We start from the raw sequence: 115,343 nt of genomic DNA on the forward strand, positions 1-115,343 counted from the left end.
CCCCGCCTGCAGCAGAGGAAGAAGACGCCGCTCTACTTCTTCCGGCTCCAGCCGGTGAATCTGCCCCCGGCTCACGGAATCACCCGGTATTTCCGCAGCAAGGCCACCCGCCGCTCACCGATGGATACGCTCTCCCGGGCCGCTGCTGACAAATCCTGGTTTCCGGCTGCATAGCGAGCCATGCGCTGTACCCATGCACCAGGTACCAGCCAATGGTGTCCCTTTAGATAAGGATACTCCCCCTCCAGCTCTGCCGCCGCTGGAAAGAGCGTCCGCAGCAGTGGTCCGCCCAGTCCATGGCCCGGTCGGGCCGCGGCATTAAGCGTAATGCGGCTGCTGTGCAGACGCGCCGTGCTGTTGCTCCCATACACGCCTCCGGCCAGCAGATCTTCCAGCAGCGCGTCACAGTCGGGTGTTTCCCGCGTTGCCAACGCTGCCTCCATAGCAGGATTCCAGCGGCCGGCAAAGCCCAGATACCGGCTGCCGATGGCAAACAGGTTGACCGCAAAGCAGTCGGCGTGCAGTTCCTCCAGTGTGCAAAACAGGGCGGGCCAGTCTATATCCGCACCGTAAGCGGCGGCGCTCAGGCACAGATCACACACCTGACGCACCCCAAATCCGGAATGCACAAAATGTTTGAAGCTATGGCAAATCAAATAGAGCAAATGCTCCCCCGGCCCCATGCTCCATACAGGAGCGTCAGGCCAGGGGAGTCGCTCCGCCTTTTGAAACGCGTGAGCAAAGCAGGCGTTCATTCCGCCATACAGCATATCCCCTTCTGGAAAAAGCCGGCGATGGAGTTCTACCCGCAGCCCGCTGATCCGGTCCAGATAGGTCACCACCTGGGCCTGTCCCAACATCTCGCCTGCCACAACTTCCATTCCAGCCCGCCGCAGCTGCTCGTCCACCGCTGCAAAGTCCGCATCCCGTGCCAGCAGATCTTCATCCGAAGAAGGGCGCAGGTCCGGCTTGGGATAAAGCCGCCGGCAGGCCAGTCCTTTGAGCACCAGCACCCGCAGACCCGCCTGATCCAGCGCCCGGCAGAGCTCTTCCAGTTTTTGCGTGCGCCGGGCCTGACCGGCAACTCCCTGCAGCAACGTCTGCCGCAGAGGACCCAGCATCTCCGCCGCCCAGTCAACCGTCCGCAGAATAGGCAGGAGCTGGTCCAGTACCAGTAGAAGTGCCTGCTGCTCTCCGGCCAGTTCCAGCAGAGCAGACAGTTCCTCCTTTCCAGGCAGGGCAGGAGCAGCAGCTTCCGGGTCCAGGGCCGCTCGCAGATATTCCAGTAAACTGCGCTGTGCTTGCTCCACCAGCGTAACTCCTCTCATGCCGTCAGGTTCAGAATCATGACCTCCGGCGGATTATTGAACCGGGGCAGCCGTTCCGGTTGACTGCCCAGCCCGCTGGTGACCGCCAGCAGGATCTGATCTTTCGTATAGACGCCGTGCACATAGTCCGGAAACAGTCCCTGATCTCCGCCAAACACGCCGCCCAGCAGGGGCAGCACGACCTGCCCGCCGTGGTCGTGGCCGCTGATGACCAAATCCACGTCCCAGGTAACCGAAGCCGCCCCCAGGGCAAAGCTGTCCGGCCGGTGGCAGAGCAGGATCTTATACCGCTGTGTGTCCTGGAATTCCGTTAAAAACGCATATACCTCCGGGTCCATCCGCGCTGGGTCGCAGCTGTTCTCTGCATCCAGGGCAAAGGCGTAATCGTACATCCCGCCCAGGCGTATGGAGGCTCCCCGGATCTCCAGGTCCACATAGTTCCGCTCCAGTACCGTGACGCCCAGCGCCTCCAACTCCTCTTGCAGCGAGGAGGTGCCCCGGTCCAGATACTCCAGCTCATGATTGCCCCAGGCATAATAGACCGGTGCGATCTCCGTCAGGGCATCCACCAGAGTAAGCACGGTATCCGGTCCGGCAGAGGTGCCGTTAAGCATGTCCCCATCCAACAGGATCAGGTCCGGCTTCTGCCCGGCCACCAAGGCGATCAGTTCGGCATGGTCCGTTCCAAACGATACGTCGTGCAGATCAGAGAGCACCGCCAGGCGCAGCTCCACCCCCGCCGCTATCTCCCAAGTGCGCACAACCGGCTTATGGCAGGAGCGCCAAATGGCCCAGCCACACCAGATTGCCAGCAGCAGTACCGCCAGCAAACTCAGCGTCAGTACCCGTCGGCGCATATCAGAGGATTCCCAGTTCCCCCAGCTGCGCCAGGAAAGCCGTCACATCGGCCTCCAGAGTGGGGCGATCCACTTCATACTCCTCCAGGAGGGTATCCACCAGCTCCTCCGGCCCTGCAGCCTGGGGCAGCAGCTCCCAAATGCGGGCAGCTGTCTCCGTCAGTGAAAACAAACCGTTATTTTCAATAATAGTATCACCAATTGGAATCAGCGCATAGTCCCCGGCGATCTCCCGCAGGACCAACTGCTTTTTGATCTGCATGTCTTATTCCCTCTTTCCGTACTTCTCCCGGGTGAGGTGGATCAGTTCCCGGGTCATGGCGCAGAGATAGTCCGGCCGCTGGTCGCTCCGCCCGGTCTCTGCCGCGCAAGAAGCCGCGCAGCTGGCACACTGGACGCGCATGGGGCAGCCGGTACACGCACCAGGCAGACGGATCGCCGCGGTATCGGCCCGGACGGCCTCCCAGGCCCGCCGGAAGCCCAATTCTGTTACAGAGTGCCCCGGGCAGTTCATCATACCGCAGGGGATCATCCGTCCATCCCAGGTCAGCCAGAAGGAGCTGCGTCCCGCCCGGCAGAGCAGCGGTTCTCCCTCTCCCCCGCCGGTGCAGTCCGCTCCGTCGGGCGGCAGTCCGCCGGCCTCTACTGCGGCACGCAATTGTTCCTGCGTCATGGTCTGTTCCCGGCACAGCAGCTCATATCGGGCCGCATCGGCGGCAGTGAACCGGTGTGCCGCTTCACCTGCCGCGCCGCCGTTGACCCGCACCGGTGGAAACATATAGGTGCTGGATTTGACATATAACCCCAGCTCCCGGCCCACACGGAAAATATCTTCCACATCCTCCCGGTTGTCCGGGGTGATGGAGGCGTTGAGGCGAATCGGAATGCCCGCCTCTCGCAGGGCCCGGATGTTGTCCACCACCTGGTGGAAAACCGGCCGGCCGCACAGGCGCTCATAGGTGGCGTCACTGCCGCCGTACAAGGTGATATTGAACCGCATGGGCGGATCCCGGTGCAGCTGCTCCAGCAGCTCACCCTGGGCCAGCAGTCCGTTGGAATTGACGGATACCAGCAGTCCCATCCCTTTGAGCGCGTGGAGCAGTTCCATAAACCCGGGATAGAGCAGCGGTTCCCCGCCGGTAAGCAGCAGCAATACCATTCCTGCCTGTCGGGCCTGTTCTCCAATCTCCAGCCACTCCCCGGCGGTAAGCTCCCGTCGGCCGGAGGCGGTAATCTGCTCCGGCGTCTGGTGGACATAGCACATTTTGCAGCCGAAGTTGCAGCGGGGCGTCAGCTCGAAGGTGCCGCTCACCGGCAGCCCTAGATGATTTCCTTTTTCATGCATATAGGCCGACCAGCGTGGCTCGATCTCCTGGCCAGGCTGCGGCTTGGTTTCACTCATAATACACGCTCCAAACACTCCACCGCTCCCGCATCCACCCGGCATTCCAGGCGGAAGGTAGGGGTCCGCGTCAGCAGACGGGAGAGGATATCCGTGGCATTGGCCACATCTACAGCGTCCCAGGTGCGGTAGGCACACTGGGGCAGCAGGGCTTTAAATGCCGCCAATCCGCCCAGCGGCGCCACCCGGTTCTCCGCCCCTTGGGTCACCAGGACCAGGGCGGCTACTGGCGCGCTGCGATTCTGGCAAATCCCGGAGGTTCCGCTGTAACAGATCCCGTGGGCCCAGGCTCTGCCGTCCTCCCCCAGCCGGAGCAGGCAGCGGTCACCGTTGATCACTTCCGCCCCCCGGTATTTCGCCCACAGGGCGGCCTGGGTGGATTTTCCCACACCGCTTGGCCCGGAAAAGAGGATACCTGTTCCGTTATGGAGCACCCATGCGGCATGGAGCACCACACCCCCCCGCTCCAGCAGCAGGTGGAGCAGATCCAGCGCATCCAGGGTCTGCCAGACGGACAACTTCCCCTGCAGTTCTTCTACCCAGTACATCCGGACCTGGTCGTTGCGCCGCACCCAAGCACAGTAGGGCCGGGGCATCCCCTCCGTCTGACCGGAGCGAATGCACCACTCTTCCCCCGGCTGCTTCCAGTGGGCCTCCCATTGGTCGGCCCAACAGGGCGCTCCCGCCGGGTGTGGAAGCTCCGAAACAAAGGTAACCTCCACCGTCCATCCCGGGACTGGCTCCGGAGCGGCAAAGGGCACCAACACCGGGCTCTCAAGCAGCGTATCAGGTGCGCGAAGGTTGATCCCCACACCACCAAAGTTGTAATTTTGCTCCATGACGCCCCCCTTCCGCATGGAAGAGGCCCTGCCCCGCATGGGGGCAGGGCCTCTGTCAATCACCGATCAGGACGCGTAAACGCTGTTACTCTCCATGGGTACATGATAGCACAGACCATACGTGCCATCCGTATACACCTTAAATCCGCACGCACTGTTGCCGTCAACAAAAAGTTTACCAATTCCCGGAATGTTATAACCGCACATATTACGATTATGACCGGCCGAGTGTCCGCAACCATTGGCAATGTTGGCCGTCAATTCAAAGTCCTCAAAGATGATTTGGGGCTTGCAATATGTTTTTTTCATGGTGCAGTCCCCCTTTCTCACTTAGAAGTCAGTTTCAGCGTGGTCAGCGCGATGCGGGTGTCGCCGGTGTTGGTAATGGTCACCGTATTGCCCACGCCGTTGGTAATCTCATAGTACTGGTCGGTACCGCCCTTGACCTGGATCGGCTTACCGTCCACTGCGATCGTACCTTCGCTGCCCTCCATCACCCGGGCGCCGATCTGGGCGTTCTTTCCGGCAGCGTCACTCAGGGTAAGCGTGACGCTCTGACCCTTGGAGAGGTAGATCTCGTGGTTGGGGCCGTAGTTCTGATAGGTATCCTTGTCCGCAGCGGGGTTGCCATCAATAAAGGTGCCGCTGGCAAAACTCTCAACCTGCTTGCTCAGATCCACAAAGGTGGGGCTGGCCTCGCCGTCGCCGGCATACACACTACCAATGTTCAGCGGGTTGTAGACCCGGATGGCATCCAGGGAGAAGGTGAAGGAAGTCTTGCCCGCCACATCAAAGAGATTGCTGTAGAAGGGCTTGACCGTCACCTCATAGGTGCCATAGGCCAGGCCGTCTACCTTGATCACAGGCACCTGATAGATCGCATCCGTGCTGGACAGATTGACTTTCCACTGCCCATTGGCATAGGTGTAGCCGTAATAACCGTTGACCAGATAAGCCTTTACCTCCTGGGCGTTGCTGATATCCTTTACCTCCACCAGGACGGTGCCGGAGGCGCTGTCGGTGTGGCTGATGATATCCACTCCGGTGCCGGTGAATGTGAACGTCGCGGTGGGCCAATTGGCACCGTTGCTATCGCTTACCACCACCTGCTTGGCCGCGCCATTGCTCCACGTCACCTGGTTGGTATTGTAGTGCTGGTCGCTGCCGTAGGCGGAGGAGCTGCCCAGCCGCTCGGTCTGCTGGCTGCCGCCCAAAGACGAGCCCGCATCCTTCCAGTCGCCGTTGTAGTTCACAAAGTTCTGATCCTCAGCCTCGTAGTACACTGTGCTGGCGGGATAGACATCGAACGTACTCTGAATGGTGTTTTCACCCTGCTCCGCATTTGTCGTCACCAAGACCGAGCAGCTAACTGCCGCGCCCTGCTGCATGCTGGGGAACTGGAACTTCAGAGTGCCGCTGGTGGAATCCCAAGACAGTCCACGGCCAGTGGGCGTAACGCGTATGATATCACTGGCCGGAACATTGATACCGATATCCGACAGCTTGATTTGCATGGGCAGGCCGTAGTCCGCCACAAACGTATACTCGCTGGCAGCAAAGGTATAGTAGAGATTCAGGACCGTGCCATTCTCACCGCTGACCTCTGCCCGCACCAAGGTATAGTCTCTGTACCGGTACGCCGCAGGCATACCAGGGATTGTCTCCAACAGAGGATTGATACGCAGTTCATTGTTGTAGTCATTGAGGACCGTAGCCTGAGACTGGCCAGCAAACTCGCCGCTTGTCTCCGTCACCAGCTGGTTTCCGCTCAGGAACGGTTTGCCATTGTAGCCATTGCCCGCAAAGGACTGGGGATTCACTGCATTGATACCCATGGAGTAGAACGGAGTGCCGCTTCCCTCCGTCAGGTAGTTGATGGTCAGGTTGGCATTTACCGGGCGGATGTAATACCGCACCAGCATACCGTGCTGGTTATAGATCTCCAGACCGGGGACGATCGCATCCCCGCCTACCTTAAAGTCCTCATGCTGCTTACTGGGATCGCTGAACTCACCCAGGTCCGCCTCATTGTCCACCCAGATAACCTTTTCCGTACCATTGTAGCTGTAGCTCCGCACAGTGTTAGCCTTGCTGCCAATGGTCTCACTGGCTCTGTCACTGCTGGGGGTCAGGGTGATCATGTATACCTCATAATCATCCGTTTCCACCGCACGGATCATGCCAATATCACGGTAATAACTGCGCGCACTGTAATCGTAATGCACGGTATTCGTATCTTTGGGGTCGCAGTGGAAGGCGATGGTCTTATCCATCGGGAAAGCATCCGGGATCTGCTCGCCATTTTCGTAGACGACCGCATAATCCACAAAAACGAAATTACTCTGATCATAGCTGGTGGCCGGAACAACGCCCCAGTCCACCACCTGCGTGGTGACTTCCTTGGTCACATCGGTCACCTGCAGATAGTAGGCCACAACCTGATCTGTGGAAGCAATCGTCGTCCAATAGGTACGATCGGAAGAATACTGCCATGCACCGTCCCAATAGCGCAGATAGGTAAAATCACTGCCCTGCTGGGTCTTATCTCCGCTATTCTCCGTCTGATGATTGTTGCGGTCCAGTACGGTACCCTTCCAGAAGGCCATCGGGTTAGAATTGTAGGAACCAGTCGCGGGGACCAACTCACTGAACAGCACGCCCTCTTCCGTGTGGACGTCGTCAGCAGGAATCTCCATACTAATCGATCCGTTTGCAGTCACCGACCGGTTGGTGATCCAGAACTCCACCTTCTTAGGCTCAGCATTGATGGACTCCCGATACCGGAACGTTACCGTTGCTGCATTATCGGTCGTCACCATTACCGTGGCCGGATTGGGATACTCCGGATCATTGCGGACCACTGCATAATCCGGGAACTCAGGCGCGGAAACCGACTGCGCACCCGCAGGCAGCTGGACCATCGTGGTCCCGATGGGCTTACCCTCCTGGTCGATCCCATGGATGGTCACCGTGTAGGTGGGCTCTGCCGATTCATAGAGGTAGAGGGTGCTTCTATCCTCACTGCCAGAAAAGCTCTTTCCATCACTGGTCAGATATGCGGTCGTACTACGATTTCCATCCCACACAGTCGTGTAGATATTACCGCTGCCATTGGTCGGCACCGTAAAATTCGCGGCATTGCTTCCGTCAAAATGGGCCGTTATCTCCCACCATGATACAATAAAACTCTGACGATCACCGCTCATACCAAGCTTCTGGCCATCGCCGTCGGTGATAGTCCAGCCGCTGCCGCTCTTATTAAAGGTCCACAGCAAATCGTCAGCGCTGTAGTCCCCGATGTTCAGCTTGCCGCTGCTCATGGTGAGCTGCTTGGCATTGCCGTCCTTGTCCATAGCATAGTAGCGGCTCCCGCTCTGATAGACCACCAGGTACTGCCCGCCATCCTTCACAGAGGTAGCCTGCTCATACTCGGTAGCAGCAGCGGCAGCGATGGCCATAACGCCGCCCACGGAGAAGTGAGGCATTTCAAAGGTATAGGTATCGCCGCTGCGGGTGCCCTTCACCGGAGTGGGGGTGCCATTCTCCATGACAAAACCGGTCAGCTGCTCGTCGGAATAGCCCTGCATATTCTCCGGCAGGGGGATGCTCACCTGGGCGGAACCGGTATAGGCCTCGCCGTTGGCCCGGGTAGGCTGCATCTCATAGGCCACATAATCCTGGCCGCTCAGCGCCTCAACCGTGGTATTTTCCACCGTCATGCCGGTCACACCGGAAGCGGTAACGCTCACACCAGTCTGGCCATCCCGCACGGGAACGGTCAGCGCGGAGGCAAAGCCCTCCAGATAGGGCTGTACACCGCTGAGTACCTCTTCCTCAGTCTGGGCATTCGGGTAATCACTCCAGATGCAGAACATGGCGCCGGCAGGGCCATAGACCGTGCTGCCGCCGGAGAAGGACTCCGGATCAAAGTCAGAGGCCTGGATGGTACCGTCGGTCATGCTGCTGCGCCCGCCCAGGATGTAATAGTAGTCGCCGTGGGTATTGATAAGGGTAAAGCCGGCATCTGCCAACTCCTCCGCGGAGGCCACATCATAGCTGCCCCAGCCACCGGTCCAGTAGCAGACCTGGATACTGGAATCCACACCGCTCTGACCGCCATAATTGATGCCATCGTTGAAGGCACGGACAGTGTAACCCATGTCCTGGAGCTTTGCGGTCAGTTCATTGATATAGCTAACAAAGAAAGAATACTTACCCTCGCGTACCAGATGACCGAAGCCCATGCCAGGCTCATACCGATAAATATCGTTGGCAAACTCATCCGCGCCGATGTTGATGGTGTCGCAGCCCTGATCCATAAACCACTGGGCATACTTCTCCACCACAGCCATACCGAAGGCACGGGCATCGTCGTCGGTGATGTCCAGAGAGTTGCTGCCGTTATAGCTGTACTCCGGGAACGCATCCAGAATGGCGCCCATGTGACCCGGGGTGTTGAGCAGGGGGACGATCTCGATGCCGTTCTCTCCCGCATAGGCGATGATATCCAGCATCTCATCCTCGGTGATGTACTGTCCCTGGCTGGGCAAAGCCGCGCTCAGGTCTTTCGTCACGTCGGTGGACACATTGATATATTCAAACTCCAGCTCGTTGGTGCTGCCCACCGGCTGGTCCAGCTGCTCCACTTCCTCAACCACAGCCTGAAGCGTCTGGTCCGCGTCAGTGGCAGGGGTCGCTTCAGCTTTCGGAGTAGTGTTGGAGTCGGCAGGGACCGTACTGGGCTCTGCAGAAGGTTCCTCCGTCGCCGCAGGTGTAGAAACGGCGCCAGACTCGACCGCCGCGGGAGTTTCCTCCTCGGGCTGGTTGTCCTCCACCAGCACCTGCGTCTGCTCTGTCACCGTATAAGTAACGTCCATATCATCCAGGGCAAAGCGGAACTGGCCCTTCTCATTATTGGAAATATCCAGCTCCAACTGGTTATATCCCAGCTCTGCCATTTCATCGATCAGTGCCTTGATGGCCGTGGGGCTATAATACTTCCGCCCCATATCCAGATGCACGATCCGGTCAAACTCTGTCGTCGATTCGGACGACTGCGACACGGCGCCCACAGGCGCCAGCCCCAGCAGCATAACTACGCACAGCAACGCAGCCAGCAGCCGACTGGAACCTTTCCGTACTGCAGTCCTCATGTTGTTTCCTCCCTTGTCTCATATTGCGTAGGATTACCGGGCCCCCCGGCAGGATTTACTTCGGCTCTCTGGGTCTTTGATGCTATTGATGCTATAGTTCATCCATTTTTGTCAAGTATAGCATAGAGGGCTGGTAAATTCAAGAAGCCTCTCCGACTATTTTTGCATATTTTTCTTTCTTCCTTCCCTTTTTGGGAAAAAGCTTCCGCATTTTTCGTACTTTTTATCATATGTTAATATTAGGCCCTTACTCGGCCACTTTTGGAAAATTTCCGCAGTTATTCCGGATTTTTTGTTGCTGTTTTTTGCGGCCTATGCTATAATTTCACATATGTTAGCAGGCGGCGCGACGGCTACTTCTTTTTGTAGCTGAGCGCCATTTTATGCAAACTGCAAACGGAGGTATGATCCATGCGTATGCGCAAACTTTTGGCCGCCGGTCTGGCCGTGGTTATGACGGCCGGTCTGCTCCCGGCCGCACTGGCCGCGCCGGCCACCGTCCACAACGAGGACGCCAAGGTCTATAGCGGCGGTATCCGCCTCAACAAGACCGCTGGAGATCTTAACAGCAGCAACGAGACTGTGATCAGCCTATCGGTGGAAGCTCCTGTCCGCTCCACCCCCGTGGCTGTGGAGTTTGTACTCGACGCTACCAGCAGTCTGTTTTCCTCCGGTGACACCACTCTGATCCAGCAGTGGGCACAGGAGATCCAGGATACCATGGCCGACAAGAATGTCTCTGTGGGCGTCACTGTCTTCGGCAATACCGCTGAGACCCTTTATCCCATGTCCCCTCTGACGTCCGACTCCAGCTTTGATCTGGATCCGGTGGACGTATTGCTGTGGAGCACCACGCAAAGCGGCACCAACGTCCAGGCTGGTATCCGCACCGGTCTGGCGGACCTCAATACCGCTACTGCCGACCCGTCCAACCGTGTTCTCGTCCTGATCACCGACGGCGGCAGCTTCTGGCGTCTGGACAACAGCGGCAGCGCTGTGAACGACACCTACAACGGAACGGCTCTTGGCAATGCGGATGCCGCTGAGCTGGCCATCCGGGGGCAGGGAAGCGAGCTGGCTTCCTCCTTCGACGCGCTGATGCAGGCTGACAATATGCAGTCCGGCGCGGTGGCCTATACCTCCACCGCGGTGGAACCGCTGAGCGATGTGCTGGACCAGATCGTGGCCGCCGGCGCCTATACCAACTTTGAAAAGGGCATTTACTATGCCGCTCAGGAGCTGGATCGTGCCGCCGACAGCGTCAAAGTGGTCACTGTGGGCTATCCATATTATGCCGACGATGCGGACATGGCTTCCCTGACCACGCTGGCCCGCGGTTTCTATGACTACGCCGCCGGTCTGGGCACGGGCTTCTGGTGTGATTCGCTGGAGGAGACCTCCTCTCGCCTGGGCGAGATCATGGACACCATTTATGGTGAAGCCGTTGATGTGGTCATTCCCAAAGGCAGCGTCATCACCGACCAGATCGGTGAAGGCACTTCCCCCTTCGCCTATGACTTCGATGTGGTCACCGATCAGCAGTTTACCCTCTATGTGGAAGGTTACGGCGCTATGAGTGCCACTCTGGACGCCAATAACCAGATCACCTTCCAGGACGGCTCTACGCTGGTATACACCCCCGGCGACAATGGCCAGCAGGAACAGTTTACTCTTACCCTGGGTCAGGATATCACCCGCAGCCAGCACGTGGAACTTACTTATACCGCCAAATTGGCCTCCCGTGAGGCTTCCGAGGGCGACTTTGTCCTCTACCCCAACGTCTCCGCCTGGCTTACCCGTGCCAATCAGCCGGACGAGCAGTTGCTCTTCCCTGCCCCGTACTTTAACCTTTCCCTCACCGATGGCGGTGACGGAGGCAACAGCGGTGGCGGTGGCGGCGACATCGACATCACCGATCCCGACGTCCCCCTGGGCCCCCTGCCGGATCTGAATACGGACGATCACTTTGCCTACATCATCGGCCGTGACGACGGTCTGGTCCATCCTCTGGCAGAAATCAACCGCGCCGAGGTGGCCACCATCTTCTTCCGTATGCTCACCGATGACTCCCGCTCCTCCCTGTGGAGCAGTGAGAACCCCTATCAGGATGTGGACGCCAGCGCTTGGTACAACAACGCTGTTTCCACCCTCACCAACGGCAGCATCATTACCGGTAAGCCTGGCAATGTATTTGATCCCAACGCCTCTATCACCCGTGCTGAGTTTGCCACCATCGCAGTGCGTTTCTTCGGCGGCAGCTATGACGGTGAGGATCAGTTCAGCGACATTGCCGGCCACTGGGCCAATCAGTACATCAACCGTGCGGCGGTACTGGGTCTCATCAACGGCCGCGGCGACGGTACCTTTGATCCCGACGCCCCCATCACCCGTGCCGAGGCTATGGCCATTGTCAACCGTACGCTGGGCCGCAAGCCGGTTGCCGATCATCTGCTCAGCGATATGATCACCTGGCCGGACAACCAGGATACTTCCACCTGGTACTATGCCGACGTGCAGGAGGCCACCAACTCCCACGACTTTGAGGTCATCGAGGTCAACGGCGAGCAGGTGGAATCCTGGACCGAACTGCTTCCGGTGCGCGACTGGGCTGCCCTGGAGCATGAGTGGTCCAGCGCCAACTCCTCCACGAACCCCGGCGACGTGATGCCCGAGGTCACTCCGGACACCGCAGCCTGATTTCCAACTGCATTTAAAAGCGGGCGGCGCCACTAGGCGCCGCCCGCTTTTCTTGTCTCCACTGTTTTCACCGGTTCAGCAAAGCGGAAATACAGTTTTACACGTTTGTCCGCATGAACCTCCACCCGCTCGACCAACGCCAACAGCACCGGCCGTGTCAACTCCTCAAAACGCAGCAAATGCTCTACCCGCTTCTCCCAGTCTGCCTCATCTGCCTTCTGCTGTTCCAAGGCCGCCAGGCGAGCCTGTGCCGCCCGGCGTTTGTCCCGGTTGGCCTGAAACAATTCCGCAAACTCCTCTTCCTCCAGCACTCCGGAGAGCCTATCCTGGTACAGGCTGTCCGCTGCCCGGCGGCATCGCTCCACTTCCCGTTCCAGTGCCCGGCGCTGCTGGCCCCCTCCACTGTGTTTTGCGGCGGCTGTAGCCGCCGCCAGCTCTGTCCCGTTCAACCCTGCTCCCAGTTCGGCCAACCGGACACGGATGCCCTCCAGTACCGCGTCCTCTCGCACCCGGTGAGCGGTACACAGTCCCAGCCGCCCGGAACGGCGGTATCCCTGGCAGACCATATATGTACGTGTCGGGCTTTCCCTCACGTAGGTCATGGGGGAACCGCAGTCGGCACAGAAGGCCAGCCCCGTCAGCAGGTGTCCCGTTCCTTCCCCCGCCCGGTACCCCCGCACTGCCAGCAGCTGCTGCACCTGCCGGAACTGGGTGGGAGGAATCAGCGGTTCATGGGTCTGGCAGACAGTGACCCATTGCTCCCGGGGACGCGCCCGCCGCTGGCGAAGCTTGTAGCTGATCTTCTCGCTCCATCCCTGCGTGAGATCCCCGGCATAGGTGGGATTGGTGAGAATACGCCGGACGGTGGTATCGCTCCACACGCCCGGAAAGCGGCCCTCACCGCTTCCGCGGCACTGCGCCGGGGTAGGTACCCCGCGCTCCGTCAGGCGCTTCGCCGTACCCAGCACCGACTGGCAGCCTAAATAAGTCTCAAATACCGCCCGAGCGATCCAGGCTGTCCCTGGATCCGGACACAGGCGTCCCTTTTCCTTTGGATCCTTAGCATAGCCCAGCGGCGGCGACGCGCCAATGAACCAGCCGCCCCGCCGCCGCACATCCAGCGCCGCGCGTACTTTTCGGGAGATATCCGCTGTATAGAAATCGTTGGCCGCCGCCAGAAAAGGTAAGGCAATGCCCGAGGTGTTGGCAGCAGTATCAAATCCTTCTGCCACGGCAATATAGCGCACCCCATGGAGCGGGAAATAGCATTGGTAATAATAGATGGTCCCGCTCTGGTCCCTCCCCAGCCGGGACAGATCCTTGGTCATGACCAGATTGATATAGCCGGCTTCAATATCCTCCAGCATCTGCCGGAAGGCCGGGCGCTCAAAATGCGTACCGCTGTAACCGTCGTCAGCATACACCCGGGCCACCGGCCAATCCCGCTCCTCAGCGTAACGCCGGAGGAACGCCTCCTGATTGGCAATACTCATGGACAGCTCCCCCTCCCCCTCATCCTCACGGGACAGGCGGAGGTAGAGGCCTACCCGCGGCGCCACGGATGGCTGTCTCCCTGGGCCAGTTGCTCCAGCAACGTTTTTATCTGTTCGTACAGACTGGGCCCTTCCTCCTGAAAACAGACACTTATGCTGCATTCCCGTGCCATACGATCCCCTCCTTTGGTGTGTTCCTCCCCATCTTATCCGCTGTGGAGGATCAATATGACACTCTTTTCCCGTCCCTTTCCTCCATCCGCCCCGCCTGGCTTTGAGGCCAGATCGATCACCAGGCATCCTTCCTTCAGATCCCGCAGCTCCTCCTGTCCCAGTACCTGGGCCGGGACGGTGTTGATCACCAGGTCGTAGCTGCACAGCCACCCCTGCAGCTGACCGGTATGCTCCACTCCGTAGCCGCAGCTCTCGATCCAGGCCAGGTCGGCATAGCTGCGGGCCGCCAGGCTTAACTTCGCCCCCAGACCAGCCAGACGCCAGGCCAGCGCCCGCCCCAGCCGTCCGCAGCCGATAACCAGCACACGGGCCCCGTGGATGGTGATGGGCAGCTCCTCCATGGCAATCTGGATGGCCCCTTCCGCCGTAGGCACCGCATTTGCCACCGCCAGTTCCTCCCGGGCAAAGTAGTCATACAGCTGCAGTCCCCTGCTTTTGGCCAGCTCCTCTACCTCGGGCGTCACCCGCCCGGCACAGACCACCTGGCCGGGGCGCAGGGCATCCAGCACCTGCGTCAGGGGATGCTCCTCCTCTGCCAAAGGCGCGTGGAGCGCGGCGCCATCGGCCACCGGCAGAGGCAGGATTACACAGTCCGCCAGAGCAGCCTGGGACAGCGTGCGCTCTGCCATTACCCCATCCAGGGGTCCCATGCGCTCCAGGGCATAGCTATGTACGGTGTGACCGTCCGCAGCCAGCAGTTCGGCCAGCTTTGCCTGGCGCATATCGCCTCCGGCCACCCACAGATTCAGTTCATGCCGCACGGCATGCGCCTCCCTTCATGTGACTAATCCATGCTATTCCGCAGACATTGGAGAGGTGCAAAAACGGCGGGCGGCCCAGGGCCGTCCGCCGTTTATCCATCTTTTTATAGGGTCTCCACCCAGTAGCGCATGGTGCGCTCCTCGCCGGGCTCCAGGAGAATACAGTAGGCCTTATCCCGAAATTGCGGTCCTTCTCCCGCTACCGGCGGCAAACCGTGCCAGGGCTCGATGCACAGATACGGAGCCCGCTTGCCCGGCACCGACCACAGCGCCAGCACTGGAAAATCATCAAAGTGCATCCGTACTCCCCGTCCGCTCGTTCCGCTATGCAGGCACACCCATTTGGAGCGCAGACCGGTAAAAATCAGCGTGTCCATCTCATCAAAATAGTGATAGCTCAGTTCCAGCCGGTTTGTACCCTCCAGACAGGGACGGATACGCGTCCGGTCCAGAAGCCCCTCCACCGGCACCAGGGTGGGACAATCCTCACGCTGCTCAAATTCGATGGCGTAATCCTCAAACCGTTCCCCTGCCGCCAGCGGGCAGCGGAATGCGGTATGGCCCCCCAGACAGAAGGGCATGGTCCGCGGGCCGGTGTTGCACACTGTGATGGCGGTGGAAAATCCTTTTTCCTCCAGCTTTTGCAGCACCTGCAGCCGGAAAGGGAAAGGATACTGCTCCAGTGTCCGGGCATTCTCCCGCAGCTCCAACCGGGCCCAATCAGGTCCGGTTTCGGTTACGGTAAATTCCTGCCGGCGGGCAAAGCCGTGGCGGGCCATGGTACAAATCTGCCCATCCGCCAGCACATTTCCGTCCCGCAGCCCTCCCACAATGGGGAACAGCAGCGGATTGCGTCCAGACCAGTAGGCCGGGTCCCCTCCCCAAATATACTCCATCCCCTCTGCGTCCCGGTAAGACACCAGCTCTCCACCCAGGGTAGCGATTCGGGCACTGCAGCCGCCTCGCTTCAACTCCAGTTCCATCCACATCCCCTCCAATCAGATTTTTTTCTTTATTATACGGCTTCATTTTATTGCTTACAAGGGCGAAGTATTTGACATATGCGCCGTTCCGGGATACAATAATAACATTCACACAAAGGAAGGAGCAGCCGATCATGCTGTTTGGCCCATACGATCGTTATCAATACGCCCATCCCCCGCTGATGGAAGTCATCTGTCAGCTCCGCTTCCCCTCCATCCTCTCCATTGACGCCAATGAGCCCGCCGCGTTTCAGGAGGCCATCCGTCAGGAGTTCCCCCGCTACAGCGTCCACCGGGAGCAGCTGCCTCCCAAGGTGGTAAAAAAAGAAAACGGCACCGTGCTGGAGCCTCAGAAGCCCATCAACAACTATAGCTTTATCTCTGAAGACGGGCGCTGGAAGATTAACCTGACTCAGAACTTTATCGCCCTGTCCACCGTGGGGTACCAGCGCTGGGAGGACTTTGCCGCCCGGCTGGACCGTCCCCTGGCCCAGTTTATCCAGATCTATCAGCCCGCTTTTTTTGAGCGGCTGGGCCTGCGCTATCTCAACGCCATTTCCCGCCGCACACTGGGCCTGACCGATGCGCTGTGGGATGATCTGATCCAGACCAAGTACCTTGGCGTTCTGGGTGAGCCCGACGTGGAGGAGAGCGAGATTGCCAAATGCTCTGTGGATGTGGAAACTCCTCTGGTAGGCGGCTACCGGATGAAGATCCACGCCGGCCCCGGTGTGCTGGGCGGCGGACGCGTAAAAGACAACGAGGTCCGTTTCATCCTGGACAGCGATTTCTCCGCTACAGACAAGATCTCCGCCGAACAGGTGCCCGAGAAATTGGAGCGGATGCATCAGTACGCCGTTTGCCTGTTCCAGGGCGCCATTACCAAAGAACTGCACGAGGCCATGGGCCCCACTCCCATGGCGGAATAATCATACGACATTCTGTTCCGCCCGCTGGTCCTTCCGGCGGGCGGACTGTCATACCAGGAGGATATGAACCGCCATGTCAACCATCACCATTCGCCCTGCCCGCCACGATGAGCTGGACTCCATCTGGGCTCTGGTCCAGCGTGCCGTAGACGGCATGCACCGGCAGGGCAATCCCCAATGGGGAGAGGATTACCCCACCCGTTCCTTTTACGCCGGGGATCTGGAGCGCGGGGAACTTTTCGCCGCAGAGGCAGGCGGCATACTGGCCGGGGTAGCTTGCATCAACACCGCTCAAGCCCCTGAGTACGCTCCTATGCCCTGGACGACCGAGGACCATGCGGTGGTGATCCACCGCATGGCTGTTGACCCTGTTTTTCAGGGCCAGGGCGTAGGCCAGGCTCTCTTCGCCTTTGCCGAGGCACAGGCCCGCAGCCAGGGGGTGCGCGCCATGCGCATTGATACCTATTCTCTTAACCATCCCATGCAGGCTCTCATCCGAAAGATGGGCTTTACCCCGGTGGGACACATCCACCTCCACGGCCGTCCACTCGTTTATCCCTGTTTTGAAAAGGCCCTGCTGTAGGTGTTTGATTTTCTTGCTTTTTGGAAAAAATCAGCTTATAATAACCCGTAAATCACGGTTTAATACCGTTAAAGGTTGTGAGGCACCATGAAAGAACACATGAACTACACGCTGCTGTGCGATTTTTACGAATTGACCATGGGCAACGGCTATTTTCAGACTGAGGGATACGCCGACCAGATCTGCTATTTCGACGTCTTTTTCCGCAATGTACCTGACGGCGGCGGTTTTGCCATTGCCGCCGGACTGGAACAGGTCATCGACTACATCGAGCGGCTGCACTTTGATGAGGAGGACCTCGCCTACCTGCGGGGAAAGGGCTGCTTCTGCGAGGGATTTCTGGAGTATCTAAAGAACTTCCGGTTTACCGGAGACATGTGGGCCGTGCCCGAAGGCACTCCTATTTTCCCCGGTGAACCCATTCTCACCGTCCGGGCCCCCGCCATCCAGGCCCAGTTTATCGAAACCTTCCTGCTGCTCACCCTGAACCATCAATCCCTCATTGCCACCAAGACCAACCGCATTGTCCGGGCCGCCGACGGCCGTCCTGTGAGCGAATTCGGCTCCCGCCGAGCTCAGGGCCCCGACGCGGCCATTCTGGGCGCTCGCGCCTCCTACATCGCCGGGTGTGCCGGTACCGCCTGCACATTGGCCGATGAGGTCTATGGCTCCCCCGCCGGCGGCACCATGGCCCATTCCTGGGTGCAGATGTTCCCCGACGAATATACCGCCTTTAAGACCTATTGCCAGCTCTATCCCCACTCGGCTACCCTGCTGGTAGACACCTACAATGTGCTTAAATCTGGCGTGCCCAATGCCATCCGGGCTTTTCAGGAAGTTCTGCTGCCCCAGGGCATCACTACATGCGCCATCCGGCTGGATTCGGGCGACCTCACCTACCTGTCCCGGAAGGCCCGTCAGATGCTGGACGCCGCAGGACTCACCGAGTGTAAGATCGTGGCCTCCAATTCTCTGGACGAGTATATCATTCGGGATCTGATCCTTCAGGGCGCCAAAATCGATTCCTTTGGTGTGGGCGAACGGCTTATCACCTCCAAGAGTGAGCCTGTGTTTGGCGGCGTGTACAAACTGGCCGCCGTGGAGGACAAAGAGGGTCATATCATCCCCAAGATCAAAATCAGCGCCAATCCGGCCAAGATCACCAATCCTCACTTCAAGAAGGTCTATCGTCTGTTTGACAATGCTACCGGAAAGGCCTTTGCCGACTATATCACCCTCTACGATGAGGTGGTAGACGAGAGCCGCCCCCTGGAGCTCTTCGATCCGGCCGCCACCTGGAAGCGCAGTACCGTCACCAATTTTACCGCCAAGGAACTGCTCCGGCCCATCTTTTTGTCTGGTAAACGGGTCTATGATTCCCCGCCCATTGCTGAGATGCGTGCCTGGTGCGCAGGTCAGATCGATCTTCTTTGGGATGAGGTCAAGCGCTTTGAAAATCCGCACAACTACTATGTGGATCTGTCCCAGAAGCTCTGGGATATCAAGCAGGAACTTCTGCGCCGGGAAGGACGCTGACCTTCCAAACAACAAAAAGCGGACCGCGTCAATGACGCGGTCCGCTTTTTGTCTCTCTTCACATTTCACACAGCAGCCGGGCGATTTCCAACAGCAGACGGCGTCTGCGGCCGTCCAGGCGGTTTGATAGTTCCGACAGTTCCCGGTCCAAATAGTGCCTCTGTGCCACAGAGACCCCGCTTACCAGTTCGGACAGTTCGCACTCCAGACAGGTGGCCACCGCTGCCAGTGTATCCAAGCTGATTTTTGTTACGCCTCGCTCAATCTGACTGATATAGCCAACAGAAACGGAGAGCGCCTCCGCCAACCGCTCCTGTGTCAAGCCCCGGCTGCGTCGGATCTGCTTGATCCGCTGCCCAATGGCTGTATAATCCACATTCATCTGATCACCCGTTCCTAGTGTATCGGGAAACGGCGCCGGTATACAGATATAAAATGCTAAAGTTTGAGGTATTCCTTGCATTTTGTCCCAATTTGCCCAGCACAAATTTTACCGCTGGGCCGTCCATGGATTGGCAGCGGAATTGCCGCATAGAAAACGCCGCCGGGGCAAAGCTATGTTCGGATTCCCCAATCCAAACAAAACAACCAGTTAAGGAGATGCAAACACTATGACCAGTTCTAATAACCCTGTTGTCCCCAACGCTCGCGAGGCCCTGAACAAGTTTAAGATGGAAGCCGCTCAGCAGGTGGGCGTCAACCTGAAGCAGGGCTACAACGGTGATCTGACCAGCCGAGAGGCCGGCTCTGTGGGCGGCCAGATGGTCAAGAAGATGATTGAGGCCTACGAGAACGGTATGGGCGGCAAGTAACTCTTCTCCTTTCCCGGCGGGCGGACGGCTTTTGTCGTCCGCCCGCCTTTTTCCGTCTTCAGTTTACGTTCCGGACTTGCGGCTTTGTTTGCTAACGACTATAATAGGGGCAGAGCCGATCATCCTGAGACAAAGGAGTCGAACATATGGAGAGCGGACACCCGAATGCCATTGAAAAAGCCATACTGATCCTCAATCAGTTTGCCTCCGGTCCCAACACATATACCGCCAAGGAGTTGGCTGAGCAGCTGGATCTGAGTAAACCCACCGTGCACCGCATTCTGAACACGCTGGAGCAGGCCGATTACATTCAGCGTATGCCAGACGGCACCTACGGGGTAGGCTATAAGGCCTATCATCTGGGAATGAATTATGCCAACAGTACCGACCTTTTCCTGGAGATCCGGCGGGAGATTGATCACCTGGCCCGTTTGACCGGCGAGCAGGTTGGCTACGCGGTACGTAAGGGAAAGGATGTCGTCAGTCTATATGAGTCCCAGCTGCAGGATTCCCGCATCCGCTATCTCACCGGTGCCATTTACCCGGTCAACAGCGGTTGCTACGGCAAAACACTTATGGCGTATGCCGCCCCTCCCGAAGAGCTGCCCGCACTGGTCCGGTCTTTAAAGCTGGAGCCGGTCTCGCCCGGCGCGATTCTGGATCCCGAGCAGCTGCTGGCGGAATACCAGTCCATCCGCGCTCACGGGTATGCAGAAAGTGAAAATGAATTTCTGGATGGCACCTTGGGGCTGGGCGTGCCGGTGTTCAATCCCGACCGCACCATCCACGGCTGCATTGCCCTTGGTGCATTAAAAAGCCAATCATTTCTGGCAAAAAAAGATGCCTGTCTGCAGGAGTTGAAGCGGGGTGCCTGGAGACTGGAACAGGTGTTGGTCTGTTTTTCAAATTAACTGTTATTTTAGCCGGAGCGCGGGAGCGCTCCGGCTTTTTTGGTTATTTTGCCAGATAAAATGAATGAAAAATCGTTGACGGATGCCGTTGGCAGTGGTATACTTCCAACATCTATCAGTCCACGATATAAAATACGGTCCATATTGTGGACAAAGGAGGGATCCACGTTTATGTATGACCTGATCATCCAAGGCGGCAGCTATCCCGATTTCCGACGAAAACAGATGCTCCAGGGGGATATTGCTGTTAAGAACGGCCGTATTGCCGCTATCGGAGCCATTCGTGAGCCGGCAAAACAGGTCATTCAGGCCCAGGGCAGAGTGGTCTCTCCCGGTTTTCTGGACATTCACATGCACGAGGAGGACTTTAGCAAAGAAGGTGAGTGTTTTCAGATCGCAGAGCGCATGCTCAAAATGGGCGTGACCACCTGCGTGGGCGGAAACTGCGGGACCCAGCACCAGAGTGTAGCGCAGTTCCGGACCGTACTGGACCGTTTGGGTGGGGCACCCGTCAACTACCTGCTGCAGGCCGGGTACAACACCGCACGGCAGGCTCTGGGTCTGACCCACTATGAAACCGCTTCCCCCGAGCAAATCAAAACCCTCATTGCTCAGATGCAGCAGGAACTGGATTCCGGTGCCATTGGCATTTCCTTTGGACTGGAGTACGATCCGGGCATCTCTACGGAGGAGGTACTGCAGGTCGTGCAGGCCCTGCACCATCCGGATCTGTTTGTCTCTATGCACTACCGGGAGGACTCGGTGGGTGCGGAGGCGTCCATCCGGGAGATGATTGCCATCGCAGAAGCCATTGCCCCCAATCGCTTTCAGATTTCCCATCTGAGCAGCTGCTCAGCCATGGGGCAGATGGCACCGTCCCTGGCCCTCATCAACGAAGCCATGGCCCGCCTGCCTGGATTGGATTACGATACCTATCCCTACAGCGCCTTCTCCACCGGTATCGGGACTGCCGTATTTGACGATGGCTGCTTTGAGCACTGGGGAAAGGATTACAGCTCCATTCTCCTCACGGACGGCCCTCACAAAGGAGAATTCTGTACCAAGGAACTTTTTGAGCAGGTGCGGCGAGAAGATCCGGAACAGTACGTAGTAGCCATGGTGATGAATGAGGATGAGATCGCCGCCGCTCTCACCAATCCTACCGGCATGGTGGCCAGCGACGGAATCATCAGCAATGGCCATGGCCACCCCCGGGCAGCAGGCACCTTCCCCCGGGTGCTGGGCAAATACGTCCGGGAAGAGGGGAAGCTCTCTCTGCTGGAGGCTCTGCGCAAGATGACCCTGGCTCCTGCCGACCGGCTGCGGCTGTTCCACAAAGGCCGCATCGAGGTGGGCTGTGACGCGGATCTGACCGTGTTTGACCCCACTACGATCCAGGATGGGGCCACTTTTACCGACCTGGATGTGCCGGTAACCGGTATCGATCTGGTGGTAGTCAACGGGCACATCGCTCTGGAACGTGGCAGCATGATCTGCGGCCGGGCCGGGCGATTCCTGACCCTTCCTGAGCGCACCTAAACATTTTGTGTGTTGTGTACATTGTAAATTGTTGGGAGGTTATGATAGTATGGAACAGAAGAAGAGAAGATTGCAAGTTCCCCACGTTTATGTTCTATTGCTGGGCATCGTGCTGGTGTTCTGCATCCTCAGCTATATTATCCCCGCTGGTCAGTACGATCGTGTCGAAGTAGACGGCCGGGAGGTCGTGGATGCGGCGTCCTTTACCTTTGTGGATCAGACGCCCGTTGATCTGATGGGTTTTCTGACCTCAGTTCCCCGGGGCCTCGTTGAAAGCGCCCAGATCATCTTCTTTATCTTTATTGTGGGCGGCAGCATTTACGTGCTGCAGGAGACCGGCGCCATTGACGCCGCTCTCGGACGGCTCGCCAAGCGTTTTTCCGGTACCGAATTGCTCCTGATCCCCGTTATCATGTTTGTCTTTTCTCTGGGCGGATCGGTCATTGGTCTGGCAGAGGAAACCCTTCCCTTTATTCCCATCATGGTAAGCCTGGCCATCGCCATGGGGTTTGACTCCATGACAGGCACCGCCATTGTTTTGTGCGGCGCGGGAGCCGGCTTTGCCGGAGCCTTTATGAATCCCTTTACCGTCGGCGTGGCACAGGGGATCGCCGGACTGCCGATCTATTCCGGTCTGGGACTGCGCGTAGCTCTGTACATCGTGATGGTGACCGTGACGATCCTCTGGATCATGCGCTACGCCCGGAAGGTCAAGAAATCCCCCCAGCTTTCCTCCATGTACGCTGTGGACCAACAGCGGGAAGAAAAGCTGGAACTGGAGAATCTGCGCCCCTTCGGCAAGCGGGAAGTGTTTATCCTGCTGGTCTTTGCCGCTACAATTGTCCTGCTGGTCTGGGGCGTTCTGGCCCAGGGCTGGTACATGAATGAGATCGCCGCCCTCTTCCTGGCCATGGGTATCATTGTGGCACTTATTGGCGGCATGGGCTTCAATGGCTACGCCAATGCCCTTGGTGTTGGCATGGCCAACGTGGCCTCCGGCGCATTGGTCGTGGGCTTTGCCCGGGCTATCCTGGTGGTCATGACCGACAGCAACACGCTGGACACCATCCTCTATTGGGCCGCCAACCTGCTCAGCGCCCTGCCCGGTGCGATTACCGCTTTGGGTATGTACGTCTTCCAGTGCCTGCTCAACTTCCTGGTCCCCTCCGGCAGCGGGCAGGCCGCCGTCTCCATCCCCATTATGGCTCCTCTGGCTGATCTGGTAGGCGTCACCCGCCAAACCGCCTGCCTGGCTTTCCAGCTGGGTGACGGCATCTCCAATATTTTTACCCCCACTTCCGGCTACTTTATGGCCGGCCTGGCTCTGGCCCGGATCCCCTGGGCCAAGTGGGCCAAGTGGTTCCTCCCCCTGTTGTTTATCCAGTATGCGGTGGGCGCAGTGTTCGTCATCTTCGCCCAGCTGACCAATTACGGACCGTTCTGATCCAAGGAGGCACATCATGCAAGCACAGATCCAACAGACCGTAGCACAATACTTAGATGAGGCATTCGCTCTGGCCAAAGACCTCTACGAACACCCGGAACTGGGCGGGCAGGAGGTCCGCTCCTCCGCCGTACTGTGCGACGCGTTTGAGCGGCATGGTTTTGCTGTGGAGCGCTCATTTTCCGGTATTCCCACCGCCTTCCGGGCGGTGCGGGACAGCGGCGTTCCCGGCCCGGTCATCGGACTGTGCGCGGAGTATGACGCGCTGCCTGACGTAGGCCACGGCTGCGGTCACAACCTGATTTGTACCTCCGCGTTTCTGGCCGCGCTGGCCTTGGCCCCCGTCCTGGAAAAGACCGGCGGCCGGGTGGAGGTTTACGGCACCCCTGCCGAGGAGACCTCCGGCGCCAAGGTTCCGCTCACCGAAGCCGGCGCGTTTGACCATCTGTCTGTGGTCATGATGGCCCACCCTGCTCCTTTGGCAGAAAAAAGCGGTACTTCCGCCTGCTTGCTTCCCCGCCAGTATACGTTTCACGGCAAGGCCGCCCATGCCGCTGCCTGTCCGCAGGAGGGTGTCAATGCCCTCAATGCCGTCATCGAGCTGTTTAACGGCATCAACGCTATGCGCCAGCATGTGCCCCGCGACGTTCAGTTTCATGGCATCGTCAGCAACGGCGGTTCCGCCCCCAATGTGGTACCTGACCTGGCGCAGGCCCGCTTTTATATCCGCGCGGCTAAATTGAATACCGCCCGGATGGCAGTGGAACGGGTGGATCACATCGCTCAGGGTGCGGCCCTCATGACTGGGACCACCGTGGATATGGAGTCCTATGAGGTGGACTATTACGATCTTCAGACCAATGAGGCACTGTGCCGGGCCTTTATTGCCCACCAGCAGGCTATGGGCGACATTCTCTCTCCTCAAATCCACGACCATGGTTCCCTGGATCTGGGCAATGTGAGTCACGCCGCTCCCTGCGTCCATGGCTGGTTTGGCTTTGGAGATCCCACTTTGGTCCCGCATACGCTGGCTTTTGCTCAGCGTACCGTCACCGAGGACGGACGCCAGCTGCTCCGCAGGGCAGCCTGTACCATGGCGCTGACAGGCTATGATGTATTGACCCAACCCCAACTTCTGGCCGAGATCCGCAGGGAATTTGAAGCACAGAGCTGAGTCTTTTGCCGCCGCAGGCCTTCCTGCGGCGGCATTTTTTATCCAACAGGTCGTTTTGACCGGGTATCTGTTGTTTTTTTCCCAAAAGGCGGCTATAATGTGTGATACGAAACTGTTAGAAGGAGAATCCGATATGTCGAATATCTGGCACGATATTAATCCCAGTCGTATTCAGCCCGAGGATTTCATCGCCGTCATCGAGATTCCAAAGGGCAGCAAGAAGAAGTATGAGCTGGATAAAGAGACCGGCCTGATTATTCTGGACCGGGTGCTGCATACCTCCACTCACTATCCCGCCAACTACGGCTTTATCCCCCGCACCTACGGCGATGACGGAGACCCGCTGGATGTACTGGTCCTGTGCTCTGAGGAGATGGATCCGCTGACGCTGGTGCGCTGCTATCCCATTGGGTATATCTCCATGCTGGACGGCGGGAAGAACGATGAAAAGATCATCGCCATTCCTTTCTCCGACCCCACCTATAACAGCTTCCACGACCTGATGGATCTGCCTGCCCATATTTTCAATGAGATGTCCCACTTCTTCAGCGTATACAAATTCCTGGAGGGAAAGGAAACGGTATCTGGCGACGTAAACGGCCGGGCTGCGGCAGTAGAAGTCATCCAAAAGGCCATGGACCACTATGCTGAATGTTTCCTGGGCGGAGCAGTCCCACAGAGCGAGCCGCCCCGTACCTCCGACCGCTGAGACCGTTAATTTTAAAGAATTTTTAAGCCTTTTTTCGCCCTTTTTTACCTGCCCCTGTGGTAAGATAGGGCTTGCATTTTGAAAGAGAGGAACGATGATTCATGGACCATTCCTGTGACTGCCTGGTCATCGGCGCAGGTCTGGCCGGCTCCGTGGCAGCCCGCGAGCTGGCCGAGCGGGGCGGCCGGCGGGTTTTGGTGCTGGAGCGGAGGGAACACGTAGGTGGAAACGCCTACGATTGCTTCGATCCGGCCGGCGTGCTCATCCACCGATACGGCCCTCATATTTTCCACACCAACCACAAGCGGGTACACGACTATCTCTCCCGCTTTACCGCCTGGCGCAATTACCAGCATACCGTAGTAGCCAGTCTCCCGGCCGATAAGGGGCGCATGGAGATCCCGGTACCCTTCAACCTTATCTCCCTGCGCACGGCCTTTGGAGCCGAGTCTGCCCGGGAACTGACTAGCAAGCTGATCGCCGCCTATGGTGCAGAGAAAAAGGTCACCATTCTGGAGCTGCGTCAGAACTCCGATCCGGAGATCTCCGCTCTGGCCGACTATGTCTATCAGCATGTATTCCTGCGCTATACCATGAAACAGTGGGGCCAAACTCCGGAGGAAATCGACCCCAACACCACCGCCCGGGTACCGGTGTTCCTGTCAGAGGACTGCCGCTACTTCCAGGACGAGTACCAGGGTATGCCCCTGCAGGGCTATACCCCTTTGTTTGAGCGGATGCTGGACCATCCCAATATTACCGTGGAGCTGAATACCGACGCCTCCGCCCGGCTGCGCCTGGAGGACGGACAACTTCTGCTGGACGGCGCTCCCTTCTCCGGTACGGTGATCTACACCGGCGCGGCCGACGAGCTGTTCGGCTGCCGGTATGGCCGTCTGCCCTACCGTACGCTGGACTTTCGCTTTGAGACCCATCCTGTGGATTTCTGGCAGAGCCACGGGACGGTGAACTATACCATGGACCAGGACTATACCCGCATCACCGAGTTCAAGCACCTCACCGGGCAGGAGCTACCCGGCGTCACCACTATTATGAAGGAGTATTCCCGTGCCTACACCGGTGCCGACGGTGAAGTCCCCTATTATGCCATCATCAATGACGCCAACAACGCCCTCTATGCTCAGTATCGCGCCGAGGCAGACCGGTATCCCAACCTCCGTTTGCTGGGACGTTTGGCTGAGTACAAATACTACAACATGGATGCCATCGCCCTGCGGGCGCTGGAGCTGTGTGACGATCTGTTGAAATGAGGAATTTGCCCATGTCAAAGCTCATTACGTTCGCAGTACCTTGCTACAACTCCGCTGCCTATATGGACCACTGCATCCAGACCCTGCTTACCGGTGGAGAGGACATTGAGATCATTCTGGTGGATGACGGCTCTACTAAGGACGACACCCCTGCCATCTGTGACCGCTACGCCGCAGAATATCCTGACATCGTTCGTGCCATCCATCAGGAAAACGGCGGCCACGGCGAGGGGGTCAACCAGGGCCTGCGCAACGCCAGGGGACTGTACTACAAGGTGGTAGATTCAGACGACTGGCTGGATGAGGACGCCTTGGGAAAAGCCCTGGATAAGCTTCGGGAGTTTGCCGCCATGGAACAGCCGGTGGATCTGTTTATCGCCAACTACGTCTACGAGCACGTGGAAGACAACACCCAGAAGGTCATGCGCTACACCAACGTCTTCCCCCAGAACCGCATCTTTACCTGGAACGAGATCGGCCGCTTCCGTCCCTCCCAGTACCTGTTGATGCACAGCGTCATCTACCGCACTCAGATGCTGCGGGACTGCCATCTGGAACTGCCCAAGCACACCTTCTATGTAGACAATATTTTTGTCTATCAACCTCTGCCCTCCGTTAAGAGTATCTACTACATGGACATCGACCTGTATCGCTACTTCATCGGCCGGGCCGACCAGAGCGTCAACGAGAAGGTGATGGTCACCCGGGTAGACCAACAGGTGCGGGTTACCAAGCTGATGATCGAAAGCCACGCTATTACTGGTCTGTATTATACCCAGCGCAAGCTGGCCCAGTACATGGTCAACTACTTATCCATGATGATGACCATTTCCTCCATTTTTCTCATCATCGACGGTTCTCCGGAAGCTCTGGGCAAAAAGACCGAACTGTGGGAATTCCTTCGGGCCAACAACCCCAAGCTGTACCACAAGCTGAAATACCGCTCTTTGTCCATGGTCAGCAATATCCCCGGCTATCAGGGGCGCAAACTTTCGGTGCGGCTGTATCGACTGGCCCGCAAGATCTATAAATTCAATTAAAAAAACGAGGCTGCCCAGGCAGCCTCGTTTTTTTATTTCTCCATGGGAGCAATACTCCCTAACTCCAGCACTGGGGTATCTCCCAGGAACCCCTCCCGTCCCCTGGCCTCCTCCACGCTCCGGCAGAAGTAGGCGTATACCTGAGAGCTGTGATACTCCTCATAGGGATAACCATCCAGCGGATAGCCGTAGTCCAGACTCAGATACCCCTTTTCCTCCAAACCCAGCAGCAGTGCACCGGTGCGGCGCACCTGCTCCAGGCTTTCCTCCGGGTGACGCAGGTATACCGGAGCCAGCGCAACACTGGAAAAATCGTCCTGTTTGGTGCTCTCCAACAGAAAACGTGCCACCGGCAGATAGTGGTGATGATCCAGTTCATGGAGTAGCGCCCGTTCTTCCCCGCTCAGCTCTCCTTCCGATACCGGACAGCTTTGGCGCTGGTCCTGCATATGGTCGTGGTCATGGCCGCAGCAACAACCGTGATGATCATGATGGTGCATATCAGCACTCCTTTGTACCGTTTGCTCCATCATACCCGACCTATCCCGCCCTGTCAACTCATTCCGCGGCACAGCCGCTCTGGGTCTCCACCGCCTCCAGGTGCATGATTGATACTTCATAGGCCGTCCGTTCCTGACTGATCCCATCCTGCACCTTGGTGTAACTTCGGCTCTGCAGCCGTCCCTCCAGGCGTACCCCGTCTCCCACCTCCAGCGCGCCGCAGTACCGGGCCAGTCCACCCCAGGCAATGCACGGCAGATAGTCCGCTCGTCCATAACGGCGGTTGACTGCCAGCATGAGATCACAAATTTCCCGTCCCAGAGGGGTACGGCGCAGCACCGGCGGCTTGCACAGCACACCCGCCAGGGCCAGGCGGTTGTCATGCTCCCCGCCGCCGGACCGGAGATCCTTGGCATACAGGGTAATGACCAGACGGCTGCCCTGTCCGCTCTTGTTGTTGAAGGAGCGCACCTCCCCCTCTACCTCCACCTCCATCCCCGCCCGGACCGGGTACTGCTCCAGCAGAGGCCGGGGAACAATGACGTTCAGCCGGTCCTGCAGCCCGGACAGCCGGAGCACCGTAAGAGGAAAGGTATCGTATTCCACACCATGGCTCTCATGGGACCACACGGGCGCGGCCTCCGCCGTCCCCCGCAGCAGGGCCCGGTTCTCGTTCCAGCCTGTTTGCATATCCATCCACTCTCCTACCTTTTTTCGGTAACTGTGGCATGTATATGCAGGCCCGTCCCCCCTTATGCCGCCCGCTCAGGTCAGGAAATACCGGATGAGTATGCCGCCCAGCAGGGCGATAAGGGCCATGAGCCAGTAGAGCAGAAACCGCTCGGCCGCACTTACGCCGCTCACCCAGTTCTGCTCCACGCTGTCGTCCCAGTACTGTTGAGTAACGTCCTGCCCCTCTCTGTCCAGCAGGGTGATATTGCTCCCGGTCAGCGTCACATGCTCCTGCTGACGGTCGTACTCCAGTTCTTCCGACGACCAGGCAAAGAGGAAGGTCCCCTCCTCCACCGGGAAGGTTACCGGAATGGTCCGGTCCAGCCCCTGTGTGTCATACACTTCAAACCGGGCCGTAAAATCGTAGATCTCCCGGCAGCCGTCTCCGGCAAAGAGGTAGTAATGCGCTCCATCCGCTCCCTCCACACCGTCAAACCACACCCCGGCGGTGTAGGGGAAGGGGGCGCAGCTGGCCCCTACAAACTGGTAGCGTCCGTTGAGACCACGCTCCAGCCGTGCGATACCGTGGACATTGTCCTCACTTCCCTCTGCCCGGAAGGAGACGTAGAGCATATCGTCCAGCTCCAAGGTATCCAGGGCCTGGAGCTGGGTCTCCTCCAGCTCATCTATCCAGCCCACATGTTCCTGCAGCCCCTCGCTCAGGGAGCTGAGTTCTTCCGTCCAGCGGTATTCGCTGCCATACAGAGCCAGCATGGCCCACAGCGTCAGCACCAGAGTGAGCAGGGCGGCCAGCAGCCGGGTGCGCTTTACCTTGCGCAGGAACTTCAGCGCCCGCTTGGGCGCCGGCTCCACCGGTATCGCCGTCCGCAGGTCGGCCTCCAATCCGCGGCACGCTTCGCACTGCTCCAGGTGGGCCGTCACCTGGACAGCCGTCTCCGGCTCGGTCAGCCCCTCGATATAGCTGGGCAGCAGGTCCCGCACTACACAGCAGTCCAGTCGTTCACTCATCTTTTTTCCCTCCCAACAGCTGCATCAGTTTTCCCTTCCCACGGTAAAACCGGACCCGGGCCCAAGCCTCCGATTGCCCCAGGATCTCTCCAATATCCCGGAAGGAGAACTCTCCGGCCAAACGCAGGTGGATGACTTCCCTGGTCTCGGCATCCAGGTGCTGCATAGCCCGGTAGAGCGCCAGGCGCTCCTCCCTTCTCTGCAGGTCGTCCTCCGGCCTTTCTTCCCCCGGGAGTTCCTCCCATGTCTGCCGGTCCAGCGTCACCGTCTTTCGGCGGCGCTCCAGTTCTTTGTACCACAGGCGCTTGGCAATGGCACACAGCCACACCTGGGGAGAACACTCCCCGCGAAACCGGTCCAGCTGCCGCAGGGCCTGACAGAAGGTCTCCTGGGTCAGCTCCTCGGCCAGGTCCGCCTGGGTACACAGGCTGAACAGGTAGCGGTATACCGCCTGAGCATGCTGTTCATATAGTTCTCGCTCCCGCTCTCCCACGGCTCTCCCTCCCCTCTGACCATTGGTTCCGCTAAAATCCTTTTTGTTACATTGTCTTTTTATTTTATCATATTTTTTTGACTTTTTGTTTCTATTAACTAACTAGAATATTGTATTTTGTCCTATAATTTACCAAATATCTTTTGTTTTTGGAAGTTTCCAACAACGAATATTTGGATTTTAACACAATAATTTATTGTATTTTCCAATTCGATATGCTAGAATGGTAACATCTTGGTATACCAAGAAACTGCGAAAAGGAAAGGTGAACGTGTAATGAACTGGAGAAAACCCCTGACTCTGGCCCTGGCTGCCGCCATGACGGCGTCTCTGACGCTGCCTGCTCTGGCCGCCGACACTCCCTGGTATGCGGATGCCCAAGCATACGTGACCGAAAATGGTCTGATGACCAGCACCGGCAACGGATTCGATCCCGATGCCACCGTTACCCGCGCCACCGTATTCCAGACCCTCTACAACGCCGAGGGCAAGCCCGCTGTGGAGACTCCCTCCACCTTTACCGATGTGAGCGGCAAATGGTACGCCGATGCCGCCGCCTGGGCTCAGGCCAATGGCATCGCCTCCGGTACCGGCACCAATACCTTTAACGGCGATCAGGTCGTGACCCGCGGCGAGATTGCCACCATTCTGGCCCGCTACGCCGAGTACAAGAATCTGGACACCTCCGGCAACGGCACTTCCATCACCGGAATGGCCGACTACAGCTCCGTGCCCTCCTGGGCGGTGGACGGTATGTCCCTGTGCTTCAGCAACGGCGTTCTCTCCGGTAAGCCCGGCAACCTGCTGGCCGCCAGTGACACCGCGACCCGCGCCGAGCTGGCCACCATGCTGATGAATTTCTCTCAGCTCAAGGAGGCCAAGAAATACAACTTCGATCCCGAGCATCCCTATGACGGCGTGATGACCGGCCTGTTCAACAACATCACCATCACCGCCGGCGACGAGACCGGCACCGCCACCTATTACCTGCCCGAGGGCATGCAGCCCTGGACTCCGGCGGTGATCATCCTTACTCCCAACAACACTACCGCTGCTGAGTTTGCGGAAAGCGAGACCGGCCTGGCCTGGCGCGCTGTGGCTGACGCCAACAAGATCGGCCTGGCTTTCCTGGAGCCCGCTGACGGCAAGACCTGGAACCTGACCCTCAGCGAGGACGGCCGGAATGACGCCGACATCCTCAACCAGCTCTACACCACCATGCGTTCCAAGGCCCTGACCAACGTGGCCCCCTTCTCCATGGACAAGTCCCACACCACTCTGGTGGGCTACGGCGAGGGCGGCGCCGCCGCGCTGCTCTTTGGCGGCCGTTATGCCACCGACTTCAGCGGCATCTGCGCTGTCGACGCCACCGAGGTGTCCGCCGAGGCTCTGGAGACCGTGGGTGATCAGCTGGTCTACCCCTTCCCCGGCGACAGCACCATGGGTGTGGAGGAGATGCACATCCAGGCCAAGACCGTGGATACCCCCGTGTGGTTCGTCAACTCCGCGGATAACAACCAGGCTGCTCTGGACTACTACATCACCGCCAACGACGCCACCAAGGGCGCTGCTAACGACTACGCCGAGACCACCTATCAGGCGGCCGACTCCGACGCCCGCATCTGGGTGAGCGCCAAGGAGCAGACCCCCGAGACCATCTACAATGCCTTCCTGGGCACCACCAAGCGCTTCATGGCCATGCAGGAGGGCGGCCGCGTCTCCTTCGCCAACGACTTCACCACCTCCCAGTGGACCATCCACGAGGAGGAGGTCAACGGCGAGCTCCGCCGCTGGATGACCTATGTTCCCTCCTCCTATACCGGCGATGAAGACGTGCCTCTGGTCCTGGTCATGCACGGCTACACTGCCTCTATGTACGCCATCGCCGAGGAGTCCCGCTGGTATGATGTGGCCGAGGAGAACGGCTTCATCGTGGTCTTCGCCCAGGCTCTGGTGCGTGAGAATGAGGTGAACGGCAACATCCCCGCTACCACCTGGGTGGCTGGTTCCTTCGGCCAAATGTTCCCCGACCTGGATCAGGATGTAGACGTGAACTTCATCAACACCGTGCTGGACAAGACCGAGGCTGAGTACAAGATCGACACCAGCCGCGTCTACGCCACCGGCCACTCCAACGGCAGCATGATGACCTGGACCATGGGCGTCAACAGCACCGACCGCTTTGCCGCCATCGCCCCCGTCGGCTACATGACGGCTCCCAGTGAGGAGTTCTCCTCCGACTCCCTGCTGCCCACCTGGGCCATCGTGGGTGAGTTTGACTCCGCCGCCAACTCCGAGATGGTGGACGGCAACACCAATGTCACCACTCTGGAAGCCTGGAACGAGCACAACGGCGTGGATGAGAACACCCTGACCGAGTCCACCCAGTACGACGGCAAGTGGGAGACCATGACCTTCACCAACGATGAGGATGTGCCTCTGGTGCGCTTCACTACGGTTCTGGGCACTCCCCATGTCTACCTGCAGGAGGAGAGCCAGACCATCTGGGACGAGTTCTTCTCCAAGTACAGCCGTGGTGAGGACGGCACCCTCTACTATGAGGGCAAGGCCGTTACCGCCGACACCTATGTTTCTTCCGACGACTGGTATACCGCTGCCACCGCCGAATAAGTTTAAACCCAAAAGATCCCCGGGCCGCGTCTGCGGCCCGGGGATCTTTTATGCCTCACCGGTCTGATTCTGCCAATCTGCCGGGTAAACAAAGTAGAGAAACCGGGCGTGCCCTGTAACCGAGAACTGAATGGCACTGCCCTTTGGGATATAGAGGATCTCCCCCGGTCCGGCGGAAATCTTCTCTCCGCCCACCAGGATCTCCAGACGTCCGCTGAGCACATAGTCCATCTCGTCGTAGTGCAGCGTCCAAGGGAACGTGGTGTCCGTCATCTCCATCAGACCCACCCCCAGCCGCGGCGACTGCTCCAGCGTAAAGAGGTCCCGGGTGTAAACCTGATCCCCCGGCCGGCCGGTGTCCATCCGGTCGGCCGGCGTCAGGCTTTCCCGGGACACCTGGACGGCCCGCACTCCATGGGCCTTGCCCCCCAGCTGCTCCTGCAGAACCTGACGAATAAGCGCCTCCAGCGCCGCTTTATCCATATGCCTGCTCCTTTCCTTTCCGGGCGATCCAGAGAGCTACCGCCACCGCCGTCACTCCTCCCACCAGCTTTCCGATAATCATGGGAAAGATCATGGAAGCGTCAAATCCAGCGGTAAAGCCCAGATGGTCACCGAATACAAAGGCTGCCGACACGGCAAAGGCCACGTTGACGATCTTGCCGCGCTGGTCCATGTCATGGAGCATTTGAAACATAGGGATATTGTTGGCCAGGGTGGCCACCAGCCCGGCGGCAGCAATGTCGTTCACACCCAACAGATGTCCCAGCTTCATCAGAGGCTTGCGGAACACCTTGGTAATGACAAAAACCAGCGGGAACGCTCCTGCCAGGACGATAGCGATGTCTCCCACGATGGCAATCCCCTCAGAGATGGGGTTCATACCGGGAATCAGCGTAAGTGGGGTAAGCTGCTGCAAAATAGCGACGGCCAGACCAATGGTGATGATGATGACAATGATCCGTCCAAAGACCTGAAATCCCTTTACCATTCCCTCCGGGAAGAAGATCAGTCCCAGAGCGATGAGTACGGCAAAGAGCACAATCGGGATCAAATTGCGCAGCACCATTCCCACCGGAAATCCTGCAACCAGCCCTCCTGCCAGACTGCCGATGGGAATGGTGATGATCCCCGCCAGTACGCCGGTGGCCAGACTGGGCCGATCCTCGGCCTGAATGATGCCCAGGCCCACCGGAATGGTAAAGACAATGGTGGGCCCCAGCATAGATCCTACGATCAGCCCGCCGAACTGCCCGGCCTCCTTGCTCAGGGCCAGTTCCTGGGCCAGGGGCGCGCCCCCCATATCGTTGGCCAGGATGGTACCGGCAAACATGGCTGGGTCGGCGCCCAGCAGCTGATAGAGGGGCACCACCACCGGCCGCAGCAGATTGGCCAGTACGGGCGCCAGGCAAATGATGCCCACCATGGCCAGCGCCAGGCTGCCCATGGCCAGGATACCCTCCTCGAATTTCTCCCCCAGGCCCAGTTTGTTGCCCAGGATGCGGTCAGCCGCGCCCAGGATCATAAACAGGACCATCAGGTAGACGATGATCTCATTGATGGACATTCTCATGTCCCCTTTCGTTCATTGGTTGTCCAGAATGCCCACGATGGCCGCGTCGATGGGCAGCTCCCGCCCCGCCGCCGCCCGGGCCGCACCCCCGGTGGCCACAAGGACAGTCTCGCCCTCTCCGGCTCCCACGCAGTCGGCGCACACCAGGGTCTGTTCCCCCACCCGGACGGTCAGAAACGCCTGTCCCGTCAGGGCGGGGGATTTTTTGGTGGCCCAGACCTTACCGGCCACTTGTCCCAGTAACACAGATACCCATCTCCCGCAAGCGCCGCTCCAGGCCGACGCAGTTTCGATAAATCCCCAGCGGTGCACTGTACCGGTAGCGCCGGTACTCCAGCGCGCTCCGGCTCAGGCAGACCCGCGCCCCGGCCAACAGGGCGGCCAGCACCTCGGCCTCTGCCGGGGTCTGGGGGGCGCAGGCGGCCAGCCGTCCCATGGAGGCCACCGGCAGCCAGGTGATCACCAGGGTGTGCCCCCTCCACTCTGCCTTCACGGCAAAAGGAAGCCCCGGTCGCCCTTTTGGAAGCCGCAGGCATTGGCCTCGTCGTAGTCGATATGCACCGCGGTGGAAAACTTTGTGGAAACACGTACCTCCACATCCTCAAATACCAGCGGCCGGTCGGTAAGACAGCGCAGGCGCACGCTCTGTTTATCCACCACGCCGAAGCGCCCGGCATCCTCCGGGGTCATGTGAATGTGCCGCTTGGCCACGATCAGCCCCCGGGGCAGCTGCACCGTCCGGTCCCCGTGGCGGAGGGTGATGCCCGGGGTATCCGTGATATCTCCCGACAGGCGCACCGGCGGACGCACCCCAAGGGCCACCGCGTCGGTGAGGGATATCTCCACCTGGCTCTCCGGCCGTTCCGGCCCCAGGACCACCACGTTGGCAAGCGCCCCCTTGGGTCCCTCCACCGTCACCCGCTCGGCACAGACGAACTGGCCCGGCTGAGACAGCTCCCGCACCTGATTGAGCCGATAGCCCGGCCCAAACAGCGCCTCCACGTCCCCCCGGGACAGGTGGACATGCCGTCCGCTGGCCTCCATCTCCACCGTCAGCAGCCTGACGATCTGTTCGGCCAGCAGGGCGGCCGGCTCCCTATTGCGTGTGTTCATACGCTCCCGCCTTTAACTTGATCATGAAAATCCACATCAGGGAGGACAACCGGTTGAGTCCCAGGATCATGTCCCCCCGCGTCACGTTCCCGTCCCCGTCCCGAAAGGCGGCGTAGGCCGCCAGTTCGGCCTGCCGCACCAGGGTACGCAGCCGGTTGACCGCCAGCAATGCCGGTGAATCGGTATGGCTGGGTAAAAAGTGGGGCTGCCCCAGATGCTTTTCCGGGTAGTGGGAGTATTCCCGCAGCTGCTCGGGGGTGTATCCGCACAGCCGGATGGGGCCCACCGGCTCATCCAATACGTCGAAGCGGATGTACCGGCGCACAAAGGCCAGCACCTCTTCCAGCTCCGCCGTCAGCTTTTTCAGCCCCGCCCGGTACGTCGTCTGCTGGGTCAGCAGGATCTCGGCCTCCAGCCGGTCGATCCAGCCCCGGAAGGCGATGCGGGGATGGTCCTTGCACACCAGCACATTGCCCTTCAGATGGGTCATGTGCTCAGGCTTTTCATTCAGGGTGGCGCCGAACAGGGTCTGGTAGCGGGCGGGGGCGGACGAGCCGTCCTCCCCGCCGCTCTCTCCCTGGGGGTAGACTACCTCCACCCGGTGTTCCCGCAGCCAGTCCCTGGCCCCGGGGGTGAGTACCTCCCCCCGGGCCACCACCACCGGCCCCCGCGTACCGTTGTCGGACATGCGCTGCACATCCGCCTGCGTCAGCAGTGCCATGGCTTATCCCTCGTCCAGCTCGCCCCGGACGTGGGGCAGGATGTGGTCTACCTCCGCATGGGGGCGGGGAATGACGTGCACGGAGATAAGCTCCCCCACCTTTTCCGCTGCCGCAGCGCCCGCGTCGGTGGCCGCCTTGACCGCCCCCACGTCGCCCCGGACCATGACGGTCACCAGACCGCCGCCCACCTGTTCCTTGCCCACCAGCTGTACATTGGCTGCCTTTACCATGGCGTCGGCGGCCTCGATGGCCCCCACCAGTCCACGAGTCTCCACCATTCCCAGCGCGTTCGTATTGGCCATTGTATGCGTCCTCCTGTCAGTCGTTTGTTTGGTTGGTTCCGGCCGCCCCCCAGTCTGGGGCGTATGCCTTGCATCTTTGCTTTTCCCTGTCCGGGCCTGCTTTCGGGGCGGCTGAGCCCCGGCCAGCGGCATATGGGGCGCGCCTCCTGCCGTACCGGCGGGGGCGCCGTTGGCGGCACGGACCGTGCTCTCCTGCTCTTCCTCCATCCCCTCGGGCCGCTCGGCCATGAGGGAATTGGTCAGGCTCTGCACCTGCTGCAGGATGGCCTCCTGGGGATTGAGCAGCACCCCGTCGGCGTTGACTTCGCTCATACCTTCAGCCTCCTAAGGATCTGCTGCACCAGCTCTTCCAGATCGGGCACGGCCGCGGTGGTATAAGAGCCGCCGCCGCGCAGCTGCTCCAGCTCCCGGACGCCCCAGGCCACCCGCTTGATGTTGATCAAATCCAGCGGCCCGATGTTGTTGGAGCTGGAGGAGCCGCCCACCGCTCCGCAGCCCAGGGTAAGAGCGGGGAACAGGCAGGTGGTGGCCCCGATGCCGCCCAGAGCGGATGGGGTATTTACCAGCACACGGCTGGCGGGAACAGCGGCGGCAAAGCGCCGGGCCACTGCCTCCTCCTCGGTGTGGATGGAGAAGGTGTGTCCCGCTCCCTCCCACTCCAGGATCTCCACACACCGGCGGAGCACCGCCTCCTCGTCTGGCTCCACATAGTAGGCCAGGATAAGCCCCAGCTTTTCATTGGAATAGGGGTAGCCCGGCCCCACACCGGTCTCCCGGGCCACCAGTACCCGGGCCCCGGCCGGCACCCGGTCAAGCCCCGCCAGTTTGGCCACGGTATCCACGCTCTTGCCCACGATGGCGGGATTCATAGTGCCGTTGGGCCGGAGGATGAAGCGGGAGAGCTTGCGGTGCTCCTCCTCGTCCAGCAGGTAGGCCCCCTGGGCCCGCAGTTCAGCCGAAACGGCACTCTCCATCCGCTGTTCCACCACGATGGACTGCTCGCTGGCGCAGATGGTGCCGTTGTCAAAGGTCTTGGAATCCAGGATGCGCTTGACTGCCATGCGTACGTCGGCGCTGTGGTGGATATAGGCCGGGCCGTTGCCCGCCCCCACGCCGATGGCGGGGGTGCCGGAGGAGTAGGCCGCCTTCACCATGGCTCCGCCGCCGGTGGCCAGGATGAGCCGGGTGTCCTCGTGGCGCATGAGGGCGTTGGTGGCCTCCAGGGTGGGTGTGGTGATGCAGGAGATGCTCCCCGCCGGAGCGCCCGCGCTCTCTGCCGCCCGACGCACCACGTTCACCGTCTCCAGAATGCAGTTCACCGCGCTGGGATGGGGGGAGAAAATGATGGGGTTGCCCGCCTTCATACAGATCATAGCCTTGTAGATGACGGTGGAGGTGGGGTTGGTGGAGGGCACCAGCCCCGCCACGATGCCTACCGGCACGCCGATGTCGATGGTGCGCTTCTCCCGGTCCTCCGCCAGCACACCGTGGGTCTTTTCCTCCCGAATGGCCTCATACAGGGTGACAGCGGCAAACCGGTTTTTGATCTGCTTGTCCTCCTGCTTTCCAAACCCGGTCTCCTCCACCGCCATGGCCGCCAGCCGCCCGGCGTGCTCGGCGGCGGCGGAAGAGATGGCGGCGGTGATCTGGTCCAGCTGCTGCTGGCTCATTCCGGCCAGAACGCTCTGGGCCCGTTTGGCCTGCCGGATGAGCGCCCGTGTCTCCTGGATCGAGCGCAGGTCTTTGTCCAGTTCCATGCCTTAAACCTCCTTTGGGTGGGCGGCCACCGCTTTCACCGCCTCGGCAAAGGCGGCACAGGCGGCGTTGCAGGCGCTCTGGGTACCGGTGAGCAGCCCGCCGCCGAAGTTGGTCTCGCTGGGCGGCTCAAACAGGGCCACCAGCTCCACGTCCGAGGCCTTCATGGCCTCGTCAAGCCCCACCACCGCCTCCAGCGGCGGAGCGATGAGGTAGGCCAGGGCCTCCCCCTCCTTCACCCCCGCTGTCTTGGACAGATACGTGCCCGTGCGGGAGACGGTGTGGGCAAAATAGACGATGGAATCGTCCTCATTGGCGGAGCGGAACCCCACCCCGCTGTTCATAAACTCCACGCAGGCCCGCAGGCCGGACTGGACTTCCGCCGGATTGGGTCCGGCCAGAATGCCGATGACCTCTCCGGCCAGCGCGGTGGAGGCATTGCCCGCCCCGGCGTAGAGGGAGCGGCCGTACACCACCTCCACGGCGGCGGCCTTGGTGGCCTCGTCCAGGGCGCAGTAGGTCACATCGTCGCTGTCGGCAGTGATGATGCCGATGGAGCGGTACTGCTTGGGCAGTCCCAGCTTCTCCGCCAGAGTCTCGCTGACGTTGGCAATGGTATGGGTAGCCAGCACCTTGGCGGGAATCAGATCGTCTTTCATGCCATCCTCCCCTTTAGATCAATGCCGCTGGCCTTTTTGTCCAGCATGGTCTTGATGAGCTCGGCGATGTGGGCCCCGGCCTCCACGGCGGTGGTGCCCCCTTTGTGGATGTTGGAGACCACGGTGCGCTTGGACTCGGGGATGCCGATGTGGGGCTTGTAGGTCAGGTAGGCCGACATGGATTCGGCCGTCACCAGACCGGGCCGCTCCCCCACCAGCATGCACACCACCTCCGCCCCGGTGAGCTCACCGATGTGGTCGGACGCGCCCACCCGGCAGTACTGGACAAAGAGCACCTTGCCTCCCTCCAGCCCGTAGGTCTTGAGCCCCGCCTGGATGGCCTGCAGGCAGTCCACGGCGTTGGCCTCGATGGCGGCCGAGCTGAGGCCGTCTCCCACCACCAGGGCCACCTTTGGGCTGCGGCCCAGGGTCTGCTGGATGATGGCCTGATTGGCCTCGTCAAACCGGCGGCCCTTGTCGGGCCGGGTCAGATACTCGTCCTTGTTCTGGCACAGGGTCTGGACCCGGACAAAGCCGTTTTCCGCCGCGAACGAGTCGGGCACGTGGGAGAAAACCGAGTCCTGGGCCGCCGCGTGGTCGGCCCGCATGCGGAGCATGGAGAGGGTCCTGTACCGGGCGCCAGCCCGGCCCAGCCCCAGCCGGGCGGGGGTCTTGGCCTTCAGGTCCAGAAAGGCAGGGCCGTTCTTGGGGTGCTCCACCAGATACTGCCGGCGCAGATCGGTCTGGGTAATGTCCTCCAGGCAGCCGGCGGAGGGCTCCGCCGCCGGAGCGGACACGGCGGCCGTCCTGACCGGCTCCCGTCCCGCCAGCTCCAGCACCATCCGCTCCACCATGGAGCGCAGTTCTTGCTCGTTCAAACGTAAAACCTCCTTATGCCAGCAGCACCGACGCGTCTCCCGCCAGGGCGGTCAGCTTTCCGTTCTCCACAAAGCCCATGTCCTCCAGCCACCGCTGGAAGGGCGGAATGGCCGTGAGGCCAAAGAGCTCCCGCAGGGCGGCGGTCTCGTGGAAACCGGTGGTCTGGTAATTGAGCATCACATCGTCCCCGTGGGGAATGCCCATAAAGTAGTTGCACCCGGCGGCAGTGAGCAGCACCGCCAGATCCTCGATGTCGTTCTGGTCGGCCTTCATGTGGTTGGTGTAGCAGGCGTCGCACCCCATGGGCACGCCGGTGAGCTTGCCCATGAAGTGGTCCTCCAGTCCGGCCCGGATCACCTGCTTGGAGTTGTACAGATATTCCGGTCCAATAAAGCCCACCACCGTGTTCACCAGGTAGGGCTGGAACCGTTTGGCAAAGCCGTAGCACCGGGCCTCCATGACCACCTGGTCGGTGCCATGGTGGGCCTCGGAGGAGAGCTCGGAGCCCTGGCCGGTCTCAAAGTACATGACGTTGGGCCCCACGGCGGTACCCTCACGGAGGGCCAGCTGCCGGGCCTCCTCAATGAGCTTGCCGTCCAGGCCGAAGGCCTCGTTGCCCTTCTGGGAGCCGGCAATGGACTGGAAGATCAGATCGCAGGGCGCCCCCTTGCGCACCGCCTCCATCTGGGTGGTGACGTGGGCCAGCACACAAATCTGGGTGGGGATATTCCAGCGGTTGCGCACCTCATGGAACCGGTCCAGCACCCGGCGTACGCTCTCCACACTGTCGTCCACCGGGTTCAGGCCCAGCACCGCGTCCCCCGCCCCATAGGTGAGCCCCTCCAGCAGGGAGGCCAGGATGCCGTCCGGGTCGTCGGTGGGGTGGTTGGGCTGAAGCCGACAGGACAGGGTGCCCGGCAGACCGATGGTGGTGTTGCAGTGGGCGGTGACCTTGATCTTCTTGGCGGCGTAGATCAGGTCCATGTTGCTCATCAGCTTGGCCACGGCGGCGATCATCTCCGCCGTCAGGCCACGGCTCACCCACCGGATGGCGTCCCCGTCGTGGCGCTCATCCAGCAGCCACTCCCGCAGCTCGGACACCGTCCAGTTCTTGATTTGGTCGTAGATCTTCTCGTTCACATCGTCCTGGATGATGCGGGTGACCTCATCCTCTTCATAGGGAACGGCGGGGTGGTTGCGCAGGTCGGCCAGAGTCAGGTTGGCCACCACCACCTTGGCCGCCACCCGCTCCTCGGCGTTCTCCGCCGCGATCCCCGCCAGCCGGTCCCCCGACTTCTCCTCGTTGGCCTTGGCCAGGGCGTCCTTGACCGACTTGAATTCGTACACGTGCCCCAGCAGCTTGGTTTTGAGTATCATGTCATCGCTCCTTCGCGGTTACGATTTGTTGAATACCAGTGTCTTTATTACAACAGGTAATACGGCGCCGTCGGCTACCGGCGCGCCGATGTCCAGATAGTCGCCGTTGTCCACCCCCACGCCGTCCAGACAGAGCAGCGGGCCGCTCATTCGGGCGGCCATGGCCTGCCCCAGCACCTTGGCCTGGTCGGCCTCCACCAGCACCACGGGGATAAATCCGGCCTGCCGCAGGGGCTCCAGCCCTTCGGCAATGCCCCGGGCCAGTTCCTGCACCCGGCCATACCCCGGGTTCGGCTCCCCCCGCAGGGCCAGCACCAGCTGGGTCAGCCCGCCCTCGTCCCGGTACCAGGCCAGCTTCTCCCGGATGCACCGGGCCAGCTCCGCCGCCCCTGCCCCCTCCTCACTCCGGGTGAGCTTGAGAATGGGCAGATTTTTCATTGGGAAGGAGACCTCGCGGTAGAAGATGGTGGAGCCGGACAGGTCGGTGGCGTGACTTCCCGCCCCCACCACCGTGGCCCGGATGGTCTCGCTCCCCCGCAGGCGGCGTTCCTCCGAAAAGGCGGGGGAGCTGCGGATAGCCCGGCCCAGCAGCACCCCGATGTCCCCGAAGGCCAGCCAGTCCTCCGGCTGGTCATAGATGCAGTCGGCCACGCCCCCGGAGAAACACACCCAGGGCACCGGCCTGGGCTCCCAGCGGGTATCACTGGTGAGAAAAGCGTCCAGCCGGTCCCGCCCGGGGCGCAGGCCCGCAGCCTGCTCCAGAGCCTCCACCATGGCGCGGAGGACCGGTTCCAGCCCCTCCGGCGTGGCGGTCTGCCCCACCGCCGGGACACCGTCCACCCCCGCCCGGGTCAGCGCCGGTGAGACATAGGTGACCGTCCGGCTGGCCCGGTCGATCTTGATGAGCCGCCCCCCTACGTCCAGGCAACCGGTGGCAGCCAGCTCCCCGTGGGTGTAGAGCGCCAGGTTGGAGGTGCCGCCTCCAATATCAAAGTGTAATATATCCGTGTGATGTTCCTTTGAGTATTTATCCACACCCGCTCCACGGGCGGCCAGGATGGATTCCAGGTCAGGCCCGGCGGTGGCCACCACGAAATCCCCGGCAAAGCTGGACAGGGCGGAGAGCACTTCCCGGGCGTTTTCCTTGCGGGCGGTCTCTCCGGTGATGATGACCGCGCCGGTATCGACCTGAGAGCGGTCAAAGCCCGACTTGTCGTATTCTTCCGCCACGATGGCCCCCACCCCGGCGGCGTCGATGACCGTATCGGACAGCAGGGGTGTAAAGTGGATGGCGCTGCGGTAAAGCACCTCCCGCCCGGCAATGGATACCCGGGGGACGGTAAAGGGGTTGGCCCGGTTCTCCAGCGTCAGTCGGGAGAGGACCAGCTGGGTGGTGGAGGTGCCGATGTCGATGCCCACGGACAGCAGCTGCTCCCCCATTATCCCAGCTCCTTCAGCAGATGTTTTACGTCCTGTACGGAGACCGTGCGGGGGTTGGAGGAAATGCACCCATCCGCCAGCGCCGCCTCCGCCAGCCCATCCAGGTCAGCGCGGAGGGTGCGCCCCTCCACCCCGCAGGCGGTAAGCCGCTCGGGCAGCCCCAGCTGGCTCCGCAGCCGGTTCAGCCCCGCAGCGAGGGCCCTGGGATTGCCCGCCAGGCCGCACAGCCGGGCCAGCCGGGCATAGCGCTCCGCCGCGGCGCTCTCTGCTGCGTTGAAGGCGATCACATGGGGCAGCAGCATGGCATTGAGCCGCCCATGGGGCACATGGTAGCGCCCTCCCAGGGCGTGGGCCATGCTGTGGCACACCCCCAGTCCGGCGGCATTGAATGCGATGCCCGCCAGATTGGAGGCCAAGAGCATCTGCTCCTTGGCCGTGCTCTCCCCGGCGCTCTCATAGGCCGGGCGCAGGTTGTGCCAGGCCATAACGAACGCCTTCTCTGCCAGGGCATCGGAATAGGGGCTGTGCCCCCGGGCCACACATGCCTCGGCCGCGTGAGTGAGCACATCCATGCCCGTGTCCGCCGTCACTGCAGCCGGCACCCCTGCCAGCAGCACCGGGTCCAGGATGGCCTCGTCAGGCAGAAAGTCATCGTCCACCAGGGGATACTTCACCCCCCGCTCTCCGTCGGTGAGCACAGCAAAGGAGGTGACCTCCGAGCCGGTGCCTGCCGTGGTGGGCACCGCGTAAAAGCGGACATCCTCCGGCGCGCCCAGCTTCTTGCCGAAGGTCAGCATGGCCTTGGCGCAGTCCATGGGAGAACCGCCCCCGAAGGCCACCACCGCCTGGGGCCGGAAGTCCGCCAGGACCCGGGCTCCCCGGGCCACCAGCGTCAGCGGCGGGTCGGGCACCACGTCGGTAAAGCGCTCCACGGTACAGCCCTTGAGGTGGACCAGTACCCGGTCCAGCAGGCCGGACTTGGCCAGGAAGGCATCGGTGATGACCATGACCCGCTTTCCGGCGAGCTGCTCCAGTCCGGCCAGAGCTCCGGAGCCGAAGGTGATGGTTGGTCTGAGTGTAAATCGTTGCATACGCGCTTCCCCTGTTTCTTCCTTGATGGGGTTAGTATGGCGGCACAGGAAACAAATATACGGCCGGCCGGCCCCTGCGCATAAAAAAACACAGCAAAAGGGACGCCCAAAGGCGTCCCTTTTGCTGCTACATGTTTTATCGGTCCCACTTTTCGATGAGGGCCCGCAGTTGATCTGCAAATTTGCCCAGGTCTTTGTTGGTGCCTCCCTTGTTGTGGGCAATGACCTCCATAAGCTTGCGCCCCACATCCTCCAGACGCTGGTAGGCCGGGGAGACGCCGGAGGCCGGGGCCGGCTTCTTTTCGGGCGGGATGCCCGGAGCCAACATGCGGTCCTCCAACAGGTCGTACACCTCTTCATAATTGGGCGCATGGGCGGACAGGCCCCGCTGGCGCAGTGTGTCGGCGTAGATCTCGGTGACCTCGGCCTCGCCGTGGACCACAAAAACCTGCCGGGGCTTGGGATTGTAGTGTTCGATCCACCGCAGCAGGCCATCCCGGTCAGCATGGGAGGAGAGGCCGTGGAAATTAACGATCCTGGCCCGCACAGCAATCTCCTCGCCGAAGAGCTTGACCGAGCTTACCCCGTTGAGCAGCCGCCTGCCCAAGCTGCCCTCGGCCTGGTATCCCACAAAGACCACTGCGCATTCCGGCCGCCACAGATTGTGCTTGAGGTGGTGGCGGATGCGCCCGGCATCGCACATGCCAGAGGCCGAGATGATGACCCGGGGTGTGGGATCCAGGTTCAGTGCCTTGGACTCCTCACTGCTCTCGGTGATGGTGAGACCGGGGAACTGGAACAGAGCCCCGCCCTTGAGGGCGGCGATGGCCTCCTCATCCAAATAGCCCCGCAGATCACCGGAGAAGATACGCGTGGCCTCGCTGGCCAGCGGGGAGTCCACCACCACCTGAAAATTAGGCTGGCTCTTCACCAGTCCCTGCTCCTTCATCTCCCGGATGAAGTACAGCAGTTCCTGGGTGCGGCCTACAGCAAAGGAGGGAATGATGACGTTGCCTCCCTTGCCAAGCGTCTCGTCAATGATGGCGGCCAGATCGGTGGTATAGTCCGGCTTCTGGCTCATATCGTGGAGGCGGTCGCCATAAGTGCTCTCCGTGAGCACATAGTCGGCGTCCCGGATGTACTGAGGATCTCGGATGACCGGCTGATCCCGGTTGCCGATGTCGCCCGAGAAGACCACCTTTCGGGTCTGGCCTCCCTCGGTGAGCCACATCTCCACACTGGCTGAACCCAGCAGATGGCCCGCGTCCGTAAAGCGGATCTTCACCCCGTCTTCAATGGGCAGCATGGTGCCGTACTCGCAGGTGACGATATGCTCCAGCGCCGCTTCGGCGTCAGCCACCGTGTACAGCGGCTCCACCGGCTCCTCACCGGCCCGGCGGCCCTTCTGGTTCTGCCACTGGGCGTCGCTCTCCTGGATATGGGCGGAGTCCCGCAGCATGATGCTCAGCAGCTGGCCCGTGAGGCGCGTGCAGTAGATGTTGCCCGTGAAGCCCTGCTTGACCAGCAGGGGGATGCGGCCGGAGTGGTCGATGTGGGCGTGGGTGACCACCACCGCATCGATGTATCCGGCGCTGAAGTCCAGTTCCCGGTTATCCCGCTCATCCCGGCCCTGCTGCAATCCGCAGTCCACCAGGATCTTCTTCCCGCCGCACTCCACACAGTGGCAGCTGCCGGTGACGGCCCGTGCCGCGCCGAAAAAGGTCAGTTTCATGGGGCACCTCCTTGCAGTATTCTCTTGCAGCTTCATTGTAACCCCAAAACTGCCCGGTGTAAATAGTCGAATAAGGTGCGGTAGGAGGGACAGAATACCCGCCGCCCCAAGATACAGGACAAAGCTTCGTTCCACTCTTCCAACGTATAGGTGTTGACCGGCAGTACACTCAGCAGCGTCAATAGCCAAACCAGATCTGCCTCTCCTCCTAACCGCGCCAAAATCCGGTTTTCCATCCCCATCCCCCCTCCCGCCATTTTATGCCGCGCATAAAAAAAGAGAGCCCCCTTACGGGGACTCTCCTTGAGCCGTTCTATGTTACAGGACCTCTTCCACGGTCTGGGCTTTGATGAGGTTGGTGGTACCAGACTTTCCGATGGGCACACCGGCAGTAATGACCACGGTATCCCCTGCCTTGATGGCGCCCTCCTTGCGGGCCACCTCCACAGCCAGGGAGAACATCCGGTCGGTGGAGTCCACCTGGCCGGACAGGTAGGGATACACGCCCCAGGAGATGGCCAGCTGACGGCGGGTAGACTCCGTCTGGCACAGCGCCACAATGGGGCAGGCGGGGCGGAAACGGGAGATGACCTTGGCGGTATAGCCGGACTTGGTGGCCGCCAGAATGGCAGTGGCATTCAGGTCCATAGCGGTCAAGCAGCAGGAGTGGGTGATGGCGTCGCTGACGGTGCTGGCGCTGGTCAGCAGGTTGCGCTCCCGGAAGCGGCCCCAGTAATTGATGGCATCCTCCGCGGCGGTAACGGTATCCACCATGGTCTCCAGCGCCTCGATGGGGTACTTGCCGGAGGCGGTCTCACCAGAGAGCATCACGCAGGAGGTGCCGTCAAACACAGCGTTGGCCACATCAGATACCTCGGCACGGGTGGGCCGGGGGTTGCGGATCATGGAATCCAGCATCTGAGTCGCGGTGATAACGGGCTTGCCCTGGCGGATGGTCGCCTTGATCATCTTTTTCTGGAGGACGGGCACCTCGTGGGCGGGGATCTCCACACCCAGGTCGCCGCGGGCCACCATGATGCCGTCAGAGGCAGCAATGATGGCGTCCAGGTTGTTCACGCCCTCACGGTTTTCGATCTTGGAGATGATGCGGATATCGTCCGCGCCATACTTATGCAGCTCCGCCCGGATGTCCTCTACGTCCTGGGCCTTGCGCACGAAGGAGGCCGCGATAAAGTCAAAGTCATTCTCGGCGGCAAACTTCAGGTCGGCCTTGTCCTTCTCAGTCAGAGAGGGCAGCAGGATGTTCACATCGGGGATATTGATGGACTTGTTGTTGGACAGAGGTCCGCCGTTCTCCACCACACAGTGGATATTGTGGCCCTCCACCTTCTCCACCAGCAGCTCAATCAGGCCATCGTCCACCAGAATACGGCAGCCGGGGCCCACTTCAGCATGCAGGTTCTGATAGGTGACGGACACCTGGGTCGCGTCGCCCACCACCTCATCGGTGCTCAGCATAAAAGACTGTCCCTTTTCCAGGGCCACAGGGCCGTTGGCAAAGGTCTTGATACGGATCTCAGGACCCTTTGTATCCAGAATGGTCGCCACAGGGGCGCCCAGCTCATCCCGCACCCGCTTGAGCATGGTCAGACGTGCCAGCTGCTCTTCGTGAGAGCCGTGGGAAAAGTTGAACCGGGCAGCATTCATGCCGGCCAGGATCAGTTTACGCATGGTCTCCTCATTGTCCACCGCGGGACCGAGGGTACAAATCACTTTTGTTTTTCTCATGTCGTACCTCCATAAGGTATCCGGTCTTATTTCAACCAATATGCATTTTAGCCGCAGATATCATACACCATTCCTGTCGATTTTGGAAGAGGTAACTTTCACGTATTTTTGCCTCAAAGCCAGCCCACACAGGACAATACCAACACACCCGCAGGCAATACAGCCCCACAGCATCCCGTCAGCGCCCCCTCGGTCCAGGGTTGCGCCCGCCAACAGACCGCCCAACATACCTCCCAGGCCATTGGAGGCCACCATCATGATGGTCTGGCCCCGTACCCGGTCGGCGGGCGGCACCGACTCGTTGACAAAGTACACCGACGCCGGCGTAAACAGTCCGTACCCCAGCATCTGCAGCGGCTGGGCCATCAGCACTCCCGCATAGTTCCAGCTCAGCAGCAGGGCTACTCCTTTCAGCGTACCAAATACCATGCTCAGCAGCAGCAGCTTCCCGCTGCCAAAGCGGCGCATCAGCTTTGGGAAGAAAAAGGCGGTAGGCAGTTCAAATCCGCCCATCAGAAACAGCGCCAGTCCCAGGTCGGCATCGGTACCCCCCCGGCTTGTGACGATGTTCACCAGGAAGTTGGACAGGGGCATGATGCCCGTCAGGCCAAAGAGCACTCCCAGCAGCATCAGGGTAAAGCGCCGGTTTCCACGTAGCAGAGCCAGTACGGAACGTGGCTGGTCTGTTGCCTCCTGCCTCTGCTGGGGCTGGGCGCGATAGGCCGGGTAGGTACATACCAGCAGGATCTCCACCGCCACCAGGACCACATGGGTGGCCAGGGTGCTCTCCAGCCCCAGCCACCGCACCTGCGCACCCAACAGCACGCACACCAGCGCATAAGCCAGCGAACCGATCCCCCGCCCCAGGCTGTAGCGGATGGGCATACCTGCGTTAATAAACTGGATCGCCATGGCGTCCATCAGCGGATAGCTGGATACCTCCAGGCCGCCGATCACGGCCCATACCAGAATGGTGCTCCACAGTCCCATGCCGCTGTCCAGCCAGAACCATACCCCTGCGGCCAGGGACAGCACCATGGACACGGCTACAATGCGCTTGAGAGGGATCTCCGGGTGGCGGTCGGCAAAGCCACCCAACAGAGGCTGACACACGATGCCCGCCAGGCAGCGCACCGCAGTCATCAGCCCCGCCTGGCCGTTGCTGAAGCCACGGTCCAGCAGCAGGGCGGTCTGGTAGGCCACAATGGCGGCAAACATGGCCCAGAAACCCACCTGCATGGCAATATAGTGGTAGTCCAGCCGCCGCAGGGACGGGGCCGGGCGATTGGCTCGGTTCAAGGTTTGATCACTCCGTTTTCTGATATTGGAACAACTCATCCAGGCCGATTCCGCCCACGTTGTACAGCGTAAGCACCAGATCGGGCTCCAGCTCAGCAATGCTTTCCAGCAGGTCCCCCTGGAAATAGCGCAGGTCGATGGTAGTCAGCTGGGAGCAGGACAGGGACAAGAAGGGGGTCAATGCGCAGGCAAAGGAATCCCGCAGCAGTACCACCCGGGGCCCATCGGGATTTTCGTGGTTGGTAATGGTGGCAAGAGGGTAGTCCCCCCCGGCGTAGTAGGTATAGGGGTTGCCGTTAAACCAGTCCCGCTCCTCCACCCGCTCGGGGAAGCAAACCGACTCGGCAAAGGGGCCGGTGCGGTCGATGGCGTAAAAGGGGCAGGTGTAACTCAGATCCGTGTTAAAGCGGGGGGTGTAGAGGGTAAAATCGTCCGCCCCGGCGTAGAGGGACCCCACCCGCTTGCCCTGGCTGCCCAGGAAAAAGTCCTCCAGCACGGTCGTTTCCCAGTTGTCCGGGTCGGTGAGGGACGGGTCGGTGGCAAGGAGGTCCACCTGCCCGGTCAGGTACTGCCAGGCAAAAAAGGCCGCCTCCGGCTTCCAGTGGTGGTCGGTACGGAAAAACCAGTCGGCGTAAGTCCCGTTCTCCTCAAACAGGGGCCGAAGGTCAGTGTACGGCGTTCCCTCCGCCTCCAGCGCGGCCAGAAAGGCGTCGGCGGTCTCATTGCCGTATTCCTGCACCCCCTCGGGCAGCAGATCCTGCCCCTGTTCGATCTTCTGAGGGGCCAGCACAAAACGATAGGGAATGCCCAGCTCTTCCAGCGCCCGGGCAAACTCTACCGTGGCGTCAGCGTGGGCGGTTATTGTCTCCTCACTGACCGGGCCAGCCTGAAGATCCACAAAATTGAGCGCCCCGGTGGATAACTTCACCACCGTGTTCGCGCTCACCGTGTCCTCCACCACCCGACGGCCGGTGAGCCGCTGCACCCCGCCGTAGAGCTGGATAAACAGATGGTGCCGGTCCAGATCCTGATTGGCGGCGCTCTCCGCGCCTTCCAAAACAGCGGCCGCATCCCGCTGCTCAAAGGAGGTCTTCAGCAGGTGTTTCAGATCCCCTTCTCCGCCGAACCAGGCCGTGGCCAGCAGCAAAAGTCCTGCCGCCACCGCGGCCAGGAAGACCACAGCCGTCATGGTATTGCGTCGGTTCATCCCTTCCCCTCCTTAGAAATTGAAGTAGATGAAGGGGTTGTAGGTCCCCTTGATGATGAAGCTGGCCGACACCAGAAAGACCGCCGCCGCCAGCACGGCATAGCCCGCGTCCAGCAGGACGGAATCCCGCCGGGCGGCCCACGCCCGCACCCGGAGGGCCACCGGGGCGGAAAACACCGCTGCCGCCAGCAGCACGGGCAGGTTCTCCCGCAGATAGAGGGTGCCCAGACCGTCCCAGAGGCCCTGTCCAAACCCGAACATGGCCCCCAGATAAGTTCCGGCTTCCGCCAGCCCGTCTGCCCGGAAGAGCACCCAGGCAAAATTGACCATCAGGAAGGTAAACAGCCACTTGGCTCCCACCGGCCAGCCCCGGCCCAGATGTCCGTACTTCTCCAGCACCAGCAGCACGAAATAGAACAGGCCCCAGGCCAGAAACGTCCAGTTGGCCCCATGCCAGATGCCGGTGAGCAGCCACACCACAAACAGGTTGCGGATGTGTTTCCACCGGGTATCCACCCGGCTGCCGCCCAGAGGGAAATAGACATAATCCCGGAACCAGGTGGACAGGGAGATGTGCCAGCGCCGCCAGAACTCAGTGATGGACGTGGAGATGTAGGGGTAGTTGAAGTTCTCCAGAAAGTGGAATCCAAACATCTTTCCCAGGCCAATGGCCATGTCGGAATAGCCGGAGAAGTCATAATAGATCTGGAATGTATAGCACAGCGAGCCCAGCCAGGCAAACCCAGCGGAGAGCTCCCCGCTCCCCAAGCCGAACGCCCGGTCGGCCACCACCGCCAGCTGATTGGCAATAAGCACCTTTTTCCCCAGTCCCACAATAAAGCGGGCACATCCGGCGGAGAAATCCGACCAGGTCTCTTGACGGCCGTCGATCTGCTGGGCCACCGTCTCATATTTGACGATGGGCCCGGCAATAAGCTGGGGAAAAAACGAGATGTACAGCCCCACCTTCAGCGGTGAGCGCTGGACCTGTCCCCGGTCCCGGTGGACGTCCAGCACATAGCTCAAGGCCTGAAAGGTAAAAAAGGAAATGCCGATGGGCAGCTCAATGCCCGGGATGACGAAAGCCGCCCCCAGGCCGTTGAGGATCCCCAGCACGAAAGTGAGATACTTGAATACGAACAGCAGCCCCAGATTCACCGCCAAGGCCGCCGCGATGGGCGCCCGGCAGGACCGCCCGGCCCGTTTGCGGACATCCACCCACAATCCAAAACCGTAGTTGGCCAGGATGGAGCCCATCATGACCAGTACGAACCAGGGCTCCCCCCAGGCGTAAAAAAACAGGGAGGCCAGCAGCAGAAACAGATTCTGTCCCTGCCGCCACCGGCGCAGAGGCAGGTAGTAGACCAGCAGCACCAGCGGCAGGAAGAGAAAGAGAAACACCGAACTGGAAAAGAGCATAGGGATCTCCTCTGACTCAGCTTCTTACCGGGACGATCTCGATCCAGTAGCCGTCCGGGTCTTCGATGAAGTAGATGCCCATCTCCGGATTCTCAAAGCAGACGCAGCCCATAGCCTTGTGCCGCTCCAGAAGCTCTTCATAGCGGTCGGTGAGGAAGGCCAGGTGATATTCCTGCTCCCCCAGGTCATAGGGCTCGGTGCGCTCCCGCAGCCAGGTCAGTTCCAGCCGGAAACCGGTCTCCCCATCGCCCAGGTACACCAGGCGGAAGGAGCCGTCCCCGGCCTGCTTTTCCTCCACCACTTCCAGCTCCAGTGCCTGGCGGTAAAAGGCCAGGGAGCGCTCCAGGTCCAGTACATTGAAATTAAAATGATTAAATTGCAGCATTGTCGATTCCTCCCGAATTCATGCCATTTGCTCCGCGATCCGCCGCCCGGTGGGGGTAGCTGCCAGGCCGCCACCGCCCGTCTCCCGCAGGGCAGCGGGCAGGCTGTCCCCCACGGCACGCATGGCGTCGATGACCTCATCGCAGGGAATGGCGCTCGTTATGCCGGACAGGGCCAGCTCAGCGCAGGACAGGGCGTTCACCGCCCCCATCACATTGCGGTTGACACAGGGCACCTCCACCAGTCCGGCCACCGGGTCACACACCAGTCCCAGGGTGTTGGACAGAGCGATGGCGCAGGCGTGGGCCATTTGTTCCCCGGAGCCGCCCATTACGTGGACCAGCGCCGCAGCCGCCATACCGGAGGCCGAGCCCACCTCGGCCTGACAGCCTCCCTCCGCCCCGGCAATGGAGGCACGGGTAGCGATGACCTGTCCGAATCCGGCGGCCACATAGAGTGCCTCCACCATGACCGTATCCGCAAGGCCGTCCCTGGCCTGAAGGGGCAGCAGCACCGCCGGCAGCACCCCGCTGGCCCCCGCTGTGGGCGCGGCCACGATGCGCCGCATGCAGGCGTTACACTCCCCTGTCTTGACCGCCGCTGCGATCACCGACCGCAAAAAGGGGCCGCACAGCCCCGGTCCTGCGCCCTCCAGCCGGGCGCCGGAGCCGCCGGTGAGGCCGCTGTGGGAGCGGGCCGCCGGATCATAGCCGGATACGGTGTCCTTCATAGCCTGCCACAGTCCGCTCATCTGACGCCAGGAGTGGTCCCGCTCCACGCCCCGGTCCCGGAGGTCGTCCTCCAGCACCGCCTGCCATACCGGCTGCTCCCGGGCTGCCAGCAGCAGCCCCTCTACCGATGAAAACGCCATGTCACTCCTCCTCTTCCATGCCCAGGTAGGTCACCCGGTCGATCCCGGGGCAGGCCCGCAGCTCTTCCACCGCTGCGGCCCAGATGGGCTGGTCGCTCTCGATGACCATCACCGCCAACCCGCCCCGTATATCCCGGTAGAGCTGCATCGTGGCAATGTTGACCCGCCGGCGGGAGAGCACCCCTGTGACCTCGGCCACCATGCCGGGCTGGTCCTGGTTTCGGATGATCAGGGTGGGCAGATCTCCGGTAAAGCGGGCCTCCAGCCCGTCGATGGAGCACACCTGTACCCGACCGCCTCCCAGCGAAGAGGCCACCACCTCCAGCCGCTTGCCTCCGGCGTCCTCTACCCGCAGCAGCACGGTGTTAGGGTGGGCTCCCCGCAAAACGGTCTTGCCCAGGGTCAGTTCCAGCCCCGCCTGGCTGGCCAGCTCAAAGGAGCGGGGCAGCCGGGCGTCGTCGGGCCGCATACCCAGCAGTCCCGCCACCAGCGCCCGGTCGGTGCCGTGGCCCGCCCCGGTGGCGGCAAAGGAGCCGTGGAGCAGCAGTTCCGCCCGCACAGGCTGACTTCCCAGCAGCCGCCGGGTGATCCGGCCGATCCGTGCTGCCCCGGCGGTGTGGGAGGATGACGGTCCAACCATGATGGGGCCCATAATATCAAAGATGTTCATGTTCGATCTGCATTCCTCTCATCTCTGCCAGATTCTCTTCTGGCTTCATTGGCTTTCTGGTCGATGTACTCCGCCCGGAACTTGCTGTACACAATCTTCTGTTCGCTGTAAAGGCCGTAGTAACCCGAGAGCATATAGGATACCGCGATACACACAGCAAACAGGCACAGGCTCTGGCCGGTGAACATTCCATAACTGTCTCCGGCAAAGAGCTCCAGGGCCAGCAGCAGGGAGGTCAGCGGACAGTTGGTAACCCCGCAGAACACGCTGACCATCCCCAGTCCCGCCCCGAAAGAGGGGTGCAGTCCCAGCAGCGGAGCCACTGTACAGCCAAAGGTGGAGCCGGTAAAGAACACGGGGACGATCTCGCCCCCTTTAAAGCCGGCCCCCAGGGTGATGGTGGTAAAGAGCATTTTCAGCAAAAAGGCTTCCGGACGGGCCTGGCCTTCCACGGCGGCGTGGATGACCGCCTCGCCCGCACCGTTGTAGTCATAGCTGCCCGGGGCCCATAGCCAAACCAAAAAGGTCAGCGCCACCACCAGCGCGCCGCCCACTGCGGCCCGGATGACCGGCCGGGGCAAAAAGCGCTCGTACAGCTTGGGCGCAGCGTGCATCATCCTGCAGAAGAGGATGGACAGCAAGGCAAAGAGCACCCCCATGCCGATAACCTGCACCAGGGTGAGTACATTCAGATTGGGCACTCCCTGAAGGGAGAAGGCCGTGGCTGGCACTCCCAGGGACTTGGCCACCCACAGCCCCACGATGGAGGAAAGAACACAGGGTACGATGGCGGCGTAATAGAGCACACCTACGCTGGTAACTTCCATGGAAAACATGGCGGCCGTGAGCGGCGTACCGAACAGAGCGGAAAAGGCGGCCGACATACCGCACATGGTAATGATGCGCCGGTCTTTGTCGTCCAGGTGCATCCACCGCCCCAGCTTGGAGGAAATGGAGCCGCCGATCTGCAGAATGGCCCCCTCCCGGCCGGAAGAGCCCCCCACCAGGTGGGTAATGATGGTGGAGAGGAACACCAGCGGCGCCGTGCGCAGGCGCAGGGGCTGGTCCTCCCGCACAGCCACCAGTACAAAGTTGGTGCCCCGGTCCTTCTCCATGCCGCAAACCCGGTAAAGCAGCACGATGGCCGCCCCGCCCGCCGGCAGCAGCCAGAGCAGCCACGGGTGGGCCTGACGCAGATCGGTGACGGCGGAGAAGGCGTAGTAAAACCCGGTGCTCACTCCGCCGCACAGCACCCCGCTGATCCCGGCAAAGATCAGCCACTTGATAAAGGTCCCCGGCTGCTCCAGCCAGTGCCGCAGGGTGTCCCGGTCCTTCAGCACCCCATTCATCCGCTCCACACCTTCCTGTGTCGTATTTCCGCGCAGACAGTGTTATTATAACACGCCCGGCGGGCAGGGGAAACTTTTTTCCATGTACTTCTGGATTTTTTCCCCGTATATGATATACTAAAGTATCATGCGTGCCCTCCGGCGCGCACCTATGTTGTTAAGGAGGAATTACTTTGCAACCCCCATTATGGCCTCAGCTTCTGTTTCAGGTCATACTCATTGCACTCAACGCCTGCTTTACCTCTGCCGAGGTGGCGGTATTGTCCCTGAACGAATCCCTTCTGCGCCGCCAGGCTGAGGAGGGAGATAAGACGGCCGGACGCCTGCTGCGTATCGTGGAAGCCCCTACCCGGCCGCTCTTTGCCCTTCAGATCGGCACCACGCTGGCCGCTCTTCTGGGTGCGGCCTTTGCCGCAGACCGCTTTGCCGGACGCATCACCAGCTGGTGGCTGGCATACCATCCCTTGGATCCCACCGGGCAGACACTGCTGCACATCCTGGCCGTGGTCCTTGTCACCCTGGTACTCTCTTGTCTTACGCTGGTCTTCGGGCACCTAGTTCCCAAGCGGGCAGCCGCCCAGAAAGCGGAAACGGTAGCCCGGCATACCTATGGCGTCATCCGTGTGCTCTCTGTGATCATGTTTCCCCTCATTGCACTGCTCACTCTTTGCACCAATCTGGTTCTGCGTCTGGTACATATCGATCCCAGCCGGGAGGAGGATGCCGTCTCGGAAGAAGGCATCCGCATGATGGTGGACATCGGCGAGGAAAAAGGCGCCATCCAGGCCGGGGAAAAAGAAATGATCGATAATATTTTCGAGTTCGACAACATGACTGCGGCCGACGTGATGGTCCATCGCACCGACATGGTCATGGTATGGGTGGATGACACCGCCCAGGAGATCGAAGCGACCATCGAGTCCTCCGGCCTGTCCCGTTTTCCTGTCTATGAGGAGGACGCCGACGATATCATCGGCATCCTGTACACCCGTGACTGGCTGTTGAACGCCAGAAAGGACCATCCCCGTCCGGTACGGGAACTGCTGCGTCCGGCCCATTTTGTGCCGGAATCCGTGCGTACCGACAAGCTCTTCCGGGATATGCAGAGCCGGAAAGTCCATCTGTGCATTGTGGTGGACGAGTACGGCGGCACCGCCGGGCTTGTAACCATGGAGGATCTGCTGGAAGAGATCGTGGGCAACATCTATGACGAATTCGATCCCCAGGAGGACCAGGAGATCGTTCCTCTGGGCGAGAATCGCTGGCGCATCGCCGGTTCGGCCGACTTGGACGACGTGGCCGAGGCGCTGGAAATGGAGTTCCCCGAGGAAGAGGAAGCCGAGACACTGGGTGGGCTCGTCTTTGCCCAGCTGTCCGTCATCCCCGAGGACGGCAGTCACCCCGAGGTGGAGCTCTATGGGCTGCATATCCGGGTGGAAGAACTCAGCGACCGCCGGGTGGAGTGGGCTACCGTGACCAAGCTGCCCACTGCCCCACCGGAGAGCGAATAAGAAGCCGACAGGGGCCGCGCACCATGTGCGCGGCCCCTGTTTTTAGTTTGTCACAGCAGCGCCCGGGCCCGCTCCAGCAATTTGGTGTACACTCCGTCCATCTGCCACTCACAGGTGAGTTCCAGCAGCCGGTCCGCCGGCAGCCAGCCCACCCGGGTATTCTCCCCCTCCCGCACGCGGAGGGGATCGGTGTCATCAGCCGTCAGCAGATAGCTGACGTTCAGGTGCTGGTGGGCGCACACCCACTTTCCCCGCTTCACGTGGCCCCACACCGGCAGGATATCCAGGGAGGCAATGGCGGTACTCAACGGGCGGATGTGGGCTACGCCCGTCTCCTCCCGGGCCTCCCGCAGCGCCACCGAGAGCAGGTCGGCTTCGCCGTCGGCATGGCCGCCGGTCCAGGCCCACACCTTGTAAATATTGTGGTGGGCCATCAGCACCCTGGAACCGTCCTGGTTCACCACAAAGCCGGAGCTGGTAAGGTGGGCGATCTGGTTCTCCCGGGTAAGAATATTGTCCGGAAACCGCCGCAGGTAGTCCAGCATCATAGCCTGGTCGGCTGCCTCCTGCTCGCTCCGGGGCACATAGGCGGCAATTTCTTCCCGGTACATTATTCCTTCACCCTCTCATAGGTCACGTAGCGAAAGCGCAGCCCTTCGTGCTCCAGCGGCGCCTCCTCCTCCACGATACGCCAGGCGGGGTCGGCATCCAGGTCCGGAAAATAGACATCGGCAGGCCAGGCGTGGTCGATCTTGGTGATGTACGCCCTGTCGCACCAGGGCAGCAGCGCCTGGTACACGCTGGCCCCGCCGATAACGAAAGCGTCCGCCGGGGCGGCGGCGCGGAGACTGTCCAGATCATGGAACACCTCTGCCCCCTCCGAAGCAAAGGAGCGATCGCGGGACAGGATCAGGTTCCGCCGGTTCTTCAGGGGCCGGCCGCCGGGGAATGTGGACAAGGTCTTGCGCCCCAGGAGAACGGCATGGCCGGAGGTGAGGGCCTGAAACCGCTTCAGATCGGCGGGGATATAACACAGCTGATCCCCGTCCTTGCCAATGGCCCAGTTTTGGTCCACCGCTGCGATGACATTCATAACATTGCCTCCTTTATACCGCCACCGGGATGGGCTGGTCCAGGGTGTGGAACTGATAACCCTCCAGCTTTAGGCTGTCCTTGGTGAAGGCATAGAAATCGGTGACAGACGGGTCGATCCACAGCTTGGGTGCCTCGTAGGGCGTCCGGGCGATGAGCTCCTCCACCACCGGCACATGGCGGTCGTAGATATGGGCATCGGCAATAACGTGGACCAGCTCCCCCGCCTCCAGTCCGGAGACCTGGGCCAACATGTAAACCAGGGCAGCGTACTGCATCACGTTCCATCCGTTAGCGGTGAGCATATCCTGAGAGCGCTGGTTGAGGATCGCGTTGAGCGTCTTTCCGCTGACGTTGAAGGTCATGGAGTAGGCGCAGGGATAGAGGGCCATCTCGTGCAGGTCGTGGTGGTTGTAGAGATTGGTCAGGATGCGCCGGGAAGCCGGGTTGTGCTTCAGATCGTAGAGCACCCGGTCCACCTGGTCGAACTCCCCCTCAGGGTAGATGTGTTTCACCCCCAACTGATAGCCGTAGGCCTTGCCGATGGAGCCATTTTCATCGGCCCAGGCATCCCAGATATGGGAGCTCAGGTCGTGGATGTTGTTGGACTTCTTCTGCCAGATCCATAAAAGTTCGTCCAGCGCGCTTTTGAAGGCCATCTTTCGGATGGTCTGCACCGGAAATTCCTCCCGCAGATCGTAGCGGTTGATGATACCAAATTTTTTTACCGTGTGGGCTGGGGTCCCGTCGTCCCACCGTGGACGCACTTGCTGGTCGGTGTCCCACACTCCGTTGGCCAGAATATCCTTGCAGTTCTGTATAAACAATTCGTCGGCGCGGCTCATGTCAGTCCTCCTGTTTTTTGATTGCGCCATTTCGATTTTAAACTGGAAATGGCAGGAATTTTGTGCTATCTTATATTTATCTGTATTGACGCCCAGGAGCGTGATGATCGTGAAAGAATCCGCCCAGAAGCCCGTAATCCATATCGGACTGCGCAACCTCAAGACCGCCCTTTCCGCCTCCCTCTGCGCCCTGATCTATTATTTTCTGAATCGGAATCCCGCCTTCGCCTGCATCGGCGCCATTTTCGGCATGGGGGCCAATCTGGACCACTCCAAGCTCCACGGCGGCAACCGTCTGTTCGGCACCATCATCGGCGGTTTTCTGGGTATTATCCTCTACCGCATTTACCTGATCTTCTATCCGGAGGGGGACAACCACCTGCTGTTGGTACCCCTTCTGTTCGTGGGCGTGGTCATTCTCATTATTCTGGCCCAGGTCTTCTGGGTGGGAGCGGTCCAGCCCGGCGGCGTGGTGCTCTGCCTGCTGCTGTTTTCCATCGGTCCCGATGACTACATCTCTTACTCCCTCAACCGCATGCTGGACACCGGTGTGGGCGTGGTCATGTCCCTGTTTATCAACTGGCTGCTCCCCCGGGAGCGGCTGGACGCCTGGCAGGAGGCGTTCAAAGCCAAATTCCGGTCGAAAGATCTTACCGATTGAGGTTTCCCAACAGGCCTTCGCCATGAAGGCCTGTTATTTTTACATTGCAGATTACATTATGTAATCCATCGCCGGAGGCAAACACCTCAGTGTAATTGGGGGCGTGCCCCCGCCACAGGCCATCCTTTTCCTCCTCAAACAGCACCGGCAGGGTCTCCCCGATCCAGCTTTCCAGCCAGGAACGATGCATGTCGCGGGCCACGGCTCCCGCCCGGTGGGCCCGCTCCTCCTTCACCGCGTTGGGCACCTGCCCGGGCATGGCGGCGGCAGGGGTGCCGGAACGGCGGGAGTAGGGGAAGATGTGCATGGCGGAGAAGGCGCACTTCTGGATGAACTCCAGCGTCTGAGAAAACTCCTCCTCGGTCTCCCCTGGGAAGCCTACAATGAGATCGGTGGTGATCCCGGGGCGGTCAAAGTATTCTCTCAGTAATCGGACGCTCTCATAATACCGTTCGGTATCATATTTCCGGTTCATCCGCTGCAAAACGCTGTCGCAGCCCGACTGCATGGACAGGTGGAAGTGGGAACACAGGTTGGGCAGGGCCGTCCCCCGGCGGCAGAACTCCTCGGTGATGGTACGGGGCTCCAGAGAGCCCAGCCGCACCCGGCAGCCGGGAGCGGCCAGACACACCGCCTCGATCAGATCCATCAGCCCCGGCTTGCCCTCCAGGTCCCGGCCCCAGGAGGAGATCTCAATGCCGGTAAGCACCAGTTCCTTGTAGCCCTCCGCCGCCAGCCGGGCGGCCTCAGCGGCGGCCTGGTCCAGAGGCAGGGAGCGGATGGGCCCCCGGGCATAGGGAATGATACAGTAAGTGCAGAAGTTGACGCAGCCGTCCTCCACCTTCAGCATGGCCCGGGTGCGGCCCTCCAGCCCGCCGGCGGGCAGGTGCTCATAGCTTCTGCGGCGGAGTGCGTCGTCCACCTCCACCACCTGGCCGCCATCCGGGCTCAGGGCCTCCAGCCGGTCCAGAAAACCCATCCGGTCGGCGGTGCCCATAATCAGATCGACCTCCAGCTGTTCCACCGCCTCTGGGTCAGTCTGGGCATAGCAGCCGCATACCGCCACGATGGCGTGGGGAGAGCGCTTGCGGGCCTGCCGGATCATCTGGCGGGATTTCTTGTCGCTCACCGCTGTGACGGTGCAGGTATTGATGATATAGGCCTCCGCCTCCCCGTCAAAAGGCACCAGAGTGTGCCCCCGGCGGATAAGTTCGGCCCCCATGGCCTGGGTCTCATATTGGTTGACCTTGCAGCCCAAGGTATAAATAGCAACTCGCATGGCTGTCCCTCTTGCATCGCCGCCGCGGTTTGTGGAAATCATAGATTTCCTCCCGGTCGGGCGGTATTATCGTTGAATTTTTTCCCCACACGTGTCTATAATGGGGACAGGCTCTATTATACGGCAAGGACACCGTCCTTGTACAGAATGATTTCAGGAGGGACGCTCATGTCTGCGTTTCTGGTATCCCTGTCCTCCATTGAGGATGTCCGCCGCTTCGTAAACGCGGCCACCCGCTGCACCTGTGAGGTGGATGTGCTCTCCGGCCGGTATGTCGTAGATGCAAAATCCATTATGGGTCTGTTTTCTCTGGATCTGTCCCAGCCTGTAGAGGTCAAGGTCCACGGCTCTGAAGAGGAACGAGCCGCGTTTGAGCGGGAGATCGAGTCGCTCAGTTTAACCCACAATGCATAAAAAAAGCCGCCGGATCATCCGGCGGCTTTTTGCTTTTTCATGCTCAGCCCATTCCAAACAGGGGCATCAGCACCGCTTTAAACTTATCCCAATAGCCCACGGCAAAAATGATCAGCACGATGATGGGCAGGATATAGGTAAAATAGGTCCGGAACAGGGCGGGGAAGCGGATGCCCTTTCCCTGATCGGCCTCCTGCAGGAAATTCTCATAACCCCAGGCCCGCTTGCTGGATACACAGCAGAACAGCAGGTAGATCACCGAACCAATGGGCAGCAAATTGTTGCTGACCAGGAAGTCCTCAAAATCCATGATTCCCATCCCCAGCAGCTTTACACCGGACCAGAGGTTATTACCCAGCAGGCAAGGCAGGCTCAACAGGAAGATGAGCACCAGGTTGGCCAGCACGGCCTTCCCGCGGGAGATTCCCCACTTATCCATCCAGCAGGCCAGGATGTTTTCAAATACCGCCGTGACGGTGGACAAAGCGGCGAAGAACAAAAACAGGAAAAACAGCGCGCCCCACAGTCGTCCGCCGGGCATGGCGTTGAATACATTGGGCAGGGTCACAAAAATCAGAGTGGGACCCGCGTCGGGGTTGACACCAAAGGCGAACGCGGAGGGAAAAATAATCAGACCTGCCACAAACGCCACGCAGGTATCCAGGATGCCCACACTGATGGCCTCACCAAACAGACGCCGTTCCTTACCAATGTAGCTGCCAAAAATAGCCATAGCGCCGATACCCAGGCTCAGGGTAAAGAAAGCCTGTCCCATGGCGGCATATACCGCCTCGCCCAGACGGAACTGCCCGTCAGGTCCATACATCAGGTTCTGGAAATTGGGTACCAGATAGAACTTCAGTCCCTCTACGGCGCCGGGCAGCGTCACGGCCCGAATGGCCAGTACCACCAGCAGCGCCAGCAGGCAAAGCATCATGGCTTTATTGACCTTCTCTACCCCGTTCTTCAGCCCCCGGCTGCACACCAGCATACCCAGCACCACCACGATGCCCATAAACAGCACCTGGATGCCCACATTGGCCTGCACAGCGCTGAAGGCCTCGCCCACACCGGCAGTATCCAGGCCTCGGAAGCTGCCCATTCCCATTTTAAAGAAATAGAGCATCAGCCAGCCGGCAATGGTGGTATAAAACATCATCAGCAGGTAGTTGCCCGCCATACCAAACCAGCCGTACCAGTGCCACTTGGTGCCCTTGGGCTCCAGCTGCTGAAAGGATACAATGATACTCTTGCGGCTGGCCCGGCCGACCGCAAACTCCATCGCCATGATGGGCAGCCCCATAATGACCAGGAACACCAGATAAATCAGTACAAAGGCCGCTCCGCCATATTGTCCTACAATATAAGGGAACCGCCACACATTGCCCAGTCCAATGGCGCATCCGGCCGAGATCAAAACAAACCCCAGCCGTGACGCAAAGGTCTCTCTCTCTTTCACAACAGTCTCTTCCTCCTTCACACGATCCTGCCACACACAGCAGTCATGTCTGCTATCATAGCCGATTTTGGAGAAACTGTCAATAAAAGTCCACGGACGGCTTACAGCCAGTCTTCTACCACATCCCGCAGCGTGACCGGAGATACCGCATTACGCCGGAGCAATTCCACCAGCTCATCGATCCGTTCCACCCGAACCGTCAGGTTGCGCACCTCGGCTGATTCGCCGTCCTCCCGCACCACCCGCACTCCGTAGCTCTCGCAAAACAGACCGCCGGATACCTCCATCTCGTCCACCAGAATGATGTACTCAAAACAGTGTTCTGTGCCGTCCTCTCCCACTTCTTTGCAGGAGTCCGCCAACATTTCCCTCATCTTGTGTCCTCCTCTCGTTTCTCCTATCACCGCTCCCATTATATTGTATTTTCCAGCATTTGTAAAGTTTCGCCTTTCGCAGGATACGACACCATTCGCCACCCTTCGTCCTGTTTCCCGTCTCCGCCACCCGGTTCCAGGGCATATTGCAGCGAATCCTGACATGTTCTGTCGAATGGTTTTTGAAATCGCTCTTTTTCATGTATTTTTCCACTTTTTCATCCCTATTTGTGGATAACTTTTTCCACAAAAAACAGCAAGGGGACCAGGTATGCCGGCTCCGGCACTCCTGGTCCCCCTGCCCCCTATTCACCAGTAGACGGTCCCTTCTCCTCCTGCCACTCCAGGACAGCTCCCGCCATATCCCAGCGGGTCAGTCCCCCAGCATCAGATGGATGATCTCCTCGTTGGTCGACCGCATACCGTATTTTCCAATGATCCCTACACCGCGGACGGTCTCTTCGATGTTGCGCATGACGATACCGTCCCCATTGTAAAACTGCTGGCCTCGCCGGTATAGATCCAGTCCCAGCAGCGCCCCATCGATGGCTGCGGCAATTTTGGCCGCGCAGGAAGGCTTGGCTCCATCACACAGGATGCCAGAGACCACCGCCAGGGCGTTGACCACCGTATGCTTGACCACATCAAAGCTATCCTCAGTCAAATAGGCAATGCCCGCCCCGGCGGCCGCTCCCGCGCTCACCGCTCCGCAGTAGGCTGACAAGGTCCCGATGCCCGTTTTCAGATGAATGGCCGTCAGGTTGGACAGGGCCAGGGCCCGGTAGAGCTTGTCCCGCGGCACGTTTCGCTCCTCGGCATATTCGATGACCGGCACCGAGCAGGTGATCCCCTGATTGCCGCTGCCGGAATTGATCACAACCGGCAGCTCACAGCCGCTCATTCGGGCATCGGAGGCCGCTGCGGCCCGTGCTTTGGCCCGATTTTTCACGTCACTGCCATAGGCGTCCAGCAGTACCTTGCCCACATTGGCGCCGTAGTCGCCCCGCAGGCCCTCATCGGCAATGGCAGTATTGTAAGCAATCTGCCGGTCCAGAATCGTCTGTACGTCCTTGGTATCCATGGTGGTAATGAAGTCGTAGATATCCTCCATGTTGAGCAGGGAGTGGTCCGTGGCCGCCCCTTGTTCCTCTGTTTCACCGTTCTGCTGCTCCAGCAGTACCTGGCCGTTTTTCTCGATGCCTACCAGATTGGTGTGGTGGTCCAGAATATGCACCCGGACAGAGTCCTCCCCTCGGTAGAGGGTCACCAGCAGCTCAAACGCATGGTCCGTGTCCAGCATCTCCAGCTCAAACTCGGTCTGCTCCAGAAAGGTACGCATCTGCTCCTGCTGCTCCGGAGTGACTTGGGAGATAACCTCCAGCTTTCGCTCCGCCACACCGGCCACAATGCCTGCGGCAGCGGCGGCTGGCATGCCCTTCAGGTGTCCCGTGTTGGGTACGATGACGCTCTTAACGTTTTTGATAAAGCTGGAGCTGGCCTGAATGCGCACCCGCTCCGGCAGTGCCCCCAGCACATCCCGGGCCGTAGCCGCGGCATAGGCCAGAGCAATGGGCTCGGTGCAGCCCATTGCGGGGATCAGTTCTTCCTGCAGAATGTCTACATATGCCTGATAGCGTTTATCCGAGCGTTCCATTGCGTTCTCCTCCTGACGCGGGCCGCCCGATCCGGACCGCCCTTGCATTCTTACGCCGGGAAGTATATACTATCTGTATCATTTTGTGAAGTTGAATTATTTTAATAAATGATTTAGGATTTTTAAACGTTATGGACGACTATCTGGATCTGAAAAAGCTTCACTCTTTTGTCACCATTGCCGAGACCGGCAGTTTCGCCCGTGCTGCGGAGCTGCTGAGCTATTCCCCCGCTGCCATTACCGTCCAGATCCAGCAGCTGGAGCGAGATCTGGGCACCTGCCTGTTTGACCGGATCGGCAAAAAGGTGTTTCTCACCAACGACGGGCGCAGGCTCTATACTTACGGCCAGAAGCTGCTCCGCCTCAGCGAAGAGGCATCGGACGCCCTGGCCCCAGACGCTCCTCTTCCCGGCGGCCGGCTGCGCATCGGCACCATCAGCTCGCTGTGCGGCAGCCTCCTCCCGCCCCTGCTCCACCGTTTCCACCGCCGCTATCCCGGAGTGTGTATTTCGGTAGCCAGCGACACCCCCGCCAACCTCTATGAACGGCTGGCCTACAATGATCTGGATTTTGTCATCGTGCTGGATGAGCCAGTCTGCCGGGCAGAGTTTGCTCCCGTTCTCCGCCTGCCCATGCAGGTGGAGTTCTGCGCCGCCCCCGGGCATCCGCTGCACACCGGGCGCGCTGTCTCTCTGGATGCGCTGCTGGCCTGTCCGTGCATTCTCACTGAGAAGGATGCCAGCTATCGCCGGACCTTGGAACGGGCCCTGGCCGAGCGCAGGCGGTACATTGCCCCCATTCTGGAGTCAGACGACACCGGATTGATCATTCAGCTGCTCACCCAGGGGATGGGCTATTCGGTGCTGCCCCGGTTTCTCATCCGGGACGCCCTGGCCAGCGGCGCGCTGGTTACCCTGCCTGTGCCTGAGCTGTCGCTGCAGATCCAGCTGCAGATGTTCTATCACACGGGAAAGTATGTGGACCGGGAAATGCGCCTTTTTTTGTCCGCAGCGGCCCGGCATCTGTCCCGGCTCTGCCGGCCCGGCCCGTGATGCAGCCGAAAAAAGCCCGGCCCCGCCATATGGCGGGGCCGGGCTTTTTGATTCGTGACAGTACTCAGCGCTCCATCAGCCGGCAGAGCATGGCTGCGGCCTCGCCCCGGGTGGCGCTCCGCGTCCCGGCGTAGGGACCGCTCACCAGTCCCAGGCCCTGGGCCAGGGCGGCATAACCCAGTCCATCGGCGGGGATGGAATCCCGGTCCGGATAGGCACAGGTAAAGATCCCTTCCAGCTGGGCCACGGAGCCGTAGCCCGCACCATCCAGCAGGTACTGCACCAGCTGGCTCCGGGTAAGCACAGCCGTGTCGTTGCGCTCTTCCCTGGTAAGAACCCCCATGCTATAGGCGGCAGAATAGGCTGCGTTCCGGATCTCCTCGTCCGCTTCATCGGGGTTCAGCGGGGTGCTCTGCAGGCTGTAAAGCAGACACACCAGCTCCCACTGGGTGAGGGGTTTGTCCGGCTGAAAGCTTCCGCCTCCATAGCCCACACCGTACTGAGCCAGCCGCTGGGCGTAGCTCTGGGCCCAGTGCCCTTCCAGATCGCTGTAGGTCAGTCCCTCCGGCTCCTCCTGCCAGGCATAGGACACGGGCTCACCGGTTTTGGCGTCAATGCCCCGGTAAAGTGTCTCACGTTCCAGGGTGTAGCCCAGCTTCAGATTGTAATAGGAGGTATACCCCATCTGCTCCAGGCGCTGCTCCACTGGGTCAGAGCCGTCCAGGGGCTGGGGCACCAGGAGGTAACCCAGGGTTACCTCATAGGTATCCATCCAGGCCTGCAGAGCTTCCGAGTCAGAGAGCACGCCTTCGGGGGAGTCAAAGGACACCGATGGGTCATACTGATAGGACAGGCTGCACACCGAGCCGTCCTTGGCATCGATGCCCACGGTGTAATACTGCTCAGGGAAGAAATAGCCGTTCTCCTGCCGGGCAAACTGGAAGACGTAGCTGGGGCCGTCCTCACTGTCGTCCAGAGGCTCGACCGTCTGCCCTGAGGTCTCATAGAGCGCCAAATGACTCCATTGGCCCCCATAATAGCTCTGCAGGAAGGACTCCGCCCGGCTCTGGGCCTGGGCAGAGGTAAGGGCGGCTTTGTCCCCCTCCTCCCAGGGCAAATAGGAGTAGATCCCCTGCACCTCACCGGTGCGGGCATCCACGGTAAAGGTGCGGGTGGATACCCTGTCCCCTGCGGAATAACTGTACTGCAGCAAACAGGTCACCGGAACCTGGCCGTCTTCCTCTTCCTCTCCCACAGAGAAGGTAGAGCGGACCAGCTCATAGTTCTTCAGGCCGTATTCCGGCACGGCCCGCAGCCCCTCGTCCAGCGTCTGGGAGGAGCGTACCCCCTCCATCTGCTGGATGCCGGCCTGTTCCGCCTCGGACAGGCCGCTCTCCGGGGCGGCAGCATCCCCAGCAGCGCTGTTTTCACCGCCGAACAGGTACATATCCTGCTGCAGCTCGGTCAGATCCACCAGCTTCCCTGTCTTGGCATCCACGTAGAAGTTGTGGACTGGATTGGGCAGGTAGCAGAGCACGGCGGTATCTGCTCCCTCCGGCAGAATGTACTCCAGGCGCATGGACAGGGTGGACTGGAGCTGCTCCGCCGCCTGTTTTTGGCTGACATCCGCGTTAGACGCAGGGATGTCACCCAAAAAGGAGGTCTCGGGCACATCCCGCCAGAACCGGGTCACCACATTGTCCTCGGCCCGCACGGTGATAGAATAGCTCAAGGGCGAAGGCAGCCCATGGATCAGAATCGTGCCGGAGAAACGATAGCTAGTGCCGTTGAGGCTGTCCAGTCCACTGGGCGCCTCCAGAACCACCGATTCCACGGTCGGGTCCAGCACCCGCTCCAGAAATGCCTGCGCAGCTGCCTTGGCCTGCTCCGGGTCTCCCTGGGGAAAGGCCGGCATACTCTGCCCCGGAGCGGTCACCGCCTGGTCGGCATCCAGACTATAGTCCACAATGGTTCCATCCTCCAGGGCACTCACCGAGAGAGAACTGTCTTCCCCATCCCAGTAGAGATACCAGACAGTAGCCAGCTCCTGCTCGGCGTAATCTCCCCGGAAGGAGGAGTAGTCCTCCGTGTCCAGCTCCAGGGTCTGCTTGACTGACTGGGTCAGTCGGGTCAGAGTGGTGTCGGCAGCATCTGCCGCCGAGGCCGCCGGCAGAGCGGTGCTGGTAAGCAGTGCTGCGCTGAGAAGCAGGGAAAAAAGCCGTTTCATTTCCATACCTCCATTCTCTTATCTAAGGCCTTGCATTGCCTTAATCATACCATAAGCATGGACGAAAACAAGCCGGAAAGGTTCCATATTTTTACCACATAAAAAAGGGGCCCCCGGAACCATGTTCCGGGGGCCCAAACCTTGGCGTTGGATCAATACATACCGCCCATGTCGGGGGCAGCGGGAGCCGCGGGAGCGGGCTCCTTCTTGTCGGCCACCAGGGACTCGGTGGTCAGCAGGGTAGCGGCAATAGAAGCGGCATTCTCCAGAGCGGAGCGGGTCACCTTGGTGGGATCCACGATGCCAGCGGAAATCATGTCCACATAGGTCTCGTTGTAGGCGTCGAAGCCATAGCCAACCTTGTCGGCCTTCTTCACGTTCTCCAGAACCACGGAGCCGTCGATGCCGGCGTTGGTGGCGATCTGACGCATGGGCTCGGTCAGAGCCTTGGCAATGATGCGCACGCCGGTCTTCTCATCGCCCTCGGTCTCGGCCAGCAGCTTCTCCACGGCGGGCACGGCGTTCACATAAGCGGTACCGCCGCCAGCCACGATGCCTTCCTCAACTGCGGCGCGGGTGGCGTTCAGGGCGTCCTCGATGCGCAGCTTCTTCTCCTTCATCTCCACCTCGGTGGCAGCACCCACGCGGATGATGGCTACGCCGCCGGCCATCTTGGCCAGGCGCTCCTGGAGCTTCTCGCGGTCATAGTCGGAAGTGGTGGTCTCGATCTGGCTGCGGATCTGGTTGGTGCGGTTCTTGATAGCCTCGGAGCTGCCGGCGCCGTCCACGATGATAGTGTTCTCCTTGGAGACCTTCACCTGGCGGGCACGACCCAGCATATCCATGGTGGCTTCCTTCAGCTCATAGCCCATGTCGGAAGTGACGACGGTACCGCCGGTCAGCACAGCGATATCCTCCAGCATCTCCTTGCGGCGGTCGCCGAAGCCGGGGGCCTTGACGCACACCACATTCAGGGTGCCGCGCAGCTTGTTGACGATCAGGGTGGACAGAGCCTCGCCCTCCACGTCCTCGGCGATGACCAGCAGCTTCTTGCCGGACTGCACCACCTGCTCCAGGATGGGCAGCAGCTCCTGGATGTTGGAGATCTTCTTGTCGGTGATCAGGATGAGCGCGTCGTCCAGGACGGCCTCCATCTTCTCGGTGTCGGTGACCATATAGGGGGTGATGTAGCCCCGGTCAAACTGCATGCCTTCCACGACCTCGCTGTAGGTCTCAGCGGTCTTGGACTCCTCAACGGTGATGACGCCGTCGTGGGAAACCTTCTCCATGGCCTCGGCGATCAGCTTGCCGATGGTCTCATCACCGGAGGACACAGCGCCTACGCGGGCAATGTCGTCAGAGCCGTTGACCTTCTGGCTGTTGGCCTTGATGGCGTCAATGGCAGCGGTGGTGGCCTTGGCAATGCCCTTCTTCATAACCATGGGGTTGGCACCGGCAGCCAGGTTCTTCAGGCCCTCGCGGATGATGGCCTGAGCCAGCAGGGTGGCGGTGGTGGTGCCGTCGCCGGCCACATCGTTGGTCTTGGTGGAAACTTCCTTCACCAGCTGAGCGCCCATGTTCTCAAAGGGATCCTCCAGTTCGATCTCCTTGGCGATGGTCACACCGTCGTTGGTGATGAGGGGAGCGCCGAACTTCTTGTCCAGCACCACGTTGCGGCCCTTGGGGCCCATCGTGATCTTAACGGTATCAGCGAGCTGGTTAACGCCGCGCTCCAGAGCGTGACGGGCTTCCTCGCCGTAGCAGATAATCTTAGCCATAACGAATTACCTCCATGAAAATTCCGCCTTGGCGGAATAAAATTTAAAATCTGTCCGGAGCAGGACATGTGCCTGCCCAGGACACCGGCGGGCAACCGCCTTTGCGTGTAAAAGCAAGGGGATACAATCCCCCTGGACGGTCTTTACTCGACAATCGCCAGGATATCAGACTGACGGACGATGGTGTACTCTTCGCCGTCCACCTTGACCTCGGTGCCGGAGTACTTGCTGGTAATGACCTTGTCGCCCACCTTCACAGTCATGGTGACTTCCTTGCCGTCCACCATACCGCCGGGGCCCACCTCGATAACTTCAGCCACTTCGGGCTTCTCCTTGGCAGCACCAGTCAGGATAATGCCGCTCTTGGTCTTCTCCTCGGCCTCCACCAGCTTAATGACCACACGGTCAGCAAGGGGCTTGAGTTTCATAATGGGTTCCTCCTTACATGTATCTTTATTTTTCTTATTAAGCAATTCAGCAGGTTAGCACTCATTTTGTCAGAGTGCTAACCTGCTTATAATAATAACCTCACTTGCGGCTTTCCGCAAGTCCTGATTTTTTAATAATTTGTTAATTTTGCATGTCAGCGTGCCTTCTGCTCTATCCAGCCCGCTTAATATACTGCAAACGCGCTATTTCTCTCATTTTTTCGTTTTTTTGCGTTTTGTACCCGCCTGCCAGGATCCCAGTGAGTACCAGTCGGAAAGAAAAAGTTCAATTTTTTAGCAGACACACAGATAGAGAGCTCAGAATCCAGCAGTTCCTCCCCATCCAGATTGATGGCGCTGACCCGGTCACAGGTAATGTGCATCTCCCGGCCCTGCCGCAGGATGACCCCATCGATCTCCCCGGCTCCCCCTTTGGCATATTTGCCGATCAGAGAGGCCACAGTCATTCGGGACACGGCAGGGATGACCACAAAGTTCAGCAGCCCATCGTCCGGCATAGCATCCGGGCTGGGGTTGAATCCCCCGCCATAGTATCGGCCATTGCAGGCACACAGAAGGGTAAATTCTTCTCCGGGCAAAACCTCGCCGTCGATCTCAACCCGGTAGGGCAGGTGGATACCCTGAACAATGGTCCGCAGCGCAGAGAGCTTATATGCCATCGTCCCACTCACCAGCGGAAGCTTTTTAAAGTCCGCAGCGCCCAGGCCAATCCGTGCATCAAACCCCACCGAACACACATTAAGCGCCAGCCGGCCGTTGCACTCGATCAGGTCCAGGGGGGCTTGGGGCGCATCCAACAAGGCGCTCAGATCATAAAACCGGCAGGCATCGGGACCAAACATGCGAAGAAAATCATTGCCTGATCCCATGGGGTAATGGGTCACGGCGGCATTGTCATACCCGGCGGCACCGGCAACCGCCTCATTGAGCGTACCATCTCCCCCACAGGCATAGATGCGCACGGCCTCCCCCGTCTCCGCCGCCGTCCGGGCCAATTCAGCCGCATGACCAGGATACTGCGTCACTGCGGCCTGCCACTCCTCATCCCGTCCCTGCATGGCGGTCTGAATCTTCTCCCGCATCTCCTGGGTACGGTCATATTTTCCCGCATGGGGATTCATTAGGAAAAGGTGCTTCACGAACCAAAGTTCCTCCTTCTTCTGCTCCGTTCGTCAGGACCAAAGCGTCAGCCGCTGTTCGGCCCGGGCCATACGGGAAACGATGGCCGCCGCTTCGGCGCGGCTTACCGTGTCCGCCGGGCGAAACGTCAGCTCACCATCCACGCCGGAAAAAATGCCTTTGGCATATAGGCTGTAAATGGCGTTGGCCTGAGGCACCGTCTTATCCACATCGGGAATACTCTCCATCACCCGGGTCAAGCTGTTGATCTGAGGCATTCTCCGTGCCAGACTGGTAGCGGCAAAAATACGGGCCATCTCCGCCCGGGTCACCGGCCTGGTATAGTCCGTCTCGGAAAAATCGCCCTGTCGGATGATACCGCTGGCCAGACAATACTCCACCGCCGGCTGATACCATGCCTGCCCCTCGGAAGGCCGAAGGTGAAAGTTGTCCTCCTTGTACCGGCTCTCCATGGTGGCGGCCAGCTTCAGCACCTCCGCCACACTGAGGGTTTGCTCCGGGGCAAAACGGCCGCCGCCCACGCCGGAGGTAAGTCCCACATTATAGGCCACATCTACCCACAAGGCATACCAGTCCCTGGGAGATACGTCGCTGAAGGCGGGCAATTTCCCCCGTGTCAGAGGAAACTGGGCGGAATCCACACCACGCTCAGCCAAAATTCCGGGCAATTCAAAGACGGGGATCTTGGTGCTCACACCGTTTTTGGTCATGGTAAGCACCTGGGTGCCCCCCTGTTCCGCCACCTGCACGCTGTCATATTCCAGCGGGTAGAGCACCTCGTCTGATCCCCCCTGTCCATTGGGGACCGGCAGGATGCTCACCACACCCCAGCCGCCCCCCTTCTGCGCGATGTACAATCCGCAGTCGATGGGCAGCAGAGTATCATACTCCGGCTGGATGAGGTAGGTCCCGTCCTGCCGGATCACCCCCAGCTTGCCGTTTAGGTTTACCGCGGCGATGCCCAGTTGGAAGGAGACGATGCTGTCATACTGCAGGGGGATGACCACGTTCCTCTGTCCGTCCACATAGCCCCATTTCCCATTCAGTTCGCACTGGGCCAGCCCCTCGCTGTATCCCCAGACCGTGGCTCCGGCAGGTGCGGCGGACACCGGCACGCACAGCAATCCCACGCACAGCAGCAGTGCCGCCAAGCCTCGTGCTTTCATGGCTCTCACCCCTTCTTTCCCCGCTTCTGGCCTCCATAGAAAAACAAGTCACACTTGATCATACCGTTATAAAGCTTGCGCTTGCGGTCGGCCATGCGGCCAAAGGTCCGCTCAAACTCAGTGTGAGAGGAGAGCACCGCCAGTTCCCACCCCTCGCTCAGGCTCCGGACTGCCTGTCCGAACGCGCGGTAGAGATCCTCAGCCTCCCGCTTTTCCAGAATGCGTTCTCCGTAGGGCGGATTGGTGACCACCCGGCCCTTGGGCGCATCACGGTAAAATTTTGTGGCGTCGGCCACTTCAAAGCGCACCAGGTTCTCCACATCCGCCTTTTCGGCGTTGCTGCGGGCAATATACACCGCCCGGGGATCGATGTCGCCGCCCCAGATGTCGTATTCCCCGTCGTACTCCTGATCCATGGCTTCGCCGGCAGCCTCCAGCCACAGCCCGCTGTCCAACCACTTCCACTTCTGGGCGGAGAAGGCCCGGTTGAGGCCGGGGGCCCGGTTCTTGGCAATCAGAGCGGCCTCAATGGCGATGGTACCCGAGCCGCAGAAAGGATCGCAAAAAGGTTCCTTTCCCCGATAGCGGGAAAGGAGCACCATGGCGGCAGCCAGGGTCTCCCGCAGGGGGGCCACCACCCCTACCGCCCGGTAGCCCCGCTTGTGCAGGCCGGCTCCCGAGGTATCCAGCATCAGCGTAGCCTCATCCTTCATAATGGAAAACTGGATCTGATACAGCGGCCCGGTCTCGGGCAGCGTCTCCAGTCCATAGGCCGACCCCAGCCGGGCCGCCACTGCCTTTTTCACGATAGACTGACAGGCGGGCACCGCGTGCAGCTTGGAGTTGAGGGCATAGCCCTTTACCGGGAAGCTTCCCTCCCGTGGGATAAAGTCCTCCCAGGGCAGTGCCCGGGTTCCTTCAAACAGTGCGTCAAAGTCCTCCGCCGGGAACCGTCCCAGCACCAGCAGCACCCGCTCGCCGGTGCGCAGGTTCAGATTAACCCGCGGGATATCCGCCGGACGGGCCCGGCAGAAAACCCGGCCGTTCTCCGCCCGGACTTCCTCCAGCCCCAGCCGCCGCAGTTCATTGGCGCATACGCCCTCCAGCCCGAACAGCGTCGGGATCAGCAGTTGCAGATCGTTCATGACAAGCTCCTTTTTTCCCTCATCGGTCCTATTACCAGCAGTATACCTTATTTCCCCGTGCTTGGCAAATCAGGAATGCAAAAATGCTTTTCTTTTTCCCATAGTTGTGCTAGGATAGCCTTAGAATTCTGAAAGGAGGGCGATCCATATGCCTATACCCAGCATCTGCTGGCTGGTGGCACTGGTGCTTCTTCTGGTGCTGGAGGCGGTCACAGTCGGTCTGGTCTCCATCTGGTTTGCAGCCGGCGCCCTGTGTGCGCTGATCTTGTCCTTTTTTACGGGCAACATCTGGATTCAGTTTGCTGCATTCCTGATCGTCTCATTCCTGTGCCTGCTGGTGGTGCGGCCTTTGGCCCGGCGTTTTGCCGATCCTCACCGGGTGGCCACCAATGCCGACAGGGCCATCGGCTCGGAAGGGATCGTGACTCAGGAGATCAATAACCTGCGGGCTCAGGGACAGGTCACGGTAAACGGCGCGCCCTGGACCGCCCGCTCAGTGGAGGACTCGCTGGTCATTCCCGCCGGTACTAAGGTAACCGTGGTGCGCATCGAGGGAGTCAAGGTCATGGTCTCCCCCGCCCCGTGCGTCGCGGCACAAAAGTAAAAAGGAGGAGTCTGTATATGCCGCCCATTATTCCCATCCTGATCATCGTTCTCGTGGTCCTGTTTCTGTTGGTTCTGGCCCTCAACATCAAGGTCGTGCAGCAGTCCAAGGCTTATGTCATCGAGCGGCTGGGCGCGTTCCACACGGTGTGGGGCGTGGGCATCCATTTCAAGGTCCCCTTTATCGAGCGGGTAGCCAAGGCGGTCTCCCTGAAGGAGCAGGTCGTGGACTTTGCGCCCCAGCCGGTCATCACCAAGGATAACGTAACCATGCAGATCGATACGGTGCTCTATTTCCAGATCACCGACCCCAAGCTCTATACCTACGGTGTGGAGCATCCCATGAGCGCTATTGAGAATCTGACCGCCACCACCCTGCGCAACATCATCGGCGATCTGGAGCTGGACCAGTCCCTGACCAGCCGCGACATTATCAACTCCAAGATGCGCGCTATCCTGGATGAGGCTACCGATCCCTGGGGCATCAAAGTCAACCGTGTGGAGCTGAAGAACATTATCCCGCCCCGTGAGATCCAGGACGCCATGGAAAAGCAGATGAAAGCCGAACGTGAGCGGCGTGAAGCCATCCTTCAGGCCGAAGGTCAGAAGCAGAGCCAGATCCTGGTGGCCGAAGGTGAAAAGCAGTCCCTTATCCTTCGGGCCGACGCAGCCAAGCAGGCCGCCATCATGAAGGCCGAGGGCGAGGCCGAAGCCATTTTGAAGGTACAGCAGGCCACTGCCGAGGCGCTTAAGCTTCTCAATGATGCCAATCCCAACGACGCGGTGCTGAAGATTAAGGCTCTGGAGGCTTTCCAGGCCGCTGCTGACGGAAAAGCCACCAAAATCATCATTCCCTCGGAGATTCAGGGACTGGCCGGACTGTGTGCCTCGGCCAAGACTATTTTTGAAACCGCTCCTGAAACCAAAGAATAAAAGGCAAAAAGGCTCCCGCCGCAGTTCGATGCGGCGGGAGCCTTTTCTATTATTTACTGAAACCAGAGGTCTGTCATTTCATACTTAAACGTACGGTAGTTTTGCATGGTACACTCGTAGGCATATTCCCGGATCAGCGTGCCATCGGCATCGTATTCTCCAAACACCATGGCCACGCCGCTGTTAACCACCCAGTTGTCTCCACACAGCGAACCGTTGGAAACGATGCTGGAATAGGGCACGTCAAAGCTCTGTTCCAGAGCAAAGGTACGCTGGTTCTCGTCAATGCGGTAGATGTATACCTGGCTGCGCTCGCTCCCGTCGCCGTACAGGTCCACACCCACACTGTCGGCCACTGACATTTCAAAATCCCGGCTATTGAGCGACCAGTAGTTGTTATTATACAGCGCCAAATAGTAGATTCCGTCCTCTTCGCCGTCCCGCAGATACTCCACACAGTGCTGCCCGTACTGGGGCACAAAGTCCCCTTCCTGGGTCAGGCAGAGGTCGGCATACTCCGTATCCTGCCAGAAACGCGCATCTCCGGCCAGCCAGTCCACAGCGGCATCGCCATGGAGATCTGTGACTTTGATAATGGTGGAGGTCTCCCGTGAGGAGACGATAAGGCTGTCCTCTTCCGGCAGATAGAGCAGGCTGTTCAGGTGGATCCAGTCCCACTCTCCTGCCTGCCAGAAAAAGTCGTCGGTGGGTGAAACCGGCCTTGTCTGATCAAAATAGGGCTGCATCAGCTGGCTGAAGTCCAAAAGATTGGTCACTTCTCCGCTCTCCAAATCGATAGAGAGCAGCTGATCCTCTACCGTCTCTCCCTCCGCATGTTCGGCCAGAGCCAGCACCTCGCCATCGGCACCGAAGCCAATATCATGGTGCAGCTCATATCCATCCAGTGGATAAACTCCTGTCACCTGACCCAGCCCGTTGATCCGGGCCAATTTGGAGGAGGATACGCAGGTGAGCATCTCTCCATCCTCAAATAGGATCCGGTCCAAACCAAATCCTTCCAGCACCATTTCATAGCGCATCACGCCGTCATTGTCAAAAAAGAATCCGTACCCCAGATAACCGTTGACCCGCATCATGGTAAACAAGCCTTCGGCCTGGGCCTGATCGGATGTCCCCTGGGTAACTTCCAGACGGGTATCGTAGTCGGAGCGGTTTTCAGGCATGTCCACCGTGAAGCGGACAATCTGCCGCACATTGCCCCAACTGCCAGTCATGGTCAGGGTGACTTCGTTGGTCTCACCGGGCACCAAACCGATGATCTGGAACTCATGGATCTTGGAGTACTCCTCCCCGCTGGCATCGGCTGCATCGGCAGTAAAATCCGAGATGCCGTCTACCGCTACGTGGATGTTGTAGCTGACCTTGGTGGGTACGTCAGTCTCAAAGTACAGATATAACCCATTGCTCCCCGTACCGTATGGGTTAAGCACTGCCAGAGGCGTAGTGGCCGTCCAGGTCATGTCGTTAGTGGCTTTCATACTCTCCAAAGCCCCTTCCAGCCGCCGCTGGACCTCCAGATCGTAATAGGTGAATCCTTCTTCCCCTATATCCTCCGGAATGAGCTGGATGGCCCGCAGGCCATCACCCAGTTCAGCCTCGGCATATTCCACCTGCCACTGTTCGTCCTGCCCAATAATGTCGCCGGTCTCTATCTCCCAGTCGGTGCGCACTACGCTCTCCTGGGCAGTAAATGCCTTGGACACTGCCAGTACAATCGGGGGGATTGCTGCCACCAGTATTATCACCCCGATCACCACAGCAAGGAGCAACTTCCTGCGCTTTTTCACTTTCATTTGCCTGATCCCTCTTTCCTGATTCCACATGATTCGTGGTCAAAAATAGGTAATGCCCACCAAAATCACACCTAACACAGTGAGGATCACACCGGTCAGGCGGTTGAGCATACGGGAACTGGCCCGCGTAGCGATGTGTGCGGCGATCTGCGCCCACAGCAGGGTAAAAATCACGCACAGCACCAGCAAATCCAACCTGGGCGGTGCCCCCAGGGCAAAATGGCTGACCGCACCGGTCAGCGCTGAAAAGGTCATCACAAATACACTGGTACCCACAGCTGTCTTGAGCTCATAGCCCAGCACCACGGTGAGGACCATCAGCATCATCATGCCTCCGCCTGCGCCAAAAAAGCCGCAGATGAGTCCGATACACGCCCCGCCCAGCGCCCCCTTGAGGATGCGCTGCCACCGGCTGCCGCCCTGCAGCGTACGCTGACCCGATTTCACCGGCAGCAGCAGGAATTTTAGGCCCAGCACCAGGGTCATAATTACCGAAAATCCTCCCAATGTGCGGTTGGGCACCATGGTGGATAGCCAACTGCCCACCATGGTCATACAAAGTACCCCGCACATCATGACCAGGCCGTTTTTCAGGTCAATGGCTCCGCTTTTGGCATAGGTGCGGGCACTGGCCGCACTGGCCAGCACATCGCTGGCCAGTGCAATTCCGATGGCATCATAGGCAGGCAAGCCTAGAAATGTAATAAGCATAGGGCTGATAACCGTGGCGGCGCTCATTCCAGCAAAGCCAGTGCCCAGTCCGGCGCCCGCTCCCGCCAGAAAACAGATCAGAACTTCCAACCACAACTTACTCAACCCGGATGCCTCCTCCGTGGAAATGGATGCTTTTTTATCTTACCATACGTGTTCCCAGTTGCAAAGAGCCAAAGATGTAAATTTTCTCCTCTTTTCGCCCTTCTGTTTTAAAAACAGGCGCTCCCGTCTGATGATCGGGAGCGCCTGTTTGCAGAAATCATTCCCGCCTGGAAGGCGGAAGAATGGGTTCATCATGCTCAATGGTATCAAAATAATCCTCGTCCTGAAGTTCGGGTTTGCGGTGGCGAATGGCCTCGGAGATGATGGGATAGAGCACAATAGCCAACAGTCCACCCGAAAAGCCATTGTTGTACAGGTTGATCCCTTCCACCGGCGTGCCCGCATGGAGCACCACAGAGGAGTGAAGAAACCCGGCAACCAGACCAAATGGCCAGCCAAAATAACCTGAAATAGGGGCCAATGTGGTGCCAAAGAGCATCGCCAGCTGCACCGAACTCTGATTGATATTCCAATGCATGAAGACTCCGCCCAGTACCACCCCCAGCATAACAGGCAGGATATTACGGGCGTGCTTGCCAAAGGCGGAAAACCCCATGATGGTCAGAATACCGCCCAAAGTGGGCCCGTTCAGATCTCCGCCGGTGAGCAGGATGAAACTCATCCCGATCAGGCCGTTGACGCCTGTGTTGATGAGGGTAGGCGCAGGGCCAAACATACGCAGGTAATCACTGGGAGCCCGGCCGGTGGTGAGCAGCAGCCGGCGGTACCCTGCCCAGGCTGCCCAAGCGGGCCGGCCGCTGAAGAAGAAGCCCAGCAAAATAAGCAAGCCGCACAATACCGTGAGAAACAGCCCCAGCTGAACATTGTACCCCTCCGCCCAGTGGTGAGCTACCTCCGGGGTAGCCCCCAGAGAGGTCATGACCGGCACCAGAATCATGGCCAGCAGTCCGCAGGCAAACCCCATGTTATACAGGTTCATGCCATTTTGGATCTTATACGTATAGGCGGACAAGGGCGGCAGCACAAAGCCCACCACCAGACCGATGAGGATGCCCAAACCCAGATTGCCCCAGCCGTTGTCCAATGCCACATAGCTTACCACCGGCGACAGGGCGGTGGCCAGCAGCGAAACCGAGGCATACTTGCCAAAGGGCTCCTTCCGCACCCGGGTATACAGAAAGGTTCCGGCAATAATGGGCCAGATATTGGCAATGTTTTTTCCAAACAGGGCAAAGCCGGACATAAGCCCCAACTCCACCAGGGTAAAGCCGTTTAGAGGCTCCCGACTGAGGTAGAGTATCCCCAGGCTGATCAGGGTCACCAGGGCAGAATTGACGAAGGCTGCGGCAATACCGGCAATCTCCACATAATCGGTGATGAGCGCATCCTCCGTCAAAATGATCTTCCATAACCCCGGCAGTACACTGGACGGCTCGCCCAGCAGCAAACCGGTAACGATTAGAAATACAGAAAAACAGATGGCGGCCGGGTAGATTTTCTGGTAGCGCATCGGCATTCTCTCCTTACTGGGTCGGCTTCCATTCCTTCTCAGCAGTGGGCGGAAAAATACGCCCGGGTCTGCGCAGCATTGCGCATCACTTCTTCCTTGAGCTCCTCCAGGCTATCAAACTTTCGTTCCCCCCGCAGGCGCTTGTAGAACTCCATACGCAGGCTCTGACCATACAGATCTCCGTTAAAATCCAGGATATAACCTTCCACCGTCACCCGGTCTCCGTCATCCACCGTGGGGCGCACTCCAATGTTGGTGACCGCCGGACGGCTCTCCCCATTTTCAAACCAAACCCTAGTGGCATACACGCCGTGGGCTGGTACCAGTACGCCAGGCTGGAAGTGCAGGTTTACCGTTGGAAAGCCGAGGGTGCTGCCCAGTTTCTTTCCGTGGGCCACCGTATCCGTCAGGGTATGGGGGTGACCCAGGAACTGGTTGGCTCGCTCCATCTCGCCTTGGGCAATGAGTGTACGGATATAGGTGGAAGAAATGGTGATGTGGTCCTGCTCTACCTTGGGAATGATATCACAGCCCACCCCCAGCGTCTGACACAAGCCAGCCAGCCGCTCCGGGTTGCCTTCCCCCTTGTAGCCGAAGTGGAAGTCATGTCCGGCCACCAGATGGACTGCTCCGTGTTCTCCCACCAGGTAGTCTTCCACAAATGCCTGCCAGGACATGTGCATCATGCGCTCGTCAAAATGGGCCACGATCACATCCCGGATCCCGTAGCAGCGCCGCATCAGCTCTGCACGGTCCATGGGAGAGCTCAGCAGCGGCACCACAGGGCTTTTCAGAATCAGGTTCTCCGGATGGGTGTCAAAGGTCACCGCCGCCGGTACTGCGTCCAGCCGGGCTGCTGTCTCCGTCACCCGGCGCAGCAACGCCCCATGTCCCAGATGCACCCCGTCAAAAAAGCCCAGCGCGATGACCCGCTTCTCTTGCTGCATGTTTTACACCTCGAAAAAACTTTTGATGGTCGTCAGCCGGTTCCCTTCCACCCGGCTCAGGGTCAGAAATGCCCCGTCCACGCCGTAGACCCGGTACTCCCCATTCCCCGGCGGCACCGGGAGGTTCAGCGCTGCGCCGTTGCGTATCTTCTTCTCTGCCTGCTCGCTCTTCAGCACCAGCATGGGCAGGCCGGCGAAGCAGGTGTCCACCGGCCTCAGCAGGGCGGACGGATCGCTGGCAGCCTGGATCTGATCCAGAGTCGCCGCACCCTCCAGGGTGTAGTCCCCCACCCGGGTCCTCCGCAGAGCGGACATACTACCGCCGCACCCCAGAGCCTGCCCAATGTCATGGCACAGCGTACGCACATAAGTGCCTTTGGAACAGCGCACCCTCAGATACCAGGTGTCCTCCTCCCGCGGGAAGTCTTCCGGCACCTCGTCTGTCACCTCGAGGGCGTGGATGGTCACCGGCCGCGGGGCCCGTTCCACCTCTTGCCCCGCCCGGGCCAGCTGATAGAGCTTCTTGCCCTGGATCTTGATGGCCGAATACATGGGTGGGATCTGGCTGATGGCTCCTGTAAAGTGGGGCAGTACCTCTTTTAGCCTTTCCCGCTCTACATTCACCGGCCGTTTTTCCAACACCTCTCCGGTCATATCCTGCGTATTTGTGATTACGCCTAGTTTTAGAGCGGCCAAATATTCCTTCTCACCCTCCACGGCAAACTCCACCGCCCGGGTGGCCCGGCCCACAAAGACCGGCAATACTCCCGTGGCCATGGGATCCAGCGTACCCCCGTGGCCAATCCGCCGTTCACGGAGAATCCCCCTCAGCTTGGCACATACATCCATACTGGTCCAACCGGCGGGCTTGTCGATAACAAGAACCCCATTAGCCATTGCATTCCACCTGCCGGATCGCCTCCAGAATGGCAGCCTCAGCCTCTTCCGGTGTGCCGGGTACCGTACACCCGGCAGCGGCGGCATGGCCGCCGCCGCCCAGCAGAGCACATACCTTGGAAGCGTTGAGTCCGCTGCCCGTGCGCACGGAGAGCTTGCACTCGCCTCCCGTCAGTTCTCGGATGGTGATGGAGGTTTCCACCCCCTCAATCTGACCCAGGAACGCGGCAATATCCTCCATGTCCTCCTCGGTGGCTCCCGCCTCCTCCATCAGGGAAAGAGATACGGGGGCCACGGCGATCGTTCCATTTTCATAGCGATGCATGCGCTCCACAATGAGCCGCTCCACCTGCAGCCGGGCCCAGGTCTTGGTGCGGAAATGCCGCTTGTTCAGTGGCAGCACGTCCAGTCCGGTATCCATCAGAGCAGCGGCTACCCGGTGGGTATCCGCCGTAGTATTGCTGTACTGGAAGCAGCCGGTGTCGGTAGCCACCGCCACATAAAGAGGGGCGGCCATCCGCTGCGTTACCGGACCCAGGGTACGCAGGATGTCGTACACCAGCTCGCCGCAGGCGGCCCGCCCGGCATCCAGACAGGTCTGGGCAGCAAAAAATTCCTGGGAAGGGTGATGGTCGATGGCCAGATCAATCCCCCGCTCCAGCCACGCCGCCCCGGCCCGGGTAAAGAGCCCCCGGGCCGCAATATCCACGCTGACCACCCGCTCGGGCACATATCCCTCCGGAGCCAGATAGCCTTCCAGATAGGGGGTAAACAGATGGGTCTCCTCCACACCCGGACAGATGTGAGCAGTTTTTCCCAGCGCCCGCAGTCCCTCGCACAGGGCGGCGGCACAGCCGATGGTATCTCCGTCAGGCCGCTTATGCGTCAGAATAAGATAGCGGTCATGCTCCTGCAGCCAGGCTGCCGCTTCCGTGTAGGTCATCTCGCTCACTCCTCACTGTCCAGGTCGATGTGGGCATTGGCCGGATTGGCCGGCTTCACCACCTCAGGATCCCGGAGCATACTCAGGATGTGCGCTCCGGTGTTGATGGAGTCATCTTCCACAAATTGCAGTTCCGGAGTATAACGCAGCTGCAGAGCCCGGCCCAGTTCCCGCCGCAGGTAGCCTCCGGCAGACTTCAGGCCCTTTACTACTTCCTTCACGTCGCTTTTGTCCAGCACGCTGACGTAAATTTTGGCATAGCGCAGGTCGGAGGTCGTGTCCACCGCCGTGATGGACACCAGCCCGTGCACTCTGGGATCTTTGACTGTACGGATGAGGGTGGCCAGCTCCCGCTGGATCTCCTCGTTGATACGTCCAATACGATTACTTGCCATATTGTTCTCCTATCAAAAGCATACAGACCCGCCCCCTCCTCAAATGACTTGGGGATGGAACGGGTCTGTCTGTAGTTGTTATCGTGTTCCGCGGGGATCAGACTTCGATCTGCTCCATCAGGAAGGCCTCGATCACATCGCCTTCCTTGATATCCTGGAACTTCTCAAAGGTAATACCGCACTCATAACCGGCGGCCACTTCCTTCACGCTGTCCTTAAAGCGCTGGAGGGAGGCAATGGAACCGTCGTAAATGACGATGTTGTCCCGCAGCAGACGCATATTGGCGCCCCGCTGCATCTTGCCGTCGGTGACATAGCAGCCGGCCACCATGCCCACGCCGGTGATGCGGAACACATTGCGCACCTCGGCGCGGCCAAGATCCACTTCCTTGAACTTGGGTGCCAGCATGCCCTTCATGGCGGTCTCGATCTCGTTGATGCAGTCGTAGATCACCCGGTACATACGCATATCCACCTTATTGCGGGCAGCGGTCTCCTTGGCGTTGTTGTCCGGGCGGACATTGAAGCCCACGATGATGGCGTTGGAGGTAGTCGCCAGCATGACGTCGCTCTCGCTGATGGCACCCACTGCGCAGTGGATGACCCGCACCCGCACCTCGTCGTTGGAGATCTTCTCCAAGCTGGCTTTGACCGCCTCGGCAGAACCCTGTACATCGGCCTTGACGATGATGTTCAGGTCCTTCATCTCGCCCTGCTTGATCTGGCTGAACAGATCCTCCAGGCTCACCTTGCCCACGGGAGCAGAGGAGGCCATCTTCTGCTCGTGCTTACGCTGCTCCACCAGCTCGCGGGCCATACGTTCGTCGTCCACAGCGTGGAAATCGTCGCCGGCGCCGGGCACTTCACTCATGCCGATGATCTCCACAGGCACGGAGGGGCCGGCTTCGGTGACCTTCTCACCCCGGGCATTGGTCATGGCGCGGACACGGCCTACGGCGGTGCCGGCAATGATGACATCACCCTGGTGCAGAGTGCCCTTCTGGACCAGCAGGGTGGCAACGGGACCACGGCCCTTGTCCAGGCGGGCCTCAATGACGGCACCGTGGGCGGAGCGGTTGGGATTGGCCTTGAGCTCCTGCATCTCGGCGGTCAGCACGACCATATCCAGCAGGTTGTCGATACCCTCACCGGTCTTGGCAGAGATGGGGCAGATGATGGTCTCGCCGCCCCACTCCTCGGGCACCAGCTCGTACTTGGTGAGCTGCTCCTTGATGCGCTCGGGGTTTGCCTCCGGTTTATCCATCTTGTTGATGGCCACGATGATGGGGATATTGGCCGCCTTGGCATGGTTGATAGACTCCACCGTCTGGGGCATGATGCCGTCGTCAGCGGCCACCACCAGAATGGCCACGTCGGTGATCATGGCACCGCGGGCACGCATGGCGGTAAAGGCCTCATGGCCGGGGGTATCCAGGAAGGTGATGGGCTTGCCCTGTACCTCCACCTGATAGGCGCCGATGTGCTGAGTGATGCCGCCGGCCTCGCCCGCCGCCACGTGGGCATTGCGGATATAGTCCAGCAGAGAGGTCTTGCCGTGGTCGACGTGGCCCATGACCACCACCACAGGGGCGCGGGGGAGCAGATCCTCCTCCTTGTCCTCGGCGGTATCGATGAGGCGCTCTTCGATGGTGACAATGACTTCCTTCTCCACCTTGCAGCCCAGCTCTTCGGCAATGATGGCAGCAGTGTCGAAGTCAATGACGTCGCTGAGGGAAGCCATGACACCGTTCTTCATCAGGGTCTTGACCACTTCGGCACCGGTCTTTTTCATCCGGCTGGCCAGCTCACCCACACCGATCTCATCCGGGATCTTGACGGTGAGGGGGGTCTTCTTGGCAATCTCCAGCTGGAGCCGGCGCATCTTCTCCTGCTCCTCCTGGCGGCGCTTGTTGCCGCCCTGGAAACCGCCCTTGCGCTGGTTGCGGCCCTGGAACTTCTGCTTGCCGGCCTGCATCTGCTTGGTCTTGCCCGCCGCCAGGTTCTCCAGACGCTCGTCGTACTTTTCCAGGTTTACGTCGCCGCCCTTACGGGTATCCACCACCTTCTTCTCGGGAATACGGGTGGTGGGGCGCTGAGGCGCCGGCTGCTGGCCACCATTCTGGGGCCGGGCAGGGGCGGCGTTCTGGCCGCCGTTCTGGGGGCGTGCAGGGGCAGGCTGAGCTGCCGGTTTGTGGCCCTGGTTCTGCGGGGCAGAAGCCTTGGGATTCTCCGCCTTGGCCGCAGGCTTGGGTTCCCGGTAGACGTCAGCATAAATGCTCTCGATATTCTCCACCTGGTTGTGCTGAGTCAGATACTCAAAGACCAGATTCAGCTCCCGCTCGTCCAGGGGCTGCATGTGGTTTTTCGGGGTCGTTGCATATTTGGTCAGGATATCAGTGATCTCCTTGGAGTTCTTGCCAAAATCCTTGGCCACCTCGTGTACACGATATTTGTTGTTCAGCAAATAAGCCACCTCCAACTGGCGGGCTTGCGCCAATAGGAAAACACAGCGGACCCGCTGCGCTTTCTTATTGGAACAAGCCCAGTTTGTTCCAATACGTGCTGCGCCATCTTCTCATGGCGTCTTTTTATGAATGGTCAGCCTGCCCTTTGGCATGATACGCGGAGCAGGTGCGGCCGGTTTCACTGTCGGCTCCGGCGCCGGCTTGGGGGGAGCGGCCCAGGGCTTCTTCTTTCCCTTTTGCAGGTTCTTCTCATGGCGGCGCTGCTCCTTCTGACGTTGGAGCGCTTTTTCCGCTTTCCCGGCCAACTGTTCAGCCAGAGCACGCCCGTCCTCACCGCCGGCGGCGGTCAGACGACCGGCCAGCGCCGAGGCCAGACCTATATCGGTCAGAGCCAGCATGGCACAAGAGCTGCGGCCCACTGCACCGCCCAGCTCTGCCTTGCTGTAAGGCACACGCAACCAGGGAGTCTGCCCGGCCTGAGCAAAATGGCCGGCCCGGCGAACGCTGTTCTCCGCCGCGTCCCCGGCCACCAGGATGAGCTTGGCCTGCCGCGCCCGGGCGGCGGCGCCCACCGGCTCCTCCCCCACCTCTACGCGGCCCGCCTTCCGGGCAATGCCCAGCAGATGCAGTACGCTATCCATCGCCGCCCTCCTTCATCTGGGCCTCCAGCGCGTCGTATACGCCGTCCGGCATAGCCTGGGCAAAGGTGCGCTCCAACGCCTTGGACTTGCGCGCTTTCTTGAGGCAGGCCTCATCGGGGCACACATAGGCACCCCGGCCGGGCTTTTTGCCCTTAAAGTCCAGGGAGATCTCTCCCTCCGGGCTCTTCACCACCCGGATCAGTTCCTTCTTCGGTTTCATTTCCCGGCAGCCCACGCACTGGCGCAGGGGGATCTTCTTGGGCATAGTCTCACCTCCAGGGGCGGACCCACGGTCCGCCCGCACATGCTCTGCTGCAGATTACGCCTCGTCCTCGACGATGACGTCCTCTTCTTCATCCGCGCCTTCCTCCATGGGGGCAGAGGCGGGTTTGATGTCGATCTTCCAACCGGTCAGCTTGGCAGCCAAACGGGCGTTCTGTCCCTCTTTACCGATGGCCAGAGAGAGCTGGTCGTCGGGCACCACCACACGGCAGCTCTTACCTTCCTCACAGACGGTTACGCTGATAACATCTGCCGGAGACAGAGCGGCGGCAATGTACTGAGCCGGATCCTCCGACCACTTGATGATATCCACCTTTTCGCCCTTGAGCTCTTCCACGATGTTGTTGACCCGCTGCCCTCTGGGGCCCACGCAGGCGCCGATGGGATCCACATCGGCGTCGGCCGACCACACGGCCAGCTTGGTGCGGCTGCCCGCCTCACGGGCAATGGACTTGACCTCCACGGTGCCGTCATAGATCTCGGGCACTTCCATCTCAAACAGGCGCTTGACCAGGCCGGGATGGGTGCGGGAGATGAGGACCTGGGGCCCCTTGGTGGAACGGCGGACCTCCACCACATATACCCGCAGGCGCATACCTTCCACATACTCTTCGCCCTTGACCTGCTCGCCGGGGGCCAGGAAGGCCTCGGTGGCCTCGCTGCCCGAGCCGATGCGCAGGCTCACCGCGCCGGAACGGGGATCCACACGGGTGACCACGCCGGTGAGGATCTCATGCTCCTTGGAGCTGAACTCGTCATAGATCATTCCGCGCTCAGCCTCCCGCATGCCCTGGATAATCACCTGACGGGCGGTCTGGGCAGCAATACGGCCGAAATCCCGGGTACGGACCTCAATGCGGATCACGTCCCCCAGCTGAGCGTGGGGGATCTTCTCCCGGGCCATCTGAAGGCTCATCTCGGTGCAGGGGTTATCCACCACCTCCACCACATCCTTCTTGACAAACATGCGCACAGTGCCCTTTTCCTCGTCGGCCTCCACGCTCACGTTGTCCCCGGCGCCCTCATGATCCCGCTTGTAGGCAGACACCAGAGCCTGGGTAATTTTCTCCAGCATGTAAGCCTTGGGAATCCCCTTCTCTTTCTCGATCAGATCAATGGCGGCAAAAAATTCCGCTCCGTCCAGCTCGTTGGACTTCTGGGCCTTTGCGTTTTTCTTCGGCATAATCGTTCTCCTCATCATCACCGGGGCGGTACATACCGCCCGCTTCACTCAAAAATGGACCGTAAGGCGCACCTGCGCCACATCTTTCTTCGGGAAGGTACGGGAACCGGCAGGGGTATCTATGGTTACATCTCCGGCCTCATAGCCGCTGAGGACACCCACATAGTCCTTGCGTCCCTCCAGCGCCCGGTAGAGACGCACCTCCACTTCCGTGCCCAGAAACTGCGCAAAATGCTCCGGCTTCTTCAGCGGGCGATCCGCCCCGGCGGAGGAAACCTCCAGCACATAACTGCCCTCAATGGGGTCGGCTTCATCCAGCGCGTCGGACAGAGGACGGGAGACCGCCTCACAGTCATTGATGGACACGCCGCCCTCTTTGTCGATATAGACCCGCAGGAACCACTGTCCGGCCTCCCGGACATACTCCACATCCCACAACGAACAGCCGCAGCCCTCCGCGATGGGGGCGGCCAGGGTGGATACCACTTCCGTCACTTTCGCCATAGTTGACCTCCGGCCCGGGGCTGGAATATTTTTACTCTCCCCGTTTTTTCAATAAGAAAGAGCGGAGCCGCGACCCCACTCTCACCATACTTCTACTACTATCGTATGTACTATACCATAAAAAATCCCTCAGCGCAAGAGATTTTCCCGTCTTTACAGGTCTTTTTCCCGCAAGAACTGTAACTTTATTTTAGTTGACATAAGGTTATCGTCTGTTAGAATAGACTTTAAGAAACAAAAGAGGAGGCATGACGATGGAAGGAAACCAGCCGGTCGGCGCCATTCTCAGCGAGGTACGCAAGGCTGTGGTGGGCAAGGACACCGTATTGACCAAGGTACTGCTGGCCATTCTGGCCCGGGGTCACATCCTGCTGGAGGATATTCCCGGCGTGGGCAAGACTACCCTGGCACTGGCTTTCTCCCGGGCGCTGGGCCTGGACTACAACCGGGTGCAGTTCACCCCCGATGTGATGCCCTCGGATATCACAGGCTTCACCCTGTACAACAAGCAGACGGGCCGGATGGAGTATCAACCCGGAGCGGTGCTGTGCAACCTGTTTCTGGCCGACGAGCTCAACCGGGCCACCAGCCGCACCCAGTCGGCCTTGCTGGAGGCCATGGAGGAGGGGCAGGTGACGGTGGATGGGATAAGCCACCCGGTGCCCCAGCCCTTCCTGGTCATCGCCACCCAGAACCCGGCCGGAGCCTCAGGCACCCAGCTGCTGCCCGACTCCCAGATGGACCGGTTCATGGTGCGCCTGTCCCTGGGCTATCCCTCTCCCCGGGATGAGATGGAGATGGTCCGCCGCAAGCAGAAGGGCAATCCTCTGGACCAGGTCCGGCAGGTGCTGGACCCGGCGGGGCTGGACGCGCTGCGTGCCCAGGCCGACGCGGTCTATCTCTCCGACGAGGTGCTGGACTACGCGGTGCGCTTGGTGGGGGCCACCCGGACCCACCCCATGATCGTCCAGGGAGGCAGTCCCCGTGCTACTCTGGCCCTTACTGCCATGGCCAAGGCGGCGGCCCTGGCCCAGGGGCGGGACTACGTCAACCCGGAGGATATCTCCTTCCTGTTTTCCGATGTGATCCGCCACCGCCTGTTGCTCTCCCCCCGGGCGGAGGCCGATCCCGCCTTCGATCCGGCGGCGGAGGTGCTCCATCAGGTGCACGCCCCCGCCATCCGGTAAGCGCCATGCTCCACCGGCGCATCATCTATCTGGAGGTACTGGCCGCCGCCGTGCTGTTCCAGATCTTCTTCGAGCACTACTTCGCCACCTTCCTGCTGGTGCTGCTGGTGCTCTTTCCCCTGCTCTCCCTGCTTTTGAGCCTGCCCGTTCTGCTGCGCTGCTCCCTGCGGCTGACCCCCCAGGACCCAGCCGTTCCCCGGGGCGCCGGTGCCGGCTTTCTCACCGTGCTGGACAACCCCTCCCGCCTGCCCCTGGCCCGGCTGAAGTTCCGCCTGGTGTGGGAAAACCAGCTCACCGGGGAGCGGGGCCGGCAGCTGCAAACCATCTCCGGCGCGTCGGAGGGGGCCCGCCTCACCCAATCAGTCCCCACCGATCACTGCGGCCGGGTGGTGGGCCGCATCCAACAGGCCCGTGCCTGCGACCTGCTTGGGCTGTTTGCCCTGCCGGTGCGCACAAGGGGAGCATCGGCAGTACTGGTGCTGCCCATCCCGCTGGAGGAGGATCGGCCGCCTGAGACCTGCGGAGGCCAGGGCGGCACCGTGCTGCGCCCCCGGCCCGGCGGCGGTCCCGGGGAGGACTACGACCTGCGGGACTACCGGGCGGGTGACCCCCTGCGTTCGGTCCACTGGAAGCTCTCCTCCAAGCGGGACGAGCTGGTGGTTCGGGAGACGCTGGAGCCCCGGCAGGCCCCGCTGGTACTCACCTTCGACCACTTCGGCCCACCCGGGCAGGTGGAGCGCGCCCTGGACCGGCTGTACGGTCTGTCCCGGCAGCTGCTGCAACGGGAACGGCCCCACCACATTCAGTGGGCCGATCCGGTCAGCGGCGTGGTGGAGGACTGTGCCGTGGAAAGTGAGCGGGCCCTTATGACCTGCCTGGAGCGCATCTGCTCCACCCCCGCTCCTGTTCAGGGTCGTTCCATCCTGGACGGCGTTCTCCGCCTGCCCGGCGGCGCCGGGCGGCCCCAGCACCTGCATGTGACCGCCACCGGTGTGGAAGGAGGTGGTGGATGATGTCTGCCCGCAGAGTTCCATCCCGCCTGCGCCGGGGCCCTGGCGTATTGGCGGGAGACGCCTGCCTGCTGTTTTTACTGGTAAGCGGAGTGCTGTTCTGCTTTCTCAGCGCTTTTTCGGTGGAAACCGCGCCCAGGCTGCTGCTGGTAGCCTGTGTCGTCTATACCCTGCTGGCCCTTCTGGTGTGGTCTCTGCCCCGCCGCTGGTGGCTGCTGCCGCTGCTGATCCTCGGCGCCCTGTGGGGCGTTTTGGTGTGGCGGAACTGGCCGCTGCTGGTGCTGGGCGAGGTACGCCTGCGCTGCGACGTGATCAACACCTTTGTCCTTCAGCTGGAGGTGGGCGGCACCATCCGCCCGGTGGTAGAGCTGCCCCCTTGGGCCTGGCCCAGGTGCGTCACACTGCTGCTGCAGCTGGCCCTTTTCCCCATCGGGATGCTGCTGGGGCTGTTTCTGGTGCGCCTGCGCTCCTTCGCCCTGTGCTTTTGGGTGAGCGTACCCTTCCTGCTGGTACCGGTGTGCCTGTCCATCACACCGGACTGGCTGCCTCTGATGGCCCTGCTGCTGGTGTGGCTGGTGCTGGGGCTGTCCTCTCTGGCCGCCCGGCACGACCGGCAGGGAGCCGCCCGGCTGCACCTTATCTCCCTCCCCGCCGCCGCCCTGCTGCTGGCAGTGCTCACCCTGGCCATGCCCCAGCAGTCCTACCAGCGCCCGGCCTGGGCTGACCGGGCCAACGCGGCCATTACTCAGTGGGCCACCGAGCTGGACGGTCCCTTCCAGGGCAACGGCATCCTAGGTGGGAGTTCCGATGGGTTGGCCAATCCGGACGGCACGGTGTCCCTGTCCAGCGCCGGACCGCTGGACTTCTCCGGCCGGACGGTGCTGGATGTGCGCACCTCCCTGCGGGGGCGGATCTACCTGCGGGGCTTCTCCTGCGCGGTGTACGACGGGGAGAGCTGGGCCCCCCTCAGTGAGGAAACCTACAGCCAGCTCTTCTGGGAGAAAGACGATTTTAATTCCCTGATATCCAGCGTTTACCATCCATCCCTGAACGGTTATCAGCCCATGAACTTCCCCGCCCTGGCCAACCGGAACAGCTTTTCCGACAAGAACTACGCCAAAGTCATCGTGCGCAATGTGGGCACCAGCGGCAGCTATATCTACTGCCCCTACCAGATCCTTACCCAGCCGGAGGAACTCTCCTCGGCTCAGTTCGTCTATGACTACTGCCTGGCCCCGACGGAGAAGGATGTACCGACCTATACGCTTTATGTGCAGCCCGATTGTTCCCCCAACTCGGGAGCCCAGCTGCCTTCTGAGGCGGTCGGGGCGGAAGCCCAGTACCGGAGCTTTGTATCTGATCATTATATGGACATCCCGGCGCAGGCACTGCCTGCCGTGGAGCAGGCTGTTTACGAACTGATGAACCAACTCAACGACGTGTCGCTCTACGGCACAGACAACCCGGCCTACCAGGACTATCTGGACTTTGCCCCGGCCGGTGTCCTGACGCAGGAGCAGTATGACCGCCAGCTCCCGCTGTTGCTGGCCGAAGTAACGGCCGCCTACCTGGACGATCTGGCGGAGTACGACCCGGACACTCCCGTCACGCCCGCGGACCAGGACTTTATCTCCTACTTTCTGAGCGAAAGTCACCGGGGCTATTGTATGCACTTCGCCAGCGCCGCCACGCTGATGCTGCGCTACCTGGGCGTCCCCACCCGGTATGTGTCGGGCTATGTGGCCGATGTACCTGCCTCCGGGCGGGTAAACGTGCCTGACTCCGCCGCTCATGCCTGGGTGGAGATCTACATTGACGGCTACGGCTGGGAACCGGTGGAGGTCACTCCCGCCTACGCCGGGAGCACCCCGGGGCAGAGCGGTACGCAGCTGGAGGCGGAGCCTACTCCAACCCCCACGCCCACGCCGGCGGCTACCCATACGCCCCAGACCGTCCAGCCCACTCCCTCCGCTGCACCGGATGCGCCGGAGGAAACTCCGACCGACCTGCGTCCCCTGCTGGCCATACTGGCGGCAGCGGTGCTGGTCCTGGCCCTTCCCCTGCGCCGGGCGCTGGCCCGCCGGGCCCGGGAGAAGCGCTTCCGGGACAGCAACCCCAACCGGGCCGTCATCGCAGGCTATCGTTACCTGCTGCGCCTGGAGCGCTGGGGGGCATCCATGTCTCCCCAGACTGAGGAGCTGGCCAAGAAGGCCAAATTCAGCCCCCATACCCTGACGGAGGAGGAGCGTCAGGCAGTCCTCTCCGATGTTCAAAGCGCCGCGGCAGCGGTGAGCAAAGTCTCACCCTGGTACCGGCGGCTGTTGCTGCGCTATCTATTGGCTCTCCTATGACCGACAAACAAAACGGGGACACAGGCTGCACGCCTGTGTCCCCGTTGTCTTAGCCGGTCAGGGTAAAGAAGTTCTCCACCCGGTTTTTCTTGTCAAAGACGTTGTTGTACACCAGCTTCTGGTAGTCGGCCACCTGCTCTTCTGCCTCGGCAGGCAGGGGATCGTTCTCCCCATACCAGGTCCCGTCGGCGGTACCGGTGCCCACCGTGTTGATGACGGGCACGCTCTGCCATAGCTGGGCGAGGTATTTCTGGTACCCTGTCATGGGCAGATGAGCCGTCTGCATCAGCAGCGAGGAGAGGTAGTTAAGGGACAGCTCCACCCCCTGGGCCTCCGGGATGTCATAGTTGGCCCAGAGCACAAAGGGCACCATCTGCTTTTTCTGGGCCAGGGCGGTATCCGGGTCGGTCCCCAGCACGTCTGTGTAGAAATTGGTGGCCACCTGGGGCTGGTGATCGCCGAAGAGGAGGATCATGGTGGGCTCCTCCACTCCGGAAAAATAGTCGATAAGATACTCCAGCGCCAAATCGCTCTGGTAGATGAGGGAGAGGTACTGGTTCACCGTCTGGAAGCGCCCCTCCAGCTCCCCGGTAAGCCACACCGTGGCGGGCAGATTGGTCCAAGCCATCTGATAGGCGCTGTGGTTCTGCATGGTGACGTTGAAGAGGAACAGCGGCTCCCCCTCCTCCTTCTCCTCGTACAGGCGGATCAGGTTCTCATAGTCGCACTGGTCGGTGACATACCCCGTCTTTTCGTCTCCCCGCATGTAGGTGCGGTTTTGAAAATCACTCTCAAAATAGACCTCGTCAAAACCGAAGTCGGCGTACACCGCCGGCCGGTTCCACCCCGAGGAGCGGTAGGGATGGGCGGCTACGGCCCGGTAGCCCAGCGCCTTCATCTGTCCCACCAGGCTGGGGTCCCCGTCGGAGACGTACATCTGATAGGGCACGGTGCCCGCCGGCAGGAACGCCGTCGTATTGCCTGTGAGGAACTCATACTCAGAGTTGGCGGTGGTCCCGCCGAACACGGAGGAGTAGGCGTAGCCTTTGATGGTGTTTTCCGTCAGGGAGTGGAGGAAGGGCATGGCATCCCGGTTGGTCTCCACCCCGGGCAGCACGCTCAGGTCAGAAAAGGACTCGTTCATGATCACAATGACATTGACCGGCTGGGTGCCGCCCTCCGCCCCCACCGTGACGGACGAGCTGTCGCCGGTATACTCCTCTGTCAGCGCACTCAGGGCCTGCTGGGAATAGCCCTCCGGCTTCTCGGCACGCATGTATTTCAGGCACACGGAGAAGTTCAGCATTAGTCCGTTGCCCCGGGTGGTCCACATGGAGGGCTCGATGCCCAGCCGCTCTACCAGCCCCGTTCCGAAAAACGCCCCCAGGACCAGCACCGCCGCCCCGGCACACGGCACAAAGCGCCGCCAGGTGAACTTCTGCCGCTCCTCCCGGGGCAGCAGGGAGACCGCCAGGATGGCCCCCACCAGGATAAACAAAGTGAGCCACTGGGCATCATCCAGACGGTAATCGTAATTGCCCGCCACGTTGAATGCTGTGCCCAGGGTAAGAAAATCGCCCGGGAAGAGGGTCCGGCCTCGGAAGGCGATGAGATAGTGGTTGGTCATCCCAAAGCCCCAGGCGATGCCCAGCCCCCACTTCACTGCTGCGGTGCGCCGGCCCCGCAGCAGCCACAGCGCCATCTCCCCCAGGTAGTACCACACCAGGTTGAGCGCGATTTGTACGGGAGTAAAGCTGGCCCAGGGATTGTTGTAATTGAGGTACTCCACCAGCGTGAAGGACAACAGCGGCGCCAGTAGGAGCAGCACTCGCCCTGTCCATACCGCCTGCCGCTCACTCAGGGAGAGCTTGGGATAGGCCCATTTTCGTTTTCTTTTTTGTGGTTGTTCTACGAGATCCGTCATGATTTTACGCTGCCTTTACCAAAATATCATGTTGAACATTTTACCACAAAAGAGCGAAAGCACAATGCGCTTTCGCTCTTTTTAATCAAATCTTTATCCTTGCAATATCCGCAGGGGCGGCCCGTCCAGGGGGATCATCCGGTCACACAGGGCCACCACCTCCGCCTCGTGGCTGGAGAGGAGCACGGGTACACCCAGCCCACGGATGCGCGCCAGAATGCGCCCGGCACAGGGGGCATCCACCCCGGTGAAGGGCTCGTCCAGCAGGAACACCGCCCCTCCGCAGGCCAGGGTCCGGGCCAGAGCCAACCGCCGGCGCATGCCCCCCGAGAGGGCCGCCGGGCGCTGCCCCGCCGCCTCTTCCAGCTCCACCAGCTCCAGCCAGCGTCCCGCCTCTCCCCGGCGGGCACGGGGAAGTACGTCGGAAATGTGCTGCGCCGCCGTGCGCCAGGGCAGCAGCCGGTCCTCCTGAAAGAGGAGCACCGGTCGATCTGGCACATTCACCTTTCCTCCTTCTGTCTCCTGCAGCCCGGCCAGGACCCGCAGCAGGGTGGTCTTGCCGCAGCCCGAGGGGCCGGACAGGGCCGTAATCCCCTTCTCCGGGAAACAGGCGCTGAAGTGGTCCAGCACCCGCTTTTTTTCAAAACAGACCGTAATATCCTCCACCGATATCACAGTGACTCCCCCCTTCCCAGCCGCCGGAACAGCAGAGCCAGTACGCCCTCCAACAGAAAACTCAGGATGATGACCACCCCGGTCCAGGCAAAGAGGTCCGCCGTCTCCAGAGTGATCTTGGAGCGATAGAGCTGGGTACCGATGGCCAGCGCTGGCTGACAGAGCACCTCGGCCGCCACCCCCGCTTTCCAGGCCAGGCCCAGAGCGGTGGCACAGCCGCTGGCGAAATAAGGCTGCACCGAGGGCAGATAGACCAGCCGCACCGTTCTGGCCCGACCGAAACGATAGGCCCGGGCAGCCTCCAGCAGCTGAGGATCGGTCTGGTTGATGCCTTTACAGACGCTGGCCCACACCACCGGCAGCACCATCAGTGCGGAGACGATCGCAGGCACCAGCCCGGTGGTGGGAGACCAGAGGAGCACCAGCACAATAAAGGAGGCCACTGGCACGGCCCGCACCACCTTGACGGCGGGGGCCAGCACCCAATGGGCGGGACGGCAAACGCTGGTAAGTACCGCCGCGACGGTCCCCGCCGCTGCTCCGGCAGCAAAGCCAGAAAAGATCCGTCCCAGGCTTACCACCGCCGTCCGCCAAAACTCCGCCTGCACGGCAAGCGCACACAGCCGCTCCACCACCAGGCGGGGCGCCGGAAGCAGCAGGGTGCCGTGCCCCCCGGTCTTCTGGTCCAGCAGCAGGGCCGCAAGCTGCCAAACCCCCAGCCAGAAGGCCAGGGGTATGACAACTTTCAGTATTTTTATCCCGATATTATTCCGCGATGTAGTAGAACGCATCGTCAGGAATGGCACCTCCGATGGAGGTGGGGTCGGCGGCATAAAGTACCTCATAGTAGCTGGAAATACCCTTCAGATCGTCTCCGGTCAGGCAGACCATGTTGGCCTGGGGAATAGCGGCCTCGGCAATCGCGGCCTTGGGCACGATGCCGTACTGCTCCATGAGTTGGGATGCCTCCGTAGGATTCTCATTGGCATAATCAATGGAGGCGGCGTACTCGGCCAGGATACCGGGCACCAGTTCGCTGTTCTCCTCCAGCCACTCGGTGCGCGCCACGAGGCACCCCATGGTAAAGGTGCCCTCCGCCCCGGAGGCCTGCCAGGCGTCGTTCAGGTCGATTGCGTCGCGCACATCGGCGTTCTGCATCATCACACTGGTGGCCGCGGGTACAGGCAGCATGCACAGGTCGATCTGGCCGGAGGCCATCAGGGTGGTCAGCTCCTCGCTGGCCTTCCACTCAATGGTCACGTCCTCACCGGGTGTGAGACCGTTCTGCTCCAGCAGGTAGTTGAGCACGTATTCCGGGTTGGACCCCTGGCCGGTGGCATAGATCGTCCTGCCCGCCAGGTCGGCCAGGCTGTGCACGCTGTCTCCGTTCTCCAGGATGTGCAGCACCCCCAAAGTGTTGAGGGCCAGCAGCTTCACCCCGCCGGTCTTGTTGTACAGCGTGGCGGCCAGATTGGTGGGGATGGCCGCAATGTCCAGCTCCCCGTTGTTGAGCTTGGGCACGATATCGTTGGCCGGGTCGGAGCCCAGGGTCACCTCATAGCGCACGAAGGTCCCCCCCTCGGCATAGGTCCCGTCCTCCACTTGGGCAAAGGCCGCGTCGTTGTCGGCCAGCATCTTGGCCGCCCCCATGCCGGTGGGGCCGCTGAGCAGGCCCAGCTGCACGGTGGTATAGGGTACAGCGGTCTCCTGGGCCGGGGTCTGGCTCTCCACCGGCGGGGTGGTCTGGGCCTCCGGCTCCTCTTTGGGTGCGCAGCCGGCAGTCAGTCCCACAACAAGGGCCAGGCTCAGACCCAGGGCAAGCAGTTTGTGTTTCATATCACTCATTCCTTTCCTTTTATCTATGCATTTTCCAGGCGTGTCTGGTCCAAAATAAGGATCTGGCGGCCCTCTCTGCGGATAGCCCCTTCCTCCGTCAGCTGGTCCAGTGCCCGGTAGAGAGAGGCACGGCTCACTCCCAGGCGGCGGGCCAGCGCCGCGGCGGGGCAGTCCAGCTCCGCCGTTTCCCCCGTCCGTCGGGCCAGCAGATAGCGAGCCAGCTTCCGCTCGGCACTTCCGGCGGTCAGCGCGTCGATCTTCCCGCTGAGAAAGCGGATACGGCCGGACAGATAGCGCACATAGCTGCGCCCCACTGCCGGAAAACGGACCATCAGCTCCTCCACCAGCTCCTGGGGCAGAAACAGCAGCCGGCAGGCTGTAAGGGCAGTAAGGGTGGTGGCGTAGGCGCCCTCGTCCTGAAACAGGGCCGCCGCCCCGAACAGTTCCCCGGGCTCCAGCACGCTCATAAGCAGCGTGCCCTTGCTGACCTGGATGCGCCCTTCCACTACCAGTCCCAGACAGCGCTGAAAGGACTCGGGGGTATAGATCACCGACCCGCGGGTTGCCCGCTTCACCGTACAGCGGGGATCATCCAGGGCAGCCTGGGCTGCCTCGGCCGGCGCGTCCCGAAACAGGACGCTCCCCGCCAGCAGAAGTCGGGCTTTCTCCTCCCGGTCTTCCATGCCTCCTCCTCCATTTCTGTCTCAAATGGTACAGTTTAGTCTAGCATGCAATTTTTAAATGTCAAGGTCCACTTTTCCTTTTGGTCCATAGAATGAAGCAGAAAAGGAGGGATTGCCCTATGTTGAACCCAGACCGCCGCCGGGACCCGGCTCGCATCCGTGCCCAGGCCGAGGCCGCGGCCAAAACCATCCTTGCCCAGAGCCGCGCCGGTACCGCTCCGTTGGAGGAGACCCCCATGCGCCGCTACCGGCCGCTGGGACCACTGTGTATGCCCTGCCTGCCGTCCGCCCTGCCCGATGCGGGGATGCAGGCCGGACTGGACCGGGTGCTTGAGGCACTGAACGAACAAAATCAACTGCTGGTCGACCTGCTGGGGGCAGTCAATGCCCTGAACGCTGCTACTCTGAGCATTCAAAACCGGCTCTAAATTTCTTACATCCATATAAATTTTTAAAAATCTCTCTTGTCAGACGGCTTGTAGTTTTATATACTGTAACAAGTTTGTTGACATAATTACTACCAAAGAGAAAGGGGCGCACCTATGGCCCGCAGAGTCCTCAAATCCAAACGACGCCGCGTCTCCCCCCTCCGGCGGTTTGCCCTGGCCTTGTACGGGATCATCGTAGCGTTGTCTGCCGTGATCGTGGTGGGATATGCGGCTTTCCGTATGATGGCCAAGCCGCCGGAACTGGCTCAGCCCACCGCCCCGGCCGTCTCAGCTGCCCCCGGCGCATCCTCTGTGCCGGAGGAGCCCCAGCTCCAGCGCAAAGAATATACCTATACTTTTTTGCTGCTGGCCAACGACCAGTCCAGCGGCAACACTGATACTATGATGGTGGCCACCTACGATACCGTACAGCAGCAGGTGGGATTGGTCTCCATTCCACGCGATACCATGATCAATGGAGTACGTGACTCTGACGGCTACCATTTTTACAAGCTCAACAGCATGTACGCCATGAACGGCATCGATGCCCTCAAAGAGGAGATCACGAAGATCCTGGGTATCCCCATTGACTTCTATGTGAAAGTCGACACCAAGGGATTCGTAGACCTGGTGGACGCGGTGGGCGGGATCTATTTCGATGTCCCCATCCGCATGTCCTACGACGACCCCACCCAGGACCTGCACATCCACTTCGACCCGGGTATGCAGTATCTCAACGGCACCGACGCGCTGAAGGTGGCCCGCTGCCGCAAAAATTCCGATGGTCCCGGCTCCTATCCCAACAATGTCTATGACGCCTACTCCAATTCGGACATTGGCCGCACGGAGACCCAGCGCAACCTGCTCATCACCGTGCTGCAGGCCGCTCTGGGCCAGCCGCTGAAGCTGCCCACTTACTATGAGATCTTTCTGGAGAATGTCAAGACCGATCTGACCCTCAGCGACCTGGCCTTCTTTGCCGAGAGCGCCCTCTCCCTGGACTTTTCCACCGGTCTGTCCACCGCAGTGCTCCCGGGTGACGGCAGCGTCACCTATCACGGCTGGGAGTGGTGCTACGAGCTCTACCCCGACCAGGTGTTGGAGATTGTGAATACCCAAGGGCTCAACCCCTATACCACCGACATCACCGCAGACATGTTGGATATTGCTCAGACATAACTGATACGCCCCGCGCCTGTTTGCAAGGCGCGGGGCGTATTTCATTACTTCAGCAAATCCGGTCCGGGCAGGTCCATCTGCCGTTTTCGGGCGGCGGAGCGCGCCAGCTTCTCGGCCAGCGCCGCCCGGTCTCCGGCGGCCAGCACCTCCCGGTAAGCCTGCAGATTGCCCAGCAATCGATCCAGCACGGCCAGCAGCGCCGGGCGATTGAGAGAAAACAGCTGGGTCCACAAACCAACGTCCAGCGCGGCCACCCGGGTACACCCACGGAAGGAGGAACCCTCAAATCCCCGGCAGGCAAACAGGTCCGGATCGTCGCACACTGCCACAGCGATGATGTGCATGATCTGGCTGGTATAGGCGATGAGGGCGTCGTGGTCCTCTCCGGTGGTACGGCAGACATCCTTACAGCCCATGTAAGCCGCCAGCCGCTCCAGCAGTGCAATATGTTCCGGTCTGCTGTCCGGCCGGGGGACCATCAGAAAATGAGACCCCTGAAACATCTCTCCAAACGCATGCTCCACCCCGGAAAACTCCGTGCCTGCCATGGGATGGCAGCCGATGAAATCCACCGTCTCCGGCAGGACCTGGGCTGCCTCCAGAATGGCGGACTTGACGCCGCACACATCCCATACCAACGCCCCGGGCTTAAACTGGTCCCGGTTGGCCGTCAGAAAGTCAATGATTCCTTGGGGATGGAGGGCCAACGCTACCACGTCGGCCTGGGGGATTACGTCGGCAGCCCGCTCTGTCACCCAATCACCCACGCCATGCTCAGCGGCATACCGCAGAGTAGGCTGGGAGACATCCACACCCACGATTTCAAAATCCTCAAAGCCTTTCAGCGCAATGGCCATAGACCCTCCCATAAGGCCCAGGCCCACGATGACCAATCTCTTTTTCATTTCTTACAGCTCCCTTCCCACGCAGGGGGCAAGCGTGCGCAATTTGCCCATCAGATCCTCAAATTGCTCCGGAGTAATGGACTGTGCCCCGTCACACAGGGCGTGGGGCGGGTCATTGTGGACCTCGATGATGAGTCCGTCGGCCCCGGCGGCGACGGCAGCCTGGCTCATCCGCTCCACCATCCACGCCTTACCGCAGGCGTGGGAGGGGTCCACTACTACCGGCAGGTGGGACAGCTGCTTCACCGCCAACACAGCGGACAGGTCCAGGGTATTGCGGGTAAAGGTCTCAAAGGTCCGGATACCCCGCTCACACAGAATGACCCGCTCGTTTCCTCCTGCCATAATGTACTCGGCACTCATCAGCCACTCCTCAATGGTGGAACTGAGGCCCCGCTTGAGCAGGATGGGCTTGGTGGTCTTGCCCAGCTGCTTGAGCAGGTCAAAGTTCTGCATATTCCTCGCCCCCACCTGGATCACATCCACGCACATTTCAAACATTTCCACATTATCGGTGGACATGATCTCGGTAACGATGGGCAAACCCGTGACTGCTCTGGCCTCCTGGAGCAGACGGATACCGTCGTTGCCCATGCCCTGAAACGCGTAAGGAGAGGTGCGGGGCTTGAATGCGCCTCCCCGGAGGGCGGATGCCCCGGCCTGCTTCACCGCCTGGGCTACCCCTACAATCTGCTCTTCGCTCTCCACAGAACAGGGTCCAGCAATGACCGCCAGCTTTTTGCCGCCTACCAGAGCCCCACCGCCCAGATCGATCACTGTGTCATCCGGGTGGTACTTCCGGTTGGACTTTTTGTAGGGCTCGGTGACCCGCATGACCCGCTCCACACCGGGCAGCAGGGACAGTTCCTCCTGATTGATACCGGCAGCGTTACCCTCCGCACCCAGAATCGTAGTCTCGCTGCCCTTGGATACCATAACCTTGACGCCGCCCGCCTCCATGGTGCGGATGGCCTGTTCCAGCTGTTCGCCGGTAAAATCCCGTTTCATAATGACTACCATTTTTGTCCGCTCCTTTCCACGCATACAAAAACCCGCGGCTGCCCAAATGGGCTGCCGCGGGTCACAACATTCCGCATTTACTGCAGATGCGTCTCTCCTTCCGACAGGCCGGTCATGGGCAGGCAAAAGCACCGCTGGCATAATAATAGCAGCGGTAATAGCCATATCCATAACCGGTACGCTTGTACACAGGATGTCACGCTCCTTCTGTCATGCACTTTAGCACTTTTTGGCGCGAAAGTCAAGCGCAAATTTTGCTTGAATTCCTACTTCTCCCGTGGTATTATATCACTAAAAAAATGCCAGGGGGTTTGTATGAAAATTTCCACAAAAGGGCGCTATGCCCTGCGCCTGATGCTGGATCTGGCGCTCCACAGCGCCGGAACCGCCGTCCCGCTGCGGGACGTCGCCCAGCGGCAGGAGATTTCCGATAAATATCTGGAACAAATCGTCACTCAACTCTCCCGGGCCGGTCTGGTCCGGTCCGTCCGCGGCGCGGGAGGCGGCTATCTGCTTACCCGTGAGCCGGAAGAGTATACCGTCGGTGAGATCCTGCGGGTACTGGAAGGCAATCTGGCACCGGTGAGCTGCGCCTCCGGCGAGGATACCTGTCAGTGCGGCCGGGCCGATCGGTGCGTCACGGTGGAGGTCTGGCGGGATATTCAAGCTGCTGTATCCAGCGTGGTGGACCATCTTACCCTGGCTGATTTGGTGCGGCGTTACCACGAAAAGTGTCCCGGCAGTACTCAGTAACTTCCTTCTGCAAATACTTCCGATACGGCAGGTGCGCATATGTTTGACTTTGTTCTTTCCGCCGTTGCCTCCCTCGCCGCCAACTTGTTTCTCATCGGTCCGTATTGGGACAGGCTAAAGGAATATTGGCTGTCTCAGGGACACACGGCCGCACAGGTAAGCACGCCCTATTACATTCTCTGCGGCCTAAGCTATCTTGCAGTGGGACTGTGCTTTTATCTCGTTCTGAAACTGCTCCGATGGCTGATCCATTTCATTCAGAATCGGCAGTAGTATCCCTATTACACCAAAACCAGCGAAGTCCCGGAAGGCTCTCTCCGGGGCTTCGCTGGTTTTCGTTTCGGTTATCCAAACATGCCGGTGGAAAGATACCGCTCGCCGGTATCAGGCAGTACAACCACCATCTTCTTCCCCTGCAGATCGGGCCGCCGGGACAGCATCAGAGCGGCGTGGGCCGCAGCACCCGAGGAAATGCCGCACAGTACCCCTTCGCTCCGGGCCAGCTGACGGGCCGCTTCCATCGCTTCGTCGCCGGTGACGGTAACTACCTCGTCCACCACGGACCGGTCCAACGTGCCAGGGACAAATCCCGCTCCGATCCCCTGGATCTTGTGAGGACCTGGCTGTCCGCCGGAAAGCACGGGGGACTCGGCAGGTTCCACGGCCACCACCCGTACTTCCGGATTGCGCTCCTTCAAATAGCGGCCTGCACCGGTAATGGTACCACCGGAACCAACGCCCGCCACCAGCACCTCCACCGTGCCCTCGGTATCCCGCCAGATCTCCGGACCGGTGGTCTCATAGTGGGCCCGGGCATTGGCCGGATTGTTAAACTGGTCGGGCATCCAGGCCCCGGGCAGGGTATCCACCAACTCATTTGCCTTGGCAATCGCGCCGCTCATGCCCTTTGCTCCTTCGGTGAGCACCAGCTCAGCCCCCAGTGCTGACAGCAGGGCCCGGCGCTCCTGGCTCATGGTTTCAGGCATGGTGAGCACTACCCGATATCCCCGGGTACGTCCAATGTAGGCCAGCGCCACACCGGTGTTTCCGCTGGTGGGCTCTACAATAACTGCGCCGGGCCGGAGCAGTCCCCGCTCCTCCGCATCCCGAATCATATACAGCCCTGCCCGGTCTTTGGCCGAGGACAGGGGATTCAAACACTCCAGCTTGGCCAGCAGCCCTGCCCCGGGGGCATAGCGTTCCAGGCGAAGCAGCGGTGTATTTCCAATAAGCTCCGGAAGAGTCTGCGCGATCGGCATAAACATCGCCTCCCATATAGTTTCCTGTCTAGTATAGCACCCAATTCCTATGAAAGCAATAGGATTTTGTATGAAAAAAGAGCGCGGACTCGCCGCGCTCTTTTTTCGATTGGCTTACTCCCCAGCCGTCAGGGTAGAGTTGGTAAAGTCAGCCGTGCCCAGCAGGCTGTCGCCGGCGTACACATTGACCCGGTAGCGGGGCGCAGAGTTGAGCTTTACGCTGTCGGCTGTATTATTGAAGCCATCAATCATATCCTGTTCATGGACTACCATGATCCCATCACGCACCACATAGCGGGCGTTGCAGTAGATCTCGCGGTCGGCGACCTCATCCCATTGGATATCCTGCTCTTCATAGAGGCTGGCACCCACGATCTTATCCAACTTGGTCAGCACCGCGGTGCTCTCGCCGGGGAGCACGTCCTCATTGAGCCAGACGTATGAGCTGCCGGCGCTCACGCCTGCATCGGTGTAACTGTTCTGCGCATAGACGCTGATCTCAAAGCGGGTCGCCGCCTCGGTATTGGCCGTGGGAGTAAGCACACCGTCAGCCCCCACAGTCAGGGTAACCTCCAGCTTCTCCAGCACCTGCATAGTACCGTTATTGACCGCCAGGCCGGCAGCCAGTTCATTGGCGCCCACGGTGCCGGGATCGGTACCGCCCAGATTGACAGCAAACCAGTTCACGCCCTTGGTGGCCAGCAGAACACCCTCGTTGACGCAATTCTGGATGGTAATCTTGGAGGCATCGGGCTTGTCGTTCTCATTGCCGGTGAAGAAGCCAATGTAGGGCCCCTGTACCGTACCGGTGTTGCGGCATCCGTCAAAGACGATGGTACCCTCGGTCAGATTTTTGGCGCCGCCCATGTAACCGCCCAGGAAGATGCCGGCATAGTTCCCCGTCAGGTGCAGGTCGGCTTCGTTGACACAATTGCGGAACGTCACGGAGGAGTCGGGATGGCTGGCCATAAAGGTGATGAAGGAGGAGTCATTGTTGGACATCTGCGCGACCGTCCCCTCCGCGCTTTTCGCCGTAATATTCTCCACCGTCACATGGCCGGTAGCACCAGCCACATAGTTAGCCGTGGCCATCACACCGAAGAACACCTCGTTCTGCACAATGGTCAGGTCCTTCACCGTCGCATCACCAATGGTGTAGTTAATGAGGTAGCCGCGGTTGGTCTTATCGGCAGTCAGAGTATGACCATTGCCGTCAAACACGCCCTGGAAGTAGTTGGTCACATAACCCCAATCTTCACCGGGGATGCCATTCAGGTCCAGGTCGGCATCCAGTCGGAAGACATAACCGGTGGTCTTCATTGCCTCGGACAGGGTGGCCATTCCCTGAAGCTCACTGGTATTGGTAATCCGGTAAGGATAGGCCTGAGTGCCGTTGCCGGAAGCAAAGGCGCTGCTGCCCACCACAGCCACCAGCTGCAGGTTATTCTGGATGGGAGTGGACAGATCAAACGGCTCGCCATCCTTAACATACCAGGTCAGCTTCTCACCCTCGCCTACCACAGGCAATCCGCTGGTAGGGGCAGTGGCGGTGTTTCCGTTTACCACATTGGCCGTGGCGATCACGGTACCATCCAGAGTCTCAAAACTCACTGTATTATAGGAGGTGTCATCCTCCTCGTCGGAGGAAGAACCGCCCGAAGAGGAGCCGCCGGAGGAAGCGCCGCCCTCAGGCTGGCTGGGTACGGAAGGCTCGCTGCCCTGGTCAGGAAGCACAAGTTCCGTCCCCTCGGTCTCCACGCGGACGCTGTCGGTGGTGGTGACCACCTTGTCCACCTTGCCTGTGCCGGTAAGGGCGATATTGGCCGCCTCATTGGAGACGGTACTCACCGCCGCCGCCTCAGCCACCGTGACGGTGGTGCTGGAGGCACGCTCCGTCAGCTCCAGGTTGGATACGCTGGTGGTGCCCGTTAGGTCCATAGCCGTACGGTCGGCCTCTACCGTCACAGTACCGCTGACCTGCACATCGGAGAGGGTCACGGTGCCGCCGGCAGCGCCAGCGGCCACCAGAATATCTTCTGCCGCACCGGTGACCGTCACGTTGGCAGCGGCTACCAGAGTGATTCCGGTTCCAGTCGCTTCGATGGTAGCGCCGGGCTGATTGGCATAACCACTGATGGAGTTGTCCAGGATGGTCACCAAAGAGGCGCGGTTGATTTCACTCTCCGGGGCAAAATTACCGCCGCCCACACCATTGATGATGCCTCGCTCGCTCAGAGCATTGACATAGCCGCTGGCCCAATCCGCCACCGTGCCCGCGTCGTTGAACGAGCTGTCTCCCTCCACCGGCTGAATCCCCAGAGCACGGGCCAGCATAACGGCCGCCTCCTGTCGGGTCACCGTCCCCTGAGGATTGACGTTGGTACCATCCCCCTGGAGAATACCGGCGCTGACGCACTTAAGCACATCCGCCGTGTACCAAGCGTCCGCGTCCAGATCAGGAAAGGTATTTTCTGCCGTCTGGGTCAAACCCAGCAGACGAGAAAGCACGGCGGCCATCTCGCCCCGGGTCATATCGGCATCGGGACGAAAAGCCCCGTCCGAACCCTGAACCACTCCATAGTCGGCCCAGCGTTCAATTGCTTTTTCGCCCCAGTGATCCTCCACGTCGGAAAAGTCCGCGGCATTGGCCGGAAGCACGGTCATACTCAGGGTCATGGCCGCACTCAGGGTCAGGGCAACCAGTTTCTTATGTTTCATCTTTACACCTCAATCCAAATCATCCGCGCACTCCCATTTCAAATGGTTAGTGGCGACTTGCGCTCCTAGTATAGTAACATTTTCCTTATTTGTCAACACATTTATTTATAATATGTTACCATTCAATCATATAAGAATGCCCGCCTCAGGGATCGCTCCCCAAGGCGGGCATTGTGCTGTGCGTGTGCAGTTTAGAATACCGCCACTACCGCACCATTATAGTTTTCATCAATAAACGCCTTGACCTCATCGCTGCACAGAGCCGCAGCCAGAGCCTGGATGGCGGGATCGTCCTCCCGGCCCTCCTCAACCGCCAACACGTTGACATAGGCCTGAGCCGCCTCACCGTCAGCAGACTCCACCGCCAGCGCGTCGTCCATGGACAGCCCTGCGTCAATGGCGTAGTTTCCGTTGATTACCGCCATATCCAGATCAGCCAAGCGAAGGGGCAGCTGGGCTGCTTCCATCTCAGAGAACTGCAGGTTCTTGGGATTGTCTACAATATCGTTGATCGTTGCGGTGATACCGGCATCCTCAGACAGGGTAATCAGCCCCTCCTGCTGGAGTACCAGCAGAGCGCGGCCCTCGTTGGTGGCATCATTGGGCAGGCCGATGAGCGCACCGTCCGCCAGCTCATCCAAGCTGGTGGTCTTGCCTGCATACAGGCCCATGGGCTCATAGTGGACCTCGGCAGCGCTCACCAGATGGGTGCCGTACTCCTCGTTGAAGTCATTCATATAGGTAATGTGCTGGAAGTAGTTGGCGTCCAGAGATCCGTCCTCCACGGCGTTGTTGGGCTGGACATAGTCGTTGTACTGCGCGATCTCCAGGGTGATGCCCTGCTCGGCCAGGAGGTCCTTCACCACCTCCAGGATCTCGGCGTGGGGAGCGGGGGTCGCGCCTACTTTGAGGACGGTCCCCTCCAGGGAAGTGGTCTCAGTGGTCGGAGTCTGGGAATCGGCAGGGGCGGGGGTGGACGCCGTTCCGGTTCCGGTGCCGCTGCCGTTGCCGCAGCCAGCCAGCAGGCCGAAGGACAGGGCTCCCGCCAGGAGCACAGAGGCAAGCTTCTTCATGGTACATTTCTCCTTTTCAGTTCATGTTTCTTCCCAAATATGAGCACAAAAAAACGCCCTTGAATCGGATTCAAGGACGAGAGCTTTCGCTTCGTGGTACCACCTTGCTTCACCCATGCCTCACGGCAAGGGCCTTATGGAGTACAGACATACTCCTGCGCGTTCACGGGCGCACCCGTCGCAGCCTATACGTATGCACGCAGTCGGTGCGCCGCTCCGAGACCATCTTCACCGAAACCTTCCGTACCCGTTCCCACCAATCCGGGCTCTCTGTGCCGTATCTTAACGGTTACTCTTCTCTTCCTCGCGTTTGAGGGGCGTTATTCAGTTCCCTTTGGGTTGCACTTAGTTTACAACCGTCCGTCCCTCCTGTCAACCAGACATTATGCATAAAAAAACAGACAGGCAAACCATTCCGTTTGCCTGTCCGAACAATTTTACATAGCTCCGGGGGTACGCTTGTCCCGGTTTACCTGCCGGTTAGCCTCCTGACGGCCCTTTTTACGGCCGCTTTTGCTGAGACGCCGGTCGCTGCTCACCGCGGTCCGGGTACCGATGGACTGGATGATCTGCACCAGGATGACCAGCACGATCACCGCACCATAGAGGATGATGGCCTTGTTGCGGTAATAGCCATAGTTAATGGCGGTGGCGCCCAGACCATTGCCGCCGATGATGCCCGCCATAGCGCCGTAACCCAGGATGGTAATGGTAACGGTGGTTGCGCTGGTAAGTAGGGAGGGCATGGCTTCCGGCAACAGCACTTTACGCACAATCTGGAAGGGAGAAGCGCCCATAGACTCGGCAGCCTCCAGCACGCCGTGATCCACTTCCCGCAGAGAAGATTCCACCATGCGGGCCACAAAGGGGAACGCCGCGATGACCAGGGGCGGAATCATGGCGTTGGTACCCACACTGGTACCAAGGATCACTCGGGACAGGGGGATGGCCATGATCATCAGGATCAGGAAGGGCACTGAGCGCAGGATGTTGATAATAAAGTTGATGACGCTCATCAGAGGACGGGGCAGAGGCCGCACACCGCCTTGCTCGCCGGTGACCAGCAGGATGCCCAGCGGCAGACCAATGATGTAGGAAAAAATGGTGGCCAGAACCGTGGAGTACAGGGTGGCCCAGATGTCCCCGGCCATATTGCTCATCAGCACATTCAGCTGTTCCTGTACGTCGGGGCTGCTGAAAAATTCAAGCATGGTAATCGGGCACCTCCTCCACGGTAACATCCTTCTGGGCTTTCAGATAATTCATGGCCTTGACCGCATCGTTTTTATCCTCGGGCAAACCCAGCAGCATAGAGCCGAAGGCCTTGCCGTTTACATTGCGGGTGTCGGCCCCCAGGATGTTCACCTTCACGCCGCAGTCGATGGCCAAAGAGGCAATGAGGGGCTCATAGGAGGAACCGCCGTTGAACACCACCCGTACCACATTGGCCACCGGAAACTGGTCAATGTGAGCCCCTTCGGGGAACACCAGCCGCCGGCCGGCCTCGCTCTTGGGGTTGGAGAAGACCTCCTCCACCGTACCGGTCTCCACCATGCAGCCATGCTCCAGGATGGCCACCCGGGTACAGATCTCCTCCACCACCGCCATTTCATGGGTGATAATGACGGCTGTAATGCCCATACGCTTGTTGATATCCTGAATCAGCTTCAGGATGGACCGGGTCGTGGTGGGGTCCAGGGCAGAGGTAGCCTCGTCACACAGCAGCACCTTGGGGTTGGAAGCCAGGGCCCGGGCAATGGCGATGCGCTGCTTCTGCCCGCCGGAAAGCTGAGCCGGATAAGCGTTTGCCTTGTCAGGCAGGCCCACGATCTCCAAATATTCCATGGCACGCTTCTTGGCCTCGGCCGCCGGAACGCCGGCAATCTCCATGGGGAAACAGATGTTTTTCAGACAGGTGCGCTGCATGAGCAGGTTGAACTGCTGAAAGATCATGGCAATGGAGCGGCGTGCCTGCCGCAGCCGGGCAGGCGAGAAGGTCATCAGATCCTCTCCGTCTATGAGCACCTGTCCCGCGGTAGGCCGCTCCAGCAGATTGATGCAGCGGACCAGGGTGGACTTACCTGCCCCGCTCATGCCCACAACGCCGAAAATATCCCCGTCCTGAATGGTCAGGCTGACCTCCTTCAATGCCTGGAAATCACCGTCCGGCGTGGGAAAGGTTTTCGATACCTGTTTGAGTTCAATCACAGAATCGTACCCCTCTAACTTAAAAAATAGTTGGAAAACCGCCCCAATCCAATCAAAAGGGCGGGATTTCGCGTATATGATATTCTATGCCAACCCTGTCCCTCTGTCAAGCCAAAAAGCCCCCCGGCGGGCCAAACGGTCCACCGGGGGGAGACTCGAAAATCAATGTCCGCAGGAGCAGCAGCTGTGCTCCTCATCCTCACAGGGCAGCTTCAGGTTGTCGGGTACCTCTCTCCCCTGCCGCTTGTAATAATCGGCCAAGGCGGCCTTGATGGCCTCCTCTGCCAGCACGGAGCAGTGCATTTTATAGCCGGGCAGTCCATCCAGAGCCTCGGCCACCGCCGCATTGGTCAGGGTCATGGCCTCCCCAATGGTCTTGCCCTTGATCATCTCGGTGGCCATGGAGGAGGTGGCAATGGCGGAACCGCAGCCAAAGGTCTTGAACTTCACGTCGGTGATGATATCGCCGTCGATCTTCAGATACATCTTCATAATATCCCCGCACTTGGGGTTGCCCACCTGGCCCACACCGTCAGCATCAGGGATCTCGCCCACGTTGCGGGGATGCTCAAAGTGGTCCATTACTTTATCGGAATACAGCATATAGAAAACTCCTTTCTTATTCCACGTCCCAGGTGGGTTTCTGGGCGGCGGCATCCCACACTGGAGAGAGCTGGCGCAGGTACTCCACGACCCGGGGCACCTCCTCCAGGATGCGCTCCACGTCAGCCTCGGTGTTCTCCGGCCCCAGGGAGAGCCGCAGGGAACCATGGGCAATGGCGTGGGGCAGGCCGATGGCCAACAACACATGAGAGGGGTCCAGGGACGCCGAGGAGCAGGCTGAGCCGGAGGAGGCGCAGATCCCCTTGGCGTCCAGGTGGAGCAGCAGGGCTTCTCCCTCCACCCCTTCAAAAACAAAGGAGGCCGTGCCGGGCAGGCGGTTCACAGGATCACCAGTAAGGCGGGTATAGGGCAGGGCGGTCAACCCTTGAATCAGCCGGTCCCGCAGGCCGGCCAGGCGGGGAGACTCCACTCCCAGGCGGTCCACTGCCTCCCGCAGAGCGGCGGCCATTCCCACCGCCCCGGGGACATTCTCCGTACCTGAGCGGCGGCCTCCCTCCTGTCCACCGCCCTGGATCAGGGCAGGCAGCCGGAGGGGCTTCTTCATATAGAGGGCGCCCACCCCCTTGGGCCCACCAAACTTATGCCCCGACAGGGAGAGCAGGTCCACATTCCACGCCTGCACATCCACCGGGATGTGCCCTGCCGCCTGGACGGCGTCGGTGTGGAAGAGCACCTTGTGGGCCCGGGCAATGGCCCCAATCTCCGCAATGGGCTCCACGGTGCCGATCTCATTGTTGGCAGCCATAATGGAGATCAGGATTGTATCCGGCCGGATGGCGGCTTGTACGGCTGCGGGGTCCACCCGTCCCTGCCCGTCCACCGGCAGATAGGTCACTTCATACCCCTGCTTCTCCAGATACTGAGCGGTGTGGAGCACCGCGTGGTGTTCGATGGCGGAGGTGATGATGTGACCGGTCTTCTTTCCCCGCAGGGCCATTAGCTCGGTCACTCCCCGCAGCGCCCAGTTGTCCGCTTCGGTACCGCCGGAGGTGAAGTAGATCTCCTCCGGCTGGGCATTCAGGCACTGAGCCACCGTGGCGCGGGCCTGGTCCAGATCAGACTTGGCCTGCTGGGCAAAGCGATACAGACTGGAAGGGTTTCCATATTCCTGGGTGAAATAGGGCAGCATGGCCTTCAAGGCTGTATCGGTAACGGCCGTGGTGGCCGCATGGTCGGCATAGATAAACCGGGACATATGCGTCTCTCCTTTCGGATAAACTCCTTAATTCCTATCTGTTTACTATGATTATAGCGACGCATCCCCATTTTGTCAAGGCATTTTTGCCTTTTTACACCACTTTCTTAAAAGTTGCTTAAAACGACCTGTTTTCGTTGACGCCAGAATACCTGGGTGTTATAGTGGGCTTACGCATCCTGGAAAACGATAGGAGTCGCTATGGATAAAAAGCTGTTTCGGAGTATCCTGCTCATTATTACCTACGCTGTGGTTCTGGTCATCGTCCTGCTGCGGCTGGATCTCATCGGTCTGGCTCTGATTTGGCTGGTGCGGCTGCTGCGTCCGCTGATCATTGGCTTTGCCATTGCCTTTGTTCTCAACCGGCCCTGTCACTTTTTCCACCGGCTCTATGACAGGGCGCTATCCCGCACCCCAGCTCAGGGTGCAGCCCGGGGATTGGCGGTACTCACCTCGTATCTGGTGCTCATTGCCGTTATCGTTGCCATTTTTTCCTTTGTGCTGCCCAAGCTGGCCGAAAGCGTACAGATCTTTGCCAGCAACCTGAACGGTTATATTGCCAACATTCAGTCGTGGATCAATCAACTCATTGCCTATTTTCATTTGGATACACAGGCTCTGGATCTGTCCAATTTGAACGATGTATTGAAAAATCTGCTCAACAGCGTGCTGGGCTTCCTCTCTGATCTGGGCCCCCATCTGCTGGAGTTTACCAGCAATCTCGTCTCCATCGTGGTAACAGGGGTTTTGTCTCTGGTCTTCTCCATCTATATGCTCTCCGGGCAGGAGAAACTGCTGGGCCAGTGCCGCCGGGTATTGCGGGCCTATGTTCCTGCCAAGATTGCCGACCCACTTACCGATGTAGTGCACCTGACCGGGGAAACCTTCACCCGGTTCGTCACCGGGCAGCTTATCGAGGCCTGCATTCTGGGCGGGCTGTGTGCAGCAGGCATGCTGTTTATCCAGCCGGACTACGCCCCTCTTATCGGCGTCATTATCGGCGCATCGGCCATTATCCCGGTAGCCGGGGCCTATATTGGAGCCATTCTCTCCGCTCTGCTGCTGGTCATGGTCTCTCCCATCAAGGCTGTGATTTTCCTGGTTTTTCTGGTTATTCTACAGCAAATCGAAGGCAACGTCATCTACCCCAAAGTGGTGGGTTCCTCCATCGGCCTGCCCGGCATCTGGGTGCTGGCCGCCGTCACGGTGGGCGGCAGTGTGTTGGGACTGGTCGGTGTGGTACTCAGCGTACCGGTCGCCTCGGTACTCTACACCCTGCTGCGCATGGATGTGCACCGCCGACTGGACACATGAACGTAAAAAACGGCCCGTGGAGCCATTACTCCACGGGCCGTTTTTTATTCGGATACCGTTCAGACCTGTTTCACCGTCTCCGCCCGCTCAAGGGCCGCGGTGATGGTGCGTCCCTCCGCCTGTTTGGCGTGACGCTCCACATCGCCTTGATTGCGGGGGCTGCGGATCAGCTGAGCCGGGCCCTGAACACAGCCGCCTTCACAGGCCATACCTTCAATAAAGTTGAAATCACCTGCACCCTTGGCCGCCTTCAGGAAGGCCACCTTACATGCCTCAAATCCACTGCAGGGCATGGGTTTCACAGCAAATTCGCTGCCCCGTTCCTTCAGTGCCTCCACCACGGCGGCACTGACGCCGCCGCTGCGGGCAAAGGTACGACCATAGCCGCTGGCTTGATCCAGCTCTCCTTCCTCCAGGGTAACCGGGTCGATGTCCCGGGCCTCGAACATAGCGTAGAGCTCCTCGAAGGTCAGCGCACAGTCCACCGCACGCATGGTCTTACCCAGCTTGACCTCCATTTTCTTGGCTACGCAGGGCCCGATAAAGATAACCTTGGCGGTGGGGTCCTGCCGCTTAATGTGGCGGGCCACCATCACCATGGGGGACGGAGTGTCCGAGATGAGGTGCGCCTGCTGGGGGAAGTTTTTCTGCACATAGTCCACAAAAGCCGGGCAGCAGGAAGAGGCCAACATGCCCTTTTCCTCCAGCTCAGCAGCCTCAGTGCGGGCGGTCATATCCGCACCCAGAGCCACCTCCATCACATCCTGGAACCCCAGACGCTTAAGGCCGGTAACCACCTGACCCACATTGGCCGGGGCAAACTGCCCGGCGATGGAGGGCGCCACGATGGCATATACATGATAACCCCACTTTTCCGCACCCTGAAGCATCTGGATGGCATCTACAATAAAGGATTTATCCATAATGGCGCCGAAGGGACACTGATAGATACACGCACCGCAGGAGGTACACTTGGTAGGATCAATAAAGGCTTTCTTGTCCTCTCCCATGCTGATAGCGCCAGCCTTGCAGCCCCGCTCGCAGGGGCGGGTCTTTTTCTCAATGGCGCCATAAGGACATGCAGCGATACACCGGCCGCAGGTGATGCACTTTTTATGGTCGATGACCGCCTTGTGGTCCACAATCGTAATGGCATCCTTAGGGCAGGCATGGACGCAGCGGGTAGCGATGCATCCACGGCAGGAGGGGCCCACCGTGATCTCCGTCACGGGGCACTCGTCGCAGGCAATGGGAAGCACCTCCACCAAATTGGGATTGGATTTATCCCCGCCCATGGCTACCTTGACCCGCTGGGAGATAATAGCCCGCTCTTTATAAATACAGCAGCGCATCTTGGCTTCCGGCCCGGGAATAATCCGCTCCGGAATGTCCAGAATACCGCTCTGAAGATCGTCGTCCCAAGCCAGTTTGGCCACCGAACGAAGCACGTCGTTTTTCAGTTCCTGTACGTTGGTCTCAAACACCCGCATAGCCTATGCTCCTTTTCGTACACACAAAATTTCACGCCTTCATCATAACCGCTGCCTCTGCGCCCTGTCAACTGCCATTATTCCTTGTCTTGCACCCTTTGCCCCTTCTTTTTCTGAAAACCCAAAAGTTTATTCCCATTCTCTTCCCAAAATATGCTATACTTTGGACAATCACATCTGCTGGAGGTCTCGCTGTGAACGAATCGCTGCTGCGCCGTCTGCCCAAAATAGACGCTCTGCTGGCCACGCCGGCACTGGCGGAATGCGGTCTGCCCCGTTCTCTCTGCCGTACAGCCGCACGGCAGGAGCTGAACGTCCTGCGCGCCGGTATACGGACCGGCCAGGTAAAGCAGCTCCCACCAGAAGAGGAACTGCTGGACCGTATCCTGGCCCGAGCCGACCGCGCTTGTCAGCCTCAGCTGCGCCGGGTGATCAACGCCACCGGTGTGGTACTCCATACCAATCTGGGCCGCGCGCCGCTCTCCCCCGCCGCCCTCAACGCCGTGGTACAGGCTGGAGCCGGCTATTCCAATCTGGAGTATGACCTGGAATCCGGCACCCGAGGCAGCCGGCAGGCCCATGTGCAAAACCTGCTGTGCACGCTCACCGGGGCGGAGAGCGCCCTGGCTGTCAACAACAATGCCGCCGCCGTTTTCCTCATGCTCTCCGCCCTGGCCCAGGGCAAGGGGGTAGCCATTTCCCGTGGAGAACTGGTGGAAATCGGCGGTTCTTTCCGTATTCCTGAGATCCTGGCCCGCAGCGGAGCCCATCTGGTAGAGGTGGGCACCACCAACAAAACCCGCCTGACCGACTATGCCGCCGTGCTGGAGAGTGGAGAGGCCCAGGTTTTGCTGAAGGTTCACCCCAGTAATTTTCATATTACCGGCTTCACCGAACAGGCCACGCTGGAGGAGCTTGCCGTTCTGGCCCGGACCCACGGGGTGCCGCTGCTGTGCGACCTAGGCAGCGCCGCCCCCGACCGCCTGCTGCGGACAGCTGCCCGGCAGGCAGACGCGGTGTGCTTTTCGGGCGACAAGCTTCTGGGTGGCCCCCAGGCCGGGCTGGTGGTGGGCCGCGCCCCTCTGCTCCAGGCCATGAGGGCCGACCCCCTCGCCCGGGTGGTCCGCATCGACAAACTCTCCCTGGCTGCATTGGAGGCTACCCTGCTGGCGTGGCAAAACGGAGATGGGCCCCGCCTGCCCGTTCCTGCTATGCTGGGGGCTGCCCCGGTGACCCTTCAGGGATGGGCCCGGGCCCTGGCGGACCGGCTGGCCGGGCTTGGTCCCTGCTCTGTAGTTCCGGTCCAGGGAGAGGCCGGCGGCGGCGCGCTGCCGGGGACCGCTCTTCCCTCCTGGGCGGTCTCCCTGCCGCTGGAACCGGGTCTGGAGGTCTTCCTCCGCCGCTGGGAGCCCCCCATCCTGGGCCGGATACATAAAAAGCGATTGCTGCTGGACGTGCGCACCCTTCTGCCCGGAGACGGGGAAGACATCGCAGCCGCTTTGGCCGCCTGGCGGGAGCGGCAGCCATGATCGTAGGTACCGCAGGCCATGTGGACCACGGCAAGACCGCCCTGGTAAAGGCTCTCACCGGGGTGGACACCGACCGGCTGGCCGAGGAGCGCCGGCGCGGACTCACCATCGAGCTGGGATTTGCCCCACTGGTCCTGCCGGGGGGGCTCACCGCCAGCCTGGTGGATGTGCCTGGCCACGCCCATTTTATTCCCACCATGCTCTCCGGCGCGGCGGGAATGGACCTTGTGCTGCTGGTGGTAGCGGCCGATGAAGGCCCCATGCCTCAGACCGCCGAGCATCTGGACATTCTCTCCCTGCTGGGGGTGCGGGGCGGCGTGGTGGTCTATACCCGGACCGACCTGGCCTCCCCCGTACAGCTGGAGCATACCCGGCAGACCACCCGGCAGCTGTTGGAGGGCTCCGTTCTTTCCGATGCCCCCGAGGCGGCGGTCTGCGCCCCTACCGGAGAGGGCATCCCCCGGCTGCGCCAGCTGTTGGCCGAGCTTCTGCTTCAAACACCCCCTCCGCCGGATACCGGCCACCCTGTACTCCACGCCGACCGGGTCTTTTCGGTAGACGGCAGCGGCACGGTGGTCACGGGCACTCTCACCGGCGGCACACTCCACCGTGGAGACACGGTACAGCTCTATCCCGGGTCGAAAACTGCCCGGGTCCGGTCCCTCCAGTGCCATGGACGGGCCGCGGAATCCCTTCCCCCTGCCAGCCGTGCGGCGGTCAATCTGGCGGGGATAGAGGCCGCACAGCTCCATCGGGGGGACACCCTGGCCTTGCCCGGGACTCTGACATGCACGGACCGGGCCGACGTGCGGCTGCGTGTGCTGCCCGACGCCCCCTTTCCCATACGCAACAACAGCCAGCTGCATCTGCACCTGGGCGGGCGGGCTCTGATGTGCCGCTGCATTCTGTTGGGATGTGAGGTATTATGCCCCGGTGAGACAGGATTTGCCCAGCTCCGCTTTCCTCAGCCGGTGGCCACCCATCCCGCCCAGCGGTATGTGGTCCGCTTCTTTTCCCCGCTGGCCACGGTGGGGGGCGGCGTGCTTCTGGATCTGGACCCTCCCCGTCGGGGCCGCTGCGATCCCGTCCGGCTGGAACGGCTGCGCATTCTGGCCGACGGTACACCGGAGGAACGAGCCACGCTGCACCTGAATGCATCGGGCATGCACCCGGTGCGCCCCACCGATCCCGCCCCCTACCGGGCTGCCGGCGGTATAGAGGTAGGCGGAG

At 60.3% G+C, this 115,343-nt stretch carries 107 protein-coding genes (2 of these 107 running past the window's edge); 28 read left to right on the top strand and 79 right to left on the bottom strand.

Going from position 1 to position 115,343, the window contains the following annotated elements; all coding sequences use genetic code 11:
• The 8 genes from WMO45_RS04795 to WMO45_RS04830 all read right to left on the bottom strand — a co-directional run.
• Positions 1-75, bottom strand: partial view of a S24/S26 family peptidase gene (locus WMO45_RS04795; RefSeq protein ID WP_349139431.1) — the beginning only. It extends 405 nt beyond the left edge of the window; the window shows 75 of its 480 coding nt (coding positions 1-75); it begins with the start codon at positions 73-75; its stop codon lies beyond the left edge, outside the window.
• Positions 72-1,310 carry a nucleotidyltransferase domain-containing protein gene (locus WMO45_RS04800; RefSeq protein WP_349139432.1) on the bottom strand — a complete coding sequence of 413 codons (1,239 nt, stop codon included), beginning with the start codon at positions 1,308-1,310 and terminating at the stop codon, positions 72-74. Before WMO45_RS04800 ends, WMO45_RS04795 begins: the two co-directional genes overlap by 4 nt.
• 14 nt (positions 1,311-1,324) lie before the next feature.
• On the bottom strand, positions 1,325-2,185 hold the full coding sequence (locus tag WMO45_RS04805) for a metallophosphoesterase (RefSeq protein WP_349139433.1): 861 nt from the start codon (positions 2,183-2,185) through the stop codon (positions 1,325-1,327).
• A gap of 1 nt (position 2,186) precedes the next feature.
• Positions 2,187-2,447, bottom strand: coding sequence for a PqqD family protein (locus WMO45_RS04810; RefSeq protein WP_349139434.1), 261 nt, complete (start codon positions 2,445-2,447; stop codon positions 2,187-2,189).
• A gap of 3 nt (positions 2,448-2,450) precedes the next feature.
• On the bottom strand, positions 2,451-3,587 hold the full coding sequence (locus WMO45_RS04815; RefSeq protein ID WP_349139435.1) for a radical SAM protein: 1,137 nt from the start codon (positions 3,585-3,587) through the stop codon (positions 2,451-2,453).
• Positions 3,584-4,426 (bottom strand): hypothetical protein, encoded by an 843-nt coding sequence (locus WMO45_RS04820; RefSeq protein ID WP_349139436.1) that lies wholly within the window; start codon positions 4,424-4,426, stop codon positions 3,584-3,586. The genes WMO45_RS04815 and WMO45_RS04820 overlap by 4 nt, the downstream gene beginning before the upstream one ends.
• Positions 4,427-4,492: 66 nt before the next feature.
• On the bottom strand, positions 4,493-4,735 hold the full coding sequence (locus tag WMO45_RS04825) for a hypothetical protein (protein WP_349139437.1): 243 nt from the start codon (positions 4,733-4,735) through the stop codon (positions 4,493-4,495).
• A gap of 17 nt (positions 4,736-4,752) precedes the next feature.
• The gene (locus tag WMO45_RS04830; protein ID WP_349139438.1) at positions 4,753-9,579 is read right to left on the bottom strand and encodes a beta-N-acetylhexosaminidase; all 4,827 of its coding nucleotides are present in this window, start codon (positions 9,577-9,579) and stop codon (positions 4,753-4,755) included.
• A gap of 411 nt (positions 9,580-9,990) precedes the next feature.
• Here WMO45_RS04830 and WMO45_RS04835 point away from each other — a divergent pair, with 411 nt between their 5' ends.
• Positions 9,991-12,276 (top strand): S-layer homology domain-containing protein, encoded by a 2,286-nt coding sequence (locus tag WMO45_RS04835; protein WP_349139439.1) that lies wholly within the window; start codon positions 9,991-9,993, stop codon positions 12,274-12,276.
• Positions 12,277-12,308: 32 nt separating this feature from the next.
• On the opposite strand, the gene WMO45_RS04840 is transcribed toward WMO45_RS04835, so the two are convergent.
• From WMO45_RS04840 to WMO45_RS04850, 3 genes are all read right to left on the bottom strand, one after another.
• Entirely contained in the window at positions 12,309-13,835 is a 1,527-nt protein-coding gene (locus WMO45_RS04840) for a recombinase family protein (protein ID WP_349139440.1), read from the bottom strand.
• 140 nt (positions 13,836-13,975) lie between these two features.
• Positions 13,976-14,764 carry a dipicolinate synthase subunit DpsA gene (locus tag WMO45_RS04845; protein WP_349139441.1) on the bottom strand — a complete coding sequence of 263 codons (789 nt, stop codon included), beginning with the start codon at positions 14,762-14,764 and terminating at the stop codon, positions 13,976-13,978.
• Between the two features lie 104 nt (positions 14,765-14,868).
• A complete protein-coding gene (locus tag WMO45_RS04850; RefSeq protein ID WP_349139442.1) occupies positions 14,869-15,747 on the bottom strand; it encodes an aldose 1-epimerase family protein in 879 nt (292 codons plus the stop codon).
• A 134-nt stretch (positions 15,748-15,881) separates the two neighbouring features.
• On the opposite strand from WMO45_RS04850, the gene WMO45_RS04855 reads away from it, so the two are divergent.
• From WMO45_RS04855 to WMO45_RS04865, 3 genes are all read left to right on the top strand, one after another.
• A complete protein-coding gene (locus WMO45_RS04855) occupies positions 15,882-16,676 on the top strand; it encodes a TIGR04255 family protein (RefSeq protein WP_349139443.1) in 795 nt (264 codons plus the stop codon).
• 73 nt (positions 16,677-16,749) lie between these two features.
• Positions 16,750-17,259 carry a GNAT family N-acetyltransferase gene (locus WMO45_RS04860; protein WP_349139444.1) on the top strand — a complete coding sequence of 170 codons (510 nt, stop codon included), beginning with the start codon at positions 16,750-16,752 and terminating at the stop codon, positions 17,257-17,259.
• Positions 17,260-17,346: 87 nt separating this feature from the next.
• Entirely contained in the window at positions 17,347-18,795 is a 1,449-nt protein-coding gene (locus WMO45_RS04865) for a nicotinate phosphoribosyltransferase (protein WP_349139445.1), read from the top strand.
• 58 nt (positions 18,796-18,853) lie between these two features.
• On the opposite strand, the gene WMO45_RS04870 is transcribed toward WMO45_RS04865, so the two are convergent.
• The gene (locus WMO45_RS04870) at positions 18,854-19,177 is read right to left on the bottom strand and encodes a helix-turn-helix domain-containing protein (protein WP_349139446.1); all 324 of its coding nucleotides are present in this window, start codon (positions 19,175-19,177) and stop codon (positions 18,854-18,856) included.
• Between the two features lie 229 nt (positions 19,178-19,406).
• Between WMO45_RS04870 and WMO45_RS04875 the strand changes: the two genes are divergently transcribed.
• From WMO45_RS04875 to WMO45_RS04910, 8 genes are all read left to right on the top strand, one after another.
• A complete protein-coding gene (locus WMO45_RS04875) occupies positions 19,407-19,607 on the top strand; it encodes an alpha/beta-type small acid-soluble spore protein (RefSeq protein ID WP_349139447.1) in 201 nt (66 codons plus the stop codon).
• Positions 19,608-19,753: 146 nt separating this feature from the next.
• Positions 19,754-20,518 (top strand): IclR family transcriptional regulator, encoded by a 765-nt coding sequence (locus WMO45_RS04880; protein ID WP_349139448.1) that lies wholly within the window; start codon positions 19,754-19,756, stop codon positions 20,516-20,518.
• Positions 20,519-20,689: 171 nt separating this feature from the next.
• Positions 20,690-22,057, top strand: coding sequence for an amidohydrolase family protein (locus tag WMO45_RS04885; protein WP_349139449.1), 1,368 nt, complete (start codon positions 20,690-20,692; stop codon positions 22,055-22,057).
• Positions 22,058-22,106: 49 nt separating this feature from the next.
• The gene (locus WMO45_RS04890; protein WP_349139450.1) at positions 22,107-23,501 is read left to right on the top strand and encodes a YfcC family protein; all 1,395 of its coding nucleotides are present in this window, start codon (positions 22,107-22,109) and stop codon (positions 23,499-23,501) included.
• Between the two features lie 16 nt (positions 23,502-23,517).
• On the top strand, positions 23,518-24,675 hold the full coding sequence (locus WMO45_RS04895) for a M20 family metallopeptidase (RefSeq protein ID WP_349139451.1): 1,158 nt from the start codon (positions 23,518-23,520) through the stop codon (positions 24,673-24,675).
• A 133-nt stretch (positions 24,676-24,808) separates the two neighbouring features.
• On the top strand, positions 24,809-25,384 hold the full coding sequence (locus WMO45_RS04900) for an inorganic diphosphatase (protein WP_349139452.1): 576 nt from the start codon (positions 24,809-24,811) through the stop codon (positions 25,382-25,384).
• A 101-nt stretch (positions 25,385-25,485) separates the two neighbouring features.
• Positions 25,486-26,655 (top strand): UDP-galactopyranose mutase, encoded by a 1,170-nt coding sequence (gene glf, locus WMO45_RS04905; RefSeq protein WP_349139453.1) that lies wholly within the window; start codon positions 25,486-25,488, stop codon positions 26,653-26,655.
• 11 nt (positions 26,656-26,666) lie between these two features.
• On the top strand, positions 26,667-27,695 hold the full coding sequence (locus WMO45_RS04910) for a glycosyltransferase family 2 protein (protein WP_349139454.1): 1,029 nt from the start codon (positions 26,667-26,669) through the stop codon (positions 27,693-27,695).
• A 32-nt stretch (positions 27,696-27,727) separates the two neighbouring features.
• Here WMO45_RS04910 and WMO45_RS04915 read toward each other — a convergent pair whose 3' ends face one another.
• The 4 genes from WMO45_RS04915 to WMO45_RS04930 form a co-directional block, all read right to left on the bottom strand.
• Positions 27,728-28,195 (bottom strand): hypothetical protein, encoded by a 468-nt coding sequence (locus WMO45_RS04915; protein ID WP_349139455.1) that lies wholly within the window; start codon positions 28,193-28,195, stop codon positions 27,728-27,730.
• A 58-nt stretch (positions 28,196-28,253) separates the two neighbouring features.
• Complete coding sequence (locus WMO45_RS04920; RefSeq protein ID WP_349139456.1) at positions 28,254-28,892, bottom strand: single-stranded DNA-binding protein; 639 nt, start codon at positions 28,890-28,892, stop codon at positions 28,254-28,256.
• A gap of 69 nt (positions 28,893-28,961) precedes the next feature.
• Positions 28,962-29,897, bottom strand: a complete 936-nt coding sequence (locus WMO45_RS04925; protein ID WP_349139457.1) for a zf-HC2 domain-containing protein — start codon at positions 29,895-29,897, stop codon at positions 28,962-28,964.
• Entirely contained in the window at positions 29,890-30,390 is a 501-nt protein-coding gene (locus tag WMO45_RS04930; protein ID WP_349139458.1) for an RNA polymerase sigma factor, read from the bottom strand. The genes WMO45_RS04925 and WMO45_RS04930 overlap by 8 nt, the downstream gene beginning before the upstream one ends.
• 276 nt (positions 30,391-30,666) lie before the next feature.
• Here WMO45_RS04930 and WMO45_RS04935 point away from each other — a divergent pair, with 276 nt between their 5' ends.
• On the top strand, positions 30,667-33,021 hold the full coding sequence (locus WMO45_RS04935; protein WP_349139459.1) for a CE1 family esterase: 2,355 nt from the start codon (positions 30,667-30,669) through the stop codon (positions 33,019-33,021).
• Positions 33,022-33,069: 48 nt separating this feature from the next.
• On the opposite strand, the gene WMO45_RS04940 is transcribed toward WMO45_RS04935, so the two are convergent.
• From WMO45_RS04940 to WMO45_RS05050, 23 genes are all read right to left on the bottom strand, one after another.
• The gene (locus WMO45_RS04940; RefSeq protein WP_349139460.1) at positions 33,070-33,504 is read right to left on the bottom strand and encodes a cupin domain-containing protein; all 435 of its coding nucleotides are present in this window, start codon (positions 33,502-33,504) and stop codon (positions 33,070-33,072) included.
• A complete protein-coding gene (gene eutH / locus WMO45_RS04945; RefSeq protein WP_349139461.1) occupies positions 33,497-34,588 on the bottom strand; it encodes an ethanolamine utilization protein EutH in 1,092 nt (363 codons plus the stop codon). The genes WMO45_RS04940 and eutH overlap by 8 nt, the downstream gene beginning before the upstream one ends.
• Before the next feature lie 18 nt (positions 34,589-34,606).
• Positions 34,607-34,840, bottom strand: a complete 234-nt coding sequence (locus WMO45_RS04950; RefSeq protein WP_349139462.1) for a EutN/CcmL family microcompartment protein — start codon at positions 34,838-34,840, stop codon at positions 34,607-34,609.
• Positions 34,815-35,057, bottom strand: coding sequence for a hypothetical protein (locus WMO45_RS04955; protein WP_349139463.1), 243 nt, complete (start codon positions 35,055-35,057; stop codon positions 34,815-34,817). The genes WMO45_RS04950 and WMO45_RS04955 overlap by 26 nt, the downstream gene beginning before the upstream one ends.
• A 26-nt stretch (positions 35,058-35,083) precedes the next feature.
• Positions 35,084-35,707: a phosphate propanoyltransferase gene (gene pduL, locus WMO45_RS04960; RefSeq protein WP_349139464.1), complete on the bottom strand. Its 624-nt coding sequence runs from the start codon at positions 35,705-35,707 to the stop codon at positions 35,084-35,086.
• On the bottom strand, positions 35,691-36,428 hold the full coding sequence (locus WMO45_RS04965) for a cobalamin adenosyltransferase family protein (RefSeq protein WP_349139465.1): 738 nt from the start codon (positions 36,426-36,428) through the stop codon (positions 35,691-35,693). The genes pduL and WMO45_RS04965 overlap by 17 nt, the downstream gene beginning before the upstream one ends.
• Positions 36,429-36,431: 3 nt before the next feature.
• Positions 36,432-36,731, bottom strand: coding sequence for an ethanolamine utilization microcompartment protein EutM (gene eutM, locus WMO45_RS04970; protein ID WP_349139633.1), 300 nt, complete (start codon positions 36,729-36,731; stop codon positions 36,432-36,434).
• 308 nt (positions 36,732-37,039) lie between these two features.
• On the bottom strand, positions 37,040-38,488 hold the full coding sequence (locus tag WMO45_RS04975; protein WP_349139466.1) for an acetaldehyde dehydrogenase (acetylating): 1,449 nt from the start codon (positions 38,486-38,488) through the stop codon (positions 37,040-37,042).
• A gap of 3 nt (positions 38,489-38,491) precedes the next feature.
• Positions 38,492-39,145 carry an ethanolamine utilization microcompartment protein EutL gene (eutL, locus tag WMO45_RS04980; protein ID WP_349139467.1) on the bottom strand — a complete coding sequence of 218 codons (654 nt, stop codon included), beginning with the start codon at positions 39,143-39,145 and terminating at the stop codon, positions 38,492-38,494.
• Positions 39,142-40,023, bottom strand: a complete 882-nt coding sequence (gene eutC / locus WMO45_RS04985; protein ID WP_349139468.1) for an ethanolamine ammonia-lyase subunit EutC — start codon at positions 40,021-40,023, stop codon at positions 39,142-39,144. Before eutC ends, eutL begins: the two co-directional genes overlap by 4 nt.
• Before the next feature lie 13 nt (positions 40,024-40,036).
• Positions 40,037-41,401, bottom strand: coding sequence for an ethanolamine ammonia-lyase subunit EutB (locus WMO45_RS04990; RefSeq protein WP_349139469.1), 1,365 nt, complete (start codon positions 41,399-41,401; stop codon positions 40,037-40,039).
• Between the two features lie 18 nt (positions 41,402-41,419).
• Entirely contained in the window at positions 41,420-42,841 is a 1,422-nt protein-coding gene (locus WMO45_RS04995) for an ethanolamine ammonia-lyase reactivating factor EutA (RefSeq protein WP_349139470.1), read from the bottom strand.
• A complete protein-coding gene (locus WMO45_RS05000) occupies positions 42,841-43,932 on the bottom strand; it encodes a 1-propanol dehydrogenase PduQ (RefSeq protein ID WP_349139471.1) in 1,092 nt (363 codons plus the stop codon). Before WMO45_RS05000 ends, WMO45_RS04995 begins: the two co-directional genes overlap by 1 nt.
• Positions 43,933-44,068: 136 nt before the next feature.
• Entirely contained in the window at positions 44,069-45,664 is a 1,596-nt protein-coding gene (locus WMO45_RS05005) for an MBL fold metallo-hydrolase RNA specificity domain-containing protein (protein ID WP_349139472.1), read from the bottom strand.
• Positions 45,665-45,696: 32 nt separating this feature from the next.
• The gene (locus tag WMO45_RS05010; protein WP_349139473.1) at positions 45,697-45,900 is read right to left on the bottom strand and encodes a hypothetical protein; all 204 of its coding nucleotides are present in this window, start codon (positions 45,898-45,900) and stop codon (positions 45,697-45,699) included.
• Between the two features lie 82 nt (positions 45,901-45,982).
• Complete coding sequence (gene pyk, locus WMO45_RS05015; protein WP_349139474.1) at positions 45,983-47,413, bottom strand: pyruvate kinase; 1,431 nt, start codon at positions 47,411-47,413, stop codon at positions 45,983-45,985.
• A gap of 60 nt (positions 47,414-47,473) precedes the next feature.
• Positions 47,474-48,712, bottom strand: a complete 1,239-nt coding sequence (locus WMO45_RS05020; RefSeq protein ID WP_349139475.1) for an MFS transporter — start codon at positions 48,710-48,712, stop codon at positions 47,474-47,476.
• 7 nt (positions 48,713-48,719) lie between these two features.
• A complete protein-coding gene (locus WMO45_RS05025) occupies positions 48,720-49,919 on the bottom strand; it encodes a DHHW family protein (RefSeq protein WP_349139476.1) in 1,200 nt (399 codons plus the stop codon).
• 12 nt (positions 49,920-49,931) lie between these two features.
• Positions 49,932-51,338 carry an MBOAT family O-acyltransferase gene (locus WMO45_RS05030; protein WP_349139477.1) on the bottom strand — a complete coding sequence of 469 codons (1,407 nt, stop codon included), beginning with the start codon at positions 51,336-51,338 and terminating at the stop codon, positions 49,932-49,934.
• A 16-nt stretch (positions 51,339-51,354) separates the two neighbouring features.
• Positions 51,355-51,723: a VOC family protein gene (locus WMO45_RS05035; protein ID WP_349139478.1), complete on the bottom strand. Its 369-nt coding sequence runs from the start codon at positions 51,721-51,723 to the stop codon at positions 51,355-51,357.
• An 18-nt stretch (positions 51,724-51,741) separates the two neighbouring features.
• Complete coding sequence (gene sdaAA, locus WMO45_RS05040; protein WP_349139479.1) at positions 51,742-52,593, bottom strand: L-serine ammonia-lyase, iron-sulfur-dependent, subunit alpha; 852 nt, start codon at positions 52,591-52,593, stop codon at positions 51,742-51,744.
• A 1-nt stretch (position 52,594) separates the two neighbouring features.
• Positions 52,595-53,263, bottom strand: coding sequence for an L-serine ammonia-lyase, iron-sulfur-dependent subunit beta (gene sdaAB, locus WMO45_RS05045; RefSeq protein ID WP_349139480.1), 669 nt, complete (start codon positions 53,261-53,263; stop codon positions 52,595-52,597).
• Entirely contained in the window at positions 53,260-54,612 is a 1,353-nt protein-coding gene (locus WMO45_RS05050; protein ID WP_349139634.1) for a chloride channel protein, read from the bottom strand. Before WMO45_RS05050 ends, sdaAB begins: the two co-directional genes overlap by 4 nt.
• A gap of 173 nt (positions 54,613-54,785) precedes the next feature.
• Here WMO45_RS05050 and WMO45_RS05055 point away from each other — a divergent pair, with 173 nt between their 5' ends.
• Complete coding sequence (locus WMO45_RS05055) at positions 54,786-56,123, top strand: hemolysin family protein (protein ID WP_349139481.1); 1,338 nt, start codon at positions 54,786-54,788, stop codon at positions 56,121-56,123.
• A 50-nt stretch (positions 56,124-56,173) separates the two neighbouring features.
• Here the strand turns inward: WMO45_RS05055 and WMO45_RS05060 are convergent, their stop codons facing one another.
• From WMO45_RS05060 to thyA, 3 genes are read right to left on the bottom strand one after another with little or no spacing between them, the layout of a single operon-like run.
• Positions 56,174-56,734 carry an NUDIX hydrolase gene (locus tag WMO45_RS05060; protein WP_349139482.1) on the bottom strand — a complete coding sequence of 187 codons (561 nt, stop codon included), beginning with the start codon at positions 56,732-56,734 and terminating at the stop codon, positions 56,174-56,176.
• Positions 56,734-57,216 carry a dihydrofolate reductase gene (locus WMO45_RS05065; protein ID WP_349139483.1) on the bottom strand — a complete coding sequence of 161 codons (483 nt, stop codon included), beginning with the start codon at positions 57,214-57,216 and terminating at the stop codon, positions 56,734-56,736. The genes WMO45_RS05060 and WMO45_RS05065 overlap by 1 nt, the downstream gene beginning before the upstream one ends.
• Positions 57,217-57,229: 13 nt before the next feature.
• Positions 57,230-58,060, bottom strand: coding sequence for a thymidylate synthase (gene thyA, locus WMO45_RS05070; RefSeq protein ID WP_349139484.1), 831 nt, complete (start codon positions 58,058-58,060; stop codon positions 57,230-57,232).
• Between the two features lie 109 nt (positions 58,061-58,169).
• Between thyA and WMO45_RS05075 the strand changes: the two genes are divergently transcribed.
• Positions 58,170-58,721: an FUSC family protein gene (locus WMO45_RS05075; protein WP_349139485.1), complete on the top strand. Its 552-nt coding sequence runs from the start codon at positions 58,170-58,172 to the stop codon at positions 58,719-58,721.
• Here WMO45_RS05075 and mtaB read toward each other — a convergent pair.
• Positions 58,711-60,042, bottom strand: a complete 1,332-nt coding sequence (mtaB, locus tag WMO45_RS05080) for a tRNA (N(6)-L-threonylcarbamoyladenosine(37)-C(2))-methylthiotransferase MtaB (RefSeq protein ID WP_349139486.1) — start codon at positions 60,040-60,042, stop codon at positions 58,711-58,713. The two genes, WMO45_RS05075 and mtaB, sit on opposite strands and share 11 nt — an antisense overlap.
• A 126-nt stretch (positions 60,043-60,168) precedes the next feature.
• On the opposite strand from mtaB, the gene WMO45_RS05085 reads away from it, so the two are divergent.
• Complete coding sequence (locus WMO45_RS05085) at positions 60,169-60,414, top strand: HPr family phosphocarrier protein (RefSeq protein ID WP_349139487.1); 246 nt, start codon at positions 60,169-60,171, stop codon at positions 60,412-60,414.
• Between the two features lie 43 nt (positions 60,415-60,457).
• On the opposite strand, the gene WMO45_RS05090 is transcribed toward WMO45_RS05085, so the two are convergent.
• The 3 genes from WMO45_RS05090 to WMO45_RS05100 form a co-directional block, all read right to left on the bottom strand.
• Complete coding sequence (locus WMO45_RS05090; protein ID WP_349139488.1) at positions 60,458-61,873, bottom strand: sodium-dependent transporter; 1,416 nt, start codon at positions 61,871-61,873, stop codon at positions 60,458-60,460.
• Between the two features lie 101 nt (positions 61,874-61,974).
• Entirely contained in the window at positions 61,975-62,247 is a 273-nt protein-coding gene (locus WMO45_RS05095) for a DUF6514 family protein (protein ID WP_349139489.1), read from the bottom strand.
• Positions 62,248-62,620: 373 nt separating this feature from the next.
• Positions 62,621-63,901 carry an L-cysteine desulfidase family protein gene (locus WMO45_RS05100; RefSeq protein WP_349139490.1) on the bottom strand — a complete coding sequence of 427 codons (1,281 nt, stop codon included), beginning with the start codon at positions 63,899-63,901 and terminating at the stop codon, positions 62,621-62,623.
• Between the two features lie 131 nt (positions 63,902-64,032).
• Between WMO45_RS05100 and WMO45_RS05105 the strand changes: the two genes are divergently transcribed.
• Positions 64,033-64,953, top strand: coding sequence for a LysR family transcriptional regulator (locus WMO45_RS05105; RefSeq protein ID WP_349139491.1), 921 nt, complete (start codon positions 64,033-64,035; stop codon positions 64,951-64,953).
• A 64-nt stretch (positions 64,954-65,017) separates the two neighbouring features.
• On the opposite strand, the gene WMO45_RS05110 is transcribed toward WMO45_RS05105, so the two are convergent.
• The 6 genes from WMO45_RS05110 to WMO45_RS05135 all read right to left on the bottom strand — a co-directional run bounded on the left by WMO45_RS05110 (position 65,018) and on the right by WMO45_RS05135 (position 72,858).
• On the bottom strand, positions 65,018-67,180 hold the full coding sequence (locus tag WMO45_RS05110) for an S-layer homology domain-containing protein (protein WP_349139492.1): 2,163 nt from the start codon (positions 67,178-67,180) through the stop codon (positions 65,018-65,020).
• 152 nt (positions 67,181-67,332) lie between these two features.
• Entirely contained in the window at positions 67,333-68,958 is a 1,626-nt protein-coding gene (groL, locus tag WMO45_RS05115) for a chaperonin GroEL (protein ID WP_349139493.1), read from the bottom strand.
• 143 nt (positions 68,959-69,101) lie between these two features.
• Positions 69,102-69,386, bottom strand: coding sequence for a co-chaperone GroES (locus tag WMO45_RS05120; protein WP_349139494.1), 285 nt, complete (start codon positions 69,384-69,386; stop codon positions 69,102-69,104).
• Positions 69,387-69,571: 185 nt separating this feature from the next.
• The gene (locus WMO45_RS05125; RefSeq protein WP_349139495.1) at positions 69,572-70,546 is read right to left on the bottom strand and encodes a diacylglycerol/lipid kinase family protein; all 975 of its coding nucleotides are present in this window, start codon (positions 70,544-70,546) and stop codon (positions 69,572-69,574) included.
• A gap of 33 nt (positions 70,547-70,579) precedes the next feature.
• Positions 70,580-71,713: a WG repeat-containing protein gene (locus tag WMO45_RS05130; protein ID WP_349139496.1), complete on the bottom strand. Its 1,134-nt coding sequence runs from the start codon at positions 71,711-71,713 to the stop codon at positions 70,580-70,582.
• Between the two features lie 5 nt (positions 71,714-71,718).
• Positions 71,719-72,858, bottom strand: a complete 1,140-nt coding sequence (locus WMO45_RS05135) for a THUMP domain-containing class I SAM-dependent RNA methyltransferase (RefSeq protein ID WP_349139497.1) — start codon at positions 72,856-72,858, stop codon at positions 71,719-71,721.
• 148 nt (positions 72,859-73,006) lie between these two features.
• Here WMO45_RS05135 and WMO45_RS05140 point away from each other — a divergent pair, with 148 nt between their 5' ends.
• Positions 73,007-73,462 carry an NfeD family protein gene (locus WMO45_RS05140; protein ID WP_349139498.1) on the top strand — a complete coding sequence of 152 codons (456 nt, stop codon included), beginning with the start codon at positions 73,007-73,009 and terminating at the stop codon, positions 73,460-73,462.
• 17 nt (positions 73,463-73,479) lie between these two features.
• Positions 73,480-74,394 carry an SPFH domain-containing protein gene (locus WMO45_RS05145; protein WP_349139499.1) on the top strand — a complete coding sequence of 305 codons (915 nt, stop codon included), beginning with the start codon at positions 73,480-73,482 and terminating at the stop codon, positions 74,392-74,394.
• Between the two features lie 53 nt (positions 74,395-74,447).
• Here the strand turns inward: WMO45_RS05145 and WMO45_RS05150 are convergent, their stop codons facing one another.
• The 12 genes from WMO45_RS05150 to rimP form a co-directional block, all read right to left on the bottom strand.
• Positions 74,448-76,208, bottom strand: a complete 1,761-nt coding sequence (locus WMO45_RS05150) for an aryl-sulfate sulfotransferase (protein WP_349139500.1) — start codon at positions 76,206-76,208, stop codon at positions 74,448-74,450.
• A 39-nt stretch (positions 76,209-76,247) separates the two neighbouring features.
• Positions 76,248-77,024 carry a sulfite exporter TauE/SafE family protein gene (locus WMO45_RS05155; protein ID WP_349139501.1) on the bottom strand — a complete coding sequence of 259 codons (777 nt, stop codon included), beginning with the start codon at positions 77,022-77,024 and terminating at the stop codon, positions 76,248-76,250.
• A gap of 157 nt (positions 77,025-77,181) precedes the next feature.
• Positions 77,182-78,495: a DUF1576 domain-containing protein gene (locus WMO45_RS05160; RefSeq protein WP_349139502.1), complete on the bottom strand. Its 1,314-nt coding sequence runs from the start codon at positions 78,493-78,495 to the stop codon at positions 77,182-77,184.
• A 38-nt stretch (positions 78,496-78,533) separates the two neighbouring features.
• A complete protein-coding gene (ribF, locus tag WMO45_RS05165) occupies positions 78,534-79,442 on the bottom strand; it encodes a riboflavin biosynthesis protein RibF (protein ID WP_349139503.1) in 909 nt (302 codons plus the stop codon).
• Positions 79,443-79,445: 3 nt separating this feature from the next.
• Positions 79,446-80,339 (bottom strand): tRNA pseudouridine(55) synthase TruB, encoded by an 894-nt coding sequence (gene truB / locus WMO45_RS05170; RefSeq protein WP_349139504.1) that lies wholly within the window; start codon positions 80,337-80,339, stop codon positions 79,446-79,448.
• Positions 80,332-81,282 (bottom strand): DHH family phosphoesterase, encoded by a 951-nt coding sequence (locus tag WMO45_RS05175; RefSeq protein ID WP_349139505.1) that lies wholly within the window; start codon positions 81,280-81,282, stop codon positions 80,332-80,334. The genes truB and WMO45_RS05175 overlap by 8 nt, the downstream gene beginning before the upstream one ends.
• 5 nt (positions 81,283-81,287) lie before the next feature.
• Positions 81,288-81,677, bottom strand: a complete 390-nt coding sequence (rbfA, locus tag WMO45_RS05180) for a 30S ribosome-binding factor RbfA (RefSeq protein ID WP_349139506.1) — start codon at positions 81,675-81,677, stop codon at positions 81,288-81,290.
• Positions 81,678-81,774: 97 nt separating this feature from the next.
• A complete protein-coding gene (infB, locus tag WMO45_RS05185; RefSeq protein WP_435387679.1) occupies positions 81,775-84,156 on the bottom strand; it encodes a translation initiation factor IF-2 in 2,382 nt (793 codons plus the stop codon).
• 96 nt (positions 84,157-84,252) lie between these two features.
• Positions 84,253-84,783 (bottom strand): L7Ae/L30e/S12e/Gadd45 family ribosomal protein, encoded by a 531-nt coding sequence (locus WMO45_RS05190; RefSeq protein WP_349139507.1) that lies wholly within the window; start codon positions 84,781-84,783, stop codon positions 84,253-84,255.
• Positions 84,776-85,048: an RNase P modulator RnpM gene (gene rnpM, locus WMO45_RS05195; RefSeq protein WP_349139508.1), complete on the bottom strand. Its 273-nt coding sequence runs from the start codon at positions 85,046-85,048 to the stop codon at positions 84,776-84,778. Before rnpM ends, WMO45_RS05190 begins: the two co-directional genes overlap by 8 nt.
• Positions 85,049-85,102: 54 nt before the next feature.
• The gene (gene nusA / locus WMO45_RS05200; RefSeq protein ID WP_349139509.1) at positions 85,103-86,248 is read right to left on the bottom strand and encodes a transcription termination factor NusA; all 1,146 of its coding nucleotides are present in this window, start codon (positions 86,246-86,248) and stop codon (positions 85,103-85,105) included.
• A gap of 48 nt (positions 86,249-86,296) precedes the next feature.
• The gene (rimP, locus tag WMO45_RS05205; RefSeq protein ID WP_349139510.1) at positions 86,297-86,752 is read right to left on the bottom strand and encodes a ribosome maturation factor RimP; all 456 of its coding nucleotides are present in this window, start codon (positions 86,750-86,752) and stop codon (positions 86,297-86,299) included.
• A gap of 254 nt (positions 86,753-87,006) precedes the next feature.
• Between rimP and WMO45_RS05210 the strand changes: the two genes are divergently transcribed.
• The 3 genes from WMO45_RS05210 to WMO45_RS05220 are packed head-to-tail and all read left to right on the top strand — an operon-like array spanning position 87,007 to position 91,300.
• On the top strand, positions 87,007-87,939 hold the full coding sequence (locus WMO45_RS05210; protein ID WP_349139511.1) for an AAA family ATPase: 933 nt from the start codon (positions 87,007-87,009) through the stop codon (positions 87,937-87,939).
• Between the two features lie 5 nt (positions 87,940-87,944).
• A complete protein-coding gene (locus tag WMO45_RS05215) occupies positions 87,945-88,952 on the top strand; it encodes a DUF58 domain-containing protein (RefSeq protein WP_349139512.1) in 1,008 nt (335 codons plus the stop codon).
• Entirely contained in the window at positions 88,949-91,300 is a 2,352-nt protein-coding gene (locus WMO45_RS05220) for a transglutaminase-like domain-containing protein (RefSeq protein ID WP_349139513.1), read from the top strand. The genes WMO45_RS05215 and WMO45_RS05220 overlap by 4 nt, the downstream gene beginning before the upstream one ends.
• Before the next feature lie 49 nt (positions 91,301-91,349).
• Here WMO45_RS05220 and WMO45_RS05225 read toward each other — a convergent pair whose 3' ends face one another.
• The 5 genes from WMO45_RS05225 to WMO45_RS05245 all read right to left on the bottom strand — a co-directional run bounded on the left by WMO45_RS05225 (position 91,350) and on the right by WMO45_RS05245 (position 96,418).
• Positions 91,350-93,224 (bottom strand): LTA synthase family protein, encoded by a 1,875-nt coding sequence (locus WMO45_RS05225; protein WP_349139514.1) that lies wholly within the window; start codon positions 93,222-93,224, stop codon positions 91,350-91,352.
• 93 nt (positions 93,225-93,317) lie between these two features.
• Positions 93,318-93,899, bottom strand: coding sequence for an ATP-binding cassette domain-containing protein (locus WMO45_RS05230; protein WP_349139515.1), 582 nt, complete (start codon positions 93,897-93,899; stop codon positions 93,318-93,320).
• Positions 93,896-94,690 (bottom strand): ABC transporter permease, encoded by a 795-nt coding sequence (locus WMO45_RS05235; RefSeq protein WP_349139516.1) that lies wholly within the window; start codon positions 94,688-94,690, stop codon positions 93,896-93,898. The genes WMO45_RS05230 and WMO45_RS05235 overlap by 4 nt, the downstream gene beginning before the upstream one ends.
• On the bottom strand, positions 94,665-95,735 hold the full coding sequence (locus WMO45_RS05240; RefSeq protein WP_349139517.1) for an ABC transporter substrate-binding protein: 1,071 nt from the start codon (positions 95,733-95,735) through the stop codon (positions 94,665-94,667). Before WMO45_RS05240 ends, WMO45_RS05235 begins: the two co-directional genes overlap by 26 nt.
• A gap of 23 nt (positions 95,736-95,758) precedes the next feature.
• Positions 95,759-96,418 carry a Crp/Fnr family transcriptional regulator gene (locus WMO45_RS05245; RefSeq protein WP_349139518.1) on the bottom strand — a complete coding sequence of 220 codons (660 nt, stop codon included), beginning with the start codon at positions 96,416-96,418 and terminating at the stop codon, positions 95,759-95,761.
• 119 nt (positions 96,419-96,537) lie between these two features.
• Between WMO45_RS05245 and WMO45_RS05250 the strand changes: the two genes are divergently transcribed.
• Positions 96,538-96,846 (top strand): hypothetical protein, encoded by a 309-nt coding sequence (locus tag WMO45_RS05250; protein ID WP_349139519.1) that lies wholly within the window; start codon positions 96,538-96,540, stop codon positions 96,844-96,846.
• Positions 96,847-96,960: 114 nt separating this feature from the next.
• A complete protein-coding gene (locus WMO45_RS05255) occupies positions 96,961-98,025 on the top strand; it encodes an LCP family protein (RefSeq protein WP_349139520.1) in 1,065 nt (354 codons plus the stop codon).
• A 44-nt stretch (positions 98,026-98,069) separates the two neighbouring features.
• On the opposite strand, the gene WMO45_RS05260 is transcribed toward WMO45_RS05255, so the two are convergent.
• Together WMO45_RS05260 and aroF are read right to left on the bottom strand one after the other, a co-directional pair.
• Positions 98,070-98,930, bottom strand: a complete 861-nt coding sequence (locus tag WMO45_RS05260) for a prephenate dehydrogenase (RefSeq protein WP_349139521.1) — start codon at positions 98,928-98,930, stop codon at positions 98,070-98,072.
• Positions 98,931-98,933: 3 nt separating this feature from the next.
• On the bottom strand, positions 98,934-99,950 hold the full coding sequence (gene aroF, locus WMO45_RS05265; RefSeq protein WP_349139522.1) for a 3-deoxy-7-phosphoheptulonate synthase: 1,017 nt from the start codon (positions 99,948-99,950) through the stop codon (positions 98,934-98,936).
• A 315-nt stretch (positions 99,951-100,265) separates the two neighbouring features.
• On the opposite strand from aroF, the gene WMO45_RS05270 reads away from it, so the two are divergent.
• A complete protein-coding gene (locus WMO45_RS05270) occupies positions 100,266-100,703 on the top strand; it encodes an RrF2 family transcriptional regulator (protein WP_349139523.1) in 438 nt (145 codons plus the stop codon).
• A gap of 344 nt (positions 100,704-101,047) precedes the next feature.
• Here WMO45_RS05270 and cysK read toward each other — a convergent pair whose 3' ends face one another.
• The 7 genes from cysK to nifS all read right to left on the bottom strand — a co-directional run bounded on the left by cysK (position 101,048) and on the right by nifS (position 109,780).
• Positions 101,048-101,962, bottom strand: coding sequence for a cysteine synthase A (gene cysK / locus WMO45_RS05275; RefSeq protein ID WP_349139524.1), 915 nt, complete (start codon positions 101,960-101,962; stop codon positions 101,048-101,050).
• Positions 101,963-102,076: 114 nt separating this feature from the next.
• Positions 102,077-104,680 carry an S-layer homology domain-containing protein gene (locus WMO45_RS05280; protein WP_349139525.1) on the bottom strand — a complete coding sequence of 868 codons (2,604 nt, stop codon included), beginning with the start codon at positions 104,678-104,680 and terminating at the stop codon, positions 102,077-102,079.
• Between the two features lie 191 nt (positions 104,681-104,871).
• Positions 104,872-105,753: a MetQ/NlpA family ABC transporter substrate-binding protein gene (locus WMO45_RS05285; RefSeq protein ID WP_349139526.1), complete on the bottom strand. Its 882-nt coding sequence runs from the start codon at positions 105,751-105,753 to the stop codon at positions 104,872-104,874.
• Positions 105,754-106,190: 437 nt separating this feature from the next.
• On the bottom strand, positions 106,191-106,964 hold the full coding sequence (locus WMO45_RS05290; RefSeq protein WP_435387678.1) for a methionine ABC transporter permease: 774 nt from the start codon (positions 106,962-106,964) through the stop codon (positions 106,191-106,193).
• Positions 106,957-107,961: a methionine ABC transporter ATP-binding protein gene (locus WMO45_RS05295; RefSeq protein ID WP_349139527.1), complete on the bottom strand. Its 1,005-nt coding sequence runs from the start codon at positions 107,959-107,961 to the stop codon at positions 106,957-106,959. Before WMO45_RS05295 ends, WMO45_RS05290 begins: the two co-directional genes overlap by 8 nt.
• A 162-nt stretch (positions 107,962-108,123) precedes the next feature.
• The gene (gene nifU, locus WMO45_RS05300) at positions 108,124-108,564 is read right to left on the bottom strand and encodes a Fe-S cluster assembly scaffold protein NifU (protein WP_349139528.1); all 441 of its coding nucleotides are present in this window, start codon (positions 108,562-108,564) and stop codon (positions 108,124-108,126) included.
• A gap of 16 nt (positions 108,565-108,580) precedes the next feature.
• Positions 108,581-109,780: a cysteine desulfurase NifS gene (nifS, locus tag WMO45_RS05305; RefSeq protein ID WP_349139529.1), complete on the bottom strand. Its 1,200-nt coding sequence runs from the start codon at positions 109,778-109,780 to the stop codon at positions 108,581-108,583.
• Between the two features lie 201 nt (positions 109,781-109,981).
• On the opposite strand from nifS, the gene WMO45_RS05310 reads away from it, so the two are divergent.
• Entirely contained in the window at positions 109,982-111,094 is a 1,113-nt protein-coding gene (locus WMO45_RS05310) for an AI-2E family transporter (RefSeq protein ID WP_349139530.1), read from the top strand.
• A gap of 59 nt (positions 111,095-111,153) precedes the next feature.
• Here the strand turns inward: WMO45_RS05310 and WMO45_RS05315 are convergent, their stop codons facing one another.
• On the bottom strand, positions 111,154-112,584 hold the full coding sequence (locus WMO45_RS05315; protein WP_349139531.1) for a 4Fe-4S dicluster domain-containing protein: 1,431 nt from the start codon (positions 112,582-112,584) through the stop codon (positions 111,154-111,156).
• Positions 112,585-112,778: 194 nt separating this feature from the next.
• Here WMO45_RS05315 and selA point away from each other — a divergent pair, with 194 nt between their 5' ends.
• Entirely contained in the window at positions 112,779-114,113 is a 1,335-nt protein-coding gene (selA, locus tag WMO45_RS05320; protein ID WP_349139532.1) for an L-seryl-tRNA(Sec) selenium transferase, read from the top strand.
• Positions 114,110-115,343, top strand: partial view of a selenocysteine-specific translation elongation factor gene (gene selB, locus WMO45_RS05325; protein WP_349139533.1) — the 5' portion only. It continues 563 nt past the right edge of the window; the window shows 1,234 of its 1,797 coding nt (coding positions 1-1,234); the start codon lies at positions 114,110-114,112; its stop codon lies beyond the right edge, outside the window. The genes selA and selB overlap by 4 nt, the downstream gene beginning before the upstream one ends.

The organism is Flavonifractor hominis, assembly GCF_040095835.1.
Lineage (GTDB): Bacteria > Bacillota > Clostridia > Oscillospirales > Oscillospiraceae > Flavonifractor > Flavonifractor hominis.

Bases quoted from the DNA above. Each gene is read 5' to 3' on its own strand.
- WMO45_RS04805 (WP_349139433.1), bottom strand. From the start codon at position 2,185: ATGCGCCGACGGGTACTGACGCTGAGTTTGCTGGCGGTACTGCTGCTG.
- WMO45_RS04810 (WP_349139434.1), bottom strand. From the start codon at position 2,447: ATGCAGATCAAAAAGCAGTTGGTCCTGCGGGAGATCGCCGGGGACTAT.
- WMO45_RS04815 (WP_349139435.1), bottom strand. From the start codon at position 3,587: ATGAGTGAAACCAAGCCGCAGCCTGGCCAGGAGATCGAGCCACGCTGG.
- WMO45_RS04820 (WP_349139436.1), bottom strand. From the start codon at position 4,426: ATGGAGCAAAATTACAACTTTGGTGGTGTGGGGATCAACCTTCGCGCA.
- WMO45_RS04825 (WP_349139437.1), bottom strand. From the start codon at position 4,735: ATGAAAAAAACATATTGCAAGCCCCAAATCATCTTTGAGGACTTTGAA.
- WMO45_RS04830 (WP_349139438.1), bottom strand. From the start codon at position 9,579: ATGAGGACTGCAGTACGGAAAGGTTCCAGTCGGCTGCTGGCTGCGTTG.
- WMO45_RS04835 (WP_349139439.1), top strand. From the start codon at position 9,991: ATGCGTATGCGCAAACTTTTGGCCGCCGGTCTGGCCGTGGTTATGACG.
- WMO45_RS04850 (WP_349139442.1), bottom strand. From the start codon at position 15,747: ATGGAACTGGAGTTGAAGCGAGGCGGCTGCAGTGCCCGAATCGCTACC.
- WMO45_RS04855 (WP_349139443.1), top strand. From the start codon at position 15,882: ATGCTGTTTGGCCCATACGATCGTTATCAATACGCCCATCCCCCGCTG.
- WMO45_RS04860 (WP_349139444.1), top strand. From the start codon at position 16,750: ATGTCAACCATCACCATTCGCCCTGCCCGCCACGATGAGCTGGACTCC.
- WMO45_RS04865 (WP_349139445.1), top strand. From the start codon at position 17,347: ATGAAAGAACACATGAACTACACGCTGCTGTGCGATTTTTACGAATTG.
- WMO45_RS04870 (WP_349139446.1), bottom strand. From the start codon at position 19,177: ATGAATGTGGATTATACAGCCATTGGGCAGCGGATCAAGCAGATCCGA.
- WMO45_RS04875 (WP_349139447.1), top strand. From the start codon at position 19,407: ATGACCAGTTCTAATAACCCTGTTGTCCCCAACGCTCGCGAGGCCCTG.
- WMO45_RS04880 (WP_349139448.1), top strand. From the start codon at position 19,754: ATGGAGAGCGGACACCCGAATGCCATTGAAAAAGCCATACTGATCCTC.
- WMO45_RS04885 (WP_349139449.1), top strand. From the start codon at position 20,690: ATGTATGACCTGATCATCCAAGGCGGCAGCTATCCCGATTTCCGACGA.
- WMO45_RS04890 (WP_349139450.1), top strand. From the start codon at position 22,107: ATGGAACAGAAGAAGAGAAGATTGCAAGTTCCCCACGTTTATGTTCTA.
- WMO45_RS04895 (WP_349139451.1), top strand. From the start codon at position 23,518: ATGCAAGCACAGATCCAACAGACCGTAGCACAATACTTAGATGAGGCA.
- WMO45_RS04900 (WP_349139452.1), top strand. From the start codon at position 24,809: ATGTCGAATATCTGGCACGATATTAATCCCAGTCGTATTCAGCCCGAG.
- glf (WP_349139453.1), top strand. From the start codon at position 25,486: ATGGACCATTCCTGTGACTGCCTGGTCATCGGCGCAGGTCTGGCCGGC.
- WMO45_RS04910 (WP_349139454.1), top strand. From the start codon at position 26,667: ATGTCAAAGCTCATTACGTTCGCAGTACCTTGCTACAACTCCGCTGCC.
- WMO45_RS04915 (WP_349139455.1), bottom strand. From the start codon at position 28,195: ATGCACCATCATGATCATCACGGTTGTTGCTGCGGCCATGACCACGAC.
- WMO45_RS04920 (WP_349139456.1), bottom strand. From the start codon at position 28,892: ATGGATATGCAAACAGGCTGGAACGAGAACCGGGCCCTGCTGCGGGGG.
- WMO45_RS04925 (WP_349139457.1), bottom strand. From the start codon at position 29,897: ATGAGTGAACGACTGGACTGCTGTGTAGTGCGGGACCTGCTGCCCAGC.
- WMO45_RS04935 (WP_349139459.1), top strand. From the start codon at position 30,667: ATGAACTGGAGAAAACCCCTGACTCTGGCCCTGGCTGCCGCCATGACG.
- WMO45_RS04940 (WP_349139460.1), bottom strand. From the start codon at position 33,504: ATGGATAAAGCGGCGCTGGAGGCGCTTATTCGTCAGGTTCTGCAGGAG.
- eutH (WP_349139461.1), bottom strand. From the start codon at position 34,588: ATGTCCATCAATGAGATCATCGTCTACCTGATGGTCCTGTTTATGATC.
- pduL (WP_349139464.1), bottom strand. From the start codon at position 35,707: ATGAACACACGCAATAGGGAGCCGGCCGCCCTGCTGGCCGAACAGATC.
- WMO45_RS04965 (WP_349139465.1), bottom strand. From the start codon at position 36,428: ATGGCACTGCTGACGCAGGCGGATGTGCAGCGCATGTCCGACAACGGT.
- eutM (WP_349139633.1), bottom strand. From the start codon at position 36,731: ATGGCCAATACGAACGCGCTGGGAATGGTGGAGACTCGTGGACTGGTG.
- WMO45_RS04975 (WP_349139466.1), bottom strand. From the start codon at position 38,488: ATGGAACTGGACAAAGACCTGCGCTCGATCCAGGAGACACGGGCGCTC.
- eutL (WP_349139467.1), bottom strand. From the start codon at position 39,145: ATGAAAGACGATCTGATTCCCGCCAAGGTGCTGGCTACCCATACCATT.
- WMO45_RS04990 (WP_349139469.1), bottom strand. From the start codon at position 41,401: ATGATACTCAAAACCAAGCTGCTGGGGCACGTGTACGAATTCAAGTCG.
- WMO45_RS04995 (WP_349139470.1), bottom strand. From the start codon at position 42,841: ATGGGGGAGCAGCTGCTGTCCGTGGGCATCGACATCGGCACCTCCACC.
- WMO45_RS05000 (WP_349139471.1), bottom strand. From the start codon at position 43,932: ATGCAACGATTTACACTCAGACCAACCATCACCTTCGGCTCCGGAGCT.
- WMO45_RS05005 (WP_349139472.1), bottom strand. From the start codon at position 45,664: ATGAAACTGACCTTTTTCGGCGCGGCACGGGCCGTCACCGGCAGCTGC.
- WMO45_RS05010 (WP_349139473.1), bottom strand. From the start codon at position 45,900: ATGGAAAACCGGATTTTGGCGCGGTTAGGAGGAGAGGCAGATCTGGTT.
- pyk (WP_349139474.1), bottom strand. From the start codon at position 47,413: ATGAGAAAAACAAAAGTGATTTGTACCCTCGGTCCCGCGGTGGACAAT.
- WMO45_RS05025 (WP_349139476.1), bottom strand. From the start codon at position 49,919: ATGAACCGACGCAATACCATGACGGCTGTGGTCTTCCTGGCCGCGGTG.
- WMO45_RS05030 (WP_349139477.1), bottom strand. From the start codon at position 51,338: ATGCTCTTTTCCAGTTCGGTGTTTCTCTTTCTCTTCCTGCCGCTGGTG.
- WMO45_RS05035 (WP_349139478.1), bottom strand. From the start codon at position 51,723: ATGCTGCAATTTAATCATTTTAATTTCAATGTACTGGACCTGGAGCGC.
- sdaAA (WP_349139479.1), bottom strand. From the start codon at position 52,593: ATGGCGTTTTCATCGGTAGAGGGGCTGCTGCTGGCAGCCCGGGAGCAG.
- sdaAB (WP_349139480.1), bottom strand. From the start codon at position 53,263: ATGAACATCTTTGATATTATGGGCCCCATCATGGTTGGACCGTCATCC.
- WMO45_RS05050 (WP_349139634.1), bottom strand. From the start codon at position 54,612: ATGAATGGGGTGCTGAAGGACCGGGACACCCTGCGGCACTGGCTGGAG.
- WMO45_RS05060 (WP_349139482.1), bottom strand. From the start codon at position 56,734: ATGTACCGGGAAGAAATTGCCGCCTATGTGCCCCGGAGCGAGCAGGAG.
- WMO45_RS05065 (WP_349139483.1), bottom strand. From the start codon at position 57,216: ATGAATGTCATCGCAGCGGTGGACCAAAACTGGGCCATTGGCAAGGAC.
- thyA (WP_349139484.1), bottom strand. From the start codon at position 58,060: ATGAGCCGCGCCGACGAATTGTTTATACAGAACTGCAAGGATATTCTG.
- mtaB (WP_349139486.1), bottom strand. From the start codon at position 60,042: ATGATTTCCACAAACCGCGGCGGCGATGCAAGAGGGACAGCCATGCGA.
- WMO45_RS05085 (WP_349139487.1), top strand. From the start codon at position 60,169: ATGTCTGCGTTTCTGGTATCCCTGTCCTCCATTGAGGATGTCCGCCGC.
- WMO45_RS05095 (WP_349139489.1), bottom strand. From the start codon at position 62,247: ATGAGGGAAATGTTGGCGGACTCCTGCAAAGAAGTGGGAGAGGACGGC.
- WMO45_RS05100 (WP_349139490.1), bottom strand. From the start codon at position 63,901: ATGGAACGCTCGGATAAACGCTATCAGGCATATGTAGACATTCTGCAG.
- WMO45_RS05105 (WP_349139491.1), top strand. From the start codon at position 64,033: ATGGACGACTATCTGGATCTGAAAAAGCTTCACTCTTTTGTCACCATT.
- WMO45_RS05110 (WP_349139492.1), bottom strand. From the start codon at position 67,180: ATGAAACGGCTTTTTTCCCTGCTTCTCAGCGCAGCACTGCTTACCAGC.
- groL (WP_349139493.1), bottom strand. From the start codon at position 68,958: ATGGCTAAGATTATCTGCTACGGCGAGGAAGCCCGTCACGCTCTGGAG.
- WMO45_RS05120 (WP_349139494.1), bottom strand. From the start codon at position 69,386: ATGAAACTCAAGCCCCTTGCTGACCGTGTGGTCATTAAGCTGGTGGAG.
- WMO45_RS05130 (WP_349139496.1), bottom strand. From the start codon at position 71,713: ATGAAAGCACGAGGCTTGGCGGCACTGCTGCTGTGCGTGGGATTGCTG.
- WMO45_RS05135 (WP_349139497.1), bottom strand. From the start codon at position 72,858: ATGAACGATCTGCAACTGCTGATCCCGACGCTGTTCGGGCTGGAGGGC.
- WMO45_RS05140 (WP_349139498.1), top strand. From the start codon at position 73,007: ATGCCTATACCCAGCATCTGCTGGCTGGTGGCACTGGTGCTTCTTCTG.
- WMO45_RS05145 (WP_349139499.1), top strand. From the start codon at position 73,480: ATGCCGCCCATTATTCCCATCCTGATCATCGTTCTCGTGGTCCTGTTT.
- WMO45_RS05150 (WP_349139500.1), bottom strand. From the start codon at position 76,208: ATGAAAGTGAAAAAGCGCAGGAAGTTGCTCCTTGCTGTGGTGATCGGG.
- WMO45_RS05160 (WP_349139502.1), bottom strand. From the start codon at position 78,495: ATGCGCTACCAGAAAATCTACCCGGCCGCCATCTGTTTTTCTGTATTT.
- ribF (WP_349139503.1), bottom strand. From the start codon at position 79,442: ATGCAGCAAGAGAAGCGGGTCATCGCGCTGGGCTTTTTTGACGGGGTG.
- truB (WP_349139504.1), bottom strand. From the start codon at position 80,339: ATGGCTAATGGGGTTCTTGTTATCGACAAGCCCGCCGGTTGGACCAGT.
- WMO45_RS05175 (WP_349139505.1), bottom strand. From the start codon at position 81,282: ATGACCTACACGGAAGCGGCAGCCTGGCTGCAGGAGCATGACCGCTAT.
- rbfA (WP_349139506.1), bottom strand. From the start codon at position 81,677: ATGGCAAGTAATCGTATTGGACGTATCAACGAGGAGATCCAGCGGGAG.
- WMO45_RS05190 (WP_349139507.1), bottom strand. From the start codon at position 84,783: ATGGATAGCGTACTGCATCTGCTGGGCATTGCCCGGAAGGCGGGCCGC.
- rnpM (WP_349139508.1), bottom strand. From the start codon at position 85,048: ATGCCCAAGAAGATCCCCCTGCGCCAGTGCGTGGGCTGCCGGGAAATG.
- nusA (WP_349139509.1), bottom strand. From the start codon at position 86,248: ATGCCGAAGAAAAACGCAAAGGCCCAGAAGTCCAACGAGCTGGACGGA.
- rimP (WP_349139510.1), bottom strand. From the start codon at position 86,752: ATGGCGAAAGTGACGGAAGTGGTATCCACCCTGGCCGCCCCCATCGCG.
- WMO45_RS05210 (WP_349139511.1), top strand. From the start codon at position 87,007: ATGGAAGGAAACCAGCCGGTCGGCGCCATTCTCAGCGAGGTACGCAAG.
- WMO45_RS05215 (WP_349139512.1), top strand. From the start codon at position 87,945: ATGCTCCACCGGCGCATCATCTATCTGGAGGTACTGGCCGCCGCCGTG.
- WMO45_RS05220 (WP_349139513.1), top strand. From the start codon at position 88,949: ATGATGTCTGCCCGCAGAGTTCCATCCCGCCTGCGCCGGGGCCCTGGC.
- WMO45_RS05225 (WP_349139514.1), bottom strand. From the start codon at position 93,224: ATGACGGATCTCGTAGAACAACCACAAAAAAGAAAACGAAAATGGGCC.
- WMO45_RS05235 (WP_349139516.1), bottom strand. From the start codon at position 94,690: ATGCGTTCTACTACATCGCGGAATAATATCGGGATAAAAATACTGAAA.
- WMO45_RS05240 (WP_349139517.1), bottom strand. From the start codon at position 95,735: ATGAAACACAAACTGCTTGCCCTGGGTCTGAGCCTGGCCCTTGTTGTG.
- WMO45_RS05245 (WP_349139518.1), bottom strand. From the start codon at position 96,418: ATGGAAGACCGGGAGGAGAAAGCCCGACTTCTGCTGGCGGGGAGCGTC.
- WMO45_RS05250 (WP_349139519.1), top strand. From the start codon at position 96,538: ATGTTGAACCCAGACCGCCGCCGGGACCCGGCTCGCATCCGTGCCCAG.
- WMO45_RS05255 (WP_349139520.1), top strand. From the start codon at position 96,961: ATGGCCCGCAGAGTCCTCAAATCCAAACGACGCCGCGTCTCCCCCCTC.
- WMO45_RS05260 (WP_349139521.1), bottom strand. From the start codon at position 98,930: ATGAAAAAGAGATTGGTCATCGTGGGCCTGGGCCTTATGGGAGGGTCT.
- aroF (WP_349139522.1), bottom strand. From the start codon at position 99,950: ATGGTAGTCATTATGAAACGGGATTTTACCGGCGAACAGCTGGAACAG.
- WMO45_RS05270 (WP_349139523.1), top strand. From the start codon at position 100,266: ATGAAAATTTCCACAAAAGGGCGCTATGCCCTGCGCCTGATGCTGGAT.
- cysK (WP_349139524.1), bottom strand. From the start codon at position 101,962: ATGCCGATCGCGCAGACTCTTCCGGAGCTTATTGGAAATACACCGCTG.
- WMO45_RS05280 (WP_349139525.1), bottom strand. From the start codon at position 104,680: ATGAAACATAAGAAACTGGTTGCCCTGACCCTGAGTGCGGCCATGACC.
- WMO45_RS05285 (WP_349139526.1), bottom strand. From the start codon at position 105,753: ATGAAGAAGCTTGCCTCTGTGCTCCTGGCGGGAGCCCTGTCCTTCGGC.
- WMO45_RS05290 (WP_435387678.1), bottom strand. From the start codon at position 106,964: ATGCTTGAATTTTTCAGCAGCCCCGACGTACAGGAACAGCTGAATGTG.
- nifU (WP_349139528.1), bottom strand. From the start codon at position 108,564: ATGCTGTATTCCGATAAAGTAATGGACCACTTTGAGCATCCCCGCAAC.
- nifS (WP_349139529.1), bottom strand. From the start codon at position 109,780: ATGTCCCGGTTTATCTATGCCGACCATGCGGCCACCACGGCCGTTACC.
- WMO45_RS05310 (WP_349139530.1), top strand. From the start codon at position 109,982: ATGGATAAAAAGCTGTTTCGGAGTATCCTGCTCATTATTACCTACGCT.
- WMO45_RS05315 (WP_349139531.1), bottom strand. From the start codon at position 112,584: ATGCGGGTGTTTGAGACCAACGTACAGGAACTGAAAAACGACGTGCTT.